Below are 109,780 nucleotides of genomic sequence, written 5' to 3' on the forward strand. Positions count from 1 at the left end.
GCCGCGTACTCGCGCACCAGCAGCAGGGTGTGGGCATCGAACAGGGGCACCACCATGACGGCACCCCGGTTGCCGCCGCGCATCCGCTCGTAGACCCGCTCCTCGCCGTTGGAGAATTTCAGGTGAAGGGACTCCACCTTGAACAGCCGGCTCTCGGCCACGATCTCGGCCTTGAGGATCTCCGGCTTGCTCTTGTCATGGGCCATGGTCTCGACACTGAGGTGGACGGGATTGCGCTTGTGGGGATCGCTCATCGGGGGCTGACTGCTCGTTAAAAAATCGTGTTTCAAGAGTAAACGACTCCCCTGCCGAACACCACGGGGCAAAGAGGGGAAAGATGTCTGAAAAATCCGTTATAATGCGCCCCGTTTTTCCCATCACCACAGACATCTCGAGGCCCCATGTCGACTCCCCTGCCCTGGCACCAGATTGATACCGTGTTGCTCGACATGGATGGCACCCTGATCGATCTCCATTTTGACAGCCATCTGTGGCAAACCCTGGTGCCGGCGCGCTACGCCGAGCGACTCGGCCTGCCGCTGGCCGAGGCGAAGGCGCAGATAGACACTCACTATCATGCGGTCAACGGCACGCTCGACTGGTACTGCGTGGATTACTGGACCCGGACGCTCGGGCTCGACATCCGCGCCCTCAAACAGGAGATCCTGGAGAAGATCCAGTGGCGCCCCAACGTCATTCCCTTCCTTGCCGCACTCAAGGCCGCCGGCAAGCAGGTGGTGCTCTTCACCAATGCCCATCCCGCCAGCCTGTCGGTGAAGGATGCACGCCTCGGCCTCGCCCAGCACCTCGATCTGATGGTGAGCACCCATGAGCTCGGGTGGTCGAAGGAGAGCCAGCACTGCTGGCAGGCACTGGCCGAGCGGCTGGCGTTCGACCCGGCCCGCACCCTCTTCGTGGATGACAGCGAGCGGATCCTGGCCGCCTCGGCCGAGTTCGGCATTGCCCACCAGCTCGGCATCCGTCACCCCGACAGCCAGATGCCGCCGCTCACCTTCCAGCACTTCCCGGCGCTCGACGACTACGCCGACCTGCTCCCTCTCGGCGCCTGACACGCCCAAGGCCCTCTTCACGAGGGCCTTGTCACATCAGCTCAACAGCCTGCCGAGCGCATACCGTTCATGAAAGCCCTCATGCCGCATTGCGCGGGGCCAGCACCCCCATGCCGGCCAGGTAGTCGAGGGCGCTTGGGGTGAAGCCGACCTCCGTGAGGTGCGCCGCCGTGAAAGGGGCTGCATGCAGAGGCAGGCCGCGGCTCACCCGTTCCATCCAGTCCGGATTGCCAAGGGCCGCCGTGCCCACCGCCACCAGATCGGCGCCACCGGCCAGAGCCCGCTCCGCCGAATCTGCGTCGCTAATCTTGCCCGCCACCATGAGCGGCACCCGCCCGGCCAACCCGACCCTTACCGCCTCCAGCAGGGCGCCGCCGTCGGGATCCCCCGCCACCGCCTTGAAGCTGTCCCCCATGGAGAAGTGCAGGTAGTCGATCCCCTCGTCCGCCAGCAGGCGCGCCACCGCCAGCTGATGGGCCAGTTCGATGCCCTGGATATGGGCATAGCTCTCGGGGGAGAGACGCACCCCGACCAAGAAGCCCCGGGGTAGACGGGCGCGAATGCCGCGCACTATCTCCACCAGGATCCGCGCCCGGTTCGCGAGGCTGCCCCCCCAGCGGTCGGTGCGCCGGTTGTGCAGGGGGTTGAGGAAGTTGCAGAGCAGGAAGTGGTGGGCTGCGTGCAGCTCAACCCCGTGCAGGCCGGCGCCATGGGCCCGCTCGGCAGCGATCACAAAGGCGTCAATGAGCGTCAGAATCTCCTCCTCGCTCAGCCCCTTGACCCCGAGGGGGTAACGCCCGCCCGGCGCCAGCGCGCACGGGCCGACCGGCACCCCGTCGTTCAGCTCGGGCAGAGCCCGCATCCCGCCGTGATGCAGTTGCACCACCGCCAGCGCCCCGGCCTGCCGCGCACTGTCGGCCAGGGCCGTGAAGGCCTGCTGCTGAGCGTCCGTCATCAGGGCAGGCTGCCCCGCCCAGCAGCGTCCGCCGGGCTGCACCTGGGTGGCGGCGGCGATGAGCAGGCCGAAGCCGCCACGGGCACAGCGCGCCAGCCAGTCGAGCTCGGCCTGGCCGGGATCACCACCTGCGCCGCTCATGTTGTGGGTCAAAGGGGCCAGCACGGCCCGGTTCTTGAGCCGCAATCCAGCTCGCTCGAAGTGGAAGCTGTCGCCCAGTGTCTTGTTCATCGTCCTCTCCCGGGATCGCAATGGCATGGCGGCCACTATAAACCCGGGCCACCAGGATATAATCAGGCGCACAAGCAAGACATTCATTCCCAGCAAGACACAATAGGCCACCCCTCATGAGTCACCACAAGCTCGACACCCTCTACCTGATGCGCCTGCTGGTCGCCATCGTCCGCTGTGGATCCTTCGCCGCGGCGGCGGCCCAGCTCGGCATCACCCCGAGCAAGGCGTCAAAAGATCTGCGCCACCTGGAGCAGAGCCTCGGCAGCGTGCTCCTGAGTCGCACCACCCGCCGGGTGCAACTGACCGACGCAGGAGAGCTCGCCTACCGCCAGGCCGACCAGATGATCGCCCTGCACGAGCAGTTGCTGGACGGCCTGCAGCGCCGCCGCTCGGCACTGTGCGGGGAGCTGCGCATCACGGCGCCGGCTCTCTGGGGAGAAGTGGTGCTGACTCCGGTGCTGCTGCGCTTTCGCGCCGACCACCCGGAGGTGCGGATCATCGCCGACTTCAGCAATACCCCGGCCGACCTGCTGCGCGACAACCTGCACGTGGCGTTTCGCAGCACTGAGCTCGGCACCCAGCCCTACCTGGCGCGCCCCATCGCGGTGGACGATCTGGTGCTCTGCGCCAGCGCCGACTACCTGGACCGCCACCCGCCCCTCACCACACCGCAGGATCTGCACCAGCACAGTCTCATCACCCGCAGCCAGGAGTACGGCCGCCACGAGTGCTGGCCCCTGCTTGCCCAGGGGCGCGAGATCCCTCTCGAGGTAGCGGGCGAACTGGCCTTCAGCAGCAAGAAGGCGATTCACCAGGGGATGCGCCAGGGACTGGGGATAGCCCGCCTGCCGCGCTACCTGGTGGCGGCCGAGCTGGCCGAGGGGGTGGTGCGCGAAGTGCTGCCGGACTATCGCCCCAAGGGGGCCCATTTCTACGCCCTCTATACCCAGCGCCGGGCCGAGTCGGCCCTGGTCGGCCACTTCCTCGACTACGTCATCGAGGCGCTCACCCCTTCATGAGCAGATCACCAGGTGGTACTGCTTCTTGCCCCGGCGCAGCAGCAGGTAGCGGCCGAACAGCCGATCGTCGGCGGTGAGCGGCTCATCCCGGCGGATCGCACCGTTGACGCTGACGGCTCCCGCCGCCAGCAGCTCGCGGGCGATCCGCTTCGAGTTGGCCAGGCCGCACTCCACCAGCAGGGTCACCAGATCCGTTTCCCCCTCGATGCAGCTGCTTGGCATGCCATCTTGCGCCAGCTGGGCCAGATCGCTCTCCCCAAGGCGGGCTACCTCGCCACTGAACAACGATTCGCTGATGCGCTGCGCCGCCGCCAGCGCCCCCTTGCCGTGTACCAGTTCGGTCAGCTCGTCCGCCAGCACCTGTTGGGCCAGCTTGCGCCCCTGCCGCTTCGCATCCTCCGCTTCCAGCGCCTCAATCTCGGCCAGCGGCATAAAGCTGTAGTAGCGCAGGAAGCGGTAGACATCCTCGTCTGCGGTACCGAGCCAGAACTGGTAGAAGGCGTAAGGGGAGGTGAGCGCCGGGTCGAGCCAGATAGCGCCCCCCTCGGTCTTGCCGAACTTGGTGCCATCGGCCTTGGTGATGAGCGGCAGCGTCATGCCATAGACCTGGGCCTGATGCAGCCGCCTAGTGAGGTCCATGCCGCTGGTGATGTTGCCCCACTGGTCGTTGCCGCCGATCTGCAGGGTGCAGCCGAGGCGTTGGTTGAGCACGGCGAAGTCCTGGGATTGCAGCAGGGTGTAGGAGAACTCGGTGAACGAGATGCCCTGATCCGGACGGGCCAGGCGCTGGCGCACCGATTCGCGGGCCAGCATGGCGTTGACCGAGAAGTGCTTGCCGATGTCCCGCAGAAAATCGAGGGCGGACATCTGCCCCATCCAGTCGGCGTTGTTGACCAGCAGCGGCGCCGCCAGCCCTTCGCTCGCCGGCAGCAGCGCTTTTATCTGGGCCGACAGGCTGGCGACCCAGCCCTGCACCGTCTCGGCGCTGTTGAGGGTGCGCTCGCTTGCCTTGAAGCTGGGATCGCCGATCAGGCCGGTGGCCCCGCCCACCAGCGCCACCGGGGTGTGGCCCGCCAACTGGAAGCGGCGCAGCATCAGCAGTGGCACCAGATGGCCGATGTGCAGGCTGCCGGCGGTGGGATCGAAGCCGCAGTAGACGGTGCGAGGGGTGGCAAGATGGTCGGCCAGCGCCACCGGGTCGGAATTCTGGGCCACCAGGCCGCGCTGGGTCAGCTCATCGAGCAGGTGAGGATTTGTCATGGGGGGCTCCAACAGCAAGAGAAAGAGGGCCATCCTCGCCGTTTGCAGTGCTGGCAGATATGTCCCCCAGGGGACAGTTTTGCCACTCCCGTGCTAGCATCCTGCCATCGTGGGGAAGCCATTCCCTGACCCGGAGCCCATCGCCATGTCCCCGTCTCCTGCCACGGATACCCTGAGCCTGACCGCCGCCGTCGATGCCCTGCACGGCAGCGGCTTCCCGGCAGCCCTGGTGCGCCTCATCCAGCAACAGGTGGCGTTCGACTGTGCCCTGCTGCTCGGGGTGGGGCTGCGCCCCGTCTACCTCTACGACAACCTGCATCATCAGCGGGCCCTATTGTTCGACCGCTACCTCACCCGCCACTTCAGTCAGGATCCCTTCATGCAGGCGCTGGAGCAGGGGCTGGGTGCCGGGGTCTGGACCCTGGCGCAGGTGTCGCGGGGGCGGCTCGACCCCGAGTATCGCCACCACTTCTATCAGGCCACCGGCTGGCAGGAAGAGGTGGGGCTGATCCTGCCGGTGCGCGGCGGCCTCACCCTGATGCTGTTTCTGGGCCGCCTCGACAAGCGCAGCTCCCTCAGCCGTGACGAGCTGGCCAGGCTGGAGGCACTGTTCCCGCTGGTGCATTCGCTGTGTCGCCAGCACTGGCGGGAAGAGACACCCCGCCTGGCCCGCAGCCCGGTCAGGTCAGATGGCACTGACCTCAAGGGGGCGGTGGAGCAGGCTATCGCCAGTGTGGGGGGAGATCAACTAACCCGGCGGGAGCGCCAGGTGGCGGGTTTGCTGTTGCAGGGGCTGGATACCGAGGCCATTGCCGGTGCGCTCGGCATCGGCAGCGGCACGGTGAAGAATCACCGCAAGCACCTCTACGCCAAGTTGAACCTGCACTCCCGGGCCGAGCTGTTCAGCTTCTTCCTCAATCACCTCATCACGGCGCCAGCCGGCGCGCCCCCATAACGACACCACCCCGCCGGGGCGGGGTGGTTCAAATCATGGGCAACGCCGTCAGATGCGGCCCTGATAACGCAGCGGGAAGCGCCCCTGCCCATCGGGCTGGCCGAGGAAGGGGAGCCCCTGTTTCATCTGGTCCGGCAGCTCGGGACCCGGTTTCAGGGTGCCCTGGAACAGGTACTGGCGATTCGCCTGCAACTCCAGCTTGCCCAGCACCTGCACCGCCTCCGAGCCCTGCTTGATCTCGGCCACCAGCCGGGAGTCGAGACAGGTGAGCGTGATCTCGGGATCCCCCAGGGCCAGCTTGCCCGCCGGGGTGTCCGCCTGTGCGTCATACCAGTGAAGATCCCCGTAAAGGTTGTCGCACCAGGGAGTGCCCTGGGCAAACTGATCGATCTTGAGCTGCAACTGACCCGTCGCCGTCAACGGGAAGGGGGGTCTCATCGGCACCCTCTCCAGCACCCAGGGGGCAGGCGCATTCAGGGTGATGTCGCGCCCGAAAGCGGCACCGTTCCAACCCAGGATCCCCTGCCCGTTGAGTCCGCTGCGCTCGCCAAAGCGCACCGACACCTCGGGCGCCAGCCGCAGCAGGGACCAGCCATCGAGATCCCAGCGCAACTGGGTGAGGGACTCGCTGGCATATTGCACCCGGGCGGCCTGACCGCTCCAGAGGGTGCCGCTCACCCCCTCCAACCGCACCAGATTGGGGGGCAGCGGCAGATGGCGCACCACCAGGGATGCTGGCAACTGGGCCAACAGGAAACCGAGATAGGCCAGCAGGAAGAGACTGGCGATCACTATTTTTCGCTTCATTGGGAACGACTCAACTGCAAACGTCTGACCTTGACCAGCCCGGGGGCCAGCCCCTCGCGGGCCAGCTCGATGATCTGCACCTGGACGCCGTATTGATCCGAGAGGGTCGCAAGCCAGATCAGCAGATCATCGAACGGCACCGTGTCTATCCATACCTGCAGCTCCTGACCCTGGGGCTGCAAGCGGGCAATCTTGATCTTCTGGTTGAAGGCGGTGCGGTTCACCACGCCGTCCAGGGTACCGCCGGTATCGATCTGGCGCCCCTGTCCCCCCTGCATCGCCAGCACCTCCTGTCCCTTCTCCTTGAGCCAGGCCAGGGTCTGCTGCTGGTTCACCACCTGCCGCTCGCGCTCGGCAATGCGATTTGCCACCGGCTGCCAGATCGCCCAGTAGAAGAGCCCGATGAGCAGCACGCTGCCCCCCACCGCCACCAGCCGCTGCTCGCGGGCACTGATGCCGCGCCACCAGCTCTGCAGTTTGTCCATCATGACGACCTCCCCTTGAGCACCAGCGCCCCTTCGACCTTGCCTTCGGTGCTTCGCACCTCACCCTGCTGCACCTCGAAGCGCTTGCCCGCCAGCTCGCGGAAACGTTCGATCTCGGTGAAGCCGGGGGCCGTTACCTGCAACCTCAGCTCGCCCCGGGCTGCATCGAAGCGCAGCACCTCGGGCTTGAGGCCGGGCACCTCGGCAAACACCGGGGCCAGCTCGGTCAGGAGCAACAGGACGCCATCCTGGGGAGCCTGCCCCAACTGCTGGAGGTGCTGGGTCATCTGGCTGCGCACGTTGACGATGCGCGTCTCCCCCGGGAAGATCCGGGTGTAGACCTGCCGGATCTCCGCCTTGAGGGCCTTGTCCTGTTCCGCCAGCTGGTGCAGATGCACACCGCGCTGCACCAGGGCCACCAGCAACAATACGCCTGCCAGCACCGCCACCTTGCGCCACTGCAACCAGTAGCGGGCGTATTCGGTCTGGGGACGATAGGGCCCCTGCAACAGGTTGGCCTGGCAGGTCAGCGCCCCTTTTGCCAGCAACAGCATGGGCAGTTCCGGGTCAGCCTCCTGCCAGTTGCCCGCCGCCATGGCGGGGATGGGAGTATGGCAGTGCAGGGTGACGGGTTCGGTCTGCGCTGCCAGCAGCATGGCCAGCAGGGATTCCTCCGCCACTATGCCCTGACGGGGGCCCTGGCGGACCAGCCACTCCTCCCCCAGCTGCAGGGCTGACCAGCCATCGGCGACGAGCGGCAGTGCCAGCACGTCGGGCAGCAGGTGCAGGGTCTTGAGCCCTGCCTGCTCCAGCCAGCCGAGCCAGGAGTGCATCTTCCCCTTGTCCACCGCCATCAGATCCACCTCGCGGCCCTGATGGCCGAGCACCACCAGGTGCAGATCGTCCACGTCTGAGGCGATCTGCTCCTCCAGCAGATAGGGCAGGGCCGCCGCACTCTGGCGGCTGTATTTGCCCGGCAGATTGACCCGCCGGAAGATAAGATCGCTGCCGGGCACCAGGGTCACCACGGGGCGACCACTGGCACGCTCCTGCAGCTCGCCGAGGGCGTGCGCCGAGGCCAGGATGCCGGAGGCGATGATCTCCTGCTCCTGCGCCGACCAGACCAGCCAGTGCACTGGCTGCTGCGCATTGGTCCCCAGACGGATGACCAGACTCTCGCTCACTAATGTCTCTCCTGCCATGCCCGCTCCTCCCTCAGGGGGGGCGGGCGCACAGCCATGGGTTGCAGTCCAATCGGGGGATGCGCAGGGCAGCTGAAACCGCCCCACGCCCCCTTGTTATTCGGCGCCGCCGCTCAGGCGACGCAGCATCACCAGCTTGTTGTCCTTGCCACGCTGGAAGACGGTCTCAAGCCTGGCGCGGGTCTCCCCCACCTCCGCCAGCAGGCGGGCCTCGAAGAAGCTGCTCTTGATGTCCAGGGCACCATCCAGCCCGGTGATGGCACCCGGCTGAACCTGCAACTGCTCCGTCATCTCCTGCTTGTTCTTCCACCCCTTCTTGGGGCGGCTGGTCAGCACCCGCTTGGCATCGTCCAGCCCGATCTTCCCCTGGTAGAGCCCCACCAGCAGGGCCGCCTGCTCCGGCCGGATGGTGTTGATGTTCACCACCAGCTTGTCATTGGGCAGGGAGCACACATAGGGGGCCAACCGGGCGTACAGGCTGGCGCTCACCCCGCGCACCGCCCGCAATTCGTCGGTGCCCAGCATCCGCTGGTTAGCCACCAGGTAGGGGGGATTGAGTCCCTCGTAGTAGGCATCCTCGGCCCCGTTGCTCGAGACCAGCTGGGTATCCTTGTCGGTCCAGTCGCGGATGGCGTCCGTCAGCTGTACCGCTTCGTAATCATCCACCTCGAGCTGGGCGAGCAGGGCCCGGAACACCTTGAACTGGTAAGGCTGGGCCTCGAGATCGTCGCCGTTCTCCCCCTCCTTGAGGGGCACGCTCAGGCTGTTGAGGTTGAAGCAGGATTGCAGATCCCGCACCCGGCCCGAGAGAGTGCCATCCTCCACCGGGAAGACCCCGTCCTCCCGCGCCCAGTTTTGTCCCAGACTCACCCGATCCGGGTCATCCTTGAAGTCCTGGTTCAGCACCTTGATCACCAGGGCCTCCGCCGACATGGCATACCACCAGGCCTGCTTGCCCAGGGTGAGGTTGGCGGTGCGACGCAGCTCCAGTTGCAGGCGGCCGCTCATGTTGCTGGCGACGATCACCATCACCGCGAGGATGAGCAACACCACCAGCAGGGCCATGCCCCGCTGTCTGCTGGGGGCCAAAGGAGGGCGGGGGCGCTTAATTGCCATTGTCCGCTCGCTGGCCACCAGCACCGATCAAGAACTGGCGACGTCGAATAGTGCCGTCATCCTCCGTGACGGACAGGGGAAAACGACGATCAGTTACCATTCTCTGCCCTCTGGCCACCGGCTCCGATCAGGAACTGGCGACGGATGGTGCCGTAGTCTTCAAGCTCCAGCTCCACCGCCAGCCCGTAGGGCAGCAGGTCGCGTTGGGTCCACTCTTCCTTCCACTGTCCCTTGTCGTAGAAATAGAGGCGCAGCGCCGTCACGCCGGTCAGCACGGGCTGAATGCGCGGCTCGGTGCCAATGGCCGGATCCGGATAGAGGTAGCTCAACCGCTCCAGGGTCTGCCCCTTGAGACGCCAACCCACTCGTTGCAGGCCGGAGCGCGGCAGTATGCCGTCCGGATTGAGCCAGCCGCCGCGAATGAAGGCCATGCCCCAGTCGTCGCTCTGCTGGCCGAAGCGGGACGCCGCCAGCAGCACCTTGTTGTTTTCGCCGTCGATGCGACCGCTGCGCGGCACCATCTGGGTGACGTCCCGCTCCAGCAGGCTGAAGGCGAGCTGCAGTTCCGAAAGGCGGGCCTCCTTGCGCTTGGCAACCTCGTCGCTGGTCAGCACCCCTTGCAGCACCTGATAGGCCCCCAGGCTCAGGGTGGCGAAGATGGCAATGGCCACCAGCATCTCAAGCAGGGTAAAGCCGCGGTGGCGCGATGGGCGGGGGTTGCTCTGGATCATCGGCTGACACCGGCTCCGGATCATGGACGCACGTTGATGAATGTTCATCGGCTGAGATAGGTCCGGATCATGGCCACCGGGCTGTCGGCCTTGGGCGCAGTGCGCACTTCCATGTCCAGCGCCCTGAAGTTGCTGTCCGCCGTGGCGACGCCGCGATAGCGCCAGTACCAGGTCTGCCCGGCCATCTCCTCGTCCCCTTCCACCCAGCTGTCTCCCGGCCATTTGCCTTCGAGCTTCTGCTGCACCAGCTGATTCTCCACCACCCAGGTCGCCAGGGTCTTCTGCTCCAGATAATTGAGGCCGGCCAGGTGTTCGCTCGCGGTCTTCATCACCGCCAGCCCGGCGATGGCAAACACCGCCAGGGCCACCATGACCTCCAGCAGCGTCATGCCGCGCACCCGGGCGGGGCCGCCCGACAGAGCGGTGCGACGCGCTAGAGCGCCCCCTGCGGGCCTGGCGCTCCTCACTCTTCTTCCTCTTCATCCTGCAACAGGGAGAGACGACCGAACTCGTCCCCCCTGACGGTGCGCAGGTAGTGCAGATCCTCGTCCTGCTGGCTCAGGGTCAGCACGAAGGGAGAGAGCTCTCCCCCCGGAAAGACCAGGATCTGGGGTGTCCGCTCGCGCTCGTCCCGACCCTGCTCCTGGCGTTCGTCCGACGCAGTACGCCAGTTGAAACCTTCCAGCTCCACCGCCAGGGTCATCCCCTCCGGCAACGTCACCGGCCCCAGCAACTTGTCACCGGTCAGGGCGCGCCACTTGCGATCCTTGGGATCCCGGGACATAAACTGCCAGCCGTTCTCCTCGACCCGCAGCCCCAGCAGCCTGCCATCCATCACCGAATACTCCTGGGCCTGCTGCAGGGTCGCCATGAAGCGGCGCGCCTGCTTGTCGAGCTCCCGATCCCCCCTGGCGCCCCCCATGCTGAGGGTGACGGCGGTCGCCACCAGTCCCATCAACATGGCGACCAGCAACACCTCCAGCAGGGTAAAACCGGCCTGGTGACGGGCCGAAGAGGCCACCTTCATTCAGGCAGCCCCGGGGTGGCGCAGTGAGCACGACGCGGCGGAATCACTTATTGGAAGTCCTTCAGGTTCCAGTTGCCGATGTCGTCATCGGTCCCGGCTTCGCCGTCCATCCCCATGGAGAAGATGTCGATCTTGCCGAACTGGCCCGGGCTCAGCAGCTGGTACTGGTTGCCCCAGGGATCCTGCGGCAGGCGCTTGATGTAGCCCCCTTCACGGTAGCTGCGCGGCTCAGGGGATGCGGTCGGCTTGTTGACCAGGGCATCCAGCCCCTGCTCGGTGGTCGGGTAGCGGTTGTTGTCCAGCTTGTACATGTCGAGGGCGTTTTCCAGCGCCACTATGTCGGAGACCGCTTTTTGCTGATCCGCCTTCTCCTTGTTGCCCATCAGGTTGGGCACCACCAGGCTGGCCAGGATCCCCAGGATCACGATGACCACCATCACTTCCAGCAGGGTAAAACCCGATTGACGACGCTTTTGCATGACTGACTCCCTAACGAAATGAGATGGCATGAGCCATCAACGATTAACTGTTAAACCACGATCGTTCGATTGAATTTGCAGGTTCGAATGGCGAAGCCTATTCGGGCACCCGACCCTCACAGATTCACCATGTTGTTGAGCTCCAGGATCGGCTGCAGGATCGACATCACGATAAACAGCACCACCCCGGCCATGGAGACCACCAGCATGGGCTCGAACACCCCGAGGGCGATGTTCACCTGGGTTTCGAACTCCCTGTCCTGGTTGTCCGCCGCCCGCTCCAGCATGCTGTCGAGCTCGCCGCTCTGCTCGCCCGAGGCGATCATGTGCAGCATCATGGGCGGAAAAATTCTGGTTTCATCCAGCGACTTGCGCAGGCTGGTCCCCTCCCGCACCCGCTCGGTGGCCTCACCGATGCGCATGCGGGCATAGTCGTTTGAGAGCACTTCCCCGGCGATCTTCATTCCCTCCAGCAGGGGGACGGCGCTGGCGTTGAGGATGCTCAGGGTGCGGGCAAAGCGGGCGGTGTTGAGACCGCGGCTGACCCGACCGATCACCGGCAGGCGCAGTATCACCTGGTGCCAGCGACGACGACGCTTGTCGTCGGTCAGCCACCAGCGCCAAATCAGACCGCCAATGCCAAGGAGCAGCAGGAACCAGAGGCCGTAGTGCTGCAACAGCTCGCTGGTGCCGATGAGGAAACGGGTGGTGCCCGGCAGTTGCTGGCCCATGTGTTCGAACTGGGCCACCACCTTGGGCACCACGGCGGTGAGCAGTATGGAGATGACCCCCACCGCCACCAGGGTGAGGACGATGGGATAGATCATCGCCTGCAGCAGCTTGGTGCGCATGTGCTGGCGCTGCTCGGTGTAATCGGCGAGACGGTTGAGCACCTTCTCCAGGTGACTGGACTTCTCGCCGGCCGCCACCATGGAGCGGAACAGCTGGTCGAACACATGGGGGAAGGCCCCCAGCGAATCGGCCAGGGAATACCCCTCCACCACCTTGCTGCGCACCGTCGCCACCAGGCTGCGCAGGTGGGCCTTCTCGCACTGCTCGGCGACCGCCTTGAGGGCCTCTTCGATGGTGAGACCGGCCCCCACCAGGGTCGCCAGCTGGCGGGTGATGAGGGCCAGTTCTGCGGTGGAGGCACCACGGCGAAACAGCACGAAGCGGTTCGCCTCCCGCTTGGCCTTCTCGGTGGTCTCGTTCACCTCGAGGGGGGTCAGCCCCTGCTCGCGCAGCAGCTGGCGCACCTGGCGGGCGGAATCCCCTTCCAGCACGCCGCTCTTGTTGCGCCCCTTGCCGTCGAGGGCCTTGTATTCAAATGCCGCCATCTCAGTCTTCCCGGGTCACGCGCAGCACCTCTTCGAGGCTGGTCTGCCCCTTGAGCACCTTGTCGATGCCGTCGCGGCGGATGCTGGGGGTGTGACCCCGGATCAGCCGCTCGATGGCGAGCTCGCCGCTGGCGCTGTGGATCGCCTCGCGCACCGCCTCGTCCACCACCACCAGCTCGTGGATGCCGGTCCGGCCGCGATAGCCGGTGTGGTTGCACTGCTCGCAGCCCACCGGACGCCAGATCTGCTGATCCGGCGCAAGCTCGATGCCCATGGCCAGACGCTCCTGCTCGGTGACAGGGTGCGGTGCGCGGCAGTCCGGGCAGAGGGTACGCACCAGCCGCTGGGCCAGTACCGCCAGGAGCGACGAGGAGAGCAGGAAGGGCTCGATCCCCATGTCCCGCATCCGGGTGATGGCGCCGATGGCGGTGTTGGTGTGCAGGGTCGACATCACCAGGTGACCGGTGAGGGATGCCTGCACCGCGATCTGGGCGGTCTCGAGGTCACGGATTTCCCCCACCATCACCACGTCCGGATCCTGGCGCAGAATGGCGCGCAGGCCCCGGGCGAAGGTCATGTCCACCTTGCTGTTGACCTGGGTCTGGCCCACCCCTTCGAGGTCATATTCGATGGGGTCTTCGACGGTCAGGATGTTGCGATCCCGGGAGTTGATCTCCGAGAGGGCCGCATAGAGGGTGGTGGACTTGCCCGAACCGGTCGGGCCCGTCACCAGGATGATGCCGTGGGGCTTGCGAATGAGCTCGCTGATGATGTTGCGGTTGGCCAGCGTCATGCCGAGCTGCTTGAGCTCGAGGCGCACGTTGTTCTTGTCGAGCAGTCGCAATACCACCCGCTCGCCGTAGCTGGAGGGCATGGTGGAGACCCGCACGTCCACCGCCCGGCCGCCGATGCGCAGTGAGATGCGGCCATCCTGGGGCACCCGCTTCTCGGCGATGTCCATGCGCGACATGACCTTGATGCGCGACACCAGCAGGGAGGCGAGTTTGCGATGGGGGCGCAGGATCTCCCGCAGCACCCCATCGATGCGAAAACGGATCACCAGGGCCCGCTCGAAGGTCTCGATGTGGATGTCGGACGCCTCTTCTTTTATCGCCTCGCTCAACATGGCATTGATGAGGCGAATGATGGGGGCGTCGTCGTCGGCATCCAGCAGATCCTCGCTCTGGGGCAGCTCTTCGGCCAGGGCAAAGAAGTCCATCTCGTTGCCGAGATCCTCCATCAGCTGACGCGCCTCGGAGGAGTCACGCTGATAGTGGGCCATCAGGAGCGTCTCGAACTCGTCGTTGCCAAGCTGCTCCACCGCGAAGGCACAGCCCGCCACCCGTCGCACCTCCAGCAGGGTCTGGGGGGAGATCCCCTGACGACAGAGCAGCACCGGGGCACCCTGGCGCTCGGTCAGGATGGCCCCGAAGTTGCGGGCAAACGCGAACGGCAGTTCCGGCAGGGGAGCCGGCAGCTCGCTGCCATCGAGCTGGTAGGCGGCCATCAGGGCTTGCTCTGCACGAAGGGCTGCTCCTGCACCTGGGCGCGCACGCCGGTGGCGGTCGCCTGCTGCTGGGCCTGCATTCTCTGGATCTGCTGCTGCACCTCGGGGGACATCATCACGTCCTGGCCATAGGCGGGCAGCACCTGGCGAGCCGGCGAGGTGGCATAGCCCTCTTCCGCAGCCCGGCTCAGCTGTTCGGCCCTGAACAGGGTGTACTTGTTGCTGGAGACCCCGGAGTAGACATTGGCGTCACGCAATATGGTCGGGCGGATGAAGACCATCAGGTTGCGCTTGGCGGTGGAGGTCTTGGAGGAACGGAACAGGTAGCCCAGCACCGGAATGTCCCCGAGCAGGGGCACCTTGGAGATCTGCTCCTGGGTCTGTTCGTCCATCAGGCCACCCAGCACCACTGTCTCGCCGCTCTTGACCAGCACGGCGTTCTTCACGGTGCGGGTATCGAAGGTGGGGCCCAGGTTGGCGGTCCCGGTCGCCTGCTTCTGTGCCACGCTGGAGACCTCCTGCTCGATGTTGAGCAGCACGGAATCTCCTTCGTTGATCTGGGGCGTCACCACCAGCTTGGTCCCCACCGTCTTGCGCTCTATGGTGTTGAACACCTGATCGCTGGTGGTGGAGCTCTGGGAGCCGCTCTGCACCGGCACTTCCTGACCGACGTTGAAAGAGGCCTCCTTGTTGTCCATGGTGACGATGCTCGGGGTGGAGAGGATGTCGTTCTTGCTGTTGGTGGAGAGCGCCGTCACCAGCGCCGCCCAGTCTCCGTGATAGAAGCCTGCCGCCATGCCGCTGAAGCTGCCCGCCAGGGATGACAGGCCGTCGGTGTTGCCGTTGTCTTTGTAATCCTTGGCGGCGATGGCCAGGGAGCCGATGGGCAGACCGGTGTCGGTGAACTGGGTGCCGCCGCCATTGGTGTTGGCCCACTGCACCCCGAGGTTCATGCCGTCACCATCCGATATCTCGACGATGATGGCCTCCACCAGCACCTGGGCACGGCGAATGTCGAGCTTGGCGATGACCTGCTCCAGCTCGGCCATCACGTCCGGCTGGGCGGTGATCACCAGGGCATTGGTGGTCTCGTCGGCGGAGATGGCGAGCTGGCCGCCGCCGATGCTGGCACCGCCCGTGGCCGTGGCAGCCGCCCCGCCCTTCTTGTCGGCGGCGATGCTGGAGCTGACCCCCTTGAGGACGTCCACCAGATCCTTGGCCTTGCCATATTTCAGGTAGAAGACCCGGGTGTTGCCCTGGCTCTGCAGATCCCGGTCGAGCTGGCGCACCATCTGGATGATGCGGGCACGGGCCTTGGGCTCGCCGCTGATGACCACGGAGTTGGTGCGCTCGTCGGCCACCACCTTGGGGGAGAGCAGCAGCGAGGCGTTGGCCCCCTGATTGCTGCCATCCTTGTTGAGGTTGGTCACCAGCCGCACCATCTCGCCGGCGGAGGCGAACTTGAGCTTGATGACGTCCATGTCCTGATCCCCCGCCTTGTCCACCCGGCGAACCACCTCCACCAGGCGGTTGACGACGGCGGCGCGGCCAGTGATGAGCAGCACGTTGGAGGGCTCGTAGTGGACCACGTTGCCGCCGCCGGCGTTGTCGTTCAGCTGACGCAGCAGGGGGGCCAGTTCACGGACCGAGACATTGCGCACCGGTACCACCCGGGTCACCATCTCGTCACCCACGCCGGGGTTGGTGTCATCCACCACGGGGATGGCCGAGGTCTTGGCATCCTTGGAGCGCACTACCTTGAGCACGCCGTTGTTCATGGGCACCACGGCAAAGCCGTAAACGTCGAGCACGCTCAGGAAGAACTGGTAGTACTGATCCTCGTTGAGCAGGTCATAGCTGCGCACGTTGATCTTGCCGCGTACCGATGGCTCTATGATGATGGTTTTGTTCAGGTTCTTGCCGACCGTGTTGATGAACTCCTCGATGTCGGCGTTCTTGAAACTGGCGGAATACTCGGTGGCCCAGGCAGAACCGGCCATCATCAAGGCTGCCGCCATGGTGGCCAGACGCCAGCCCTTCCCTTTATTTGTCATTCTTGGTGCTACTCCAATTCATTATTCTGACAAGCCGACATAGACGTCGTAGAGCTGTCCTTGCCGCTCGACGGTGACGGTCATTTCCGTGGCGCCCGCCACCTGCTGCATCGCCTGCATGGCCTGGGCGTTGTCACGCAGATCCAGGCCGTTGATGCTGACCGCCAGATCGTTGGCGACCAGTCCGAGTTGATTGAACAGTTCCGGATTGCGACCCGGGTTGAGGCGATAGCCGGTCATGCGACCGTCCACCCGGACCGGAGAAATGTTGAGGTAATCGGTGATCTTGCCCGGGTTGCCCAGCAGTTCGCTGCGCACGGAGGAGAGTCCCTCCTGGCGGGCCGGTTTGGGCAGGGGCTTGCCATACTCTTCCCCGTCCAGCATCAGGGTCTCGTCACGGCCGTCCCGGGCGATGATGACCCGATCGGCAAACACCTGGCGTATCCTGGCCTGGGTACCGTCGATGTAGTCTCCGATGCCGTAAGAGTTCTGTGTCCCGTTGTGGGCGATGATGGCGATGGACTTGGCGGGATCCGAGCTTGCCAGCACCCCGTTGAGCTGGGCGTTGAGCTGGGTTTTCGGGGCATCCGCCGCCACCGTCTCTGCCGCCTTGTCCGCCTGGGGTTGCAGCGCCTTGCCAAAGAGAGAGAGGCGGCTGAGGTTGCCAAGATCGAGGCGATCGCCGCCACTCCCCTGCACCGAGGTGACCGAGGGTTGCCAGGGGGTCAGGGGAGCGGGCTGGGCCAGTTCGTACAGGCGCCAGGTGAGCACGGCACACTGCTGGGCCAGCAACAGCAGCAGAAGCCAGAACAGGGGCTGGCTGAAACGGGAGAGTGGCATGGCCTTGCAGCGAGCCAGAAGGGAAGTCAACAAATCATCCCTGAACGGTAGCGTCATCTTTCTCAAAATTGTCTGGCATCCAAGTCGGTTGGCTATTGTGTACGGCAATGGACCCAGAGACAACCGACCGGATGGGACCAAGGGGTGAAAATTCAGTTTCCGTCACACCCGGATGCCCCCTGTTTCTATCCCGGGGCCCGCCTCTGGTATAATCAGGCACCTTTTCAGCCATCCCGGAGCCGAACCATGTCGAATCCAGCACAAAGCAGCACCCAGGTCCGTCTCGACAAGTGGCTGTGGGCCGCCCGCTTTTACAAGACCCGCAGTCTGGCGCGGGATCAGATCGACGGCGGCAAGGTGCACTACAACGGCCAGCGCACCAAGCCGGGCAAGGCGGTCGAGGTCGGCGCCCTGGTGCGATTCTGGCAAGGCCAGGACGAGCGGGAGGTGCGGGTGCTCGAGGTGAGCGAGCAGCGCAAATCCGCCCCGCTGGCCCAGCAACTCTATGAAGAGACAGAGGCCAGCCTGAAGAAACGGGCCGAAAACAGCGAAGCCCGCCGCTTCAACAGCCAGTTTGCCCCAAGCCCGGAGCGCCGACCCGACAAGCAGGAGCGACGCCAGCTTATCCGGGTCAAGCAATCCTAATCCGCGTCTGTGGCCCCTTTATGACGACAGGTGGAGGAATTAGTTCCTAACCACCTGTTTAACAATGTGTTTATTTTTCCCCAAGAACATCCTAGGAAACCATGATGAGTAACCAAGACCTCCTGTATCGCTATCTGTTCGAAGAGTACGAAGTGCGTGGGGAGCTGGTCCAGCTGGATCGTACCTACCGCCACATCATCGACGCCCAGAACTACCCGGTACAGGTGCAGCACCTGCTGGGCGAGCTGCTGGTTGCCACCAGCCTGCTGACCGCCACCCTCAAGTTCGAAGGCTCCATCACGGTGCAGCTGCAGGGGGACGGTCCGGTGCGTCTGGCCGTCATCAACGGCGACAACAACCAGCAATTGCGCGGCGTTGCACGCTATGAAGGGGAACTGCCGACGGACGGCAAGCTGCAAAGCCTGATTGGCAACGGCCATCTGGTCATCACCATCACCCCGGATCAGGGAGAGCGCTATCAGGGCATCATCGCTCTGGAGGCCGACACCCTGGCGGCCTGTCTGGAGCACTACTTCGCCCAGTCCGAACAACTGGCCACCCGCCTCTGGATCCGCACCGGCCACCACGAGGGCGAGCCCCGTGCGGCGGGCATCCTGCTGCAGGAGCTTCCGGCCCAGAGCGAGGATCACAGCGAAGATTTCGACCACCTGGTCCAGCTCACCACCACCATCAAGGACGAAGAGCTGTTCGGTCTGGACGCGGAAGAGATCCTCTACCGCCTCTACCACCAGGACAAGGTACGGGTGTTCGATCCCCAGGCCATCGAGTTCCGCTGCACCTGCTCCCGCGCCCGTTGCGAAGGGGCCTTGCTGCAGATAGACAAGGAAGAAGCGGTATCCATGGTGCAGGAGCTCGGCAAGATCGACATGCACTGCGATTACTGCGGCGCCCACTACGAATTCGACGGGATAGACATCGAAACCCTGTTCAGCAGGGCTCCCGGTAATGATGCAAACCAGTTACACTAATCAAAGGCGGGCAAAACCCGCCTTTAACTTAAATAACAAAAAAATACCCTATTTTATAAAGTTTGATGGCGATCGCTAAAAACTACCACCTAGGTGGTAGCATGAACGTCAGATAGAACCCTACACACCTCTGAACCCAGGAGAATACAATGACAATCGTGGTAGAACCCACCCTGGCCCAACAACTGAAGCTGGACCAATACGGTATCAAAAACAGCCAGGAAATCGTTCGCAACCCCTCCTATGAGCAGCTTTTCGCTGAAGAGACCCGCTCAGACCTTGAGGGCTTCGAACGTGGCGTCGTCACCGAGCTTGGCGCCGTCAACGTCAACACCGGCATCTTCACCGGCCGCTCCCCTAAAGATAAATATATCGTCAAAGATGCCACTACCCAGGATACTGTGTGGTGGTCTGACCAGGGTAAAAACGATAACAAGGCGATCACCCCGGAAGTGTGGTCACATCTGAAAGGGCTGGTCACCAAACAGCTCTCCGGCAAGCGTCTGTTCGTGGTGGACGGCTTCTGCGGCGCCAACCCGGACACCCGCCTGGCAGTGCGCATCATCACCGAGGTGGCCTGGCAGGCGCACTTCGTGAAGAACATGTTCATCCGCCCGAGCGAAGAGGAGCTGAAGACCTTCAAACCGGACTTCGTGGTGATGAACGGTGCCAAGTGCACCAACCCGAACTGGAAGGAGCAGGGTCTCAACTCCGAGAACTTCGTCGCCTTCAACATGACCGAGAAGATGCAACTCATCGGCGGCACCTGGTACGGTGGCGAGATGAAGAAAGGCATGTTCTCCATGATGAACTACTTCCTGCCCCTGCGCGGCATCGCCTCCATGCACTGCTCCGCCAACGTGGGCAAGGATGGGGACGTGGCCATCTTCTTCGGCCTCTCCGGCACCGGCAAGACCACCCTCTCCACCGATCCCAAGCGTCAGCTGATCGGCGATGACGAGCACGGCTGGGATGATCACGGCGTGTTCAACTTCGAAGGGGGCTGCTACGCCAAGACCATCAAGCTCTCCGAAGAGGCCGAGCCGGACATCTACCACGCCATCCGCCGCGATGCGCTGCTGGAGAACGTGACCGTGGCCGCCGATGGCACCATCGACTTCGACGACGGTTCCCGCACCGAGAATACCCGGGTCTCCTACCCCATCTATCACATCGACAACATCGTCAAGCCGGTCTCCAAGGCGGGTCACGCCACCAAGGTGATCTTCCTGACCGCAGACGCCTTCGGTGTGCTGCCCCCGGTCGCCAAGCTGACCAAGGAGCAGACCAAGTACCACTTCCTGTCCGGCTTCACCGCCAAGCTGGCCGGTACCGAGCGCGGCATCACAGAGCCGACCCCGACCTTCTCCTCCTGCTTCGGCGCGGCTTTCCTCAGCCTGCACCCGACCAAGTACGGCCAGGAGCTGGTGAAACGGATGGAAGCGGCAGGGGCTGAAGCCTATCTGGTCAACACCGGCTGGAACGGCACAGGCAAGCGGATCTCCATCAAGGATACCCGTGGCATCATCGACGCCATCCTGGATGGTTCCATCGAGAAGGCGCCGACCAAGGTACTGCCGGTGTTCAACCTGGAAGTGCCGACCGAGCTGCCGGGCGTCAACCCCGCCATCCTGGATCCGCGAGACACTTACGCCGACCAGGCCGAGTGGGATGCCAAGGCGGCCGATCTGGCCGGGCGCTTCATCAAGAACTTCGAGCGCTTCACCGACAACGACGAAGGCAAACGCCTGGTCGCGGCGGGCCCGCAGTTGTAAGAAACGCGCCTCGCGTCTCGCCATCCCGTACCGGTCAGCCCTGCTGGCCGGTATTTTTTTGGCCGATGCGCGGCATATGGCTCCCGCCAAGCCTTGCCTTGACGGCCCTTGCGCGTTAGATTCAGCCAAACTTTATACAATATACAATTTTGCAACCTGCCCGTGACCCCAGCATGACCCCACCTTACAAGACCCGAACCCAGATGGTGATGGAGAACCTCCGCGGCCGGATATTGCGTGGCGAGTTTGCAGCGGGCGCCCCCCTGCGCCAGGACGCCATCGCCAAGGAGCTGGCGGTGAGCCGCATCCCGGTGCGGGAGGCCCTGATGCAACTGGAAGCCCAGGGGCTGGTGAAGTTCGAGGCCCATCGCGGCGCCGTGGTGACCATGCTGGATGCCTCGGCCATCGAGGAGCTCTTTTATTTGCGGGCACTGCTCGAAGCCGATACCCTGTTCCACGCCGTCGACCTGATGACGGAGGAGACCTTCGCCCAGGCGCAAGCCATCCTCGCCCAGTTTGATCTGGCGCTGGAGTCTGGCACCCAGATCGAACACTGGGCCGAGTTGAATCACCGCTTTCACGCCACCCTCTACCAGGCAGCCAATCGCCCCCAGGCACTGGAACTGATCGCCCAGATCAATCTGAGCTGCGACCGCTATGTGCGTTTCGAACTGCTGTTCGCCCAGGGCGGCGTGGACAAGGCCGAGCGGGAGCACGCCCGACTCCTTGAACTGTGCCGCGCCCGGCGCAAGCACGAGGCAGTGGTACTGCTCAAGCAACACATCGAGGCGGCAGGCCAGTCGATCAGACAGATCCTGGCAAGCGGCCACCATCAATGAACACTCACATCACCACAAGCTGGCAATAACGACATGAACCATTTCGAGATTATTGAAACCCGCGTCGCCCAGGTCAGGGCCACACTGGCCACGCTGGAGCTGGACGCCTTCATCGTTCCCCACGACGACGAGCATCTGGGGGAGTACATTCCCGCCTATGCCGAGCGGCTGGACTGGATCACGGGTTTCAACGGCTCCGCCGGGCTCGCCATCATCCTGGCGCATCGGGCGGCCCTGTTCATCGACGGTCGTTATACCGTGCAGGCCCGCATGCAGGCGCCGGCCGAGCTGTTCGAGTTTCTCCACCTCAATGAAGACCCCCACGTGCAGTGGCTGGCGGAGCAGTTGCCCTCAGGCTCCCGGGTCGGCTTCGATGCCCGCCTGCACAGCCTGGCCTGGTATCAGAACGCCAACGCCGTGCTGGCCGATCACGGCATCGAGCTGGTGCGCATCGACGAGAACCCCATCGATCTGCACTGGAGCGATCGTCCCGCTCCGACCAAGAGCCCTGTCATCCTCTACAGCGAGGAGCTGGCGGGCCAGTCCAGCCAGGCCAAGCGCGAAATGCTGGCCAGCGATCTGCGCAAGCGCGGGCTGGATGCGGTGTTGCTGACCCAGGCCGAGCCCATCAACTGGCTGCTCAACCTGCGTGGTCGCGACGTGGAACGCCTGCCGGTGGTGCTGGGCTTTGCGGTGCTCTACGCCAACGCCACCATGGATTTCTTCGTCGACACCGACAAGATCGACTGCTTCGCCTTCAGCCAGCACGTGGGGCAGGATGTCTCCGTCTACCCCATCGACAAGCTGGGTGACGTGTTGCAGCGCATCGGCGAGGATCAGCAGAAGGTGCTGGCCGACCCCAACACCGCCAACGCCTGGACCCAGCTCGTGATGGAAGAGGCGGGCGCCATTCTGGTGGCCGGCCAGGATCCCACCATGCTGCCCAAGGCGTGCAAGAACCCCGTGGAGCTGGCCGGCATGCGTGCCGCCCACCTGCGCGACGGCGTTGCCGTCACCCGCTTCCTGGCCTGGCTGGATCGCCTGATCGCCAGCGGCGAGTTCGACGGTGTGGACGAAGGCACCCTGGCCGACCAGCTGGAAGCCTTCCGCCACGAGCAGGAGCACTATGTGGAGCCGAGCTTCGACACCATCTCGGCACTCGGCCCCAACGCCGCCATGTGCCACTACCGCCACACCAACGGTACCCCGCGCGCCTTCGGCCAGGACAGCATCTATCTGGTGGACTCCGGCGCCCAGTACCTGGACGGCACCACCGACATCACTCGCACCGTCAAAGTGGGTGAGCTGACCGACGAACACAAGGCGATGTTCACCCGGGTACTGCAGGGTCACATCGCGCTGGATCAGGCCCGCTTCCCCCGTGGCACTGCCGGCATCCAGCTCGACGTGCTGGCCCGCATGCCCCTGTGGCAGGCCGGTTACAACTACGACCATGGCACCGGCCACGGGGTCGGCCACTTCCTCAGCGTGCACGAAGGTCCGCAGCGCATCGCCCCCAAGGGCAGCCTGGTGGCCCTGCAGCCGGGCATGGTGCTCTCCAACGAGCCGGGCTACTACCGGGAAGATGCCTTCGGCATCCGCTGTGAAAACCTGGTGGTGGTGACCGAGCAGGAAGCCCGTGGCGAGCTGACGATGCTGGGCTTCGAGCGACTGACCTATGTGCCGTTCGACATCCGCCTCATCGATCGCAGCCTGCTGAGCCCGGCGGAGTTCCGCTGGATCAACGAATACCATGCGGAGGTCTACCGCCGCCTGAGCCCGCTGCTGGAGGGCGAGGATCTCGCCTGGCTGGAGCAGGCGACCAGCCTCCTCTGATGACACAGGGCCTGCGGGCCCTGTTTCTTTATCCGCGGCATGCCACAAATGCCCCCTTGCATCGACTCCCCGCCCCTTCTACCCTGTGCCTCCTTTTTGGCTGCCCCGCAGCAGAGACCCGATGAGAGGAGCCCCGATGCACTCGTCCCCCGTATTGCGCCTTGCCACCCACACCGACATGCACGCCATCTGGCAGATAGATGCCGATGTCTTCGGCGAGGATGTCTACCCCGGTTTCTTCTTTCGCCAGGCCATGGATCTGTGGCCCGAACTGCTGGTCGTCGCGGAGCGGGAAGGCCGGCTGCTGGGCTATGCCCTGGGCGGGCTTGGTCAGGATCGGTCGCAGGGCTGGCTGCTCTCCCTCGCGGTGCGTCCCGAAGCGCGCGGCTTCGGCCTGGCCGAGCAAATGATGTTGCAGGTGGAGCAGGGACTGCTGAAACTGGAAGTTGAGCGGGTCAGACTGACCGTTGATCCCGCCAATCCGGCCCAGCGCCTCTACTTCAGGCTGGGTTATCAGCAGTTGGCAGAAGAGAGAGGCTACTTCGGGCCAGGCGAGGATCGCCTGCTGCTGGAAAAAGCCCTGACCTGACCATCCACCACCGGCACGAGAGCCTTCCGGCCACATAATTGGTTACACTTTGCGGGTTTAATGCGCAATCTGGTTGGCGTAAAGTGCAATTCATCACCAGATTAATCCGATGCCCGCCCAGGAGGCCCATCATGTTCAAACGTATTGCTCTCGTCACCCTGCTGGCGGCCACCACCGCCATCACCGGCTGTGCCAACAGCGACGTCTACTCCGGCGATGTCTACACCAAGGATCGCGCCAAGCAGGTACAGACCGTCAGCTATGGCACCATCCTCTCCACCCGCCCCGTCAAGATCCAGGCCGATGAGAACTCCCTGATCGGCACCATTGGCGGTGCCGTGGTCGGCGGCCTGCTCGGCAGCACCATAGGCGGCGGTCGTGGCAGTGACATCGCGGCGGCCGGTGGCGCCATCGCGGGTGCGGCGGCCGGCAAGGCGGCAGGGGACAAACTCAACCAGGTTGACGGGGTCGAGCTCGAGATCAAGAAAGAGAACGGCGAATCCATCGTGGTGGTACAAAAGGCCAGCCCCACCTTTGTGCCTGGCGCCCGGGTCCGCATGACCCAGGGCAACGGCACCATCAACGTGGCCGTGGTGAACTGATAGCGCCGCTCAAGGTGCAACTGCCATAAAAAAGGTGAGCCCGGGCTCACCTTTTTGCGCTCTGCACCACTTAAGATTCACTCCCCCAGATGCAGCCAGGCCGCGATGGACAGCAGCAGGCCCACCAGGTCGGCATGGTGGAACAGGGCATGCAGTGATGCACGATCCCCGGATACCTGCATCATCAGACGCTGTTGCGCCTGCAGGTCGGCCAGCCAGGAGGGGGGCACCGTCAGCGTGCCTGCTGCCTCGGCAACCAGGGATACCCCCTCGAGCAGGGCATGCAGCGCCCGTTGTTGTTCGCCAGCATCGCCACTCTCGAGCCAGAGCTGCTCATGATGCTGCCAGTGCTGCAGACCCAGGGTAATGCAGGCCTTCTGATCTTTGCTCTCAATCCCTTGCAGGGGCTGCACGGTCAGTGGCTTGCCAAGCCCAGCCAGCCTGTATCCGCGCTGCGCCTTGGACTGGGCACCCAGCCGCAATCCTCCCAGCGCCGCCAGCTTGCTCGCCAGGGTGAACAGGGCGCGGGCATCGCCGGATTTCAGCTCCAGCTCCAGCTCGTCGAGCTCGGTACGCCCCAGGGCACCGACAATCTCCCCCTGATCCCAGGCCAGCTCGATCTCGGCATCTCCGAATGCGATCAGCCAGTGGCGGCGCAGGAAATCGGTGCTGAACTGGGCCACCAGACGGCTCTGGAGTTCATCGCGCACTGCCAGACTCGGCCAGATATCGGCAGGAAAGGCAGACAGGGTCGGAATGATGCCCTCTACCGGGGTGTTGTACTCGGGTCTGGCGTGCAATCCGCCCACGACCTGCCCCCGGCACTTGATGGTCTGCTCGGAAAAATCATCGCTGCGACGAATGCGCAACCCCATCTCGAGCCCACGCAAACCCAGATCGGGCGTGTCGAAATAGACGTTGCCAAGAGCGGCTTGATTGGAAGAGATAATCTCTAGTGAATTCAGAAGGTTGGAGAGGGATTCTTGAATATTGCTGGTGACGAAAAACTTTATCTCGATCTCAGTTTGCATAGTCATTCCGGGCTGGCGGGCAACTTTGGGGGGCATGTTCAGGGTCGCGAGGATATAATGCCAGCGACAGTTCACGATTAATTCACGGTTTTATTGATGGCACAGTTCGGTTACCATGCGCCCCTCATAAAATCGTATCGAGTGTTTTTTCACCGACACAGGTTTGGCCATGCCAGTAAATACTATTTTGGGTCTTTTTGCCAAGTCCCCCATCAAGCCGCTGCAGAAGCATATCGTCAAGGTTCACGTGTGCTGCGAACAGCTCATTCCCTTCTTTGATGCCGTTGCCGAAGACCGCTGGGAAGATGCCGAGAAGATCCGGCAACAGATCGCCCAGCTGGAAAAAGAAGCGGACATCCTCAAGCGCGAAATCCGCTTGAAACTCCCTCGCGGCCTGTTCCTGCCGGTCGCCCGTACCGATCTGCTGGAGCTCTTGACCCAGCAGGACAAGATTGCCAACCGTGCCAAGGATATTTCCGGTCGCATGCTTGGCCGCAAGATGGAATTCCCCACCGAGATGCGCGCCGATTTCATGGCCTATCTCAAACGCTGTATCGATGCGACCGCCCAAGCCGAAAAAGCCATCGGAGAACTCGATGAGCTGCTCGAAACCGGCTTTAAAGGACGTGAAGTTGAAATGGTTGCCGAGATGATCCACCAGCTGGATCTCATCGAGGACGATACTGACACCATGCAGATCGGACTGCGCCAACAGCTGCAAGCCGTTGAGCACAAATACAATCCGATCGACGTTATGTTCCTCTACAAGATCCTCGAATGGGTAGGTGACCTGGCTGATCAGGCAGAGCGCGTTGGCGCCCGTCTGGAATTGATGCTGGCTCGTTCGTAATCGACTGACTGGGTAAACACTACTAATGGACATTATCGCAAATTACGGCACCACCCTGGTGCTCGTGGCGGCCTTGTTCGGCTTTTTGATGGCCTGGGGCATTGGTGCGAACGACGTCGCCAACGCCATGGGCACATCGGTCGGCACCAAGTCCCTGACCATCCGTCAGGCGATCATCATCGCCATGATCTTCGAGTTCGCCGGTGCCTATCTGGCCGGTGGCGAAGTGACGGCAACCATCCGCAGCGGCATCATCGACAGCAACGCCTTTGCCGACACGCCGGATCTGCTGGTGCTCGGCATGATCGCCTCCCTGCTGGCTGCGGGTCTGTGGCTGATCCTGGCCTCCTATTTCGGCTGGCCCGTCTCCACCACCCACTCCATCATCGGCGCCATCGTGGGCTTCGCCGTGGTGAGCATCGGTCCGGAAGCGGTACAGTGGAACAAGTTTGGCGGCATCGTCGGCTCCTGGATCATCACGCCGGCCATCTCGGGCATCATCGCCTACTTCATGTTCATCAGCGTGCAGAAGCTCATCTTCAACACGGACAACCCCCTGGACAACGCCAAGCGCTATGTCCCCTTCTACATGTTCCTGACGTCCCTGGTCATCTGCCTGGTCACCATCAAGAAGGGGCTGACCCACGTCGGTCTGCACCTGAGCAATGGCGAGGGCGTCCTGCTCTCCGTCGCCATCTCCATCGCGGTGGCGTTTGCCGGCTGGATCTATATCCGCGGCCAGCAGTACAACCCGAAAGATGACAGCAAGATGCACTTCGCCAACGTGGAGAAGGTGTTCGGCATCCTGATGATCATCACCGCCTGTGCCATGGCCTTCGCCCACGGCTCCAACGACGTGGCCAACGCCATCGGTCCGCTCTCTGCAGTCGCCTCCATCGTGGCGGCCGGCGGCGAGATCGGCGGCAGCTCCCACATCGCCTGGTGGATCCTGCCCCTTGGCGGCATCGGCATCGTCATCGGTCTGGCCACCATGGGCGAGAAGGTGATGGCGACCGTCGGCACCGGCATCACCCACCTGACCCCGAGCCGTGGCTTCGCCGCCCAGCTGGCCACTGCCGCCACCGTGGTGATCGCCTCCGGCACCGGTCTGCCCATCTCCACCACCCAGACCCTGGTGGGTGCCGTCATGGGCGTCGGTCTGGCACGGGGCATCGCGGCCCTGAACCTGGGCGTGCTGCGCAACATCGTGGTCTCCTGGGTCATCACCCTGCCCGCGGGCGCCATCCTGGCCATCGCCATCTTCTACGTGTTGCAGGCCTGCTTCTCCTGAGCCGCCCACGCCGCACGACAAAAAGCCCGGGTCATTGACCCGGGCTTTTTTATGCTTCGCCCATATCACGCCGTCGATCGGCTGCGGCGTTTACTCCTCGATAAAGGTCCACTCGTCGCGCACCCGGCTGATGGCATCGAGCCGCCGTTTGGCAAGCTGCTCGCGGATTGCCTCCCCCTTGAAGCCGGCCGCCACTATCTCCTTGACCGGCACAGCCTGCGCCGCCTCCAGGGCCTCGGCGACATAGTCCGGCTGGCTGTAGACTTTCTCTTCGAAGCCGGTACGACCGTGGAAGTCGGCGCGACAGGCATCGAGCAGCTGGGCAAAGCGCTCCGGTCTGCGCCAGGCATCGGCCTTGTCGAATACCTTGAGCAGGGTCGCGGGCTTGAGCTCGAAGGCAATGTGGATATGGGTGTGCAGGTCGCTCACCAGCAGTGCCAGATCGCGACACTCGTTCGGCACCCGGAAGCGCTCGCAAAAATCCCGAATGAGCGGCAACCCCTTCTGGCCATGGCCATGATGGCTCGGCCAGAAGGCGGGCGGGGTCAGCCCCTTGCCAAAGTCGTGGCAGAGGGACGCGAAGCGCACGGTCAGTTCGGGGGAGAGACGACATGCCTGCGCCAGCACCATCATGGTGTGGATGCCGGTGTCGATCTCCGGGTGCCATCTGGCAGGGGCCGGCACACCGAACAGGGCATCGAGCTCGGGAAAGAGCGCCTTGAGTGCGCCGCATTCGCGCAGCACCTCGAAGAAGATCTGGGGTGTCGGCCCCAGCAGCACTTTTTCCAGCTCCTTCCAGACCCGCTCCGGGGTCAGGTGGGCCAGCTCTCCAGCCTCCGTCATCTCGCGCATCAACCCCAGCGTCTCGGGGGCCACCACGAACCCCTGGGCATGGAAACGGGCGGCGAAGCGCGCCACCCGCAGGATGCGCAGGGGATCCTCGGCAAAGGCCGGCGAGACATGGCGCAGCAACCGCGCCTCCAGATCCTGCACGCCGCCGTAGGGATCGTGCAGTTGCCCGTCCTCATCTTCGGCGATGGCGTTGATGGTGAGATCCCGGCGCAGCAGATCCTGCTCCAGCGTCACCTCGGGGGAGGCATGGCAGACGAAGCCGGTGTAACCCTGCCCCTGCTTGCGCTCGGTGCGCGCCAGGGCGTACTCCTGCTGGGTTTTGGGGTGAAGAAAGACCGGAAAGTCTCGGCCCACCTGGGTGAATCCGAGACCCAGCATCTGCTCCACCGTGGCGCCGACCACCAGGTGATCCCGATCCCCCTGGGGCAATCCCAACAGGCGATCCCGCACCGCCCCTCCGACCAGATAAATCTGCACGCGCACTCTCCCTCGATAAACTTGCCCCGATGATACCGCTTTTGGCCAAGAGAGACGATGTGCACCCGTCGAACCAGACTCGCCATCACTCGGCCGGGCGGCTGCTTCCCGCCATCGTCCCGGGCGACTCAGCCCGTGGTTCGAGCCAGCTCCCCTTATGGTATCCGGGTCTTTGACATCCCTTTTGGGAGGCTTTAACCTGCCGCCCATAACAATGGAATGGATCCTTATGTACACACAGTTCTTCGGTCTGTCGGAGCCCCCGTTCTCCATCTCGCCCAACCCCAAATACCTCTATATGAGCGAGCGTCACGGGGAGGCCCTCGCCCACCTCAACTACGGGTTGCAGGACGGTGGCGGCTTCGTGTTGCTGACCGGGGAAGTGGGTACGGGAAAGACCACCGTCTCCCGCTGCCTGCTGCAGCAATTGCCCGCCGACACCGAGATCGCCTACATCCTCAATCCCTCTCTGACCGAGCGGGATCTGCTGGCCGCCATCTGCGACGAATTCCAGTTGCCCTACGGCGAAGAGGCCAGCCTCAAGCAATTGTTCGACCTTATCCGGGATCATCTGCTGGCGAATCTGGCGGCAGGCAAGCGCAGCGTGGTGCTGGTAGATGAAGCCCAGCACCTGCTGCCCGGCGTGCTGGAGCAGTTGCGACTGCTCACCAATCTGGAGACAGACGAGAAGAAACTGCTGCAGGTGGTGCTCATCGGCCAGCCCGAGCTGCAACAGATGCTGCGCCAGCCCCTGCTGCGCCAGCTGGCGCAGCGGATCACCGCCCGCTATCACCTGCTGCCGCTGTCGCGCCAGGATGTGGATGCCTATGTACGCTTCCGGTTGCAGGTGGCAGGCTGCGTCCAGCCCATCTTCACCCCCAGGGCCATCCAGACCCTGCATCGCCTCTCCGGGGGCATTCCCCGTCTCATCAACCTCATCTGCGACCGCGCCCTCATCGCCGCCTTCGCCCGTGGCAGCCACAAGATAGTGCACGGGGACATCAGCCAGTCCGCGTATGAGGTGAGCGGCATTCGCGACGAGGGAAGCTGGCAATCCGGCCTCACGGTCGCCCTGGTGGGCGCCCTGCTGGTCGCCACCGGCTGGTGGGGCTGGCAATTCTTCGGATTCTTCCCAGCCCGCCCCCTGGTCAAGGTCGAGGTACCGGTCAAGGTGGATGACACGCCGGAGCAGCAAGCCCAGCTGACCCGCGCCATCAATCAGGCGCTGGAGCCGGACGTCGCCATGCAGAATCTCTACAAGGTATGGGGCTACCAGGCCGAGCTGGAGGAGGCAACCTGCGACAATGCCCCCCGTGCGGGCCTGCGCTGCCAGGAGGGAGAAGCCTCCCTGGCGCAATTGCAGGCGCTGCAATACCCGGCCCTCATCAGTCTCACCGACGAGACCGGCGGCCTCTATTACGCCACCCTGGTCAGCCTTGGGGCGGACAAGGCTTCCCTGCTCATCGGCAACCAGAGCTGGCAGGTGGACAGGCAGTGGCTCTCCGACGCCTGGGGCGGCAGCTACACCCTGCTCTGGCGCATGCCCAGGGGCAACGTGCCCCTGATAGCGAGCAATGCCGGGGCTGCCCAGGTGCAGTGGCTGGACAACGCCCTTAGCCGCGCCATGCAGCAACCCGATCGCAAGGTGAGCCGCTTTGATGCCACCCTCAAGAACAAGCTGCAACAGTTCCAGCGCGAGCAGGGACTGACCCCGGACGGCATCGCCGGCAGTAACACCCTGCTGCGGCTGAATGTGGCCTCCGGCGAACCCATGCCCAGGCTGGAGGATGAATCCCTGCGAGCCAGTACGCCGGTCGATCTCGACAGCGTGGCGGATGATGAGACGGATCCCATGGTCGAGGAGGCCTCCTGATGTCCACCCTGCTCAAAGCCCTGCGCCGGGCCGACCAGCCCCAGTTCACCCCCCATATGCCGCTCATGGGTCTGCCCGTGAGCCAGGAAGAGGAGCCCAACCGCCGCTGGATCTGGTGGGCCCTGGTGCCCCTGGCCCTGGTGATGGGCGCCGCCGCCAACTATGGATGGCACCTCTATCACCTCAAACCCGTGGAACAGCAGGTCGAAGTGAAGGAAGTGGTGACTCCCCCCTTCGTGCGGGTCGAACCCAGGCCCATGATCACCCGGCCGCTGCCGCCCCCCCTGCCGGAGCCCGTGGTCGCTCCAAGACCTGCCGCAACCCCGGCTGCGACTACCGCAAACCAGGGGGGACAGAGTCTGGCAGAACGGCTGATGGCCGCCCTCAACAACACGCCGCTGGTGGAAGAGAGTGCGCCCCAGGCTCAGGTCCAGACCAGTGCCATCCCCCTCGGCGCCCTGGCCCCGGCCCTGAAACAGCAGGTACCGTCCCTGACCTATGGTGCCCACAACTACTCCTCCGACCCGGCCAAGCGGGCCGTCGTGCTCAATGGACGGGAGTGGCGCGAGGGTAATGAGATCGCCCCCGGTGTCATCCTGGCTGCCATCGCCCAGGACTACATCGTCCTGCAGGTCGGCGGCCAGTATGCCAGCCTCAAGGCGCTGCAAGACTGGCGCGGCTGATCTGCCGGCATCCAGTGGCCTTCCCCCGGGAGGGTCACCGCCCATTCTGAGGGAGCCCGAGAGCTCCCCTTTTTAATCAATAACCTACACTCGACCTTTGCCATGCGCCGGGTCGGGGATCGCCCTCCTGATGGCGGGCGGACTTATCATCAGAACATGAGCACACTGTGAGCCACTCAGACAACACCACCTTCGCCACCCGCATTCTGGACTGGTACCAGATCCACGGCCGCAAGACCCTGCCCTGGCAGCAGGACAAGACCCCCTACCGGGTCTGGGTCTCCGAGATCATGCTGCAACAGACCCAGGTTGCCACTGTCATCCCCTATTACGAGCGGTTCATGGCCCGCTTCCCCGACGTGCTGGCCCTGGCCAACGCCCCCATCGACGAGGTGCTGCATCACTGGACCGGGCTTGGCTACTACGCGCGCGCCCGCAACCTGCACAAGGCTGCCCAGCAGATCCGCGATCTGCACGGCGGCCTCTTTCCGGAACAACTGGAAGAGGTGATGGCCCTGCCCGGCATCGGTCGCTCCACCGCCGGGGCCGTGCTCTCCCTCTCTCTGGGCCAGCCCCACGCCATCCTGGATGGCAACGTGAAGCGGGTACTCACCCGCTGGCTGGCGCTGGCGGGCTGGCCGGGCCAGAAGCAGGTCGAGCACGATCTCTGGGAGCTGGCGACCCGCCTCACCCCGCGCGTCGGGGTGGCCCAGTACAACCAGGCCATGATGGACATGGGGGCCACCGTCTGCACCCGCAGCAAGCCCGCCTGCGAGCGCTGCCCGGTGCAGGCCGATTGCCAGGGGCTGTCGCAGGGCAACCCCACCGCCTACCCTCACAGCAAGCCGAAGAAGAGCATTCCGGCACGCAACGGCATTATGCTGATCATCCGCCACGGCGATCAGCTGCTGCTGGAGAAGCGTCCGCCGCAAGGGATCTGGGGCGGGCTTTACTGCTTCCCGCAGGTGGAATCCCTCACCGAGGTGACCGGACGACTGCGGGAGTTGGGGCTGGAGGATGCCGCCTATCAGGAGCTCGCTGGATTTCGTCACACTTTCAGCCACTTCCACCTCGATATCCGCCCTTTGCTGATCGAAATGGCTGTTCCGCCCGCCCCCCTGCTCATGGAAGCGGATACCCGACTCTGGTATAACTTACGCCATCCTGCCGAGGTGGGATTGGCGGCGGCCACGGCCCGTCTGCTCGCCTACCCGGACTTACAACCAGACTTGCAACCACAGAGGTCAACATGAGCCGTACCGTATTTTGCCTGCGCCTGAAGAAAGAAGCGCCGGGTCTCGATTTCCAACTCTACCCCGGTGAACTCGGCAAGCGGATCTTCGACAACATCAGCAAGGAAGCCTGGACCGAGTGGCAGAAGAAGCAGGTCATGCTGATCAACGAGAAGAAACTGAACATGATGAATCTCGAGCACCGCCAGTTGCTGGAAAAAGAGATGGTCAGCTATCTGTTCGACGCGGGTGAAGTCCAGATCGACGGCTACACCCCTCCCAGCCAGTGAGCGGGAATCGAGTCAAAGGGCCAGCGTCCCCCTGAGTCGTCAATATGCCGCAGGGTGACACCAATCCTGGCTCAGGCCAGTCAGTGACGGGCGGCCCCACCGCCCGGTTTGAGGATCTTATGGGTCGTTTTTTTGGGCTGCTGTGCGCCCTGCTGTTTCTCTCTGCCTGTTCATCCACACCCCAGACCAGCGGGAGTGGCGATGATGATCTGGTCAACGGCAAGGACGTGCGCGGTTTTGAACACATGATCAGTGCGCTCTCCCATAACGTGAACGAGATATGGGGGCGCGAGGCGCTGTTCGCGGGCAAGTTTGACTACGTCAAATACACGGATCAGTACAAGAGCCGCGCCCACATCGATTTCTCCAGCGGTCACATCATGGTGGAGACCGTCTCGGGTCTGGATCCCCGCGCCCACCTGCGTCGCGCCATCATCGAAACCCTGCTGACCCCGGACGATCCGGCAGAGGTCGACCTCTATTCCGACCGTGAGATCATGCCAGGTGGCGAGCCCTTCCTCTATGGCCAGGTGCTGGACAACCAGGGACAAGCGATCCGCTCCAGCTGGCGTGCAGAGCGTTATGCCGACTATCTGATCGCCAACGCGATGAAGAAGCGCACCCTCGGGATCCGCAACATCTTCTTCATCGACATTCCCATGGTGGCCAACCACGAAGACAGGCGCGGCTACAAATACGCCAGCATCATCCGCGACGCCTCCCGCAAGTACGGGGTCGCCGAGAGTCTCATCTACGCAGTGATCAAGACCGAGAGCAGCTTCAACCCCTATGCGGTCAGCCACGCCAACGCCTATGGCCTGATGCAGGTTATCCCGGCTACCGCTGGGCGGGATGTCTATGTGAGGGTCAAGGGCAAAGATGGCCAGCCGACCAGGGAAGATCTGTTCAATCCGGCCTACAACATCGATGTGGGGACCGCCTACCTGCACCTGCTGCAGACCGTCTATCTGGCGGATATCCAGGATCCCCAGTCCCGCCGCTATGCGGTGATCTCCGCCTACAACGGTGGTGCGGGAGGGGTGCTCAACACCTTCTCCAACGATCGCAAGGCGGCCCCCGGCATGATCAACCGCCTCTCCCCCGAGGCCGTCTATCAGGTACTGACCGAACAACATCCCAAGGCAGAGGCTCGCCGCTATCTCTACAAGGTCAATCAGGCCGAGAAGGGGTTCAAGCGAACCGTCGCAAGCCGGGCTGGCTGATGGCATGCAAGAAGGGCGCTCCTGGAGCGCCCTTCTCATTTACTGTGGCCTGAAAGCTTACTTGGCGATGAAGCCGCCCTTGCTCAGGGGCGCTGCCCCCACCTTCTCCAGGTGTTCCACCTCGACTTCGGTCTTGTTCCAGCTGTGGTCCACCTCGCCGCGCACGCGGATCAGATCGTCAGGGCCCACCTCGGTACCGCGCCACACGTCACCGTCCACCTCCACTTCCACCTCGCCGCTGTCGTCACGGAACAGGTAGTTTTCGCCACCCAGGTGTTTGACCAGTTTGCCTTCCAGGGTCACCCACTGATCATCGGCCACGTCTTTCAACTGGGCGACCGATACCTTGTTCTGCTCCTTGGGGCCGGTGTAGGCCGCCATGGCGAAGGAAGAGACGGACATCAGGGCCACCAGGGCGATTGCTTTTGCGTTGTTCATTTCATGCTCCTGTCTTTGCGGTATGAGGGCATCTTGCCCAGGGGCGCGTGAAACAAACGTGAAGCCTCCCCATTCAGGGAGGAGTGATGTGATCGCAAGCGATTAAATGGCCACGGCATGCTGCAAAAATGTATTCGAGTGGATACCTTCTCGCCTGGCCATGCGGGTTCCCAGCCCGCCGCCATCGAGGAACAGCCCGCAGGCCCGCCCTGCCCCATCCATGAGAACAGCTACATGAACAAATGGCTTTTGTGTTTATTGGGTCTCTTCGCCCTCACGGCCCATGCCGCCGAGACGCGTCCCCCCTTCTCCCGCATCGTGATGTTCGGCGACAGCCTCTCCGATACCGGCAAGATGTACGACAAGATGCGCGGTTACCTCCCCTCCAGCCCGCCCTACCATCAGGGCCGCTTCTCCAACGGCCCGGTCTGGCTGGAGCAGCTCACCCAGCACTTCCCGGGCCTCGCCATCGCCAACGAGGCGGAAGGGGGCGCCACTGCCGTGGCCTACAACAAGATCTCCTGGAATCCCAAGTATCAGGTCATCAACAACCTAGATTACGAGGTGACCCAGTTCCTGCAAAAGGACAGCTTCAAGCCCGACGATCTGGTGATCCTCTGGGTCGGTGCCAACGATTACCTGGCCTATGGTTGGAACACCGAGCAGGATGCCAAGCGGGTGCGCGATGCCATCAGCGATGCGGCCAACCGCATGGTATTGAACGGCGCCAAGCAGATTCTGCTGTTCAACCTGCCTGATCTGGGCCAGAACCCCTCGGCCCGCAGCCAAAAGGTGGTCGAGGCGGCCAGCCATGTCTCCGCTTACCACAACCAGCTGCTGCTGAACCTGGCACGCCAGCTGGCCCCCACCGGCATGGTGAAATTGTTCGAGATCGACAAGCAGTTTGCCGAGATGCTGCGCGAGCCGCAGAACTTCGGCCTGAGCGACACCGAGCACGCCTGCTATGGCGGCGGCTATGTGTGGAAGCCGTTTGCCTCCCGCAACGCCGCCACCGACAGTCGACTGGCCCCCTTCAATCCCGAGGAGCGCCTGGCCATCGCTGGCAACCCCCTGCTGGCTCAGGCCGTCGCAACGCCCATGGCGCGCCGCAGTGCGGGCGAGCTGAACTGTGAAGGCAAGATGTTCTGGGACCAGGTCCACCCCACCACAGTGGTACACGCCGCCCTGAGCGAGCGGGCTGCCGCCTTCATCGAACAGGAGTACGAATTCCTCCCTCGATAACGGAGGCCATCCTGCCAGGGCCGGCGCTTCACCGGCCCTCTTGCCCACAAGGGCAAAGCGCAACCCATATGACACCCATCACAGATTCGGGTCACGGTTCCCCGGCGGCCTTCCGTCTCCACTATGATGCAGATGGATATCACAATATGTTTTATATCAGTTGCTTGTAGATTGAAAAAAGCGAGCTACGTTTAAACGTGTTGTGGTCGAACACAGGCCCAACCCACGAGGCGAGGCGACATGAATTCGCGCTCCCCACACACAAGATTGCAGAGGCATCTATGAACAAAACACTGATTACCTTGCTGGTTTCAGGCTTGCTTGCGGCCAACGCCCAGGCAGCCGGACAAGACAACACCTGGTATGGCGGTGCCAAACTGGGTTGGTCCAACTTCTACGGTGTCGATGAAAGCAACGCCATCGCCATCACCGACAAAGACGACGATGAAGTCGGCGCCGGTGCCTTCGCCGGTTACCAGATCAACCAGAATCTGGGTGTCGAACTCGGTTATGACTACCTTGGCAAGCTCAAGTACAGCGGCACCCGCAATGGCGCGGCCTTCAATGACTCCGTGCAAGCCCAGCTGGCCCAGCTCACTCTGAAACTGGGGTTCCCGGTTGCGGACAATCTGGACCTTTACGGCCGTGTCGGGGGCGGCTATGGCTGGACCGACAGCGATCAGCTGGAAAACGACAGCCGCTTCACCTTCGTCGGCGCCCTCGGTGCGGAGTATGCCCTGAGCCTGGATTGGGCAGCCCGCCTCGAATACCAGTACAGCACCCCATATGGCAGCCGTGACGATACCGGCCTGCGCATGGACAACGGCCTGCTCTCCCTGGCCGCCGTCTATCGCTTCGGTCAGGTTGCACCGGCTCTGCCGGTCGCAGCTCCCGCCCCCGCGCCCGAGCCCGTGATGGTCGACAAGCAGTTCACTTTGAGCTCGGACGTGCTGTTTGACTTCAACAAGGCCACCCTCAAGCCCCAGGCCGGGCAGGCCCTGGATACCCTCTACAGCCAGATTGAAGAGGCCAGACCCAAAGACGGGTCGGCCACCGTCATCGGCTATACCGACCGCATCGGCTCCGAGGCCTACAACCAGAAGTTGTCCGAGCAGCGTGCCAGGACCGTGGCCGATTACCTGATTGGCAAGGGCCTGCCTGCCGGCAAGGTCAATGTGGAAGGGCGTGGCAAGCAGTCTCCCGTCACCGGCGACAGCTGCACCAGCAAATCCAAGCGCGAGCTGATCGTCTGCCTGGCCCCGGATCGCCGGGTAGAGGTCAAGGTACAGGGCGTCTCGGAAGTACAGCAATAACGACGACCCCAAACAAAACGGGAGGCCATGGCCTCCCGTCTTTTTTTATGCTTCCTCAGCTGCGCGTGCGCACATCCGCCGCAATCTGATCGAGCAACAGTTGCCAGCCCTGCCCCAGCTCGTTCACCAGGGCGCCATACCCATCGGCAGGCAGCACCCGCTCCTGCTGGAAGGGAACATCTCTCAACACGACCCCCTCCTCCGTCAGCAGGCGCCAGCGACCGCTGAGCAGGGCGCGGCCGTCGTGCCGCCCCTGGAAACGCTCGACCGAGATGCTCAGCACAGGCCCCTTGCGGGCCCCGTCCTGACGCACCACCCAGCCAGGCAAGCGGCTGGAAAGGCCATTGAGGGTCAACTGGTTCAACTGGGCATCGAGGGAACCTGCCCAGCGATGGTACTCGGCAAAGTGCAGCTCCTTGCCCTCCAGCTGATAGACCAGGCTCATCCGGTCAAGCTGACCGGACAGGGCGACGGGGCGCAGCACCAACTGGTGCTGCGGCTGCGCCGTGGTGACACTCGACGGCGCCGTGTCGGCATCCAGCGAATAGTAATGCAGCGTCGTCGGCGCACTGCCACATCCCGCCAGCAGGCCCAGCAAGGCCAGCGTCATCATCCGTTTTTTCATCATTTTCCTCGCTTGGGCTCGGGATCCCGCGGACGAGCGCGGTCAAAGATCAGCGAACTCGGCTGCTCGTTCAGTGAATGGACCAGAGGTTGCAACTCGCTCATCAGCTGGTTGAGGGATTGCACCGACTGACGCAGCTCCTGATTGGTCTGGGAACCGGCATCATAGGTCTGCAACGTCTCCTGCAACTGCTTGAGGCTCTGGTTGAGGGAGGCCGGCAACTGCTGGGTCGACTGCTGACCGGTAAACTGCTCCAGATTCGCACTCACGGCACTGACATGCTTGAGCGTCTTGTCCAGCGTCATCAGGGTGCTGTTGACCTGAGTGAGGGTGGTGGCCATGTCCATGTCGACGAACTTGTCGAGGATGAGATTCACCTTGCGTTCGATCTGATCCAGCCCGGCCTGGGCAGTCGGGAAGACCTGATAGCCCGCCATCTTGAGCGGCTGATAGACAGGCGCATCCGGATAGAAGTTCAGATCGATCACCTTGCCCCCCGTCAACAGGCTGGCGGTCTTGAGGCTGGCCCTCAGCCCTTCCTTGAACTGCTTGTTGAACAAGGCCCGCCACTGCTCCTTCTCCGCATTGGCATAACGGTGGGAGAGACGCTGCACCTCGATGCGCGCCAGCACCGGGATCTGCCGGCTCTTGAACAGCTGGACGCCCTTGTCGTCGATGAGATAGGGAGCCGAGATGACGGTACCGACCCGGATGCCGCGATACTGTACCGCCGCGCCGGGATGCAGCCCGCCCACATCATTGTCGAACAGGAAGACATAGTCGATGAACTGATCCAGGCTACCGGCCAGCACGCTCTCCTCGTCCTTGAACAGCACGAACTCGTCGTTCTGTTTCACCGGCTCCCCCGGCAACCAGCCGGGAGGCAGCCCCATGGTGATGCCGCCGTTGATCAGGCTCTCCAGCGAGTCCATCTTCACCTTCATCCCCTCGCTGCTCATGGAGACCTCGAAGCCGGGCGTCAGCCAGAACCGGGAGTTGCTGCTCACCAGGACGTCATAAGGCGCGTTGATGAAGAGCTGGTACTGCATCTCGCTCTTCTCGGGCAGGAACTTGGCCTCTTCGACCTGGCCGATGGTGAATCCCTGATAGCTGATGGGGGAGCCCGCACCCAGCGCGTTGGCATCCCGGCTGGACAGGGAGAGCCGCAATCCCTTGGCATCCAGGGATGCCAGGGGTGGCCTGTCCAGCATGGCGTATTCGCTTCGCGCCCTGCCCTTCTTGCCGGGAGAAAGCTCGATATAGGCACCGGAGAGCAAGGTGCCAAGACCGGAAACGCCCTCACGCCCGACCCTGGGCTTGACCACCCAGAACTGGCTGTCTTTCTTGAGCATGCCGGCGGCGGCATTGGTCAGGCGAGCCTTGAGCACGGCATGGCTGTAATCCTCGCTGAGCTCCACCGTCTCGATACGGCCCACCTCCACTTCACGAGAACGGATCACCGTCTTGCCCGCCACTATGCCCTCGGCGGTCGCCACCGTCAGGGTGAAGCTCGGCCCTTGTGAATACCAGTGCTGGAACAGCATCCAGGCGCCGATGAAGAGGGCCAGCAAGGGCACCATCCAGATAGCGGCAGCCGAACTCATGAAATCAGAGCCCGGTTTCCACCTTGTCTTACGCTCACTCACGTTCGCGTTCTCCTTGTTGTAAATCCCAGATCAGGCGGGAATCGAAACTCATGGCAGCCACCATGGTGACCAGTACGACCCCGGCAAAGGCGACGGCCGCAGGGCCAGGGTAGATGGTCATCAGATTGTCGAGCCGGATGAGACCGGCCAGGATGGCCACCACGAAGACGTCGATCATCGACCAGCGCCCCACAAATTCGGTCATGCGATAGAGTTTGAGCTTGCCGAGGGGAGATGCCCCCTGGCCGCGCTGCACCACGTAGCAGAGCCACAGCAGCGCCAGGATCTTCACCAGCGGCACCACCACGCTCGCGAAGAAGATGACGGCGGCAATGGGGTAGGAGCCCATGGCCCACAGCAGCACCACCCCGCCCATGATGGTCGAGGGGCTGTCATCCCCCAGGAACACGGTGTCCATGATGGGATAAAGGTTGGCTGGGACATAGAGGATCACCGAAGTGATCAGCAGGGCCCAGGTGCGGTTCAGACCACCCGGCTTGCGGCTGTGCAGGTGATCCCCGCAGCGAACGCAACTATGGGCATCCTGCTCGTTCAGGGCGCCGCAGATGTGACAGCCCACCAGACCGCACGACAGGGCGCTCTCCTCGGGATCCAGTTCCCTCGCCGCCGTCGGGCCGAACAGCCGCTGCCACAGCCACATCCGATCCAGGGAGGAGATCATCTTGATGAGCAGCAGGGTGTAGCCAACGAAGGCCCAGAACGACAGCCCCATCTTGATGTCGGCCATCCCCATCAGCTTCACCAGAGAGATGAGCACGCCGATGAGGAAGACGTCCACCATCAGCCAGGGCTTGATCCGGCACAACAGGCGGCCAAGGGAGCGCAGGGCCTTGCTGTGCAGATCCTTGTCCAGGCGCCACAGCACCAGCATGATGGAGCCGATATAGACCAGCGGCAACCCGATCAGGGTAATGCTCAGCACGGCCCCGAGGAACAGGTAGCCTTGATCCACCAGGGTGGTGATGCACTGCAGGAAGGTCATCTCCTGCCCCACCCCCTTGGCCGAGAACGACATGAAGGTAAAGGCGTTGGAGAGCACGAACATGATGATGGCCGCAAAGCCATAGGCGATGGGCCTGCGCTCCTGCTCCGGCAGATGACGAGTCAGGGTATGGCCGCAGCGCGGACAACTGCTCGTCTCCCCCACGGCCAGCTCGGTGGCCGGCACCAGCAGGTCACACTCTTCGCAGGCGGTCGCGTCATGGGTATAGGTGGGTGGATGTTGGTGTGAAACCGGATGCAAGATAAGACCCCAGCATGAGGCCCGCCACGGGGCCAGAGCCGCCAATTATTGCAGCAGCGGCCCCTGCCGACCAGCCCTGTCGTTATCCATCCTGCCCGGGAGTGAGAATGACTTTGACAAGGCAGTGACCATTTAGCACAATCAAACGCCACTTTTTTTCCGCGGGACAATAATTTATGACAACTGAATCCCCAAGCTACTCCACTATCGAGCAGGCCTTCTCCCTCGGGAACGGGCAAGATTCTGCCCTCAACTGGTTGCGCAAAAACCGTAGCCAGGTCGCCATCTTCCTGGTGAGCGGCATCAAGCTGGAGGGGACCATCAGCGGTTTTGACCAGTACAGCGTGCTGTTGACCGATGCCCATGGCAATCAGCAACTGGTCTACAAGGCCAAGATTTCCACCATTGCCATGCACTCCGGCCGTCCTGCCGTCAGCATCCAGCGGGCCCGCAAGCCACGGGTTTCCATGGCGCCGCGCCCCCATGGCGCACCCAGCCGTTATGACGACAACCAGGGTGGCGGCAGCGAGCAGTAAATCTCGCCCCCGCCCATCCTGACGGTGTCGCTGCGTCAGCCAGTGACATCTGCTCCCCACTCTCATGTTTCGCCTGTCCCGTATGAGAGTGGGGCTTCTCTCCCGAGCAGGTTGTTGACCCGCTCGTCTTCGTTACTCAGTAGGTCAACCCGACCGGTTTTCCCTCTCTGACCATGCAGACCTGCATGCCGGCCGCTTCACCGGCCTGTGCGCCTATGCCCGTGTCCTCGAACACCAGACATTGACCGGGCTCGACCCCCAGGCGTCGCGCCACCAGCAGGAAGGTGTCTGGATGGGGTTTGTGCAGCTCCACGTCGTCGGCGGTGACCACCACGGGGAAATACCGATCCAGCCCTGTGTTGCGCAGCACCGCTTCGGCATTGATACGGGGGGAGCCTGTCCCTATGCCCATGGGGATCCGGCCGTGATAGCGTTCCACCAGATCCAGCATGGCCGGGAAGGGGGTGGCCTTGTGCAGGTTGGCGACATAGTGTTCGGTCTTGCAGCGTGTCACCACCAGGGGATCCAGCGCGATCTGCTGCACTTCGGCCACCAGCAGGGCTATCTTGCGGCTGGGCATGCCTCCCAGCTCATAAAACCAGTCGGCGTCGAACCGAAAGCCAAACTCGCGGGCGGTGTGCTCCCAGGCGGCCAGGTGCAAGGGCATGGAGTCCACCAGAGTGCCATCGAGGTCGAAAACCAGGCCTTGAAATCCGGATAGGGTCATGGTGCAGGATCTGTCTGTGAAAAATGGGCCCCCATTCTAGCCAGAGAGCGGGCGCATCGCCATGCGCCAGATGGCGAGAAACGCTTGCCACCTCATTTATACAGGGCGATGCCAGGAGGTAGCCCCCACGCAGGTGTCAGCGATAGGCCAGGGTACAGGCACGCCCTTGGGATTTGGCGTGATAGAGTGCCTGATCCGCCTGCTCGGTCAGGGTTTGCCACTCCTTGTCCGATGACGGGACCAGATAGCTGAACCCGATGCTGACGGTGAGTGTCGCCGCCACCCGGGAGGCCGGATGGGGAATCTGCAAGGCGTCAAGGCCGTGGTGGATCTGCTCCGCCAGCCGCTCCGCCTCTCCCGGCTGCGGTGAACACAGCAGGATGACAAACTCCTCCCCCCCATAGCGGGCCACCAGGTTGGTGCGCCGCCGCTCGGTGTCCTGCAGCAGTGCCGCCACCCGCTGCAGGCACTGATCCCCCTTGCCGTGGCCGAAGTGATCGTTGTAGGACTTGAACTCGTCCACATCGATCATCAGCACCGCCAGCACCCCCTGATGGCGCCGAGCCCGCTCCCACTCCCGCTCCATGGTGATGTCCCATTGGCGGCGGTTGGCGATGCCAGTCAGGGGATCTTCCAGAGACAGCAGAGAGAGGCGCCGGTTGGCTTCCTCCAGCGCCCGGTTGGTATCGGCCAGTTGCCGGGTCCGCTCCTGCACCCTCAGCTCCAGCTCCCGATTGAAGCGCTCAAGCTTCTCCTGGGTGCGCTGGCGGATCAGCAACTGGGAGAGCACGGCGGCATACTGCTTGAAGATCTCGCTCTGATACGCCTTGAGGGGGCGCCGCCAGAGCAGGTTGTCGGCGGCGATCCAGCCGATGGGGGTACTCCCGTCCCAGAGCGACACCATGGCGTTCCAGCCGCGACCCACCTCCTGCTTCTCGTAATAGAGAGGCGTGTCCTCCAGCACCAGGACATAGTCTTTGCGACGCAGCGCCTCCTGCACCGTGGGGTGATCCGGAATGGGGCTGATGAAATGGCGCTCGTCGATGAGCTCACCCGCCTCGTTGGTACCCCAGGTACCGTGCATGGTCTTGAATTCACTGTCAGTCAGGAAGATGGCGATGCGATCGAACTGCAACTCCTGGCGGGCCAGTGCCACCGCGTCGTGCAGCAGACGATCCTCGCTCTCGCAGCGGGAGAGCTTGACCCCCACCTGATGCAGCGCCTGCAGCATGCTGAGGAAAGAGTCCTGCAGGGCCTGGCTGCGCACGAGGTCTGCCTGGGTGTGGAGCCGCTGATCCCGCTCCAGATCCACCTGTCCCGCGAGTCGCCGACTCTCGAGCTCGGCGGCGAGATAATGCATGAGCAGCTGGATGCTCTGTTGCTGGCGTCTTGGCAGGCGATCGAGACGACGGCGGGTTTCCAGATAGATCACGGCCTCCAGCCCCTTGTGACGCTTGAGGGGGAAGCTGGCACGCAGGCGCGGGATCTCGGGTTCGACGCTCTCCCGCTCCCAGATGGCACGGGTCGGCGCGATGGGCTCCACCAGCAACTGGCCGAGCGCAAGGGAACGTTCGATGAAGAGGATGGGCAACTCGAGGGAAGAGAGGATGTCGGCGCTCAGGCAGAGCAGACCCTGTTCCGGGCGATAGTGATAGAGCTGGGGCGTCGGAGCACGCAGCCACAGATAGATCTGTTCAGCCTCTGTTTTTTCCCTGACCGCAGACAAGGTCACTTCACAGAGATGTTCAAAACTGGTGAAGTGCTCCGGATCCCATTCTTCCATGCCAAATCATCCTTGGTTGTATCCAAGCGAGTATATCGGCAAAGCCCGGCCATTAATTGACCGGGCAATCAAAAGCGAGATCCAGAGCCCAGTTTTTACAACAGATTCAATGCCTGCATGGCACTGCGGATGCGCTCGCGGGTGGCCTCGGAGAGCGGCATCACCGGCAGACGGCACTCTTCGCTGCACAGACCCAGCAGGGAGACCGCATACTTGGCCCCTGCGGGGCTCGGCTCGGCGAACATGGCCTGGTGCAGCGGAATGAGCTTGTCCTGCAATTCGCGGGCAGCTTGCCACTCACCGGCCAGCGCCAGGTTCTGCACCTCGGCCACCAGCTTGGGGGCCACGTTGGCCGTCACCGAGATGCAACCCTGGCCACCACCGATGTTGTAGGCCACGGCGGTGGCGTCTTCACCGGAGAGCCAGGCAAACGGCTTCTTGATGAGCTGGCGTTCAACCCAGGGGCGGGCCAGATCACCGGTGGCATCCTTCACGCCGGCAATGCGCGGCAACTCGGCCAGACGGGCCAGGGTCGCCGGCTGCACGTCAACGATGGCGCGGGGCGGAATGTTGTAGACGATGATGGGTTTGGTGGTGGCGTCGTGCACCGCCTTGAAGTGGTGGTAGAGCCCTTCCTGATTGGGGCGGTTGTAGTAACCGGCCACATGCAGGGTGGCATCCGCTCCCATCTGCTCGGCATAGCGGGTGTATTCAATGGCTTCAACCGGGTTGTTGGAGCCTGCACCTGCGATCACGGGAATGCGCCCGGCCACCAGCTTGACCACCAGCTCCACTACGCGGCAATGCTCATCGTGGGTCAGGGTCGGGCTCTCCCCGGTCGTGCCGACCGGCACTATACCATGGGTTCCCTGCTCTATGTGCCACTCCACCAGGCGAGCCAGTGCGGCCTCGTCCAGCTGGCCCTGTCGAAATGGGGTGATCAGGGCAACTATCGAACCTTGAAACATGGGATTTCCTTCTCCTAAACAGATGGATTGGTCAATAAAAAGCCCCGGTACGGGAGTCGCTACCGGGGCTTGAATCGTCTCAGGGATGAGAGGTTACGCGCGCACGCCAGCAGGCCCGATTGTCAGGCTGTGTTTATGCTTTCGTTTCGATACGCATGACCGCATTGCATCATCTCTGGGTAAATAAGGCGTCTGGGCATATTTCGGGAACACGGCATAAATGTCAAGGCGAAAGCGGCCATGTATAATGGCCGCCCAAAAATGCGTGGAGAGACCCAATGAGCCGTCCTGTCAGTGCCGTCAGTCAGATGCTGGAACGTAACCAAGCCCTCTTTGTCGGCAAGCGGCTGTTGGTGTGCGGTGCCCTGGAGGATGATTATCCTCGTCAACTGGCCGAGCTGGCACAAAGCCTGACCGTCTTCACCACGGATTACTGCTATTACCGCACCCAGCAGGCCGTTCTGGGAGATGCCATCCTGTTCGATCACCAGCTGGGTGGCGCCCCCCGATTCGATGCCCTGCTGCTGCTGATGCCCAAGGCCAAGGCCGAGGCGCAATACCTGCTGGCCATGATGACGCCGCTGCTCGAAAGCGGGGCCGACCTGTTCCTCGCCGGCGAGAACCGGGGCGGCATCAACGGGGCAAACAAGCTGCTGGCACCTTATGGCGAGAAACCGATCAAGCGCGACTCTGCGCGCCGCTGCTCTCTCTACCACGGCACGCTCGACAAACCGGTCGTCCCCTTCGAGCTGGACGCCTGGTTCAGTCGCTATGAGTGCCAGGCGGGCGACACCACCCTGACCGTCATGGCCCTGCCCGGGGTCTTCAGTGCTGACGGCCTGGATCTCGGCACCCAGATGCTGCTGGCGAGCCTCCCCCCCGTGACGGGCAAGCTGCTCGACTTTGGCTGCGGCGCCGGCGTCATCGGTTCCGTGCTGGCCAAGCGCAACCCGGCCCTGGCCGTCACCATGGTGGATATCAATGCCCTGGCACTGGAGTCCAGCCGCCGAACCCTGGCGGTCAACGGTCTGAGCGGACGTGTTCATGCCTCCGATGTCTATTCCGACATTGCCGAAACATTCCAACAGATTGTCTCGAATCCCCCCTTCCATGCCGGGCTCAAGACCTTCTACGCCGCCACCGAAACCTTCCTGGCAAAGGCACCTGAGTACCTGACCGCAAATGGCGCCCTGACCATAGTCGCCAATGCCTTCCTGCGATACCAGCCTATACTGGATGCGCACTTCAAACAGACCGAGGTGATCGCGGGCGATGCCAAATTCAAGGTGTATCTGAGCAAAGCTTAAAGAAGTGCAACGGTTGTAATAAAACAAGTAGAGAGTGCCAGACGGGATCTGTTAAGGTACCAAGAAAACGTTTACCACCCCTTTAGGGGTGTTTTTTTCGCAGCAACATGAAAACCTTTTCAACATCATGATCTCAGGGAGAGAACGACGATGGCAGGCATACTCACCATGATACTGGCAGGCGGTGAAGGTACCCGACTGCAACCGCTGACCACCACCCGCAGCAAACCCTCCGTGCCCTTTGGCGGCAGTTACCGGTTGATCGACTTCGTGCTCAACAACTTCGTCAACGCCGACTTCCTGCGCATCTATGTACTCACCCAGTTCAAGTCCCAGTCCCTTTACCTGCACATGAAGAAGGGCTGGAACATCGTCGGCATCACGGATCGCTTCATCGACCCCATTCCGGCCCAGATGCGAATGGGCAAACGCTGGTATGACGGCACCGCAGACGCCATTTACCAGAACCTGCGCTTCATCGAGATCTCCGACCCCGAGCACGTCTGCATCTTCGGCTCCGATCACATCTACAAGATGGACGTGAGCCAGATGGTGAGCTTTCACAAGCAGAAAGCGGCCGCCCTGACCGTCGCGGCACTGCGCATGCCCATCGAGGAAGCAAGCGCCTTCGGGGTGATCGAGGTGGATCAGGAAGGGCGCATGATTGGCTTTGAAGAAAAGCCCCGTCACCCGAAACACATCCCCGGCGACCCCACCCAGGCCCTGGTCTCCATGGGCAACTACATCTTCGAGACCGAGGCCCTCTATCGGGAGCTCAAGCGGGATGCCGCCGAGGAGAACTCCAGTCACGATTTCGGCAAGGACATCATTCCCAGCCTGTTCCCCCGTGCCCCCGTCTATGTCTACGACTACAGCACCAACGTGATCCCGGGCGAGAAGCCCAACGTCTACTGGCGCGATGTGGGGACGCTCGACTCTTACTGGCAGGCACACATGGACCTAGTGGCCGACGATGCCCCCTTCTCTCTCTACAATCGCAAGTGGCCGCTGCACACCCATTACCCGCCCCTGCCCCCCGCCACCTTCATCGATACCGACGACTGCAAGGTCAAGATCGCCAACTCCCTGATCTCCGGTGGCTGCTTCATTCAGGGCAGCCAGATCCAGCGATCCATACTGGGATTTCGCTGCAACATAGGCCCCTGCAGCCACATCAGTGAATCCGTGCTGCTGGGGGATGTGAAAATCGGCGAAGGTTGCTCCATTCGCCGCGCCATCATCGACAAAAACGTTGAAATTGCACCCGGCACCGTGATCGGTGAGAATCTGGACCATGACAGAGAGCGGTTTACCGTATCCGAAGGCGGTATCGTCGTGGTACCTAAGGGAGCAAGAGTTGGCTATTAACCCACTGAAAATCCTGTTTGTAGCCTCGGAGGTTGAGGGGCTGGTGAAGACCGGGGGCCTGGCAGATGTGGCCAAGGCCCTGCCGCAGCATCTCGCCCGTCAGGGGCACGATGTGCGCATCATTATGCCCTTCTACAAGACCATCAAGCGCCGGGACGAGGCCACCCTGCTCGCCTCGCGCTGGCTCCCCACCCCCCAGGATCGCAGTGATATCAGCTATCGCATCCATCAGCTGGAACTGGACGGGATCTGCGTCTATCTGCTCGATTGCCCGCACTATTTCGACCGCCCCCAGCTCTATGCCGAGAACAACCAGGCCTATCCCGACAACGGTGAACGCTTTGCCTTTCTGGCCGCGGCGGCCCTGCATGCGTGCGAACAGCTGGGTTTCGCTCCCGACATCGCCCACTGCAACGACTGGCACACCGGTCTGCTGCCGCTGCTGCTGAAAACCCGTCATGCCCACAACCCCTTCTTCCAGTGCACCCGGTCGGTCATCAGCATTCACAACGCGGCCTTTCAGGGCGTGTTCGATCGCCAGCAGTTCTGGGCCGTGCCGGAAATCCACGACTACGAGCAGCGCATCAACTACGACTATGGTCACATCAATCTGCTCAAGTGCGGTGTGCTCTACGCAGACAAGATCAATGCGGTCAGCCCCAACTACGCCAGCGAGCTGCTGACGCACCTGGGCGCTCACGGCATGGCCAGCGTATTCCAGCAGCGGGCAGCTGACCTGCGTGGCATCCTCAACGGCTGTGACTATCAGGACTGGGATCCCGCCTTCGATCCTCTGTTGCCCGCCACCTATGATGCCGACAACCTGGATGGCAAACACACCTGCAAGCGCATCCTGCAGCAGGAGACGGGGCTCCCCGTCGGCAACCTCCCCATCTATGGCATGGTGTGTCGACTGACCGAGCAGAAAGGAGTACACCTGCTCATCCCGGCGCTGGACAAGTTCTTGCAGCATCAGGTCCAGGTGGTAATTGTGGGCTCCGGTGATCCCTCTCTCGCCGCCCAGTTGCAAAGCATTGCCCAGCAGCATCCCGACAAGTTTGCCTTCATCAATGCCTATGACGACCGTCTGGCCCACCTGGTGGAGGCTGGCGCCGACTTCTTCCTGATGCCTTCTCTGTTCGAGCCATGCGGGCTCAACCAGATGTACAGTCTGGCCTATGGCACCCTGCCCCTGGTGCGGGCCGTCGGCGGATTGAAAGATACCGTCGTGGACTGGGATGCCGACCCGGCGCACGCGACCGGTTTCTGCTTCAACGATCCCACTGCCAGCACCTTGCTCGATGCCATGCGCCGCAGCTTGCTCCATTATCTGCAGGAACCGGCACGCTTTGCCCGTGTGCAGCACCACGCCATGAACACCCGCTTCGACTGGGCAGACTCCGTCATCTTGTACGAACAGATGTATCAGGATGCGCTGGCCACCGTCTGACGCCGATTGCTGAAGTTTTGTGCCCTTGGCACGCCTTTATCCGTCAACAGCGAAAAAAGTCCCCTTTGGCTGTTGACGCCCCCCCAAAACTCTATAGAATCCCCCACCGCAGTGATGCGAAGGTGGCGGAATTGGTAGACGCGCTAGCTTCAGGTGTTAGTGTCCCACGGATGTGAGGGTTCGAGTCCCTCTCTTCGCACCATACTGCAACATGCTCTTATCAGACGGCATGTAAATTCAGACTGATAACCCGATGTGCGAAGGTGGCGGAATTGGTAGACGCGCTAGCTTCAGGTGTTAGTGCCCCCCGGGTGTGAGGGTTCGAGTCCCTCTCTTCGCACCATGCTTTTATCAGGCAGCATGTAAATCCAGACTGATAACCCGATGTGCGAAGGTGGCGGAATTGGTAGACGCGCTAGCTTCAGGTGTTAGTGCCCCCTGGGTGTGAGGGTTCGAGTCCCTCTCTTCGCACCATGCTTTTATCAGACAGCATGTAAATCCAGACTGATAACCCGATGTGCGAAGGTGGCGGAATTGGTAGACGCGCTAGCTTCAGGTGTTAGTGCCCCCCGGGTGTGAGGGTTCGAGTCCCTCTCTTCGCACCATGCTTCTGGCATGTAAAACACAGAAAATGCGCTCCAACCGCATTTAAAAACCAGCTGGAGAAAATCAGTGTGCGAAGGTGGCGGAATTGGTAGACGCGCTAGCTTCAGGTGTTAGTGTCCCACGGATGTGAGGGTTCGAGTCCCTCTCTTCGCACCATCATTCTGCAAAGGCCCGTTACGAGAGTAACGGGCCTTTTGTGTTTTCATGCCCCATGGCTATGCTGTTGAAGATGCTGCGCCACCACGGGGGTTTTCCCATGATCCTGGATACCGATATTCACAACTTCTATGAGCATCTGGTGCTCAAGGAGATAGAAAAACAGGGGTTGGCTCGAACATTGACCCCCTATCAGCTGGCAGACCTCTGCTGCCTGACACTCAACCAGCTTCCTTCCCACTACATCCGTCACGATGTCGACATGATCTACTTCACGACAGACGCCGAACGCAGCGAAATGGAGAAGAAGGTCATCGCCTCCCTGCGCCAGGCCTACGACAAGATCCAGGCCGTCCCCACTCGCCAGGCTTAATGCCAGCCCTGCTGCCAGAGCAGAGTGACGACCCCTGTCATTCCCGCAACCGGCAGCAGGATCAACACCGGTCTCAGCCTGGGTTCCAGCATGACCCAAGCAGCCAGCAAGAACCCCAGGCTCCAGAACCCGTATTCCTTCTCCTGACCCCAGACCAGCACCGCCAGAAGGGCGGCCAAGAGCAGAGCGCGTGCTATCCAGTTCATTGGCATTGGTCCGATAAAGATTAATGATAACCATTATCATCTTTGGTGTCGCCATCTGCAATCGAACTTGCCTATGGATTTCCGGCTATCAAACGGTGTCGATTGAACAGTGAAAAATGCCGATTAGATCAACTATTTTGTGGGATTTTAAAATTTTAAAGCTGTTTTGCCGAATGAGCAGGGATTTTACACCTCCGCTTTATGGTAGATTGCGCCCTCTTTTGGTAAGCCTCTCGGGATCGACGCATCCGCAGGACGAGAGGGGCTGACCTTGGCGAGCAAGAGTTTAGGGAGCGTCTATGCAAAACCAACAACACCACATCCGATTGCCGGGCATGTCGCAAGTATTTGCCTGCCTGGCCATTTTCCTGGCCCTGGCCTTCTCCTTCACCAGCGTGCTGGATCTGCCAATCCAGCTGGCACTGTTCATCGCCTGGTTCGTCATCATGGGACTCGGCATCAAGCTCGGCCACGATTACAAATCCCTGGAACAGGCGGCAGTCGACGGCGTCGCCAAGGGGATGGGGGCCATCCTGATACTGATCTCCGTCGGTGCCCTGGTGGGCACCTGGATTGCCGGCGGCATCGTCCCCAGCATCATCTACTTCGGCCTCAAGGTGATACACCCCTCCATCTTCCTGCTGGCGACCCTGATCATCTGCTCTCTCACCTCGCTGGCCACCGGCACCTCCTGGGGCTCGGCGGCCACCGCCGGCATCGCCATGATGGGCATAGGCCACAGCCTGGGGGTACCCGCGCCGCTGGTAGCCGGTGCCGTGCTCTCCGGCGTCTACTTCGGTGACAAGCTCTCCCCGCTCTCCGACTCCGTGGTGCTGGCCTCAACCATGTCCAACGTCGACGTGATGGAACACATCAAGGGGATGCTGCCCATCAGCCTGTTCTCCTACGTCATCACCGCCGCCCTGTTCACCGTGGTCGGCATGCAGTACTCCGGCAACGTCAGCCTGGAGCAGGTCAATCTGGTGATGGACGCCCTCGACAAGCAGTTCAACATCACCCCCATGGCCATAGTGCCCGTGGTGCTGGTGCTGGGCCTGTTGGCCAACCGCAAGCCCGCCTTCCCGGTGATCAGCTTCGGCGCCTTGCTGGGTCTTGTCTGGGCCATCGTCTTCCAGGACATGGATCCGGTGAAGGCGATGCACTCCGCCTACAGCCCCTTTGCCATCACTTCAGGCGTCGATTTCATCGACAACATCCTGGACCGCGGCGGCATGGAGTCCATGCTGGGCTCGGTAGCCGTCATCATCTTCGGCTTGGGCTTCGGCGGTCTGCTGGAGAAGGTCGGCATCCTCTCCGTCATCGCCAGTGCCTTCGAGAAGCGCATCAACAGCGCCGGCAGCCTGACCAGCCACACCATCGGCACCGCCTTCCTGGCCAACGTGTTCGGTTCCGCTATGTATGTATCGCTGATCCTGACCCCCAAGATCATGGCCAAGAACTACGACAGACTGGGGCTTGCGCGCAAGAACCTCTCCCGCAACGCCGAGTTTGGCGGCACCCTCACCTGCGGCATGGTGCCCTGGAGCGACAACGGCATCTTCATGGCAGGGGTCCTCGGGGTAGCGACCCTCGACTACCTGCCCTACATGTGGCTCAGCTTCACCTGCATCATAGTGACCATCACCCTCGCCTATCTGGGCAAGGGAGTGAACCGTGTACCGGTCACAGAGGCGGTGACAGCCCGCTAATTTCCGTAAAAACAACGACAAAGGCGCCATCACGGCGCCTTTTGTCTGGGTGCGATTCGAGGTTAAGCTGGCACCCACCTTGATCCCACGTGGCAGGACGCCCAGATGAACTTCACCTTTCGCCAGATCCGCTATTTCGTGGCGGTGGCCGACAGCTTCTCGGTGAGCCGGGCAGCCGCCGAGCTGCACATCTCCCAGTCGGCGGTCACCAGCGCCATCCGCGAGCTGGAGACCGAGCTCGGCGCCGCCCTGTTCGAGCGCAACCCGCGCGGCGTCAGCCTCACCACCCAGGGCCACCAGTTTCTGCTGCACGCCCGTCGCATCCTAAGCGCCATGACCGAAGCCAGCCACTCCCTCAAGGCGGTGGCCCAGCAGGATCAGGGGCGGCTTACCATAGGCGTAACCACCCTGGTTGCTGGCTACTACCTGTCGGAAGCGCTCGGCCGCTTTCGCCGCGCCTTCCCGGCGGTGCAGATCGAGGTGAAGGAGGATGAGCAGCCCTATCTCGAACACCAGATCGTCAACGGCGAGGTGGATGTGGGGATCCTGATGACCAACCGCACCATCCGCCAGGAGGCGTTCGATACCGAGCTGCTGACCCGCTCGCCGCTGCGGGTCTGGCTCGCCGCCAACCCCCCCCCTCTGCGCCGAGTCGACCCTCTCCCTCAAGGCGCTCGGCGAGGAGCCCATGATCTCGCTGACCGCCGACCAGCTGGACCAGATCATCGGCGGCGGCCTGCGCCGCTACGGCATCTCGCCGCGCATCGTGCTGCGTACCGCCTCGGTGGAAGCGGTGCGCAGCCTGGTGGCGAGCCAGCTCGGGCTCGCCCTGCTGCCGGACTTTGCCTACCGCCCCTGGTCGCTGGAGCAGGAGCGGGTCGAGGCCCGCGCCATCAAGGAGCCCATCCCCGCCATCGACATCGGTCTGGTGTGGCGGCGCGGCTCGCGCCTTGACTGGGCCGCACGCGAGTTCATCGACATCGCCAGAGATCAGAGCCGGCTGCGGGCCCGCCAGCACCTCCCCCGCTAGGACTGAGCCTGAACAGCCGTGACTCCGGCAAAAAAATCAGATTCATCTGCACTCGATATCGATTTTACAGATACCAAAGCCGCTAAAAATTGAAATTCTCATTGCTCACGGCTTCTCCTACGCTCATGACTGGTTAACAGGATGTTAATGCCTACTGTGGCGCCGCCACGGTTGCCAATCATGCAAGGAGAGCAAGATGAAATTGACCCCTCTGACCCTGGCCCTGATCCCGGCGCTGCTGGCAAGCCAGGTCCAGGCTGCCCCCACCACCCTCGGCAAGGGTGAAGGCCAGCTCAACATCGTGGCCTGGGCCGGCTATGTGGAGCGCGGCGAGACCGACAAGAACTACGACTGGGTGACCGGCTTCGAGAAGGAGACCGGCTGCAAGGTCAACGTCAAGACGGCCGCCACCTCGGACGAGATGGTGGCGCTGATGAACGAGGGGGGCTTCGATCTGGTGACCGCCTCCGGCGACGCCAGCCTGCGCCTCATCGCCGGCGGCAAGGTGCAGGCGCTGAACCTGGCGCTCATCCCGAGCTACAACAAGATAGACCCCCGCCTGCAGAAGGCCCCCTAGCACACGGTGGATGGCAAGCACTACGGCGTGCCCTACCAGTGGGGCGGCAACATATTGATGTACAACACCAAGGTGTTCCCCAAGGCGCCGGACTCCTGGAGCGTGGTGTTCGAAGAGCAAACCCTGGCGGATGGCAAATCCAACAAGGGGCGGGTGCAGGCGTTTGACGGCCCCATCCACATCGCCGATGCAGCCCTCTATCTGATGACCCACCAGCCGGCGCTCGGCATCAAGGATCCCTACGAGCTGAACGAGGATCAGTACAAGGCCTCCCTCGACCTGCTGCGCAAGCAACGCCAACTGGTGGGACGCTACTGGCACGATGCCTTCGTCCAGATCGACGACTTCAAGAACGAGGGGGTCGTGGCCTCCGGCTCCTGGCCCTTCCAGGCCAATACCCTGATCGCCGACAAGCAGCCCATCGCTACCACAGTGCCCAAGGAAGGCGTCACCGGCTGGGCCGACACCAGCATGGTGCACAGCGAGGCCAAGAACCTGACCTGTGCCTATAAATGGCTGGAGCACTCCCTCAACAACAAGCTGCAGGGGGATCTCGCCTCCTGGTTCGGCTCCGTGCCCGTGGTGCCGGCCGCCTGCGAGGGCAACGCCCTGCTGGGGAAAGAGGGGTGCAAGACCAACGGCATCGACAACTTCGACAAGGTGCACTTCTGGCGCACCCCCGTCTCCCAGTGCAAGAGCCAGGGAACCTGCGTCCCCTACTATCGCTGGGTCTCGGACTATATCGCCATCCTGGGTGGTCGCTGAGGTGCCTCAGTAAATGCCGATATGGGGCCGGACAGGAGTCCGGCCCGCTTCCCACACAGACAAGGACGTCCCATGAACGCCGTACAATTTGACCGGGTCAGCCGCCACTATGGCGAGGTGAAGGCGGTCGACGACATCTCCTTCCAGATCCCGGCCGGCGAGTTCTTCACCCTGCTGGGACCAAGCGGTTCCGGCAAGACCACCTGCCTGCGGATGATCGCGGGCTTCGAATACCCGAGCGAGGGGGAGATCCGGCTGTTCGGCGAGCCCTGCTCCACCGTGCCCCCCTACGATCGCAACCTCAATACCGTGTTTCAGGACTACGCCCTGTTTCCCAACATGGATGTGCGCGACAACATCGGCTACGGCCTGATGCTCAAGGGCGTCGCCAAGGCGGAGCGCTACCGCAAGGTGGACGAGATGCTGGAGCTGGTGCGCCTGCCCGGCGTCGGCAACCGCAAGCCCGGCCAGCTCTCCGGCGGCCAGCGCCAGCGCATCGCCATCGCCCGGGCGCTGATCAACCAGCCGCGCATCCTGCTGCTGGATGAACCGCTCGGGGCACTCGACCTCAAGCTGCGCGAGCAGATGCAGCTCGAATTGAAAGCCTTGCAGCGCCAGCTCGGCATCACCTTCATCTTCGTCACCCACGACCAGCAGGAAGCGCTCTCCATGAGCGACCGCATCTGCATCTTCAATCAGGGCAAGATCGAGCAGATTGCCGCGCCGGATACCATCTACGATGCCCCCGCCACCCCCTTCGTCGCCCGCTTCGTCGGCACCGTCAACCTGTTCGAGGGGGAACAGGCCAGGCGCCTGTGTGGCGATGAGCGCCAGATGATGGTGCGCCCGGAGCGGATCCGCCTCGCCGAGGCTGGCACGCCCGGCTGGTCCGGGGAGGTGCGCGAGGTGGAGTACCTCGGCCCCTTCGTGCGCTACCGGGTCGATCTCGGCGAGCAGCTCGAGCTTATCGTCAACCATCCCAACGAGGGCCAGGCCCGCCTGCCCCGTGGCGCCCGGGTCAGCCTCAGCTGGCCGGAGCAGGCGATTCATCGCCTGCATGCCGCCCATCCGGGAGCTCAACCATGAGCGCCCCTCACAGTGCGAGCCTTGCCATGAGCCACGCTACCGACTCCGTTCGCGTCAGGCCGCTGCGGCGCCTCTCCACCCTGCTCTATGGTCGTTCCGGCCTGCTGCTGGTCATCCTGCTGGGGCCGCCCCTGCTCTGGCTCGGCATCATCTATGTCGGTTCCCTGATGATGCTGCTCTCCAACGCCTTCTTCGGGCTGGACGAGTTCAGTGGCCAGATCCGCCACGAGCTGGGGCTGCAGAACTTCGTCGCCCTGCTGCGGGCGGAGAACCTGGACGTGATCCTGCGCACGGTCGGCATGTCGCTGCTGGTGACCCTGGCCTGCTCCCTGCTCGGCTTTCCGGTGGCCTACTACATGGCGCGCTACACCAGCGGCAAGACCCGGGCCCTGTTCTACGTCGGCATCATGCTGCCGCTCTGGTCCAGCTATCTGGTGCGGGTCTACGCCTGGAAGCTGATCCTGGCCAAGGAGGGGGTCATCAGCTGGCTGGCTGACACCCTGGGGCTGGATTGGCTGCTGGACGCCATCCTTTCGCTGCCGGTGATAGGCGGGCCGTCGCTATCGTTCTCCCGCATCGGCACCTTCATCGTGTTCGTCTACGTCTGGCTGCCCTTTATGATCCTGCCCATCCAGGCAGCGGTGGAGCGGATCCCGCGCTCTTTGCTGGAGGCGAGCGGCGATCTCGGCGCCACCCCGGCCCAGACCTTTCGCACCCTGATCCTGCCCCTGGCCCTGCCCGGGGTGGTGGCGGGCTCCATCTTCACCTTCTCCCTGACGCTGGGGGACTACATCATCCCCGGCATCATAGGCAACTCCACCATGTACATAGGTCAGGTGGTCTACATGCAGCAGGGCACGGCGGGCAACCTGCCCTTCGCCGCCGCCTTCTCCCTGGTGCCCATCCTTATCATCGCCATCTACCTCACCATCGCGAAACGCTTAGGAGCCTTCGATGCGCTCTAATACTTCCATGAAACGGGACCATGGCAGCCAGCCCTCCGGCCTGCTCAAGTACGCGGCCATCGGCGGCCTCCTGTTCCTGCACTTTCCGATCCTGTTCATCTTCCTCTACGCCTTCACCAGCGAGAGCAAGAGCTATCAGTTCCCGCCCCCCGGGCTCACCCTCAAGTGGTTCGAGGTGACCCTCAACCGCCCCGACGTGTGGCGCGCCATCCAGCTGTCGCTGGAGGTAGCTGGGCTGGCGACGCTGGCCGCCATGGTGCTCGGCACTCTGGCGGCGGGGGCCATCGCCCGCAGCCGCTTCTTCGGCCAGGAGGTGGTGTCGCTCCTGCTGGTGCTGCCCATCGCCCTGCCCGGCATCGTCACCGGCATCGCACTGCGCTCCGCCTACGGGGTGATGGAGATCCCCTTCAGCTTCTGGACCATCGTCATCGGTCACGCCACCTTCTGCGTGGTGGTAGTCTACAACAATGCCCTGGCGCGCTTTCGCCGCACCAACCAGAGCCTCATCGAGGCGTCCATGGACCTCGGTGCCGACGGCTTCCAGACCCTGCGCTACGTCATCCTGCCCAACCTCGCCACCGCGCTGCTGGCGGGGGGCATGCTGGCGTTCGCGCTGAGCTTTGACGAGGTGATCGTCACCACCTTCACCGCCGGCCAGCAGACCACGCTGCCGATCTGGATGTACCAGGAGCTGATCCGGCCACGGGACAGGCCGGTCACCAACGTGGTGGCGCTCATCATAGTGGCCTTCACCACCATTCCCATTCTGCTTGCCTACTACCTCACCCGCGACGGCCAGGACGTCGCCGGCAGTGGCAAATAACGACTCAACGCGTGCGCAAGGATGCAACCATGAAACTCTCTACCCAACTCTTGATCGACGGCCAGTTCGTCACCGGTGACGGCCAGGCCGAGCCCATCCTCAACCCGGCTACAGGGGAGCTTCTCGCCTCGGTGCCCGAAGCCTCGTTCGAGCAGGTGAACCGGGCGGTGAACGGCGCCCAGCGCGCCTTCGCCCAGTGGAGCCGCACCACCCCGGCCCAACGCAGTACCCTGCTGCTGCGCCTGGCCGATGCCATCGAGCGCCACGCCGAGGAGTTTGCGGCGCTCGAATCCCTCAACTGCGGCAAGCCCTATCTGGCGGTGCTCAATGACGAGCTGCCGGCGGTGGTGGACTGCTTCCGCTTCTTCGCCGGCGCCGCCCGCTGCCTGCAAGGGCCACTGGCGGGGGAGTATATCGAGGGGCATACCAGCATGATCCGCCGCGACCCCATCGGTGTGGTGGGCAGTATTGCCCCCTGGAACTATCCGTTGATGATGGCGGCCTGGAAGATGGCCCCGGTGCTCGCCGCCGGCAATACGGTGGTGCTCAAGCCCTCCGAGCAGACCCCGCTCACCGCCCTGCGCCTCGCCGAGCTCGCCAGCGAGCTCTTCCCCCGCGGCGTCATCAACATCGTCTGCGGCCGGGGCGAGAGCGTGGGGGCGCCGCTGGTAGAGCACCCGCTGGTGCGCATGGTGTCGCTGACCGGTGACATCGCCACCGGCCAGAAGATCCTGCAGAGCGCCGCCCGCACCATGAAGCGCACCCACCTTGAGCTGGGGGGCAAGGCGCCGGTCATCATCTTCGATGACGCGGATCTGGAGGCCGTGGTGGCGGGCATTCGCACCTTCGGCTTCTACAACGCCGGCCAGGATTGCACCGCCGCCTGCCGCATCTATGCCCAGGGCAAAATTTATGACAAGTTCGTCGCCGCCATGACCGAGGCGGTGGCCTCCATCAAGGTGGGCGGTCCGCGCGAGGAGCGGGTGGAGATGGGGCCGCTCATCTCGGACCGGCAGCGCAACCGGGTGGCGAGCTTCGTGGAGCGGGCCCAGAGCAGTGGTCACGTGGAGGTGACGGCGGGGGGCAAGATCCGCCCCGGCAACGGCTTCTTCTTCGAACCGACCCTGATCGCCCATGCCCGTCAGGAGGATGAAATTGTGCGCCGGGAGGTATTCGGCCCGGTGGTGTCGGTGACCCGCTTCGGCGACGCCGAGCAGGTGGTGCAGTGGGCCAACGACTCGGACTACGGCCTCGCCAGCTCGGTCTGGACCCGGGATCTCGGCCTTGCCAGCAAGGTGGCCAGCCACCTGCAGTACGGTTGCACCTGGATCAACACCCACTTCATGCTCACCTCCGAGATGCCCCACGGCGGCATGAAGATGTCCGGCTACGGCAAGGATCTCTCCCTCTACGCGCTGGAGGACTACACGGTACCGCGCCATATCATGGTCAAGCTCTAGGCTCCACTCCGTCCCCCTGAAAACAAGATGGCCCCTTGGGGCCATCTTGTTTTGCATCAGGTCTGTGCATCCCTGCTGTGCACCGACGCAGCGTCACCATTCACCCGACCTCGACCCGCATCAACGTCATGACAGCCGCCACAACCAGTGGTGATCCAGAATCAGCAGACCAAACAGCAGCATCAGGTGATAGATGGAGAAACGGAAGGTGCGCATCGCCTGGCCGGGGCGCTTCTCATATTTCAACAACCAGCCATGCCAGCAGAATCCGAGGTTCAGCCCCAGACTGCCGACCAGGTAGACAAGCCCCGACATGCCGATCAGATAGGGCAGCAGGCAGACGAGCGTCAGGATCAGCAGATAGAGCAGGATGGCTGTCTTGGTGAAATCGGTGCCGTGGGTGACGGGCAGCATGGGAATGTCGGCACCGGCATAGTCATCGCGCCGATGGATGGCCAAAGACCAGAAATGGGGCGGCGTCCAGGTAAAGATGATCATCACCAGCAGCCAGGGCTCGGCCGAAAGCTGCCCCGTGATGCTGGTCCAGCCCAAGAGCGGTGGCATGGCTCCCGCCAATCCGCCGATAACAATATTCTGCGGCGTGGCCCGCTTCAGCAGCAGGGTATAGACAACCGCATAGCCGAACAGGCTGGCCAGGGTTAGCCAGGCAGTCAGGGGATTCACGCCCCAATGGAGCAGAACAAACCCCGACAGCGCCAGACAGATCGCGAAACTCATCGCCTGCCCCGGCGTGATCCGTCCCATGGCGACCGGGCGCCAGCGCGTTCTTGGCATCCGGGCATCGATGCCGCTATCCAGAGAGTGGTTCATGGCCGCCGCCCCGGCAGCGAGCAGTCCAATCCCCGCCAGGCCCAGTATCATTTCGTCCAGAGAGGCGCTTGTCGGCTCGGCCAGCAGCATGCCCACCCAGGCGGTCAGGAGCAGCAGGGCGACCACCTTTGGTTTGGTCAACTGACAATAATCGCGCACCCGGCGGAGGGCGAAGCGCTGTGCCCGCACTCTCCCATTCATGTCCGGCTCCTGACCATCCCAGGGGGTCGCAAGGGGTCGTGATGAGGCACAGAGAGCCTCCCGCGCGCCAGCACACAGCAAACCAGAAGGTGGGCTGCCACCAGATTGTGCGCAAGGGCGTTGGCCAGCGGCAGAGCCAGATGGACGTTCGCCAATCCCAAGGCAATCTGCACGGTCAGCAGACCCAGCAACAACCAGCCAAACCCTCTCAGGGGGGTCCGCTGGCAGAGCAGCGCGAGGGCGAAAGCCCCCACCAGCAAGGCCGTGGTCAGCGCTCCCAGGCGATGGGCGATGTGAATGGTCTGGCGCGCCTCCTTACCCAGCACGCCGAACTCATAACTGGCGTGCCCCAGGGGGAGATGAAAGGCTTTCGCCCAATTCAGCTCTGCCTGCCAGTCGCCCTGGCACAAGGGAAACTCCACACACGCCATGGCCGCATAGTTCGCCGACGTCCAGCCCCCCAGCGCGATCTGCAGCAGCAGCACGCCACAGGCCATGCTGCCAAGCCAGGACACACCCTGGTGTACGGGCGGGGGTGAAGGGAAGCCTGCCAATTCGGCCCGATAGAGCCAAAGCAAGGTCAGGATGGCGAAGCCGCCCAGCAGATGAGTGGTCACCACCAGGGGATGCAGGGCCAGGGTCACCGTCCACATACCCAGCGCCGCCTGACCCGCAACCAGCACCAGCAAGATGAGCGAGAGGTGGCGCAGTCGGCCGCCTGTACGCCAGCCCAAGCCGGACAGGAGCACAATCACGCCTCCCAGCACCCCGGCGAAGTAGCGATGCACCATCTCGCTGCGCGCCTTGTGAGGAACAAGCGGGCTGGCCGGATAGCGCTGTGCCGCCAGTTCCGTATGCTCGGCGCGGGGAATGGCCAGTGAACCATAGCAACCAGGCCAATCGGGGCAAGCCAGCCCGGCATCCGTCAACCGGGTATAAGCACCGAGCGCGATGACCAGAACTGCCAGCGCAATGGCCACGGAGGCCAGCCTCTTGTGCATCTTCATATGCCGCCTCGTTGACCGTGCAGTAACCAGAAGATGCGAGTTCCATGCCTGCTGCATCGTCACTGCACCCCACGCTGATATTTGAGCAGTTGCTGCAGATCCGACAGTACCGCCTTGCCAAGCAACGGCCAGGTCGTCGTGCTGCCGGGTACCTCGTAACGCAAGATAGCCAGCCCGCGGGCGTCCACCAGCAGTATATCCCCCACCCTCATTTCACTGTTTGCCTCGTGAGGTGGCGCCAACTGGACCAGCTCCAGCTTGTCCAGATTACGGCCAAGTGCGGCCTGGATGCGCGCCATCAGCACAGGGACCTGCCGGCATTGCCCCTCGCAGCGAGGGGCCACTAGATAGACCAGTCGCCATTGGTGCTGATGGGCAGGAAGCGGTTGCAACAGATAGATATCCTGGTGCAGCCAGTGCCCCTTGCTGCGCGTGCCGGGTTCATACCAGCCCTGGTGAAGAGTCAGAGCCGCCAGCACCACAGGCAGCAGGATCACCGCAACAAAGAGCGCGGGCACCCGCCAGCGTCGCCATCCGCTCATGGGGAGCACCTCCTTGTCAGCATGACCCCCCCTGACAGAACCACCAGCGCCAAGCCGAGCCATTGCACCGCATAGGCCCGGTGTTTTTCAGGAGGCATGACATTGTGCTGGTAGTGATAGAGGTATGGGGTTCGTCTTTGATACAACACGGCGTCTGCAAGCGGGGCTCCGATTGCCTGTCGCAGGGTCTCGACCCTGATGGATTGCAGCCGGTTCGGGTAGGGGCCTGGTTCTATGTTCTGTCCCAGCAGGAAGCCGCCGGGAGCCATGCGCAGAACACCTTCAAGGGTCATTGCGGCGGGGATGGCGGGATTGGGCAATTGCGACCTGTCGGATGGCGCGGGCACCCATCCCAGGTTGACCAGCAACAGTGAGGATCCCCCCTCTGCACGTACCGGGATGAGTACGTCATAGCCAACCGCCCCGTTGACGATCTGGTTGTCCAGCAACCAGACATAAGGGCTGACCCACTCGGCTTTCCCTTGCAGAGGCTGGCCATCCAGTGACTCCGGGTGTTGCCAGTCGATCTGGGCCAATGTCCTTGGCCCGGCCTGCTGCATCTTTGCCATCTGCGCCAGCCAGGCCGTTTTTTCCATTCCGCGCTGCCACTGCCAGAACGCCAGCTTGCACAAACCGGCCGTCACCACCAGAGTGAACAACAAGACGAACCAGCGTCTGTGATGCCATGGTCGTCGCTTGTCTCGTGCAGCCGAATCGCGCATATCGAGGAGGATCCCAAGATGTTGATCAAGGTCGTGCTGGTACTCATGCTGCTGCTCATCATCGGCCAGCTGTTTCACGCCCTCTGGCTGATGCTCAGTGCAGGCAATACGCAAAAGATGTCGGTACCTCTGGGCCGGCGCGTCTTCTTCTCCCTGCTGGTGGTCATCATACTGCTGCTCTCTCTCGCGATGGGCTGGCTGGAGCCCAACCCGCGCCCCTACTGAGCACGGCATCAAAGCAGGTAGACAAAGACGAACAGACAGAGCCAGACCACATCGACGAAGTGCCAATACCAGGCCGCAGCCTGGAAAGCGAAATGACGCTGTGGGGTGAAATGATCCCTCAACATGATGCGCAGCCAGATGATGGTCAGGAAAAGGGTGCCCAGCAGCACGTGCAGTCCATGGAACCCGGTCAGAATGAAGAAGGTATTGCCATAGATGCCGGAATCCAGCCGCAGCCCGAGATCCCGATAGGCATGCAGATACTCATAGCCTTGAAACCACAGGAATATCAGCCCGAGCACCACGGTGGCCAGCAACATCCCCTTGAGCCGCATGCGTCTGCCGTTTTCCAGACTCATGTGTGCAAATAGCAGGGTCACGGAGGAGCCGAGCAGGATCAGGGTATTGATGAGGGGGATCCCCTGCCAGGGCATGGCCTGGGTCGTGGCCCCGCCGGGCGTCTTGAGCAGGGGCCAGTGAGCGGTGAAATCCGGCCACAGCAGCTGGCCCGTCATCACCCTGTGGCCCGCACCATCCAGCCAGGGCACCGCAAGCTGGCGGGCATAGAACAGCACTCCGAAAAAAGCCAGAAAGAACATCACTTCGGAGAAGATGAACCAGACCATGCCCTGCCTGAAGGATCTGTCCATCTGGGCGCTGTAGAGCCCGGTCATGGACTCCCGGATGATGTGACGGAACCAGCCAAACAACATGAATGCCAGCAGGGCGACACCGGCCATCATCAGATACCGGCCGAAACCGGTCTGCCCACTCGCCACTTCATTGACCAGATGTCCCGCCCCCAACGCCAGGAAAAACAGTGCAATGGCACCAATGATGGGCCAGCGACTCTGGTCCGGGACATAATAGGTCTGGTTCACCTTGGCCATGGTCATTTCCTCTGTGCGAGTGCCGGTGCAGGTACGGACTCCGTGATGTCATAGAGCGAGTAGGAAAGCGTGATGGTATTGATGCTGTCCGGTAGTGCCGGATCGATATAGAACTTGAGCGGCATCAGCTTGCTCTGCCCTGCCCTCAGCTCCTGGCGATTGAAGCAGAAACACTCCACTTTCTTCAGATAGGCTGCGGCGGGACCGGGAGAGACCGACGGGACCGCCTGACCCACCATGGCCCGCTCCGTGGGATTGAACACCCGAAAGTTGACCATTTTCACCTCCCCCGGCCGCACCGACAGCCGAGCCGTTTCACCACTGAACTCCCACGGCATCCGGGTATCCGCATGAGCAAGAAACTCGATCTGGATGCTCCGCTTGCTGTCGATCACCGCCCGCTCCGTACTGGCCGCTTGATCAGACGTCTTGCCATTGAGGCCGGTGACCCGGCAGAAGACGTCATAAAGCGGCACCAGCGCAAAGGCAAAACCAAACATGACGAGCACGACCAGAGCCAGTTTTCTGAGCAAGGGGGCATGACTGACCTGGGTCATATGACCTCCCTAACGCTCTTCCGACCGGATATCCGGCGGAGTCTGGAAACTGTGATAGGGAGGGGGAGAAGAGAGCGTCCATTCCAGCCCCTCGGCCCCCTCCCATACCCGATCGCTCGCCTTGGCTCCGCCTCTGATGCATTTGATCACGCCCCAGACAAACAGCAGCTGGGACAGGCCGAAGGCAAAGCCCCCCAGGCTGATCAGCATGTTGAAGTCGGCAAATTGCAGGGCGTAATCGGGAATGCGGCGAGGCATGCCCGCCAGCCCGACAAAATGCATGGGGAAAAACAGCACATTGACCGAGACGAGCGAACACCAGAAATGCCATTGGCCGAGCCGCTCGTCATACATGTGCCCCGTCCATTTCGGCAACCAGTAGTAGGCAGCGGCCAGGATCGAGAAGACGGCACCGGTCACCAGCACATAGTGGAAATGGGCCACTACGAAATAGGTGTCGTGATACTGAAAATCAGCCGGCGTCATGGCCAGCATCAGCCCGGAGAAACCGCCAATGGTGAACAGAGTGATGAAGGCGATGGCAAACAGCATGGGGGTCTCGAATGTCAGAGAACCACGCCACATGGTGGCAAGCCAGTTGAATACCTTTACCCCTGTCGGCACCGCGATCAGCATGGTGGTGTACATGAAGAACAGCTCCGCCACCACGGGCAATCCGGTGGTGAACATGTGGTGAGCCCAGACCATGAAGGAGAGCAAGGCGATGCTGCTGGTGGCATAGACCATGGAGCGATAACCGAACAGCTTCTTGCGGGAGAAGGTCGGAATGATGCTGGAGACGATGCCGAAAGCCGGCAATATCATGATGTAGACTTCCGGGTGCCCGAAGAACCAGAAAATGTGCTGAAACAGGACAGGATCCCCCCCACCTGCCGCATCGAAGAAACTGGTCCCGAAATACTTGTCCGTCAGCACCATGGTCACCGCAGCCGCCAGCACCGGCATGACAGCGATGAGCAGAAACGCCGTGATGAGCCAGGTCCAGACAAACAGCGGCATCTCCATCCAGCCCATGCCCGGCGCCCGCAGGTTGAAGATGGTCACGATGACGTTGATAGCCCCCATGATGGAGGAGATCCCCATGATGTGAATGGCAAAGACAAACAGGGCCGTGCTGTTGCCGCTGTACTGGGTAGACAGGGGGGCATAGAAGGTCCAGCCAGAACTGGGGCCGCCTCCTTCCATAAACAGGCTCGACAGGAGGATGAGGAAAGCAAACGGCAGGATCCAGAAGCTCCAGTTGTTCATGCGGGGCAGCGCCATGTCAGGGGCCCCAATCATGATGGGGATCAGCCAGTTGGCGAGGCCGGTGAAGGCGGGCATGACGGCACCAAAGACCATGATGAGGCCGTGTACCGTGGTCATCTGGTTGAAAAACAGGGGTTCCACCAGTTGCAGTCCGGGCTGGAACAGTTCTGCCCGGATCACCATGGCCATGGCGCCACCGGTAAAGAACATGGTGAGGGCAAAGCACAGATAGAGGGTACCGATGTCCTTGTGATTGGTGGTGTAGAGCCAGCGCCTCAGACCGGCCGCTGGCTGGTGGACATGTTCGCTGTGCGGGGTATCCGTGATTCCATCACTCATGCCGACGCCTCACTTGTCCTTGTCCGGATTGGCCGGGTTGAGAAGGGACTGCACCTCGGCTGGCTGCACAAGGTCACCGGTCTTGTTATCCCAGGCATTGCGTTCATAGGTGATGACGGCGGCGAGTTCCTGTGCCGTCAACTGTTTGCCAAAAGGTTGCATCGCCGTACCATTCCGGCCATGCAACACCGTATCCAGATGCTGGGCACGATGCTCCGCCTGTGTGGTCACCTTGCTGCCATTGAGCGCCGGGAAGATGCCGGGCAATCCGGTACCCGCGGGCTGATGACAGGCCGCACAGTGGCCCAGATAGACTTTCTCCCCCAGCGCCATGGCTTGTGGCAACGTCATGGTCTCCGCTGCCTGCGCCTGTTGCTGTGCCTTGGCGGTTGCCTGCTCGTCTCCCTTCCTGGCAATCCACGCCTCGAACTCCTCTGCGGATTTGGCCACCACAACCACGGGCATGAAACCGTGATCCTTGCCGCACAGCTCGGCGCACTGCCCACGATAGGTGCCCGGCTTGTCGATCCGCGTCCAGGATTCGTTGATGTAGCCAGGATTGGCATCTTTTTTCACGGCGAAGGCGGGAACCCACCAGGAGTGGATGACATCGTCCGAGGTCATCAGGAAACGGATCTTCTTGCCGACCGGCAACACCAGAGGGTTATCTACCTCCAGCAGATAATTGCCGCCCTTGGGGGCATCACCGGAGATCTGCTGTTTGCTGGTCGCCAGCAGGGAATAAAACGCCACCGGATACTCGAGGTATTTGTAATGCCATTTCCATTGCGAGCCCGTGACGAGGACAGTGAGATCGGCCTTGGAGGTATCCTCCATCTTCAACAAAGTCGAGGTTGCCGGTGCCGCCATCGCGATCAGTATCAACACGGGGATGGCCGTCCACAGCAACTCGATGCGGGTGCTTTCGTGAAACTGGGCGGCTTTGGCACCGCGCGATTTTCGATGGTGCACGATGGACCAGAACATGATGCCGAAGACGAGCAGACCGATGACGCAACAGATATAGAAAATCGTCATATGCAGGTCATAGACCTGCTGGCTGATGGCGGTGGCCCCGCGCGTCATGTTGAACCGGATCTCATTGGCAAAGGCGCTGCTGCTGATGAACCACATCATCATTCCGGCACCTGCCTGAGCTGCATCGTTTCTCACATTGCACTCCCTGTGCACGTTGGAGAAGATGGCCAACATTCGACACACCCAATGCTAACCATCTGAAAATAATGCATTTATTAAAATTCATTTCACATTCAAGTATTAGTCCATATTCAGAAAAAACCAAAATGCAGATAGCCTTGGTCAGGCTCATCAGAGCAGTGGCAATGGGCAAAACGCGAGCAGGGAAGAGGGAGAAACGGGTCCCGGGGTGGCCGCGCCTTGAACGGGGAGAGCTTCAGCCATGGTGAGTCGAATCGATGTGCAGAACCCGGGAGGGGCCATGGGGTCCTCCCGGGCTCCGTGGTTTTCTGCCGTGCAAGAGGCGGGGTCAGCCCGCTGGTGCTTGCTGAGCCAGCAGTCTGGCCAGCAGGGAGCGCAGTGCTTTTATCAGGGTGGGTTTGCCCGCGACGCCCTGTCGGGCAGCCAGCTCGGACCAGGGCGCATATTGCCAGATGGTGGCGATCAGCAACCGTCGTTCATCCTGACTCAACCCGTCCAGCATCATCACTTGCCGGAGCAGCCAGCGTTGCAGTGTCCCCTGGCACAATTCGAATGGTTTGTGATGGTGGGCAAAGCAATCGAGTTCCCGATGCTCGAATTCATCCAGATCCGGCACATGAGTGACAGGTCCGCCTCTGAGGGATAGCCAGACCAGTTCGGTATCCAGCCTCTTGAGTTCACCCGCCAGCAGGGCCGGCAACTGGCTCATGAAACGCTGTCGCCATTGCGCCAGCTCGGCGTGATATTCCGATTGCAGCGGCATCAGCAGCAAAGCTGCATGACTGCCGCTGGCCGCATCGCGCTGCAGACCAAGACGTAGCACCTTCAATCCCGCCTTGAGCCAGAATGGCAGCAGATCTGGACTGGCGGAGAAGGCAGATCCCAGATAATCGACCCCTAATGCCCGATAATGTGATACCAGACTGTCTAGCAACCAAGACCCCAGCCCGAGACGATGAAGGGCAGGATGAATGGCGATGCGCATCACCCTGGCATAAGAGCGCTCCCCCGCCGTCACGAAACCGGCGTGGGCCAGCAGCGACTGGGGCAGCAGATGTCCACGAGGGCGCCTTCGTCCGGCCCAGATCGCATGTGCCAGATCAGGGGGTATATTGCCCTCCCGCGCGACCAGCGCCACCCCGAGCAACTCCTGTCCCTGCTCCATCAGATGAATATCGAGATCCGGCCCCTCCAGCAAATACCGCAGATCGCTGGGGCTGGTCTGGTAGTGAGCCAGCACGAGTAGGCCGAACACCCGATTGAGCAGCGCGTCATCACGGGCCAGTTCATCTTGTCCGACCTGGCGCCAGGTCGGTGATGTCGGGGGATGAGGTGCCGATATGTCAGCATTCAGGCCAAGGAGCCGGAAGATCAGAGGCTCCAGCGGATCGCTCAGGCTCCAGCGAATGGGCTCCACCAGGCGCAGCTCCTGCCAATCCGGGGTTTGCTCATCGAGTATCCGCTTGAAGCGCAGATGAAAGCCGCGCCCCGTCCCCTCATAGCCGTGCTCCGTTGTAGCGAAGACAATACGACTGTGACGGGCCAGCATGGCCTCCAGCAGTGGGGTCGGGATAGCGGCGGCCTCATCCACCAGCAGCAGATCCGCCAGTACGTCTCCTTGAGCCACCCGATCAGGGGACACATAGCTCAGACCGGCCAGCCGCTCAGGCATCTCTGCCAGCGCGCGCTCTGCATGGGCAAAAAGTGTCGCCACTGTGGCGTGGGAAGGGGCCGTCACCGCTATCCTCAAGGCCGGATCCCGACTCAGCAAGTCGGCGCTCGCCAGCCCCAGCACGGCGCTCTTGCCACGACCGCGATCGGCGCTCAGCACCAGGGGGCGACGGCGATGGCCGTGCAACACGTTGTGGATGGCGGGCAGCGCACGGGCCTGATCCGCGCTCAGCGGCCGGTCCCCGTCGAGAGGCTGCCAGGTAAACTCACAAGAGGCAGGCGTCAGATCTCGCGCCGGATCTTCTTCCAGCAGCCGTACCAGACGGGAGATGAACCCCTGCCCGGCACGATCGACCTCCTCTGGCTGGGCGACCAGCCTCTGACGATCAGGGTCTGGGTAGGTCGGCCATACCTCACGCGGCGGGGTCAGCAGAAGCAAGAGCCCCCCAGCCCTCAATGTCCCCGCCAAGGCACCGAATGCATCGGGATGAAAACCGCTGAAGGCATTGAATACCAGGGTGTCGCACTCCTGACCGAGCCGTTGAAGCGCCTTGGCGGCAGGCTGCGGAGCATGACGGTCAGGACCCTGCCCCAGCCAGAACACCGCCCCCCACAGCAAGGATTCGGCACGAACGATGCAGTCATCCTCCTCCCCTTCCAGCCAGATAAGACGCCGCTCGCCAGCATGAGCGATAGCGTGGCGCAAGGCGAGCAGCTCGGCTGACATCATGGAGCTGGGCTGGCGTCTGGCTTAACACGGGGTTCAAACATGCGCTCCCCCATCTGGTCGATGAAGGTATGGGCCTTTTGCACCATGAAGCGCTCGGCATCCGCCGGGTTGGCAAAGAGATCGGAGCGGATGAAGCGATGGGTCTGTAATTGCCCGTCGATCTCCCTGGTGATGCGACCGGCCAGCCTGTATTGCCCCCCTTCCGCCATGGGCTCGGGATAGATGAGATAGCCCATGTATTCGATGGGCTCAACCTCGGGGCTCTGGGCGATCTCTCCCTTGAACAGGGCATTGAATAGTTTTTTGAACATGTTCGCATCCTCTCTGATAAAGGCATTCTCCCCAAGGGTGGAATCACTGGCAAGCACGGGATCTTATTACCATTCGTTCTTTGCACTACGAACCATTCTCATTTAGATTTCATCTCATTCCAGCATGAGGTCCAGATTATGTACGTGTGTTTGTGCCGCGGCATCACAGATAACCAGATCCGCAAGGCGGTACAGGCAGGCAAGACTGAATTCAGACAGTTGAAACAGTCGCTGGAAGTCGGTGCCCAATGTGGTAAATGTGTGCGCATGGCGATGGAGATCATCGCTACCGAAATCGACAAGATGGGGTCAGAGCAGGAACCGCTCTATTACAAAGTGGCGTAAAACCGCCGACTTCTCGTCTTCATCTCTCCTTCTGCCCTCCAGGGGACGACTTTCCCCCATCACGTTATGGTCATGTTTCTGGACTAAGCTCTAGTGATCGTTGCCTAGGCTCGAAAACGAGGAGTAATGTCGATGAAAGGAGATCCCAAAATCATTGCCCACCTCAACAAGGTGCTGGCCAATGAGCTGGTTGCCATCAACCAATACTTCCTGCATGCCCGCATCTATGATGACTGGGGCCTCAAGGGGCTGGGGCACAAGGAGTATCACGAATCCATCGATGAGATGAAACATGCCGACGAGCTGGTCAAGCGGGTGCTGTTTCTGGAAGGGCTGCCCAACTTGCAGGATCTGGGCAAGCTGCGCATCGGTGAGACGGTGGAAGAGATGCTGCGCTGTGACTTGTCTCTGGAGATGGACGCCATCCCCGACCTGAAAGTCGCCATCACCTATGCCGAGTCTGTGCAGGACTACGTCAGCCGCGACCTGTTTCAGGAGATCCTGGAAGATGAAGAGGAGCATGTGGACTGGCTGGAAACCCAGCTCGATCTCATCGCCCGCATCGGTCTGGAAAACTACCAGCAATCCCAGCTCCATGCCGAGTCATCCTGAATCGCGATGACATCAAGAGACAATCCCAACCCGCCCAGGCGGTTTTTTTCATGGCACCAGCGGCAGAGATCTTGCCCAACGATACGGTAGCCAACCTGGTTGCTGACAAGGCAGGCCAGAGGCTGTCAGGATGGCAGGCGCCGGATTGAACCGCCTCCGGGATCACAGTTACGATGCATGGGGCAGCGGCAGGCGCCGCTTTCGATTAGGATACGACCCCATTCCCATCATTTTGCTACGGATGACCTCCATGGAACTGATTGCACGCGAGATGGCGCCCCACAAACGGGTTGCCCTGGTGGCTCACGACAACATGAAAGCCCCTCTGCTGAACTGGGTGCTGCGCCGCAAGGAGGAGCTCAAGCTCCACCATCTCTATGCGACCGGCACCACGGGTACCCTGCTCGGCAAGAAGGCACAGCTGCCCATTACCTGCCTCTTCTCCGGCCCTATGGGCGGGGATCAGCAGCTCGGCGCCCTCATCGCCGAAGGGAAGATAGACGTGATGATCTTCTTCTGGGATCCCCTCAATCCCGCCGCCCACGATCCTGACGTCAAGGCCCTGCTGCGCCTCGCGGCCGTCTGGAACATCCCGGTCGCCACCAACGAGGCGACGGCGGACTTCATCATGGACAGCCCGCACATGCAGCAGGCATTCAGCGTCCAGGTGCCCGACTACGCCGGCTACCTCAAGGCCAGAACCGAATAAGCAACGCCAGACAGCAAAGAGCCGGAACAGATGTCCGGCTCTTTTCTTTCATGGGGGGAGAAGGTCAGCGCTGGAGGCTTTTCTGCGCGAATTTGGGCCTGGCATTCATGATCTGCTCCACCTGCTCGTCGCTCATCTTGCCCCGCGACAGTCCCAGAACCTTGTAGGTCAGCAGAGGGCGCGCCGGCAGGGCGATCATCAGGGCGCGGATCTGGTTCTCGTCCTCCTTCTCTCGCGCCGGCTTGCCGTAGGCGTAGGTGAGCACGCCGGCATCCATCAGGTTTTTGACGGCGGGTTCGGTGATCGGCAGGTTTATGACGCTTTTCCGTTGCAGTACGAACTCCCGCAGCACCGCCTTCTCGTTGAAGTCGAGGAAGCCAATCATCTGGGCCAGTTGATCCTGCTGGCGGCGGGACTGCCACTCGTCACAGGCCCACTCCCAGGCGATCAGGAAGCCCTGACTGCAGAAATAGGAGATGGCGATCAACATGCCGACCCCAAGCCAGGCCGCATGAGCCGTGGCCCACTGGCTCACGGCACCTTTCATCAATCCGGCCGGAAACAGCAGGATGATGCTGCAGCAGAGCAGCAGCCAGACCATCAGCCAGTTGAGGCGATTAAGCTGGTAAAAATGTTGGATCCACCGTTTCATCGTTCACCCTTCCCAAGTCAATGTGGACAGTAGCCAACTCGTAGCAATCGCTGTGCCAGCACAAGGATCCTCGTAAAAAGATCAGGATCCCGGACGGGAGAGTCGAGGGGTTGTCACATCCTTTTACAACTTGTCGCGCGGATCATCCCCTGTTGGCCTTGCGCCTCACCGAGCCACTTGGTAAAAAGCCCGCACTGTCACTGGGGAGTAGCAACCCGCCCGAAATCCGGGCAGGGCCCATGTCAACACTCTTGGATCCACAGATCCATGGCATGGGCGGCGATAGCACCTATCGTCCTGCAAGACCTTTGGCCTCGATATGCACGCCAGCCGGGCGAGCCGTATCGGGTCCATCGGTTGTTCTGCTCGCCTGGCGGTTACTCATCATGCTGATCACCCTGCTGTTATTTCTGATCTCTGCCGTCACCATCTATCTGGCCTGCGAATACTTCGTCAACGGCATCGAATGGACCGGCCATCATTTCAAACTGTCCCAAAGCGCCACCGGTTCTCTGCTGGCTGCCCTCGGCACGGCCCTGCCCGAATGCATCGTCACCCTGACCGCGCTGCTGATGGGGGATGCCCCCGCCCAGCAGCAGATAGGCATAGGTGCGGCCCTCGGCGGCCCGCTGGTGCTGGCTACCATAGGCTATGCTGCCGTCGGCGTGACCCTGCTGCTGTGCATGAGCCGGGAGCACAGAGCCATCAATGGCGAGGTGCAGCGGGAGATAGGCCGCGATCAGGCCTGGTTTGCCGGCATCTTCCTGTTGGCCGTGCTGCTTGGCATGGTGGCCTTCACCGGTAAAACCTGGCTGGCCCCCCTGTTCGTGCTGATGTACCTCCTCTATGTGCTACGTGAGCTGAAACAGACCGACAGCCACGATGCGGAATTGCCCTCCCCCCTCAAGCTGGATCCGCACGCCAGGATCCCGGCGCTCGGCAAGGTGCTGCTGCAAACCCTGGTGGCGCTCGGCGTGGTGGCGCTGGCGGCCCAGCTGTTCGTTCACCAGCTGGAGAACATGGGCGAGCTGTTCGGCCTCTCGCCGGTAGTGGCCGCCCTGTTGCTGAGCCCGGTGGCCACCGAAATGCCCGAGCTGATGAACGTGCTCATCTGGGTGCGGCAGGGCAAACACTGGCTGGCACTGGCCAATATCTCCGGCGCCATGATGATCCAGGGCACCATTCCCAAGGCGTTCTGCCTGCTGTTCACCCCCTGGCTGCTGGATAGCACCATGATGGCCTCCTCCCTGGTCACTCTGCTGGCGGTCGCGCTGCTGTGGAGGGGATTCAGTCGGGAGCGGATGACGGCGGGCAGGCTCGCCCTGGTGGGACTGGTTTACCTGAGTTTCTGCGGCTGGCTGATGATGAGCTGAGGGCCGGCATCTGCCTCTGGCGCAACAAGAAAGGGCAGGATCCCATCCTGCCCTTCATCTCACGGGGTAGTGTCAATCAGACCGATCCGAGGTCTTAGAACTGCTGGAACCAGCGCTGGATCTGGGCCGGATCCTTGCTCTGGGTCAGGGCGAGCATCAGCAGCACCCGCGCTTTCTGCGGGTTGAGGGTCTCGGCGGCGACGAAGCCGTACTTGGCATCATCGATCTCCGCATCCAGGGTGGTGGAGCCGGTCGGCACGCGGGCGGAGCGCACCACGCGAATGCCGTCCTTGCTCGCCTTGGCCAGGGTGTCGAACAGGGTGTGGTAGAGGTTGCCGTTGCCCACCCCGGCGCTGACGATGCCGTCAAACTTGGCATCCACCAGGGCCTTGGCCGGCAGGTCCGAGGCGTTGGCGTAGCTGTAGACGATGCCGACCTGGGGCAGCTTGTCGAGCTTGCTCACGTCGAACGGGGTCTTGCTGGTATGCAGACGGGCCGGGCTGCGCTGGTAGTCGATCTTGCCGTTGTGGATGTAGCCGAGCGGGCCGAAGTTGGGGGAGGCGAAGGTCTGCACTCCTGTGGTGTTTGTCTTGGTGACGTCGCGGGCATCCAGCACGGTGTCGTTCATCGCCACCATGACGCCACGTCCCTTTGAGGCGGGGTCGGAGGCAGTCACCACGGCGTTGTAGAGGTTCATGGGGCCGTCGGCGCTCATGGCGGTGGAGGGGCGCATGGCGCCCACCAGCACCACCGGCTTGTCGCTCTTGACGGTCAGATTGAGGAAGTAGGCGGTCTCCTCCATGGTGTCGGTGCCATGGGTGATGACGATGCCGTCCACGTCATCCCTGGCCAGCAGCGCGTTGACCCGCTTGGCGAGCGTGAGCCACACCTCGTCGTTCATGTCCTGGGAGCCGATCTTGACCACCTGCTCACCCTGCACGTCGGCCACGTTTTTCATCTCGGGCACGGCGGCGATCAGCGTCTCGATGGCCACCTTGCCGGCCTCGTAGTTGGACTGTGTGGCAGACTGGCCCGCCCCGGCGATGGTGCCGCCGGTGGCCAGAATGTGCACGCTGGGCAGCGCCATGGCCATGGGGGAGAGGGTCAGGCCGAGTACGGCGGCGATCAGGGTCTTGCGAATGGGAAGGGTCATGCTGCAATCCTTTTGGATGAGGGAATTGCAGCATTTTTATTCTTTTTAAACGGGATTTAAGTGATCACTCTCACCAATAAAAAGAAGTAAACAGAATATTAGTCTGATTTATACCAATTAAGTGATAATTCACTCTACCTGAAAGCCTCTCGCCTCGATCAGGGCGATCAACTCGGCTTTGCTCAGCTCGCTCTCGATGGCTGCCTTGCGGCTGGCAAAGTCGACCGTGGCGGTGCGGACTGCTGGCTGGGCCAGCAAGGCCTTTTGCAGGCTGGCAGCGCAACCGCCGCAGGACATGCCGGTAACGGTGAGTTCGATGGTCATGGGCTCTCTCCTCTGTCGATGTGACATCAGCCTAAAGCTGCCGCCTCCGGCAAGGTCAAGGGCGAATGCCGATCCCGTCAACCCCGGGTCGTGCATCATGGCGGCGCCCCATCACCCCATCAGTCCCAGGTAGTTCATCAGGGCGGCCCCCAGGCTGGTGGTGACGAGCGAGCCCAGGGTGGTGGTGGCGATGATGTTGGCCGCCAGGGCGCTGTCACCCCCCATGGCACGTGTCATCACATAGCTGGCTGCGGCGGTGGGGGTAGAGCTGATGAGAAACAGGATGCCGAGGGCCTGCGGGCTGAAGCCGAGCGCCCAGGCCCCCAGCACCAGCAGCACGGGGATGCAGCACAACCGGTTGACCGTGGCCCAGCCGGTCAGCATGGCGCCGCCGCGCAGGGCCTTGAGGTTGAGGCTGGCGCCGGTGCACAGCAGGGCCAGCGGCAGGGTCATGTTGGCGAAATAGTTGCCCGTGCTGATGACCAGCTGGGGCAGTTCGATGCCGAGCAGACCGAACGGCAGGGCCGCCAGAATGGCGATGATGAGGGGGTTTTTGACGATCCCCTTGAGTATGGGTGTGAGCCCCTTTCCGCCCCCCAGGCTGCGGGTCAGAGTGATCACCGCGAGGATGTTGTAGAGCACTGTGATGGAGCCCACCAGCAGGGCGGCGGCCCCTATCCCTTCCGGGCCGTAGGCGTTTTGCACATAGGCCAGCCCCATGATCCCCATGTTGCCGCGAAAGCTGCCCTGCACGAAGATGCCCCGCAATTTCTGCTCGCTGATGAAACGGGCCGCCAGCACCTCCAGCACCAGGAAACCGGCGAGGGTGCCGAGCAGGCCGTAGAGGATGAGCCAGGGGCTCGGCATGGTGGAAAAATCGGTGCGCACCATGCTTAGAAACAAGAGAGCTGGCAGGGTGACCTGGAACACCAGACGGGAGGCGGACTCGACGAAACTGTCGGGCAAGAGACCCAGCCGCTTGAGCCAGATGCCGAGTACCAGCACCAGACAGATGGGGCCCGTGATGGAGAGAGAGAAGTGCAGACTTGCCAACAGATCCATGATGCGCGTCCTGTGCAACGGCGAAGAAAGTCGCCTGGGAAAGGGCATTCTAACGCCATGGGCTTGTATTCACAGGAGTTAATCACAACAATGTCTGCATCCCGGTTGTCGCCCTCCCCTGTCACGGATCCCCCATGGAAAAGAAACTGACCATCCTCGATATCGCTCGCCTCAGCGGGGTCGGCAAGTCGACCGTCTCCCGGGTGCTCAATCAGGATCCCAAGGTCAATGCCCAGACCAGGACCAGGGTCGAATCGGTGATCGCCCAGCACGGTTTCGTCCCGAGCAAATCGGCGCGGGCCATGCGCAGCCAGAGCCAGCAGGTGGTCGGCATCGTGGTGTCGCGCCTCGACTCCAGCTCCGAGAACCAGGCGGTGCGCGGCATGCTGGAGACCCTCTACCAGCGTGGCTACGACGCCGTGCTGATGGAGAGCAAGTTCTCCCCCGCCAAGGTGAGCGAGCACCTGGCGGTGCTGGAGCGGCGCGGGGTGGACGGCATCATCCTGTTTGCCTTCAACGATCTGGACTATGCCGCCATGGCGCCGCTCAGGGAGAAACTGGTGCTGATGGCCCGCGAGCGCCCCGGCTTCTCGTCGGTCTGCTTCGACGATGACGGGGCGGTGCGCGCCGTGCTCGCCCACCTCGGGGAGCGTGGCCTGACCGAGGTCGCCTATCTCGGGGTGGAACGCAGCGATCTCACCACTGGGCTGCGTCGGCATCAGGCTTACCTCGACTACTGTCGGGAACAGGGGCGCACGCCCCGCAGCGCCCTCGGGGATCTCGGTCTGCAAAGCGGCTATCGGCTCGCGGCCGAGCTGCTCACCCCCACCACCCAGGCCATGGTCTGCGCCAGCGACACCCTGGCCATCGGCGCCGCCAAATACCTGCAGGAGCAGGGTCGCACCGACATCCTGGTGAGCGGCCTTGGCAGCAATCCCATGCTGACTTTCCTCTTTGCCAACACCCTCAGCCTGGATTTCGGCTACAAGGACGCCGGCATCCTGGCCGCCAGACAGCTGCTCGACCAGATTGAAGAGGGGCAACCCCCCAGAGCGACCATCGCCCCCTGTCAGCCCCTGTAGTCTATCTTTTCCTCCATTCCCGGCGTTTTGCGCTTTTTGTGACCAGCGCCACGAATTGGGAACGTTCCCATTGCCGATGCCAGCCACTGGCTTCATGCTGATTGGGAACGATACCAATAAACGGGCGGTCCTTGGCCAGCCGGTAAAGACACGACCATTATTCATGGAGTCACAGAGGGAAGGCTCATGTCAAAAGTCAACACACAGCATCTGGCGCAGCTGATCGAGCGGATCGGCGGCAAAGAGAACATCACCACTGTCAGCCACTGCCTGACCCGGCTCAGGTTCGTGCTGGCCGATCCGGCCAAGGCCGATCCCAAGGCCATCGAGACCATTCCTTCGGTGAAGGGGAGCTTCACCCAGGGCGGCCAGTTCCAGGTGGTGATCGGCAACGAGGTGGATCAGTGGTACAAGGCGCTCACCCAGGAGATCGGCGTGAGCGGCGGCAGCAAGGAGGCCGCCAAGCAGGCCGCCCGCCACAACATGAACCCGTTGGAGCGCGGCATCTCCCACCTGGCGGAGATCTTCGTCCCCCTGCTGCCCGCCATCATCACCGGTGGTCTGATCCTGGGCTTTCGCAACGTCATCGGCGACATCAAGATGTTCGACGACGGCACCCACACCCTCACCGAGATCAGCCAGTTCTGGGCCCAGGTGCACGCCTTCCTCTGGCTTCTGGGTGAAGCCATCTTCCACTTCCTGCCGGTGGGTGTCTGCTGGTCTGCGGTGAAGAAGATGGGCGGCTCCGAGATCCTCGGCATCGTGCTGGGTATCACGCTGGTGTCGCCGCAACTGATGAACGCCTATGGCATCGGCCAGCAGACCCCGGAAGTGTGGGACTTCGGCCTCTTCGTCATCCAGAAGGTAGGGTATCAGGCCCAGGTCATTCCGGCCCTGCTGGCGGGTGTCTTCCTCGCCTGGGTGGAAACCAGCCTCAAGCGCATCATCCCGGCCTATCTCTACCTGGTGATTGTGCCCTTCATCTCCCTGCTGCTGGCAGTGATCGTGGCCCACGCCCTGATCGGTCCGTTCGGCCGCTGGATTGGTGACGGCGTCGGCTTTGCCGCCAAGGCGGCCATGACGGGTTCGTTTGCCCCCATCGGCGCCGCCCTGTTCGGCTTCCTCTATGCGCCCCTGGTCATCACCGGCATCCACCACACCACCAACGCGGTGGACCTGCAACTGATGCAGAGCATGGGCGGCACCCCCATCTGGCCGCTGATCGCCCTCTCCAACATCGCCCAGGCGTCTGCGGTCGTCGGCATCATCCTGATCAGCCGCAAGGAGAACGAGCGGGAGATCTCGGTCCCGGCCGCCATCTCCGCCTATCTCGGGGTGACCGAGCCGGCCATGTACGGCATCAACCTCAAGTACAAGTTCCCCATGCTGTGCGCCATGGTGGGTTCAAGCTGTGCGGCTCTCATCTGCGGCTTCGCCGGGGTGATGGCCAACGGCATCGGGGTGGGCGGCCTGCCGGGCATCCTCTCCATCCAGCCGCAATACTGGGGCATCTACGCCATCGCCATGCTGGTGGCCATCGTGGTCCCCGCCTTGCTGACCCTGCTGGTCTACAAGCGCCAGCAGGCTGCCGGCAAGCTGGATCTGGCCACGGCCTGATCCACACAACCTCGGCGGAGCCCTGGCTCCGCCTTTTATCGTTGCCCTGTTCCAACTAATCCGGTTTCAACCTATGAGCGAACCAACCATGACACAGACACCCTGGTGGCAAAGCGCCGTGATTTACCAGATCTACCCCAAAAGCTTTCAGGATTCCGGCGCCCGTGGCACCGGTGATCTCAAGGGGATCATGGCCCGCCTCGACTACCTCAAGACGCTGGGGGTCGATGCCCTCTGGCTGACCCCGGTCTACGTCTCCCCCCAGGTGGACAACGGCTACGACATCGCCGATTACCTCAACATAGATCCCGCCTACGGCACCATGAGCGATTTCGAAGCGCTCCTGGCCGCCGCCCATGCGCGCGGCATCCGCATCGTGATGGATATCGTGGTCAACCACACCTCCACCGAGCACGCCTGGTTCAAGTCGGCGCTGGGGGACAAGAACAGCCCCTATCGCGACTACTACATCTGGAAAGATCCGGTGGACGGCGGCGTGCCCAACAACTGGCAATCCAAGTTTGGCGGCAGCGCCTGGGAGCTGGACCCGGCCACCGGCCAGTACTACCTGCACCTCTTTGCCCGCGAGCAGGCGGATCTCAACTGGGAGAACCCGGCCGTGCGCGCCGAGGTGAAGAAGATCATCCATTTCTGGGCGAAGAAAGGGGTCGATGGTTTCCGCCTCGACGTCATCAATCTCATCTCCAAGGATCAGGCATTCCCTGACGACGAGGTGGGGGATGGCCGCCGCTTCTACACCGACGGGCCGCGCATCCACGAATTTTTGCAGGATGTGAGCCGCGACGTCTTCGCCCCCGTGGGGGCCATGACGGTGGGCGAGATGTCTTCCACCAGCCTGGAACACTGCCAGCGCTATGGCGCGCTGGATGGTTCCGAGCTCTCCATGGTGTTCAACTTTCATCACCTCAAGGTGGATTACCCGGGCGGCGACAAGTGGACCAAGGCCCCGTTCGATTTCCTCGAACTCAAGCGCATCTTCAACCACTGGCAGAGCGGTATGCATGGCAAGGGGTGGTCGGCGCTCTTCTGGTGCAACCACGATCAGCCGCGCATCGTCTCCCGTTTCGGCGATGAGGACGAGCATAGGGTGGTCGCCGCCAAAATGCTGGCCAGCACGCTGCACGGCCTGCAAGGCACCCCCTACATCTATCAGGGGGAGGAGATCGGCATGACCAACCCCGGCTATCAGCACATCGACGACTATCAGGATGTGGAGAGCCGCAACATCTTCGCCATCAAGCAGGCGGAAGGGATGAGCGAGGCCGAGATCCTCGCCATTCTCGACGCCAAGTCCCGCGATAACTCGCGCACCCCGATGCAGTGGAGTGCCGCCGCCAACGCCGGTTTCACCAGCGGGACGCCCTGGCTCAAGCCAGCCGCCAACTACCCCGAGATCAACGCCGAGGCGGCGCTCGCCGACCAGCACTCGGTGTTCTGGCACTATCGGGATCTCATCGCCCTTCGCAAGGCGCACCCCATCTTCACTCAGGGGGATTATCAGGAGCTGCTGACCGGGCACCCGCAGATCTGGGCTTATGCCCGCCGCGCCCACGGTCAGACCCTGCTGGTGGTGAGCAACTTCTACGGCGAGCCGGTGGAGTTTGCCTTGCCTGCCGAGCTGCAAAGCGGGGAGGGGCGACTGCTGCTTGGCAACTACCCGGATAGCCCGGCCCGCCCGCAATCCTGCAAGCTGCGCCCTTACGAATCCCTGATCTGGCTGATGGAGCAATGATGACTGACGCAACAACAGTGCAGCGGCCCGCCGTGCGTGGCCCCGAGTGGCAGAAGATGGTGGCGGGAGCGCCCTATGATGCAGGGGACCCCGAACTGCGGGCTGCGCGGGAGCAGTGCCGCGCCCTGCTGGGAGAACTGAACCGGGAGCGAACCGATGCCCCTGGCTGGGATGAGCGCCTCACCCGCCTGCTGGGTGGCCGCGCAGAACGCTGTTTCATCACGCCCCCCTTCTTCTGCGACTATGGCGCCAACATCTTTGTCGGCGAGAATTTCTACGCCAATTTCAACTGCACCATCCTGGATGTGTGCGAGGTACACATAGGCGACAACGTGCTGCTGGCCCCCGGAGTGCAGATCTACACCGCTACCCACCCGGTGGCGGTAGCGCCTCGCATCAAGGGGGTGGAGTTCGGCAAGCCGGTGCGCATCGGCAACAACGTCTGGATTGGGGGCAGCGTCGTCATCTGCCCGGGCGTCACCATAGGGGACAACAGCGTCATCGGGGCGGGGTCCGTTGTCACCAGAGACATTCCGGCAGGCGTGGTGGCGGTCGGCAATCCCTGCCGGGTCTTGCGCCCCATGACGGCAGAGGAGCTGGCGCCCGGGGAACCTGGCTGACACAGAAGGGGCAGGCCGTACCTGCCCCTGTTCCTTTCCCTGACGGCGCTCCCGCAATGCCGGCAAGGCTTCGGCGTAGCCCCCTCTTTACCCGGGCAGCAAGGCGCCGCAACGCTTGTGCTGTCCCATGACCACCAGAGTCTTGAAACTGCGTACCTGATCCCTGGCATGGAGCACCCGACGGGTGAACTGCTCGTAACTTTGCATGTCCCTGGCGGCCACTTGCAGCACGAAGTCCTGCTCCCCCGTCACATACCAGAGATCCATCACCTCGGGTTCCCGCTGCAGGCTGGCGATCATCTCATCGACGATGCGGCCATGATCCCGCTCCAGGGTCACCAGCACCAGCATGGTGATGGGCCAGCCCATGGTGGACGGTGCCACCAGCGCCACTTCCCGCTCGATGAGACCGGACTCCCGCAAGGCGCGGACGCGGCGGTAGCAGGCAGGGGCGGAAAGACCGACCCTGTGGGCCAGCTCCGGCGTGGGCAGACGGGCATCCTGTTGCAGCTCGGCGAGGATGAGCAGATCAAATTTGTCGGTCATGGGGTTCATTAGATAAAAATTATCGCACAAGGCCAGTATTAGACCGGTTTTACCCAAGTCTCCAGATATATTTTACTGCCCATCGTCCTGCTCGGTATGAACACCATGCAACCCAATCCCAATGCCCTCTCCTCTCTTCTGGCCGTCCTGCTCGCCATGTTGTCGATCACCCTCGGCGCCTCCCTGGCCAAATCCCTGTTTCCCCTGCTGGGAGCCGCAGGTACGACCCTGTTCCGGCTGGGGTGCGCCGCCCTCCTTCTCTCCCTGGTGTTTCGCATCTGGCGTGTCCCCCTCGACCGACGCATCCTGCTGGGCGCCATCCCCTACGGCCTGTCGCTTGGGGCCATGAACCTGCTCTTCTATCTGGCCATCGCACGCATTCCCCTCGGCGTAGCCCTGGCCATCGAGTTCATCGGCCCCCTGACGGTGGCCCTGCTCTCCTCACGCCACCGAGCAGACTTCATCTGGCTGATACTGGCCATCGCCGGGCTGCTGCTGCTCTTGCCCCTGCGGGCAACACAGCAGGCCATCGATCCCCTGGGTGCAGCGTTGGCTCTCGGGGCTGGCCTCTTCTGGGGGCTCTATATGCTCACCGGCAAGCGGGCAGGAGCCTTGCTGGGCGCACAGGCTCCGGCGCTGGGCATGTGGGTGGGCACCCTGCTGGAATTGCCCTTCGGGCTGGAGGGTGCGATCGAGGCGTCATTCACCGTCCCCGTGATCCTCACCATCATCGGGGTGGGGCTGCTCTCGAGCGCCATCCCCTACTCTCTCGAGATGTTTGCCCTGCGCCGCCTTCCCCTCAAGAGCTACGGCATTCTCACCAGCGGTGAACCGGCCATGGGCGCCCTGATGGGGCTGATGCTGCTGGGGGAGCAGTTGCCTCCGTCCCAGTGGTTCGGGATAGCTGCCATCATCGCCGCCTCCATGGGCACCACCTGGCAGGCGGGTCGTCGACAAGTCGGCTCCGCCTGAACCAAAAAAAACGGGGCCGGCGATGACCGGCCCCGGGGATGGCACGAGAGCGTCAGGACGAGTAGTCGTAACAGCGTTTGAGCTCGCCGAAGTCATAGAAGAAGCTGCCCACCGCAATAGGGGCACAACCTGCCTTGAAGGCGAGCTCCTTCTCGTTGTAAAGCATCTTCACCAGCACCCGGCCGGCCTCGTTGCGGTAGACATCCCACTGGATGTTGGCCGCATAGGGAGAGACCCAGCCGCCACGCCATTCGTTGTTTTCCTGGCTCATCAGCACGCCAGGCTGGGCGCTCTGACGACTCCCTTCCAGCTCCATCAGGGCCGCCAGCGGGATCAGGGTCTCCGCATGGGCGAAGCGCAGCTTGGCGACATGCTCACCAGCCTCTTCCACCACCTGGGTCTGTACCTCGTTGAAGAGGCCGTCAAGCAGGGGCTGGGCCACGGCGTAGGTGGCGCTCTGGCTGGCAAGACTCGGCCCCTTCTCGTAGAAGTCCTCGGCATCGGAAAGGTAGGAGAACCAGGCAGACTCCTCTGGCGTGATGAACTGCTCGAGATCCCAGGACCCGCCTTGTGCCTGCGCCTCCCGGATCATCCCCGGGCCGATGATGAAGAGGTTGTAGAGCATGAGGGCGGCGTCCACCTCGTCGCGCACATGGGTCTTGCCGCCGTCTTCCGGGTTCACCGCCACATAATCCACCCCGGCGGCCAGCTCGTCGACGAAGGCCTTGCTGTAGAGACGCTCGAGCATCTCGCGAGCCATCACCCGGGTCCTGGGCAGGGCCTTGAGCGCATCGAGGGCCTCGGTCAGCTCGGGAGCGGGAGCCACCCCGTTGTCTTCGTCCCCGACAAAGGCCTGATAGGCCTGGAAGGTGGGCAGATACCGGGTGTACTCCCCCTGCGGCTCGGTCTTGTGGAAGTAGAGCTCGAACTTGTTGCGCAGCCCCTTGTCGATCTCGGAAGGGTTCTCCTGGCTGACGTAACAGTCGGGGCTGTCCGTCACCAGAGAGACCCGTTTGGCCAGGCTCTGCATGAAGAAGTAGGCGCTTTCGTTGGCGCGATCCTTGCCCGATGTCTCGACCTTGAGGCAGAGGGGAGTCGATTCAGTGGTCAGCAGGGTGGGCAGCCGTTCGGCGAGCCGGGTCGCCAGGTTGGCGTGCTCCTCCTTGCCGAGCGCACTCAGCAGGCCATAGCCGAGGGTCTGGTTGGCGGCCGTGACGGCGTCCACCTTGGCGCCGAGCCGTTGGCCCAGCTCGGTCAAGGCCCCCTGTCTCGCGGCCTCCTCCCACACCAGCTTGGTCAGCACGTCGTATTTGGGGCTGGACAGCGAGCGGGAGCCATGGCGTGCCACCAGTTCAGTGAAGACGGGACTAAAGCCTTCAGGGGCCACCTCATAGCTGTTCATTGCCTGACGGGCGGCATAGACCGCCTTGGTGCTGTATTGATAGCCGCCGACGGCGGGCGAGGAGGAGTCATTGCCCGAATGGCAGCCGCTCAGCAGGGTGGCCGCCACGCAGGCGGCAAGGGAAGAGACGCGAAACATAGTCATCCTTGAACCAGTGTGAAAATGAAGCCGCACAGTACGCACCGGATGTGACAATCCGGTGTCAGGTCTGGGACATGCACCTCTCTCCTGAAGGGTGAAGCCCCTCCAACCGGCCTGCTTCCTCCCCACAAAACATCATTCATATTTTTTGAACGTGTAGGCCAGTTTATCTCGCTAACAATGGCCGGGTGAGGCGCTTAATATTCACACATCGCTTAGGCAGGAGCGCCAAGCCGCAAAACAACTGGTCGTTCATGGCAGTCCCCCATCCATATGGGCGACAAACATCCGTGACAAAACAACACACCATTTGAATGACCTCTTGCAAGGATGCATTGATGCAGGCCTGTCAGGCCTTGCCAATGACATAAAAACCAAGAGAGTGAATGAACATGAAAAACGTGATCAAGATGCTGGCCGTTGCAGGCCTGATGAGTGCCGGTGTTGCCCAGGCTTCCGTCCCCGCCGACTTCAACGCCACCCCGGGTGTGCTGTTCGTGAACTGGCATGCCAGCGCCGCCATGGCCGGCAAGGCCAACCCCATGCTGGAGGTGCGCGATGAATCCGGTGATCTGGTGGCCTCCGTCCACGCCAACCTGATGGGTACCCAGCAGGTACAGATCCCGAGCCGCGCCCAGGGCAACCTGACCGTCAGCCTCGGCGATCAGAGCAGCGATTACCGCATCCCGTTCGGTATCGGCAGCGGCAATCCCCGCTGATCAACGCAGACGACGTCCCTCCCGGGTCTGGCAAAGACACGCCGACCAGGCGAGAGATCAACGACAAGGGCGCCATCAAGGCGCCCTTGTCGTCGTTGCCGTCGGCACGCACGGCTACTGGGTGAAGACGGGACCGAAGCCGGATCCCCACAGGATGGCCGTGGCAGCCAGCACGCAGACCAGCAGCACCAAGCCGACCGTCACCACTGAGCTGGCGTAGATGAATCCCTGCTCCTTGGTGATGTGCATCAGGATGGGCACGCCGATATAGAGCAGGTAGACGGAATAGGTCAGCCCGACCAGACCGATGAGCATCACGAACCAGAGATGCGGGAAGAAAGCGGAGAAGCCCACCATGAAGAGTGGCGTGGAGGTGTAGGCCGCCAGCTCCAGCGAGGTCGTGTAGCTGGGATCCGAGCCGAAGGTATGCCCCATCCAGTGCACCAGATAGGAGAGTGCCAGCACGCCGATGATAAGGGTCACGTACATGGCGACCGACAGCTTGAATGCGCTGTTGGCGGTCAGGGTGATGGGATCGCCGACCCCGATGCTCCAGCCGATGTGAACGGCGGAATAGTAGGCGCAGATGGGAGGGATAAGGGCCACGAGCAGGATGTGGGTCAGACTGTTTCTGAAGCTGTCGTGCCGCTCGTCTATGGTATGCCATTCGGTGTGGGGATGGGCATACAATCCCCATAAGTGATTCAATATCATAGCGTTATTCCTTCTCTACATCGGTGGTTGGCGGATCGATACCGGGCTTTCTCCTCTGATTGCGTCATGTCCGGGCGCTGGTGGCGCCATCGCTTGCCATGGCATGCGATGACTTTAAATAAAGTCGCTCCACCGCCGCTGCGTCAAGCAAGGTCGCCGGGACAGCCGGGAGGGATGGGAAGACAGCAGGAGGGCACCGGAAGCGGGCACTGATGGCACCCGCCGCCGGCGCTCCCGTCAATACTGCTTGGTTTTCGAGGCAAAACCCGCGAGGAAGAGACCGGTCAGGAACATGCCGCAGAAGGCTTCGATGGCCGACAGCAGTTGCAGCGGCGAGGAGGTCTGGGAGATGTCCCCATAACCCAGGGTCACGAAGGTGACGATGCTGAAATAGAGAGAGCGCCCCAGATGGCCGTGGGTTGCAGACTCCGGCGCCAGGAAATAGGTCAGGGTCGCCAGCAGGATCACCCCCATCGACATCAGCAAGCTTCTGATGGGACGCTCCCCAAACCCCCAGGTGATGAAGCTGATGAACTTGCCCGCGCACTTGAGATAGCACAACAGGGAGAGCCAGCACTTCGTCATCGGACCGCTGCGCAACCAGCGCTCCCGGAACAGCTCCCGCGGGCTCGCCAGGGACTTCATCTCGTGCAGCTTCTCCTTGTAGTAGCACTCGCCGGCGTCGACGGTGTCACCCACGCTGGAGAAGAGACGCTTGGCATTGCGATAGAGTTTGCTCGCCTCGTTGTGGTCGATCCGCCCATTGTCGTTGTAGACCACCTCCACCTTGTCCAGGTTGGTGTGCTCCATGGTGGCATCGAAGTTCTTGGCGCTGACGCTGAAGTTTTTCAGCACCGCCCGGGAGGAGTGGAAGCGGATCTCCTCGCACTCTATGGTGAAGTCCTGAAAGACCCCGTCCTCCAGCGCCAGCTCCCGCTTCTTGGCCCAGGCCCTGTGGTCCCACAGCAGGGAGTCGAACAGATCGAGCCCGATCACCCCGCCATTGACCCTGACCCCCTTGGCCGAGCAGTGCCACAGATAAACCTTGGAGTTGTTGACGGCCCCATCGAGAGAGAGCTCGTCGAGACAGGTAAAATCGAGCAACCGGCCGGAGATGATGGGGCTTTTGAGGGTAACACCGCCGATGTTGAGCAGACGATGCTTGCCCAGCACCTGGGCCTCCCCCTTGTTGTTCTCCGAGACCGAAAGCAGGCTTTGCACCCGTTTCACCTCGTCATTGCCATGTTTTCCCGCCAGCCACATGCTGTAAGGCTCGAAACGGGTCTCCGAGCGGATGAGGCCGCTCTTGCGCAGGGATTCCAGTGCACTCGAGGCGCTCTCATACAGGCGGACCTTGTCGTCGCTCATGTAGACACAAAGGCTCAGCACGCAGCGGGAGCTGATGAAGCGGGCGATGCCGATCTGGAAGATCACGCTTTTTTCTATCTTCTGCTCCGCCATCCAGTCGTCGAAATGGGGCAGCGACGCCACCAGCAGCGCCCAGATACGGGGATAATCGTTCTCACGCCGCCACTCGTTGAATTGCTCGGGGGAAAGCTGCCAAAGCTCTGTTGCATTCATAGATGACCTCAGTAATGGAGATGTTCTCGTCGGTGATTCTCTGTCAAGTGCAACCAATAGAAGCGAGCTTACAACAGCAACGAATGGCCCCTAAGAATCAGGAGAAAAAAAGTTAACCATTTGAAAAAAATGCATAAATGCTTTCTCACACACCAAAAAATGAACGCTCAGAGATAAAAAAAACTCCCGACCGGGAGCTTTTTCTATGGGCAGTACGCGATGGCATTACGCCTCCAGGCTGATGCCGATGTTGGAGACGCCGTCCTGGGCCGCGAAGGCGCGGATGGCAAGGATGCGATCGCTGTCCCGTTCATGGGCCACCCGTTTGAGCAGTTCGACCTGGAACTCCAGCTCCGCCTCCATGTACTCGTGCTCATAGAGCTCATCATCGCTGAGATCCCGCTCTTCCAGCATCTCGATGAAGCCGGCGACCGTGCCGACAGACGCATGGCTGGCGTCGTTGGCCTCTTCCCCCACCCGGCAGATCACCGAGTTGTAGGCACAACCCAGCGCCACGCAGGCGTCCAGTGCCGGATAGGCGCCGTAGGATTCAAACTTGCGGGGATCGGGAATGTAGACTTCAAACGCTTCCAGAATGGCACCAAGATTGACGCGGGATCCCTTGACCGTCAGGTAGTTCCACATCTGATCCAGCGCGTGACGGAATGCCCTCGCATCCCCGAAACCGGAGGCCTGGGTAAAGAGCACATAGTTGGGGTACATGCGCTCTGCCAGCGCCAGGGTATAGACGGTTTGCTGCCAGGGCTGCAGCTCGGCCAGTCGCTTATAAAACTTGTCACCAAACACTGGAGTCGGATCCTTTGCAAAATGTGGGGCAGATTGTAGCCCACGAGGGCCCCGTCTAAAAATGAAAAAGCGCCCTGCTCGACTATCTTGCCCGATCAACTGGGGTAAGATGGAGACAGCATCCCTCTCGCCTTGCCATAAACACGATAAGGAACAAGAGTATGAGCCAACGTACCCTGCTGCTGTTGAGTCAGGACAACAGCCACTATGAACGCCTGCTCAAGGCGGCCCATCTTCCCCATCTGCACATTCTTCGGGCCGACAATCAGGCCGAGGCCGAACAGCTTATCGGTGACGCTCATATCCTGATGGCCGAGCCTGCCCGGGCCAAGCCGCTGCTGGCCAAGGCCGGCAAGCTCAGCTGGCTCCAGTCGACTTATGCCGGGGTCGATGTGCTGCTGGACGCCAGTTGCCGCCGCGACTACCTGCTCACCAATGTCCGCGGCATCTTCGGCCCCTTGATGAGCGAGTATGTGTTCGGTCATCTGCTCAGCCTGACCCGCCAGTTGCCACTCTATCGCGAGCAGCAGCAACAGGGCGTCTGGCAGAGCCATCCCTATCAGGGCTTGAAGGGAAAGACGCTGCTGCTGCTCGGCACCGGTAGCATCGGGCAGCATATCGCCCACACCGGCAAACATTTTGGCATGAGGGTGCTCGGCATCAGCCACAGTGGCCGTGAACGTGCCGGGTTCGATCAGGTGTACCAGTTGCCAGCACTCAACAAGATGCTGGCCCAAGCCGATGTCATCGTCAGCGTGCTGCCCGCCACCCGCGAGACACGCCATCTCTTCACCGCCGAACGCTTCAGCCACTGCAAACCGGGCGCCATCTTCTTCAACGTCGGCAGGGGCAATGCCGTCCATGAGGGGGAGCTGCTGGCGGCACTGCAAGCCGGCAAACCCGCCATGGCGGTGCTCGATGTGTTCGAGCAGGAACCCCTGCCCGCTGACAGCCCGCTCTGGCACCAGCCCAATCTCATCGTGACGCCCCACAACAGCGCCTACAGCTTCCCGGAAGATGTGGCCCAGATCTTCATCCGCAACTACATCCGCTTCATCGACGGTCAGCAGCTGGACGGCCGGATCGACTTTGACAAGGGTTATTGAAGCCGTTCTGCAATGAAAAGGCCCCGCCAGTTGGCGGGGCCTTTTTCGTCAGGAGGGAGCCGTTCAGCCCGCCTCCATCTCTTTGCGGTAGCTCTTCACCTTGGCGAGGAACTGACGCTTGTCCTTGCCGGAGAGCGGCTCCGCCATCGGCAGCTTGATCTTCATGGGATCCACCGGCCGGTTGTTGATGCGTACTTCGTAGTGCAGGTGAGCACCGGTGGAACGGCCCGTATTGCCGGAGAGGGCTATCTTGTCGCCCATTTTCACCTTCTGCCCGGGTTTCACCAGCAGCTTGCTCAGGTGCAGGTAACGGGTCATCAGGGTACGGCCGTGCTTGATCACGACATAGGTGCCTGCCAGCGGGTGGCTGGTTGCCTTGAGGACCACACCATCACCGGTCGCCATGATGGGCGTGCCTACCGGCAAGGCAAAGTCGGTCCCCTCATGGGGCCGGACCTGCCCGGTAATGGGATGACGGCGATTCGGGTTGAAACTGGAGCTGACCCGGTAACGGCTGTGAGTCGGATAACGGCGGAAACCGCGCTCCAGGCTGTTTGCCTGACCGTCATAATAGTTGCCATCTTCCGACAACCAGGCTGACACGGCCTTGCCCTGGCTGAACACCTCGACCCCCAGCAACTGGGTATTGCCCGTACTCTTGCCGTCGACCGTCTCCTGACGGACCAGCACCTTGAACTTGTCACCTTTTTTCAAATCCTTGGCGAAGTTGAGGCGCCACTGGAACAGGTTGGCAATCTTCTGGATGTGGTTGGCCGGGATACCGGCATTGCGGGCGCTGACGTAGAAGCTGCCGTTGATGACACCGTCATAGCTCTTCTGCTGCCACTCTACCTCTTCATTGAGCATGTTGGCGCTATAGGTGTCGTCGGTACGCTCCAGCACCAGGGTCTGCTTGATGTTCAGGCGGATCTTCAGCTGCTGCAGAATGTTGTCCTGATCGATCAGCAACTCGATGGTCTGACCGGGTTTGAGGCGCGCCAGGTTGTTCTTGGCATCCGCATCCAGCACCTTGTAGAGGGTGGTGGTGGACAGCCCCAGGTTGTTGAAGATGGCGGTCAGATTCTCGCCGTTGCGCACCCGGTAATCCTGCCATTGAGGCGTGGCATCGGCCGGGATGTCGTCTTCGGGAGCGGCTGACTCGACCAGCTCGTGATCCGGGATGTCGTTGAAGTCGGTGTTGTCTTCGTTGGTTGCTGTGCCCGTGGTGGCGATCGGCAACTCCAGACGCAGTGGCCGCTCCAGGATGTCACCTGGAGCTGGCAATACGGCTACCGCTGACAGCGTCATGGCCGTGAGCAATAGCATGGCATAGAAATGCTTGCGGGGAACCGGGGGTTCCCAATTGGCAGCCTGGGCTACCAAGGGACGGAGACGTTTCATCCGCTATCCTGTTATTAGATCTAAGGGTGGTGGTTGTGGGTCTGTTTTTATGAGTTTTTATTATGAAAACCGAATATCTGGCTTTTAGACCTAAATACTTACAAAAAGTTCATAGCTCCATGCACGAAACTCACATTTTATGCATAACCTTCCAGCATGGGCAGAAATGATCGTCATTTTCAGCCATTTTTTTCTATTTTTAAGAACCAAGTCCGGTTGTGGTGCTCTCCGGCCCAGAAAATGTTGCAAAAACATCTCCATGGAGTGGGTATGTCATTGGCAAAATTGTTAAATGTAATCATTCTGATCCTCTTCACCATCGGCGCCGCGCTGCTGCTCGTGCTGGAGATCACCACGGTACGACAGTCTATTCTCGACCAGATGTCGGCCAACCTTGAAACCGCCATCACCGCGCTGGGGCTGGTGCTGCAGGGTACCTTGCTCAACGATGACAAGGTCCTTGCCGAGACCATAGTGAACGCCATGTTCGACGGAGGTTTCGTCAACTCCGTCGTCCTGCTGGATCCGGATGGCCAGGTGCTGTTCCAGAAGGTGTTCCACACCGCACAGCAAAATGTTCCAGGCTGGCTCCCCTCAGTTATCGACATGCCACCGGTCAGGATTGAGCAGGAGTTGACCGACGGCTGGCGCATTCTCGGTACCCTCACGCTCGAGGGACACAAGGGTTACGCCTACCAGCATCTGTGGAACGCCATCAGTCGTACCGGGCTCGCGTTGCTCGCCGGCCTGCTGGTGTTCAGTCTGGTGATCACCTGGGTGTGCCGCCGCCTGCTGCGCCCCCTCGAACAAGTCAGTCTGCAACTGACCCGGATCCGCAAACGCCAGTTCAGCGGCAACCTGCCAACCCCGTGGCTTCGCGAATTGCAGGAAGTCGTCGTCTCCATCAACCAGTTGGTCTCCGAACGCAAACGGGACCTGCTGCAACAACGGCTGAAGATCACCCAGCTTGGCAAACACGACGCCCTCCCGACCCACCAGAAGCTCGTTGGTCTGGTCGACACCGATGGCAACACCTATCAGCAGCATTTCTTCTCCACTCAGGGGAGTATCAGGCTCTACAGCCGCCTGCTACCCAAGCACCCCCCCACCACGGACAGCTCGCCGGATGAAATTCGGGCGCTGCTCAACGACTGGCTGACCCAGAAGGCGGAAGGGCTCCAGCTACCTCTCAGCCTGCTCGGCCATCCAGACTGGGCGCAGTTTGCCCCCGTGCTGGCCAGCGCTCGTGGCAAGACACTGGACTGGCGCTGGGATCTGGCTATCTTTCCCCCCCTGGCCGAGGAGCGACTGACTGCACTCCAGTCCCAGGGGATTGAGCTGGCCTTCAGCAACATCCCGATGAACAACGACAATCTGGCCAGGCTCGACCCCATCAGACCCGTCTTCATCAGTTGCCAGCTCACCCAGTCCCCCCTTTATTGGAACCTGCTCTCCCAATGCCTCCATGCTTCCGGCTACACCTTGCTGGCGGAAGCAGGCGACGTGAGCGATGTAGACATGCTGCGCAGTTGGGGCATCGATGGTTATGCCACTCAGGAGAATGCATCATGAGGATCCCGCTGCTGCTGCTCGCCCTGCTGTGGCAACCGACCCTGCACGCGACCACCATGACCATAGGCACAGGGGGGGAGCAAGGCATCTATTACCAGGTCATCAAGGAGTTCTGCAGACTGGCCAAAAAAAGTGACCCCACGATGCCCTGCAAACTACAGGCCAGCTCCGGGTCCATCGAAAATCTCCGCCAGCTGAAAACGGGAGAGGTACCCTATGCGCTCGTCCAGTCCGACTGGCTCTATCAGGCCAGCCAGGGCACCGGGCCTTTCGCTGCCCAGCCACAACCCGAGCTGAGGGCGCTCTTTGCCACCCACGCCGAACCTTTCACCATAGTGGTGCGAGCCGATGGGGATATCACCACCCTGGAGCAGCTCAAGCTGGCCCCCATCGACATGGGCCTGAAGAGTTCAGGGACTCGTCAAACGGCATTGGCCCTGTTCAATGTTCTGGGCGCAAAGGAGCAGGATCTCGATTTGAAGAGCGTCGCCAATCTCTCCGAAGCGTTGTGCAATAAACAGATCGATGCCTATGGCCTTGTCATGGGTCATCCCAACCGCATCGTGGTGGACACCGCCAAGCGCTGCGCCGTGCGCTTCCTGGCGATCGAGGGGCCCGTCAGGGACCAGCTGCTCAAGGGGGTCAGGTATTATCAGCGCAGCCAGGTGCCGGCACGCATCTACCCGGGCAACCTCAAGGCAACCCCGACCTTCGCCATCGCGGCCACCCTGGTGACCAATGCCGCCACCCCGGATGACGAGGTCTATCGGCTGACCCGGGCCATGCTGAGCCAGCAAACCAGTTTCAACGAACAGACCTATGGCTATGCGAACCTGTTTCACAAGGCGCGCAACAAGATAGGCCCGGTGCTGAGTGTCGAACAGCATCCGGGCGCGGCAAAATATTTCGAGGAGTTGAAGGCGGCGGGCAAGTTATAGCTGGCGACGGGGGGAGCGCAGATGCTCGCTGGAGAAGCGGCTCTGCATCGAGGTCCACTGGGCCAGGCGATCGGCGCTCCCCGCCAGGGTTCCTTCGCGGCGGGATTTCATGATCCAGATGCTTTTGGCATCGAAACTGTAAACCGGCTGCAGATCATTGCGCTTGCTCCCCGGCAAGATGCGGCCATTGATGTTGTCCAGTACCAGGGGATCTGACTTGATGGTCGAGAAGTACAACGTCACCATGTGGAACTGGTTGTAACGGAGTGCCTTCACATAGGCCAGCCGCAGCTTCTTCTCGTCGACCCCCAGCTCCATCAGGGTGTAGTACTTGGCGATGCTGTAGTCCTCGCAATCCCCTCCTCTCGCCCCGATGAACTCCAGCGGATTGGCCCAATAATCATCATCCCCCCACAGTCTGGGGTCCTCGCTGTAGGTCAGGTTGTTGAAGTAGTTGTTCACCAGCTCCAGCTTCTGCTGGTCCGTGGTTCCGGCCCTTGGCGTCAGCAGCCGAGAGAAGGCCTCGGACCGCTGGATCGCTCTGGCGCCATAGACAGCCTGCATTTTTGCCCTGAGTTCCGGGCTGGCAATGAGCTCGGAGAGACCGGATGCCTGCACGCCGGATCCCAGCAGGGTCAGCGTGCAGGCGGAGACGAGCAACCATTTCATGACTGACACTCCATATCAGATGCTGGAGGTCAGTATAGTTGGCCGCGTCGCCTCTATCGTCAATGTCGGGCAAGGCTTAGCGGCACTGGGCGAAGGCGTCAGCCAGCTGCTGCATGAATTGCGGATAACCGTCCGGACCGAGCGGCACCTGCTCGCCGACTTCGTCCAGCAGCAGCACCTTGGCCCCGGTATTGCGGGCGACCGACTCGATCACCGCCGGGGAGAACTGCGGCTCGGCGTAGATGCAGCTCGCCTTCTTCGCTTCCAGCGCCTTGCGGATATCAATCAGCGTCTTGGCTCCCGGACGACGCTCCGGGCTCACGGTGAAGTGTCCCTTGGAGCTCATGCCGTAGTGGCGCTCCCAGTATCCATAGGCTTCGTGGAACACGAAGTAGCCCTTCTGATCCACCGCCTTCATCTGCACGGCGATCACCTTGTCCAGGGCGTCAACCTTGCCCTCGAAGGCCGCGAGATTGGCGGCATAGCGCGCCTGGTTGGCAGGATCCAGCTTGCCCAGTTCGGTCGCAATCGCCTTGGCAATCACCTTGGCCTGGGTTGGACCCAGCCAGATGTGGGGATCCACCCCTTCGTGGTGGTGCCCTTCATGGCCCTCGTCGTGCGAGCCGTGGTCATGGGCGGCATGGTCATGATCCTTGTCATCATGGTGATGATCGTCATGCTCCCCCTGGGTCGCATAGTTGTACAGCGGCATGCCGGGAACCTGGGTCAGGGTCAATACATGAGGATGCCGGGCAAGGGGTTTGGCCATGAAGCCTTCCAGCTCGGGACCGACCCACACCACCAGATCGGCCTCGTTGATGCTGCGAATATCGGAAGGGCGCAGGGAAAAATCGTGGGGCGACGCGCCGGTGGGCAGCAGCACCCCGGGCTCGCTCACGCCATCGGTGATCGCCGCCGCGATGAAGCCCAGGGGTTTGATGGTGGTCAGCACCTCGAGGGCACGGACAGGCAGACTCACCGCCATCAGGGCAGTGATCAGAGCAAGAATTCGCATAGAGGTCTCGTCAGGGAGTATGTGTGTGATAATATAACAAACCAACGTCGCTGTTATATTATAACTCTCACAGGCTGTAAACCCCGGAGCTGTCATGACCCAACTGGTGGAGCTGAAAGAGGTCTGTCTCTCATTTGACGGACGACTCGTGCTCGACAAGGTCTCCTTTACCCTGAACAAAGGCAAAATCACCACCCTGGTCGGCCCCAACGGGGCGGGCAAGAGCACTCTGAGCAAGCTGGTGCTGGGCTTGCTCCGCCCAGATTCGGGGGACATCGTCCGCCGCCGCGATCTGCGGGTCGGCTATGTACCCCAGCGCCTCTATCTGGACCCCACCCTCCCCCTGACGGTGCGCCGCTTCCTGCAGCTTGGCAAGAACAGCCGCCTCTCCATCGAGGAGGCGCTCAATCGGGTCGGCGCCCAGGATCTGCTGGACAACCGGATGCAAAAGCTCTCCGGTGGCGAGATGCAGCGGGTACTGCTGGCCCGCGCCCTGCTGGTCAAGCCCGAGCTACTGGTGCTGGACGAACCGGTGCAAGGGGTAGATATCACGGGCCAGATCGAGCTCTATGCCCTCATCAGCCAGCTGGCCGCCGAGTTCCACTGCGCCGTGCTGATGGTCTCCCACGATCTGCACCTGGTGATGGCCAGCACTCACGAGGTGATCTGCCTCAATCGCCACGTCTGCTGCCACGGCGAGCCACAGAGCGTGGCCCGGCACCCGGAATTTGCCCGCCTGTTCGGGCGACCGGAGCGGGAGGTGCTGGCGGTCTATACCCACCATCACCACTGCGATGGCGAACACCATCATCATGAACCGCAGGCTCCCGTCATCCGCCTGCCCTCTCGCAACAACTAGGATCTTCACGTGGACAGCTTTCTGTTATACGCCCTCGCGGCCGGACTCGGCATCGCCCTGCTGGCCGGGCCGCTTGGCAGCTTCGTGGTGTGGCGCAAGATGGCCTATTTTGGCGACACCCTCTCCCATGCCTGCCTCTTCGGCATTGCCCTCGGCATCCTGCTGCAGGTGGACCTCACCCTGGCGGTCGTGGTCTGCTGCCTCGCCATGGCGATGCTGCTGGTCATCATGAGCCGCAACCAGCAGGTGGCCACCGACACCCTGCTCGGCATTCTGGCCCACAGCGCCCTGTCGCTGGGTCTGGTCACCCTGAGCTTCATGGACAACGTGCGGGTGGATCTTATGGCCTACCTGTTTGGCGACCTGCTCTCGGTGCAGCCCATGGACCTGCTCTGGATCTACGGCGGCGGCGCCCTGGTGCTGCTCACCCTGTGGCGGCTCTGGGATCCCCTGCTCTCCATGACCATCTCGGAAGAGCTGGCCCGGGTGGAAGGGGTGCGGGTAGATGTGCTGCGCTGCGTGCTGATGTTGCTGATAGGCCTGGTCATCGCCGTGGCCATGAAGTTCGTCGGGGCGCTCATCATCACCTCCTTGCTGATCATTCCCGCCGCCACCGCCCGCCGCTTCAGCCAGACCCCGGAGCAGATGGCCGGCTTTGCCGCCCTGACAGGCTGTCTCGCCGTGCTGGGGGGCCTTGCCCTCTCCTGGTATCAAGACACCCCGGCCGGTCCCTCGGTCGTAGTCTGCGCCACCACCCTCTTTGTACTGAGCCAGTTCAAGCGCACCTGACCCGCTCCTGATGGTCCTGGTCTCGCCAGTGCCATCAGGCCTCTCGAATCAGACTCCTGCGTCGTGGGCTGCACCGTCCATTCTGCATAGGGCCCCCAGCCCGTTCAGACGCGCCTGAGAGGCTCGTTTTCCCCGGGTCTCAGGCTCGCCTGCGACTCCTGCCACAGCCACTGACGCAACCGGCTGATGGCGGGTTCATGGGCACGCGAGCGCTTGAAGACGAAATAGAAGTTGTCGCCGGTCTCGAGGGCGTGCAGGGGCAGCCGCACCAGACGCGGATCCTCCGGCTGCAACATGTAGTCGTTGATGAGCGCCATTCCCTGGTCCCAGTTCGCCGCCTCCAGCGCGAGCAGGATATGGCTGAAATGGTGCACCCTCGCCTCGGGGGGAATGGTCAGCCCCCCCATTTCGGCCCAGCGCCGCCAATCTTCCCCCTTCTCGCGGTAGATAGCCTGGATGGAGAGCAGCGGCAACTGCCACAAGGTGGCGGGCCAATCCCCTTCCACCTGCTGCCACATCCGGCGACTGCACACCGGCATCAGCCGCTCCCGATAGAGCAGATCGTGCATGTAGCCCGGCCCTTCGGGGGAGACGGTGATGAAACCGTCCGCCACCCTGTCGGAGAGCTCGGGATCTTCCGCCACCATCTCCAGGCTGAGATCCAGCTCGGGATAGAGCTGACGCAGCCCGGCCAGGCGAGGGATCAGCCACTTCACCGCAAAGGAGCTGTAGACCGCGAGCCGCACCCGCAGCTCGCCGCCGCCGCGCAACTGCTCGCTGCTCTGGGCAATCTGGACCAACCCGGCGGCGATCCCCTCGAAATAGATCTCCCCCTGGGGTGTCAGGGAGAGCAGCCGCCCCTGGCGCAGCAGCAGCCGCTCCCCCAGAAAATCCTCCAGCAGACGGATCTGGTGACTGACCGCACTCTGGCTGACATTGAGCTCCAGGGCGGCGCGGGAAAAACTCAGCAGGCGGGCAACCACCTCGAAATATTGAACGGCGCGCAGGGGGGGCAGCTTCATTATCCAAATTTCTCATGCGTGATGATTTTTTATCATTTTACTGGATAACAGGCCGCGGGCTACCCTCCCCTCATCTGAATCTGGAGGTGGTATGAATGCAGTCGGGATAGGCATCCTCTATCTGGTGCTCGGCAACATGGTGGCGGTCTTCTCCGATGCCCTGGTCAAGGTGCTGGAGCCGGACCAGCCCATTTTCCAGTTTGTCTTTTTCCGCCAGCTCTCCGCAGCCCTGCTGCTCGCCCCCTGGCTGCTCTGGTCCTGGCGGCGCAACCCGCCGGTAGCCCTCAAGTGGCACCTGCTGCGGGCCCACATCTGGGCCGTCGGCGTCTGCCTGATGGTGGTCGCCCTCACCCGGCTGCCGCTCGCCACCGCCAACGCCCTCTTCTATGCCGCCCCGCTGCTGATGGTGCCGCTCGCGGTCTGGCTGGCGGGGGAGGCACTCTCGCGCCAGAAGGTGCTGACGGCGCTGCTCGGCTTCGTCGGGGTGCTCATCGTGCTACGCCCGACCGAGGTAAACTGGGCCGCCCTGGCGGCGCTCGGGGTGGCGCTCTCCCTGGCGGTCAACAACCTGCTGATCAAGCGCATCCCGCTCCAGCAGCCCATCGCCCAGACCCTGTTTTTCACCAATGTGCTGAGCATGCCCTTCATCCTGGCGCTGGCCTGGTGGGAAGGGGGCGAGTGGCAATGGCAGATGTGGTGGCCCGCCTTCGGCTCCTCGGCGCTCATCATGGTCTATGCAGGATTGTGCGTGATGGCCTATCGCAAGGCGGAGGCGAGCAAGATCGCCTCGGCAGAGTACACCGGGCTGCTGATGGCGGTCGCCATCGGGGTCTGGCTGTTTGACGAACAGCCGGGGCTGCCGCTGCTGCTGGGGTGCCTGTGCATCATACTGCCGCTGGTCGCCATGGCCCGCAGCAAGCCCAAGCCCCAGGCCGAGCCGGCGCTCTAGCCTGCCGGGTCAAGCAGGGGGGCGACCCTCTGCTGCAGATGGGGAATCACCCCCTGCTCGAACCAGGGGTTCTTCCTGAGCCAGAGGGTGTTGCGCGGGGACGGGTGCGGCAGCGGCAACCAGGCCGGGCCATAGTCCGCCCAGTGTCGCACCGTCTCGGTGAGCGATCCTTTCGCCGCCGCCCTCAAGTAGTAAGCCTGCGCATACTGGCCGATGAGCAGGGTCAGCTCGATGTTGGGCAGCAGCATCAGTACCTTGTCGTGCCAGGTGGGGGCACATTCCGGGCGCGGCGGCAGATCCCCCGACTTGCCCCTGCCGGGGTAACAGAGCCCCATGGGCATGATGGCGATGCGGGATTCATCGTAAAAGGTGGCCTTGTCCACCCCGAGCCACAAGCGCAGCCGATCGCCGGAGGGATCGTCCCAGGGGATGCCGCTGGCGTGTACCCGGGTGCCGGGGGCCTGGCCGATGATGAGCAGACGGGCGCGCTCGTTGCCGCGGATCACCGGCCTTGGGCCGAGCGGCAGGTGGGCCTCGCACAGGCGGCAGGCCCGGATCTGTTCAAACAGGGGATCGAGTCGGTTCATGGGCCCGATAGTACCAGAGTTTTCTCCCCGCTCCCGCTTGTGAAAGGGGCGGCGGATACTTATCATGCAGCCGCCATTGTTTAGTTTAATAAACGGAGAGAGATGAAGAACTGGATGGGCACCGGCAGCGCGGCCCTCTCATTCGTGCTGTGGGGCATGCTGCCCCTCTATTACCAGTTCATGCCGGAGATCAACATGTGGGAACTGCTTTCCCACCGGGTGCTCTGGTCCGTGGTGCTGCTGGGAGGCCTGCTTCTGCTCCTCGGCCAGCGGGTACCCTGGGGGGCCCTGCGCGGCGATCCCCGGCAGCTCGGCCTCGTGCTGCTGGCAGGCCCCGTGATGTCCATCAGCTGGTGCATGTTCACCTGGTGCCTGACCACAGGCCAGGTGCTGGCCACCAGCCTCGCCTTCTTCATGACCCCGCTCTTCAACATCGCCTTTGCGGTGCTCTTCCTCAAAGAGAAGCTCACCCCGCAAAAACACCTGGCGGTGGCGCTCGCCCTGGCGGGGCTCGCCTACATGCTCTTCTCCTACGGCCAGCTGCCCTGGTTCTCCCTCGTGATGGGGGCCAACTTCGCCCTCTACGGCCTCATCAAGAAGAAGGTGAGACTGGACGCCGGTACCAGCCTCTATCTGGAGTCCCTGGTGCAGTTGCCCGTCGCCCTTCTCATCATCGGCTGGCTGACCTTGCAGGGCACCAGCCAGTTTATGGCCGGTGACTGGGGTGACAAGCTGCTGCTGATGGGCAGCGCCCCCGCCACCCTGCTGCCGGTGGGGCTGTTCTGCTATGCGGTGGCGCGCACGCCCATGAGCACGGTGGGACTGCTGCAATACATAGAGCCGAGCCTCGCCTTCCTGCTCGCCCTCTTCTGGTTTGGCGAGATCCCGGATCCGGTGAAATCCGTGGGCTTTGCCTTCGTCTGGGCCGGCCTGCTGGTGAGCCTGCTGCCCCTGCACCGGCTTGGGCGCCAGCGGGCCAGGTGGCGTACCTCGTGACCCTCACCACCCCCACTCCCTCCCGCTGGTTTGTCTATCTGGTGCGCACCGGCACCGGGGCACTCTATGCGGGGATCAGCACGGATCCCGAGCGGCGACTGCGTCAGCACCAGAGCGGCAAGGGGGCCAGAGCCCTGCGCGGCAAGGGGCCCCTCTCCCTGGTATGGCAGCAGGAGGTCCCCGGCAAACGCGAGGCGCTGCGCCTCGAGTACCGCCTCAAGCAGCAGAGCAAGGCGTTCAAGGAGCGCCTGGTACACGAGCCGGCGTTGTGGCACGGCTGGAGCCTTTCCTGGCTTGCCACCCCGCACACCGACCCTGTGTCGCCCCCATAAAAAGGGCCACTGCAAGCAGTGGCCAAGGAAGGATGCGAAATCAGGGAGGCTTAACGGTAGGTGTTCGACTGCTTGCGCCTGTTGCTGAGTAGCCAGCACACCACCAGCACCACCAGCAACCAGGGCGCCAGCTTGATGATGAGGGCAAACATGCCGGCCAGGGCGCCAAACAGCACGAAGACCCCGCTCACCAGCAGCATGGCCAGCACGGTGAATCCGGTCAGCGCCATGCCGATCAGCACCAGGATCAAGACGATAAATTCCAGCATGTTGTGCTCCTCACGGGCTTGCACTTGCCGACGGGGCGATCCGGAGATCACCCCAGCCAGCGTTGAAGTTCACGGCGGGGAGGCATGACGAGCACCCCCACCAGATAGAGCGCCAGGGCCAGCGGCGGCATCAGGATCAGGGCGAGCAGGGCCACCACCCGCACCGTCACTCTGGACACCCCCAGCCCTCTGGCAAGACCGGCGCAGACCCCGGTCAGCTTGCGATGGGCGAGATCCTTGGGCCAGGGTGTCATGGTTATGCCTCCACCTTCTGACCCTTGAGCCGGGCCAGTTCCCGCTCAATCTCGTCGTTCAGCTCCAGCTCGCGGAACTGGGCCTCGAGGGACGGGTTCTGCCCCAGGGTCGCCGCCTCCAGCTGGGCCTCCAGCTGATCGACACGGTTCTGGAAGCCGTCGAAGCGGGCCACCAGCTCGTGCATGCGCTGGTTGTCCACCTGGGCACGGGCACGGATGCGGCTGTGGGCGGTCTGCTCGCGCAGGGTCAGCAGTTTCTGCTTCTCCCGCGCCTCGGTCAGCTTGGCCGCCAGTCGCTCGCTGTCGGCGGTGAGCTGGGCCAGCACCTCGGCCACCCGCGCCTTGTCCTCTTCCAGCCGCTCGCACTGCTTCATCTCCGCCAGCTTCTCGGTGAGGGCGGCACGGGCCAGATCTTCGCGGCCCTTCTGGATGGCGAGTTCGGCCTTGGCTGCCCACTCCTGGATCTGGTTGCGCAGCGCCTGCTGATGGCGCTCCAGCTGTTTCTGTTCGGCGATGACGCGGGCGGCCTGCGTTCTCATCTCGACCTGGACCTGCTCCATCTCCTCGATCATCAGCCGCAGCATCTTCTCCGGCTCTTCGCTCTTGTCGAGCAGGCTGTGCAGGTTGGCATTGATCACGTCGGTCAGGCGGCTGAATACGCTCATGGTCTGGCTCCTTGTTGATGGGGTGTCACTCTCTTCCCATGACATTACAAGAGCCGTGCCAGAATATTTTTTCCTTTATTTACAATTAGATGAAAGTTGACGATGGATGTTCACCGGATACAGCGTGGTGAAAAAAACCAACAAGATGGTGATTTTTACCAATAAAAAAGGGAGCCAGCGGCTCCCTCTCTTCTCTGCAACCGGGCTCAGGCCGCCGGCCGATGGCCAAGCTTGCCATCCAGCTCCGCCAGCTTGGCTTCCATCTTCTCCCGGCAGGTGTCGGAAAGCTCGCGGATGCCGGCGGCGCCGTGCTCCTTGCTGCACACCGGGGCCATCACTTCCAGCAGTACCTCGCCGTTGTCCCAGCGGTTGAGATCGACCTGACCGAAGTAGCTGGAGCAGACGATGGGCACCACGGGCACCTCGGCCTGGACGGCAGTGTGGAAGGCCCCCGCCTTGAACGGCAGCAGACCACGCCCCTGGGAGCGGGTCCCCTCCGGGAACATCCAGATGGAGGTGCCGCGATGCTTGATGCGATCCACCACCTGGCCGATGGTGCCGATGGCGCGGGAGCGGTTGGAGCGGTCGATCAGCACGTTGCCGGAGAGCCAGAAGATGAGACCGAAGAAGGGGAGCCACAGCAGGCTCTTCTTGCCCACCGCCACCACGCCGGGCTGCACGGCGCCGGTCACGGTGAAGATGTCGTAGTTGCTCTGGTGATTGCAGACATAGACCGCAGGCCCCACCGATTTGACCTCGTCGGCCACCGTCACCCGGACCTTGAGGCCGATCAGCGGGCAGACCGCATGATACATGCGGGCGAAGACATAGACGTTGTTCGGGTGGCGCGGGCGCACCAGACAAAGCAACAGGCCGAACAGGAACCAGAAGACGAGCAGCAGTGCCAGCAGCAGCACACGGGCAAGTTTGAGCATCGAACACCTCGGAATTTGACTCGGCGCAGTATACTGGTCCCCCTTTTAGCGAACAAGCGTTCGCCAGACAGAACCGACCAGCCCCGGACGCCACCGGCCACCCCGGCTTGCCCCACCCGCCATTGCCCGCTAGGATGTGGCCATCTTGATGAACGGGGCGAGCATGATTTTGCAACAACGCGCGGCGACACGACTCCTGCTGCTGGTCTGCCTGCTGGTGCTCAATTGCGCGGCCCAGCCGCTGGCCCGCCTCGCCCTGCTCGATCACGCCGTGAGTTGCCAGACCCTGCCCCAGTTTGCCTCAGCCGACGACCAGGCTGACAAGGGCACGCCCGCCAGTGTGCAGCCCAACAGCTGCCAGCTCAACGGCAAGTGGCTGAGCGCCGCCAGTCTGCTGTGCGTGGAGCAACTCTTCTTCGCCATCGCCTTCGTGATTGCCCTGCTGGTGCCCCTGTCACGGCGCGCGCCGGCACTGCCTCCCCCCATCAATGTCTCGCCGCCGGAGCGGCGACTGCACCTCACCCTCTGCGTCTGGCGGGAATGAGTTCAGCCGCGCTTTTTCAGCCTGCTGTCACTCATTTTTTGCGAGACCCAACACATGTCGAATCTCTTCAAGGCGGCCCTGCTACTGGGCAGCCTGCTGTGGCAATCCAGCGGATTGGCCAGCGATACGGGGTGGCTCACCCGCCCCCAGAACAGTCACGCCAAGGTCAGGCTGCAAGCCGACCGCAGCGTCCCGGATCAGACCCGCATCCTGCTCGATGTCCAGCTGGCGTCAGGCTGGAAGACCTACTGGCACAGCCCGGGTGAAGGAGGCATTGCGCCCCAGATCCTGTGGGATGAGCCGGTCGGCGACTTCCAGTGGCACTGGCCCACGCCGCGCCCCTTCGAGGTGGCCGGGCTCAACACCCAGGGCTATCAGGAGCAGGTACGCTTCCCCCTGAGCCTGGGCTACCCGGCCGGGCAGCCGCTCAAGGGCACCTTGCGCCTCTCCACCTGCAGCAATGTCTGCATTCTGACCGACTACCCCTTCACCCTGGCGGCGGATGGGCAGGCGCCGGCCGGCTTTGACTTCGCCTGGGCCCGGGCCATGAGCACCCTGCCACAGACGCTGCCCGCCGACACCCGGGTCGAGCTCGGCTACCAGCATAACCAGCTGCAACTGCGGGCCGAGCGGGTCGAGGGCTGGCAGGCGCCTGCGCTCTTCATCGATGCGCTGGAGGGGGCCGAGTTCGGCAAGCCCGCGCTCGAGGTAAGCGGCACCACCCTGATTGCCCGGGTGCCGGTCAGCGACGGCTGGCAGGGGGATGCCCCAGACTTGCGTGGCCAATCCCTCGGCCTGCTGCTCGGTAGCGGCGAGCAGGCCTGGCAGACCCGCGCCACCATCACCGATCCCCTCGCCCTGCCGGCCCCGGGGCAGCCACTTCTCTGGCTGCTGGGGGCGGCACTGCTCGGCGGTCTCATCCTCAACCTGATGCCCTGCGTGCTGCCGGTGCTGGCTCTGAAACTCGGCACCGTGTTGCAGCAGCAAGAGAGCGAACAAGGAGGCGTGCGCAAACAGTTCCTCGCCGCCAGCGCCGGGATAATCACCTCCTTCTGGGTGCTGGCAGCCATGAGCAGCCTGCTGCGCGCTACTCAAGGCGCCGTCGGCTGGGGGATCCAGTTCCAGAGCGCCGGTTTCATCGGCTTCATGGTGGCGGTGACCCTGCTGTTTTGCGCCAACCTGCTGGGGCTGTTCGAGATAAGGTTGCCCAGCGATCTCAGCACTCGCCTCGCCACCCTCGGCGGCAAGGGGCTCGGCGGCCACTTCCTGCAAGGGAGTTTCGCCACCCTGCTCGCGACCCCCTGCTCGGCCCCCTTCCTCGGCACCGCGGTGGCCTTTGCCCTGGCGGCGCCCCTCGGCCAGCTCTGGCTCATCTTCACGGCCCTCGGCCTTGGCATGAGCCTGCCCTGGCTGCTGGTGGCGGCCCTGCCGCGCCTCGCCCTCTGGCTGCCCAAACCGGGGCGCTGGATGGGGCAACTGCGCATCCTGCTCGGGCTGATGATGCTGGGCTCCAGCCTCTGGCTGGCGAGCCTGCTTGGCAACCATCTGGGCAGCACGGCCACCGGCTGGCTGATGGCCGCCATGGTGCTGGCACTGCTGATGGGCATCCTCTGGCGCTATGGCCTGCGCGGTTTCACCCTGGCCCTCTCCCTCTCGGCACTCATCGGCGGCGCCCTGCTGCTGGGGGGCGCCCTCACGGTGAAAAGGAGTGGCAGCGTCGATCGCATCGCCTGGCAGCCGCTCTCCGAACAGGCCATCGCCGACGCCCTGGCCCAGAACAAGCGGGTCTTCGTGGATGTCACCGCCGACTGGTGCGTCACCTGCAAGGCCAACAAATACAACGTGCTGCTGCGTGACGAGGTGCAGCGCGCCCTGTCGGCCCCGGACGTGGTGGCCCTTCGCGGCGACTGGAGCCGGCCGAGCGATGCCATCTCCGCCTTCCTGCGCCAGCGTGGCGCCGCCGCCGTTCCCTTCAACCAGATCTACGGGCCCGGCCTGCCGGAAGGGGAGGTCCTCTCTCCCCTGCTGGACAAGGCCGACTTGCTCGACAGCTTGCACAAGGCCGGCCTCGTTCAGGCCGATGCCACCCATTTCTAAGGAGAATGCCATGAGACTGCGAACCCTGACCCTCTGCACCGCCCTGGTAGCCGCCACCCTGGGCACCCCCACGCTGCACGCCGCCCCCTTCACCCCGGAGCAGGAGGCCCGCATCAAGGAGCTCATTCGCGAGACCCTGATCGCCAACCCCGGGATCCTCGACGAGGCAGCCGAATCCTGGGAGAAACAGAACGCCGCGACCCAGCAAGCCCAGATGGGTGACTTCATCAAGGGCAACCAGGACGTGCTGTTCAACAGCCCCACCAGCCCGCGCCTCGGCGCCAAGCATCCCAAGCTGACCCTGGTGCTGTTCACCGACTACAACTGCCCCTACTGCAAGCAGTTCGACCCGGCGGTCGCCAAGCTGCTCGCGGCCTATCCGGACGATCTGGGGCTGGTGATCAAGCTGCTGCCGTTCAAGGGGCAGACCTCCGCCAAGGCAGCCCAGTACAGCCTGACCCTGTGGCAACAGGATCCTGCCCGCTTCCTCCCCCTGCACGACAAGCTCATGAGCAAGCAGGGGATGCTGACCGAGACGGACATCAACAAGGCGCTGGCCGCCACCGACAACCTGGCCCTCAAGCCCGCAGGCAAGGCCACCGAGGAGCTGCGCAACAGCCTGCGCATCGGCACCCTGCTGGGCGTGCAAGGCACCCCGGCGACCCTTATCGGCAACCAGCTGGTGCCGGGCGCCATTCCCTATGACGAGCTGGAGCAGCTGGTGAAAGCCGAGCTGGCCAAGCGGAGCTAAGCCATGGCCGAGGATGCAGGCATAAAGGCCCCCCGCTGGCGCCGCTGGGGCAAGGAGGCGCTCTGGCTGCTGCTGATGGCGCTCGTCATCACCACCCTGGTGGATCTGTGGCGCAGCCCCACCCTGCCGGCGGGTGCCATGGCGGCCCCCTTCACCCTGCAGGACGGCACCACCACCACTCTGGCCGAGCAGAGCCGCGGCAAGCCCCTGCTGGTTTACTACTGGGCCAGCTGGTGCGGGGTGTGCCGCTTCACCACTCCCACGGTGGAACAGCTCTGGCAGGAGGGCGAAAATGTGCTGACGGTGGCCCTGCGCTCCGGCAGCGATGAGCCGTTGCGCGCCGGGATGGCGAAGAAGGGGCTGACCTTCCCCACCCACAACGACGAGTCCGGGGATCTGGCCGCCCGCTGGCAGGTGGGGGTGACACCAACCTTCCTCGTCATCAAGGATGGGGCTCTGGTGAGCAGCACCACCGGCTGGAGCAGCGCCTGGGGGCTCAGGTTGCGGCTGCTCTGGGCAAGCTGGTAGTCCCCTTCATGCCAGAGATGCAAAGAGCCCGGTATCGCTACCGGGCTCTTTTTCATCAGAGGGCTGACAACCCGCCCTATTGGGCGGCCTCCATCGCCCGCTTCTCCAGATTGGCCTTGATGTCGAGACGCTCAGACTCCCCGATCACCCCGTCACCGTTCTTGTCCAGGCGAGAGAAGAGCGCCTCCTGCCGCGCCATGAACTGGGCCCTGGTGGTCTCCCGCGACGGCTTGAGCTGGCTCATCCGCTCCGGGACCGGCTTGCCAGCCTGTTGCATCACGCCAGCCAGCTTTGCCAGGTTGGCCTCTTTCTCGGCAACCGACAGCACGCCGTCACCGTTTTTGTCCTGCAAGGCGAAGCGCTGGGCGGCGCGCTCCATGAACTGGGCCCTGGTGACATCCCCCATCAGCGGCGAGACGGGCAATATGTCGCTGGCAGAGGCGGCACTGCCTGCCAGCGCGAGCACGAAAAACGCGGACTTGACCATGGCGATGACTCCTTGTGACGGCAGAATCCGGATGGTTCGGACAAGAGGGGGTCGGGCAACGCCGGGGCCTGCCGCCCCCCTCTGCCAGTGTAGCCCCGCCGCCATCTCGCACCGCCCGCTCTTTTCGTACAGAAAGACCGCACTTTCATGGCAGAGGCGCCGGCTTTCCGTTAAAATCTCCGGTTTTTGCCGAGCCTGGTTTGCCGACGTTGCGTCACCAGGTCGACACAGGATGAATTCCACCATGCCAGTGAGGCAGGATCCGTCATGAACAACTACTTCCGGGTGTTGGGCGTCAAGTCCAACGCCAGTGAAAACGACATCAAAAAAGCCTATCGACGGCTGTCGAACCAGTACCACCCCGACAAGCTGCACGGGGCGAGCGAAGAAGAGAAAGAGCAGGCAGCCGCCCGGCTGCACCAGGTAAAGCAGGCTTATGAAGTGCTGTCCGATCCGAAACAGCGGGCCGCCTTTATCAAGGATTTTAACAACGTCATCGTGACCGATCCCGCTGCTGCCATGCAGGAGATGTGGGACCAGTTCTACCCCTGAGCCACCAGGCAAGAAGAGCGACTATGCAAAAAAAATGGGACCAGGCACGGCTCAAGGCCCTGCAAAGCGATGCCAGCGAGAACATCGAATCCTACCGGGATCAGGATGACCCCAAGGGGCTCGAGCAGTTCACCGACCAGATGAAGAGCCTGCTGCTGGCCGACATGAGCATGCTGGAGTTCATGCCCGAATACTTGCCGCTTGCCCTCTATGGCCGGGTGCAGTTCCCGGCCAAGGCCAAGTCGCAGTGGAACAAGTGGCTCGCCAGCGGCGAGCAGCCCTCCTGGGACGAGTTCAAGGTGAGCGTCGGCTTCAACAACGCCATCCTGCCGCTGGTCAAGGCGGTGCGGGCACAGAGCGAAGATCAGCTGATGGAGGCCTGCGCCGTGCTGTTCCTGCTGGACAACCCGCTGCCACGCGGCAGCCACCGCGCTGATGACGATTACGAGCTGCGGGACGAAGAAGAGGAAGACGGGGAAGATGCCGACGCCGACTACCACGGCGGCAGTGGCCGCTATGGTGATGACGACGGCGAGCAGGATATGTACGACGAAGTCCGTTTCTAATTGGGGCAAGGCATGAGCAACAGTCTGATAGAAATTACCGCCATCGAGATCAAAGAGCTGGCCGTTATCGAGCCGAAGCAGGCCAGCGAGAAGTTCGAGCTGATCGCCAAGACCATGTCTGACGACCAGCTGGCAGAAGTGATTGAAAACATTGATATCGTTACCCTGACCCAGATCAACGGCCAGCACGACATCTCCTTCCCTTCCATCATCTCCGAGCTGATGACCCCGGAGCGGATCCGCGACATCGTCTGCCAGCAGCCCCTCTACTGGGAAGAGGCGATCAAGAACAACGCCGACGAGCTGCAACAGCACACCTTCGACTTCCTCAACTACCTGATCCGCACCCAGGAGAGCGAAGCCAAGCAGCGGGAGATCCTCGAGTGCGTGGCCGAAGACCCGGCCGGTCTCTTCTACCTCGCCATCCCCTTTATCGAGTTCTATCGCGGCGATCGCTATGAAGAGGACGAAGGCTATCGCGACGTGCTGCACGCCGAAGAGGAAGATCTCGAAGAGTCCCTGCGCTACAGCGAGCGCCAGCAGGCCGAAGACAGCCACGACTACGCGCTGGACGACCCCCGCAGCCTCTTGATGCTCATTCGCGAGCTGGCCCCCGAGGTGGAAAAATCCATCAAGTCGCTGCTGCGCAACGAGCACTCCACCTGGGACGGCATCATCAACAAGTTTGCCGCCGAGCTGGTGATGCAGGCCAAAGAGAAGAACAAGGTCGAGGAAGACGAGTACGGCGACGTCGACGACATGTTCAGCTTTCTGGATTAAGGAGCCCATTCATGCAGTTAGTCATTCGCGATGCCAACCAGGGCCCCTATCTCACCCAGGTGCTGCGCTTTGGCCGCGACAACGAATTCTTGAGTCAGCAACAGCTCGCCGCCATCAAGGGCAAGGCGGTGCTGATGAGCCTCAAATTCGCCGACAAGTACTACAACAAGTACAAGATGCACCTGCTGGAGCAGGCCGCCCATGACGTCATCGGCGTGGTGAGCCTCGGCCTGCAGGAGCTCTCGGCGCGGGATCCGGCCAAGGCGCTGGCGCTGCTGCAGGCGCCGGAAGGCCCCATCAAGCCGTTCCAGAAGGGCTGGTCGATGCTCATCACCGTCAGCCCCAAGCAGGCTGGCAACAGCCTCTACGGTGACGTGGATGCCCGCCTGCTGGACAAGATCTCGAGCCCGCCCGATGTGGAGGAGTGGCAAGGGTGGCAAGAGTATGAGAAGGCGCTGACCGAGCACAACAAGAGCCGCCTGATGGCGCTCATCGACCAGCACTTCTTCGCCTGCGAGAGCGACCACCCCACCATGGAGGATAAACTGGCCGAAGCACTGCTCTACCGCATCCTCTGCGGCAAGGGCTGTGGCGCCGCCCCCCTCAAGGTGAAGCAGGATCTCAAGCGCAAACTGGCGCGGGAGATTGAGCTCGACGAGAGCTGGTATGACACCGACTACCTCGCAGCCCAGCTCGCCCTGATGCTGAGCGCGCTGCCCGCCGACATGGCCGCCGTCCTGCGTCAGGAGCTGAGCCCGGGCTTTGTGCCCAACCTCCTCCACACCCTCGGCTTTGTGCGCCAGTACCAGCAGTTGCAAAAAGAGGACGCCTCGCCGGAGAAGCTCGACAACATGGAGATGCGCGCCGGGATCCGCCACCCCCTGCTCGGCTGGCCCCTCTACCACGACTTCTGATGACGGGCTTTCCCCTTCACCCTGTTCCAACGCCCGGCTTGCCGGGCGTTGTCATCTTTGCAGCTTGCAGATGGCGGCGCCGACCCTATCGGGTAATGGTCCACATGGCGCTCTGCATCCCGGTCTCCCGAAAATCGATCACCACGGGATAGACGTTGTCACAGCCCGTCACCGTCCAGCGCTCCTGCCAGTGGCGACCGCCCGGCTCCCCCTCGGGAAGTTGCAGTACCACGGGCACGAAGCGCTCCGGCGCGTCACACCCCTTGGTGGCCACCCAAGATGCGACCCCCACCATGGCATCCCGGATCAGCTGCTGATTGGCCAGGGTACCTTCCTGCACGGGTTCACTCGGACTGGCCTCGGCCTGGCACACCAGGGGAAAAAGCAACAGCAGGGCACAGGGTCTCATCGCACCTCCAGAGGGGTCAGTCAAAAAGTGGTTCGTTCGGGGCTTTCATCATGACCCGAAACGGCGCCTGACAAAAGAGACCACCAGGGGGGAAGCAGGCGCAGGATCCGGGGTGCGGTGGCTTGCACGCAAGTCGGACTACCTCCTAAGCGTCATTGGCCCACATTTTGCCAGGGATATAATGACTCCCCCATACAAGCCGCCGGGGAGCCAGACCGTGAGCAGAAAGCCGGACCGCATGACCGCCATGCAGCAGATCATCGACGCCGTGAAGGCGGAATTTCCGCTCTATCATCCGGATACCTTCAAATGCGGGCCGGACAACACCTGCATCGGCTGCCCCAAGAAGCTGATGGAGCTGGTGGATACGGACCTCTGCTACTGGCAATATCAGATCGATCGCGGCATCCCGCCCAGCTTCGACGAGCTCAACCGCTTCGGCAAGATGTGCAAAAATATCCGCCGGGCCCTGGTGCGCAATGGCCGCATTCCCGCCTGACGAGAAGCAATATGCTGCCTTCATCGGTTTTTTGTGATGGTTTTATCCACCAGAATGAA

General features: G+C 62.4%; 112 protein-coding genes, 5 tRNA genes, 3 pseudogenes and 1 riboswitch (1 of these 121 running past the window's edge). Of the genes and pseudogenes, 64 read left to right on the forward strand and 56 right to left on the reverse strand.

Annotated elements, in window-relative coordinates; translation table 11 throughout:
• On the reverse strand, positions 1-254 hold the beginning of the coding sequence (gene nudE / locus I6L48_RS00910) for an ADP compounds hydrolase NudE (protein WP_039040577.1). Its footprint begins 355 nt before the window's first position; the window shows 254 of its 609 coding nt (coding positions 1-254); it begins with the start codon at positions 252-254; its stop codon lies beyond the left edge, outside the window.
• Between the two features lie 147 nt (positions 255-401).
• Between nudE and yrfG the strand changes: the two genes are divergently transcribed.
• On the forward strand, positions 402-1,070 hold the full coding sequence (yrfG, locus tag I6L48_RS00915; RefSeq protein ID WP_041211711.1) for a GMP/IMP nucleotidase: 669 nt from the start codon (positions 402-404) through the stop codon (positions 1,068-1,070).
• Positions 1,071-1,149: 79 nt separating this feature from the next.
• Here the strand turns inward: yrfG and I6L48_RS00920 are convergent, their stop codons facing one another.
• Positions 1,150-2,256 (reverse strand): NADH:flavin oxidoreductase, encoded by a 1,107-nt coding sequence (locus tag I6L48_RS00920; RefSeq protein ID WP_113069004.1) that lies wholly within the window; start codon positions 2,254-2,256, stop codon positions 1,150-1,152.
• A gap of 116 nt (positions 2,257-2,372) precedes the next feature.
• Here I6L48_RS00920 and I6L48_RS00925 point away from each other — a divergent pair, with 116 nt between their 5' ends.
• Complete coding sequence (locus I6L48_RS00925; protein WP_216987687.1) at positions 2,373-3,278, forward strand: LysR family transcriptional regulator; 906 nt, start codon at positions 2,373-2,375, stop codon at positions 3,276-3,278.
• Here I6L48_RS00925 and tyrS read toward each other — a convergent pair.
• Positions 3,273-4,538 (reverse strand): tyrosine--tRNA ligase, encoded by a 1,266-nt coding sequence (tyrS, locus tag I6L48_RS00930; protein WP_216987688.1) that lies wholly within the window; start codon positions 4,536-4,538, stop codon positions 3,273-3,275. The genes I6L48_RS00925 and tyrS overlap by 6 nt on opposite strands.
• A gap of 145 nt (positions 4,539-4,683) precedes the next feature.
• Between tyrS and I6L48_RS00935 the strand changes: the two genes are divergently transcribed.
• Complete coding sequence (locus tag I6L48_RS00935) at positions 4,684-5,493, forward strand: helix-turn-helix transcriptional regulator (protein ID WP_216987689.1); 810 nt, start codon at positions 4,684-4,686, stop codon at positions 5,491-5,493.
• Positions 5,494-5,541: 48 nt separating this feature from the next.
• Here the strand turns inward: I6L48_RS00935 and exeN are convergent, their stop codons facing one another.
• From exeN to exeC, 13 genes and pseudogenes are all read right to left on the reverse strand, one after another.
• Complete coding sequence (gene exeN, locus I6L48_RS00940) at positions 5,542-6,300, reverse strand: GspN family type II secretion system protein ExeN (protein ID WP_039040581.1); 759 nt, start codon at positions 6,298-6,300, stop codon at positions 5,542-5,544.
• Positions 6,297-6,788: a GspM family type II secretion system protein ExeM gene (gene exeM, locus I6L48_RS00945; RefSeq protein WP_010675717.1), complete on the reverse strand. Its 492-nt coding sequence runs from the start codon at positions 6,786-6,788 to the stop codon at positions 6,297-6,299. Before exeM ends, exeN begins: the two co-directional genes overlap by 4 nt.
• On the reverse strand, positions 6,785-7,969 hold the full coding sequence (exeL, locus tag I6L48_RS00950; protein WP_216987690.1) for a GspL family type II secretion system protein ExeL: 1,185 nt from the start codon (positions 7,967-7,969) through the stop codon (positions 6,785-6,787). The genes exeM and exeL overlap by 4 nt, the downstream gene beginning before the upstream one ends.
• A gap of 114 nt (positions 7,970-8,083) precedes the next feature.
• Positions 8,084-9,103, reverse strand: a complete 1,020-nt coding sequence (exeK, locus tag I6L48_RS00955) for a GspK family T2SS minor pseudopilin variant ExeK (RefSeq protein WP_069651931.1) — start codon at positions 9,101-9,103, stop codon at positions 8,084-8,086.
• Positions 9,093-9,167, reverse strand: a pseudogene (locus I6L48_RS20755) (type II secretion system protein GspJ); the annotation flags it as partial. The pseudogene I6L48_RS20755 and the gene exeK, both read right to left, overlap by 11 nt.
• A 25-nt stretch (positions 9,168-9,192) precedes the next feature.
• On the reverse strand, positions 9,193-9,834 hold the full coding sequence (exeJ, locus tag I6L48_RS00960; RefSeq protein ID WP_103858238.1) for a GspJ family T2SS minor pseudopilin variant ExeJ: 642 nt from the start codon (positions 9,832-9,834) through the stop codon (positions 9,193-9,195).
• A gap of 44 nt (positions 9,835-9,878) precedes the next feature.
• Positions 9,879-10,223, reverse strand: a complete 345-nt coding sequence (exeI, locus tag I6L48_RS00965) for a GspI family T2SS minor pseudopilin variant ExeI (RefSeq protein ID WP_010675721.1) — start codon at positions 10,221-10,223, stop codon at positions 9,879-9,881.
• 74 nt (positions 10,224-10,297) lie between these two features.
• A complete protein-coding gene (gene exeH, locus I6L48_RS00970; protein ID WP_010675722.1) occupies positions 10,298-10,861 on the reverse strand; it encodes a GspH family T2SS minor pseudopilin variant ExeH in 564 nt (187 codons plus the stop codon).
• 47 nt (positions 10,862-10,908) lie between these two features.
• Positions 10,909-11,340 (reverse strand): GspG family T2SS major pseudopilin variant ExeG, encoded by a 432-nt coding sequence (exeG, locus tag I6L48_RS00975; RefSeq protein WP_010675723.1) that lies wholly within the window; start codon positions 11,338-11,340, stop codon positions 10,909-10,911.
• 116 nt (positions 11,341-11,456) lie between these two features.
• Complete coding sequence (exeF, locus tag I6L48_RS00980) at positions 11,457-12,677, reverse strand: GspF family T2SS innner membrane protein variant ExeF (protein WP_216987691.1); 1,221 nt, start codon at positions 12,675-12,677, stop codon at positions 11,457-11,459.
• A 1-nt stretch (position 12,678) separates the two neighbouring features.
• Positions 12,679-14,184: a GspE family T2SS ATPase variant ExeE gene (exeE, locus tag I6L48_RS00985; RefSeq protein ID WP_041211720.1), complete on the reverse strand. Its 1,506-nt coding sequence runs from the start codon at positions 14,182-14,184 to the stop codon at positions 12,679-12,681.
• Positions 14,184-16,238 (reverse strand): GspD family T2SS secretin variant ExeD, encoded by a 2,055-nt coding sequence (gene exeD, locus I6L48_RS00990; protein WP_010675726.1) that lies wholly within the window; start codon positions 16,236-16,238, stop codon positions 14,184-14,186. Before exeD ends, exeE begins: the two co-directional genes overlap by 1 nt.
• 21 nt (positions 16,239-16,259) lie before the next feature.
• Positions 16,260-17,111 (reverse strand): GspC family type II secretion system variant ExeC, encoded by an 852-nt coding sequence (gene exeC, locus I6L48_RS00995; RefSeq protein ID WP_272865916.1) that lies wholly within the window; start codon positions 17,109-17,111, stop codon positions 16,260-16,262.
• Between the two features lie 213 nt (positions 17,112-17,324).
• Here exeC and hslR point away from each other — a divergent pair, with 213 nt between their 5' ends.
• From hslR to I6L48_RS01030, 7 genes are all read left to right on the forward strand, one after another.
• On the forward strand, positions 17,325-17,723 hold the full coding sequence (hslR, locus tag I6L48_RS01000) for a ribosome-associated heat shock protein Hsp15 (RefSeq protein WP_010675728.1): 399 nt from the start codon (positions 17,325-17,327) through the stop codon (positions 17,721-17,723).
• A gap of 104 nt (positions 17,724-17,827) precedes the next feature.
• Entirely contained in the window at positions 17,828-18,712 is an 885-nt protein-coding gene (gene hslO / locus I6L48_RS01005; protein WP_010675729.1) for an Hsp33 family molecular chaperone HslO, read from the forward strand.
• Between the two features lie 149 nt (positions 18,713-18,861).
• The gene (gene pckA / locus I6L48_RS01010) at positions 18,862-20,487 is read left to right on the forward strand and encodes a phosphoenolpyruvate carboxykinase (ATP) (protein ID WP_010675730.1); all 1,626 of its coding nucleotides are present in this window, start codon (positions 18,862-18,864) and stop codon (positions 20,485-20,487) included.
• A 173-nt stretch (positions 20,488-20,660) separates the two neighbouring features.
• Complete coding sequence (locus I6L48_RS01015; RefSeq protein ID WP_029314822.1) at positions 20,661-21,326, forward strand: GntR family transcriptional regulator; 666 nt, start codon at positions 20,661-20,663, stop codon at positions 21,324-21,326.
• A 33-nt stretch (positions 21,327-21,359) separates the two neighbouring features.
• Positions 21,360-23,162, forward strand: a complete 1,803-nt coding sequence (locus I6L48_RS01020; protein WP_113069009.1) for an aminopeptidase P family protein — start codon at positions 21,360-21,362, stop codon at positions 23,160-23,162.
• Positions 23,163-23,298: 136 nt separating this feature from the next.
• Positions 23,299-23,751: an N-acetyltransferase gene (locus I6L48_RS01025; protein ID WP_010675733.1), complete on the forward strand. Its 453-nt coding sequence runs from the start codon at positions 23,299-23,301 to the stop codon at positions 23,749-23,751.
• Positions 23,752-23,882: 131 nt separating this feature from the next.
• Positions 23,883-24,353, forward strand: a complete 471-nt coding sequence (locus I6L48_RS01030) for a glycine zipper 2TM domain-containing protein (RefSeq protein WP_010675734.1) — start codon at positions 23,883-23,885, stop codon at positions 24,351-24,353.
• Between the two features lie 77 nt (positions 24,354-24,430).
• Here I6L48_RS01030 and I6L48_RS01035 read toward each other — a convergent pair whose 3' ends face one another.
• Complete coding sequence (locus tag I6L48_RS01035) at positions 24,431-25,384, reverse strand: inorganic triphosphatase (RefSeq protein ID WP_113069010.1); 954 nt, start codon at positions 25,382-25,384, stop codon at positions 24,431-24,433.
• Between the two features lie 169 nt (positions 25,385-25,553).
• Between I6L48_RS01035 and I6L48_RS01040 the strand changes: the two genes are divergently transcribed.
• Together I6L48_RS01040 and I6L48_RS01045 are read left to right on the forward strand one after the other, a co-directional pair.
• Positions 25,554-26,234, forward strand: a complete 681-nt coding sequence (locus I6L48_RS01040) for a TIGR00153 family protein (RefSeq protein WP_010675736.1) — start codon at positions 25,554-25,556, stop codon at positions 26,232-26,234.
• 25 nt (positions 26,235-26,259) lie between these two features.
• Positions 26,260-27,525 (forward strand): inorganic phosphate transporter, encoded by a 1,266-nt coding sequence (locus tag I6L48_RS01045; RefSeq protein ID WP_010675737.1) that lies wholly within the window; start codon positions 26,260-26,262, stop codon positions 27,523-27,525.
• A 90-nt stretch (positions 27,526-27,615) separates the two neighbouring features.
• On the opposite strand, the gene I6L48_RS01050 is transcribed toward I6L48_RS01045, so the two are convergent.
• Positions 27,616-28,854 (reverse strand): multifunctional CCA addition/repair protein, encoded by a 1,239-nt coding sequence (locus tag I6L48_RS01050; protein ID WP_128312971.1) that lies wholly within the window; start codon positions 28,852-28,854, stop codon positions 27,616-27,618.
• A 229-nt stretch (positions 28,855-29,083) separates the two neighbouring features.
• Between I6L48_RS01050 and I6L48_RS01055 the strand changes: the two genes are divergently transcribed.
• The 5 genes from I6L48_RS01055 (at position 29,084) to mltC (ending at position 34,155) form a co-directional block, all read left to right on the forward strand.
• Positions 29,084-30,727, forward strand: coding sequence for an ExeA family protein (locus tag I6L48_RS01055; protein ID WP_010675739.1), 1,644 nt, complete (start codon positions 29,084-29,086; stop codon positions 30,725-30,727).
• Positions 30,727-31,410, forward strand: a complete 684-nt coding sequence (gene exeB, locus I6L48_RS01060; RefSeq protein ID WP_010675740.1) for a GspB family T2SS assembly factor variant ExeB — start codon at positions 30,727-30,729, stop codon at positions 31,408-31,410. Before I6L48_RS01055 ends, exeB begins: the two co-directional genes overlap by 1 nt.
• Positions 31,411-31,577: 167 nt before the next feature.
• Positions 31,578-32,663, forward strand: a complete 1,086-nt coding sequence (gene mutY / locus I6L48_RS01065) for an A/G-specific adenine glycosylase (protein WP_042014850.1) — start codon at positions 31,578-31,580, stop codon at positions 32,661-32,663.
• Entirely contained in the window at positions 32,660-32,932 is a 273-nt protein-coding gene (locus I6L48_RS01070; protein WP_010675742.1) for an oxidative damage protection protein, read from the forward strand. Before mutY ends, I6L48_RS01070 begins: the two co-directional genes overlap by 4 nt.
• Positions 32,933-33,051: 119 nt before the next feature.
• Positions 33,052-34,155, forward strand: a complete 1,104-nt coding sequence (mltC, locus tag I6L48_RS01075) for a membrane-bound lytic murein transglycosylase MltC (protein WP_010675743.1) — start codon at positions 33,052-33,054, stop codon at positions 34,153-34,155.
• 57 nt (positions 34,156-34,212) lie between these two features.
• On the opposite strand, the gene I6L48_RS01080 is transcribed toward mltC, so the two are convergent.
• Positions 34,213-34,593 (reverse strand): YgiW/YdeI family stress tolerance OB fold protein, encoded by a 381-nt coding sequence (locus I6L48_RS01080; RefSeq protein ID WP_039040598.1) that lies wholly within the window; start codon positions 34,591-34,593, stop codon positions 34,213-34,215.
• Between the two features lie 234 nt (positions 34,594-34,827).
• On the opposite strand from I6L48_RS01080, the gene I6L48_RS01085 reads away from it, so the two are divergent.
• Together I6L48_RS01085 and ompA are read left to right on the forward strand one after the other, a co-directional pair.
• On the forward strand, positions 34,828-35,835 hold the full coding sequence (locus I6L48_RS01085; RefSeq protein WP_113070587.1) for an SGNH/GDSL hydrolase family protein: 1,008 nt from the start codon (positions 34,828-34,830) through the stop codon (positions 35,833-35,835).
• Positions 35,836-36,116: 281 nt separating this feature from the next.
• Entirely contained in the window at positions 36,117-37,148 is a 1,032-nt protein-coding gene (ompA, locus tag I6L48_RS01090) for a porin OmpA (protein WP_010675746.1), read from the forward strand.
• Positions 37,149-37,203: 55 nt separating this feature from the next.
• Here the strand turns inward: ompA and I6L48_RS01095 are convergent, their stop codons facing one another.
• The 3 genes from I6L48_RS01095 to I6L48_RS01105 are packed head-to-tail and all read right to left on the reverse strand — an operon-like array spanning position 37,204 to position 40,683.
• Positions 37,204-37,773, reverse strand: a complete 570-nt coding sequence (locus I6L48_RS01095) for a membrane integrity-associated transporter subunit PqiC (RefSeq protein WP_043152838.1) — start codon at positions 37,771-37,773, stop codon at positions 37,204-37,206.
• Positions 37,773-39,419 (reverse strand): intermembrane transport protein PqiB, encoded by a 1,647-nt coding sequence (gene pqiB / locus I6L48_RS01100; protein ID WP_069651939.1) that lies wholly within the window; start codon positions 39,417-39,419, stop codon positions 37,773-37,775. Before pqiB ends, I6L48_RS01095 begins: the two co-directional genes overlap by 1 nt.
• A complete protein-coding gene (locus I6L48_RS01105) occupies positions 39,412-40,683 on the reverse strand; it encodes a paraquat-inducible protein A (protein WP_041211730.1) in 1,272 nt (423 codons plus the stop codon). Before I6L48_RS01105 ends, pqiB begins: the two co-directional genes overlap by 8 nt.
• A gap of 176 nt (positions 40,684-40,859) precedes the next feature.
• On the opposite strand from I6L48_RS01105, the gene hfq reads away from it, so the two are divergent.
• The gene (hfq, locus tag I6L48_RS01110; RefSeq protein WP_039040603.1) at positions 40,860-41,219 is read left to right on the forward strand and encodes an RNA chaperone Hfq; all 360 of its coding nucleotides are present in this window, start codon (positions 40,860-40,862) and stop codon (positions 41,217-41,219) included.
• A 136-nt stretch (positions 41,220-41,355) separates the two neighbouring features.
• Here the strand turns inward: hfq and I6L48_RS01115 are convergent, their stop codons facing one another.
• The 3 genes from I6L48_RS01115 to dapA form a co-directional block, all read right to left on the reverse strand.
• The gene (locus I6L48_RS01115; RefSeq protein ID WP_041211731.1) at positions 41,356-41,946 is read right to left on the reverse strand and encodes an HAD family phosphatase; all 591 of its coding nucleotides are present in this window, start codon (positions 41,944-41,946) and stop codon (positions 41,356-41,358) included.
• Between the two features lie 136 nt (positions 41,947-42,082).
• The gene (locus I6L48_RS01120) at positions 42,083-43,729 is read right to left on the reverse strand and encodes a diguanylate cyclase (RefSeq protein WP_113069012.1); all 1,647 of its coding nucleotides are present in this window, start codon (positions 43,727-43,729) and stop codon (positions 42,083-42,085) included.
• A gap of 95 nt (positions 43,730-43,824) precedes the next feature.
• Complete coding sequence (dapA, locus tag I6L48_RS01125; RefSeq protein WP_039040606.1) at positions 43,825-44,697, reverse strand: 4-hydroxy-tetrahydrodipicolinate synthase; 873 nt, start codon at positions 44,695-44,697, stop codon at positions 43,825-43,827.
• 278 nt (positions 44,698-44,975) lie between these two features.
• Between dapA and rsmC the strand changes: the two genes are divergently transcribed.
• The 9 genes from rsmC (at position 44,976) to I6L48_RS01170 (ending at position 49,957) form a co-directional block, all read left to right on the forward strand.
• Positions 44,976-46,004: a 16S rRNA (guanine(1207)-N(2))-methyltransferase RsmC gene (gene rsmC / locus I6L48_RS01130; protein ID WP_113069013.1), complete on the forward strand. Its 1,029-nt coding sequence runs from the start codon at positions 44,976-44,978 to the stop codon at positions 46,002-46,004.
• Positions 46,005-46,154: 150 nt separating this feature from the next.
• Positions 46,155-47,372 (forward strand): glucose-1-phosphate adenylyltransferase, encoded by a 1,218-nt coding sequence (glgC, locus tag I6L48_RS01135; RefSeq protein WP_010675755.1) that lies wholly within the window; start codon positions 46,155-46,157, stop codon positions 47,370-47,372.
• Positions 47,362-48,822, forward strand: coding sequence for a glycogen synthase GlgA (gene glgA, locus I6L48_RS01140; RefSeq protein ID WP_201920946.1), 1,461 nt, complete (start codon positions 47,362-47,364; stop codon positions 48,820-48,822). The genes glgC and glgA overlap by 11 nt, the downstream gene beginning before the upstream one ends.
• 116 nt (positions 48,823-48,938) lie before the next feature.
• Positions 48,939-49,024: transfer RNA gene (locus I6L48_RS01145), tRNA-Leu, on the forward strand.
• Positions 49,025-49,079: 55 nt separating this feature from the next.
• Positions 49,080-49,165, forward strand: a tRNA-Leu gene (locus I6L48_RS01150).
• A 45-nt stretch (positions 49,166-49,210) separates the two neighbouring features.
• A tRNA-Leu gene (locus I6L48_RS01155) sits at positions 49,211-49,296 on the forward strand.
• Between the two features lie 45 nt (positions 49,297-49,341).
• Positions 49,342-49,427: transfer RNA gene (locus tag I6L48_RS01160), tRNA-Leu, on the forward strand.
• A gap of 71 nt (positions 49,428-49,498) precedes the next feature.
• Positions 49,499-49,584, forward strand: a tRNA-Leu gene (locus I6L48_RS01165).
• Between the two features lie 100 nt (positions 49,585-49,684).
• Positions 49,685-49,957, forward strand: a complete 273-nt coding sequence (locus I6L48_RS01170; protein ID WP_029314828.1) for a late competence development ComFB family protein — start codon at positions 49,685-49,687, stop codon at positions 49,955-49,957.
• On the opposite strand, the gene I6L48_RS01175 is transcribed toward I6L48_RS01170, so the two are convergent.
• Complete coding sequence (locus I6L48_RS01175; protein ID WP_010675758.1) at positions 49,954-50,163, reverse strand: hypothetical protein; 210 nt, start codon at positions 50,161-50,163, stop codon at positions 49,954-49,956. The genes I6L48_RS01170 and I6L48_RS01175 overlap by 4 nt on opposite strands.
• A gap of 299 nt (positions 50,164-50,462) precedes the next feature.
• Here I6L48_RS01175 and nhaC point away from each other — a divergent pair, with 299 nt between their 5' ends.
• The 7 genes and pseudogenes from nhaC (at position 50,463) to I6L48_RS01210 (ending at position 58,578) form a co-directional block, all read left to right on the forward strand.
• The gene (gene nhaC, locus I6L48_RS01180; RefSeq protein ID WP_216987692.1) at positions 50,463-51,872 is read left to right on the forward strand and encodes a Na+/H+ antiporter NhaC; all 1,410 of its coding nucleotides are present in this window, start codon (positions 50,463-50,465) and stop codon (positions 51,870-51,872) included.
• 105 nt (positions 51,873-51,977) lie between these two features.
• Positions 51,978-52,902: pseudogene (locus tag I6L48_RS01185) on the forward strand (LysR family transcriptional regulator).
• Between the two features lie 196 nt (positions 52,903-53,098).
• Positions 53,099-54,244, forward strand: a pseudogene (locus I6L48_RS01190) (ABC transporter substrate-binding protein).
• A 72-nt stretch (positions 54,245-54,316) separates the two neighbouring features.
• Entirely contained in the window at positions 54,317-55,330 is a 1,014-nt protein-coding gene (locus I6L48_RS01195; protein WP_113069017.1) for an ABC transporter ATP-binding protein, read from the forward strand.
• Complete coding sequence (locus I6L48_RS01200) at positions 55,327-56,295, forward strand: ABC transporter permease (RefSeq protein WP_113069018.1); 969 nt, start codon at positions 55,327-55,329, stop codon at positions 56,293-56,295. The genes I6L48_RS01195 and I6L48_RS01200 overlap by 4 nt, the downstream gene beginning before the upstream one ends.
• 7 nt (positions 56,296-56,302) lie before the next feature.
• Entirely contained in the window at positions 56,303-57,118 is an 816-nt protein-coding gene (locus tag I6L48_RS01205; protein WP_019840685.1) for an ABC transporter permease, read from the forward strand.
• A gap of 29 nt (positions 57,119-57,147) precedes the next feature.
• Positions 57,148-58,578: a gamma-aminobutyraldehyde dehydrogenase gene (locus I6L48_RS01210; protein WP_216987693.1), complete on the forward strand. Its 1,431-nt coding sequence runs from the start codon at positions 57,148-57,150 to the stop codon at positions 58,576-58,578.
• A gap of 126 nt (positions 58,579-58,704) precedes the next feature.
• Here I6L48_RS01210 and cyoE read toward each other — a convergent pair whose 3' ends face one another.
• Genes cyoE through I6L48_RS01230 form a run of 4 tightly spaced genes read right to left on the reverse strand, consistent with a single transcriptional unit; the run spans position 58,705 to position 61,881 of the window.
• Positions 58,705-59,610: a heme o synthase gene (gene cyoE, locus I6L48_RS01215; protein WP_113069020.1), complete on the reverse strand. Its 906-nt coding sequence runs from the start codon at positions 59,608-59,610 to the stop codon at positions 58,705-58,707.
• On the reverse strand, positions 59,607-60,617 hold the full coding sequence (locus I6L48_RS01220) for a heme A synthase (protein WP_113069021.1): 1,011 nt from the start codon (positions 60,615-60,617) through the stop codon (positions 59,607-59,609). The genes cyoE and I6L48_RS01220 overlap by 4 nt, the downstream gene beginning before the upstream one ends.
• Positions 60,618-60,676: 59 nt before the next feature.
• Complete coding sequence (locus I6L48_RS01225; RefSeq protein WP_113069022.1) at positions 60,677-61,159, reverse strand: hypothetical protein; 483 nt, start codon at positions 61,157-61,159, stop codon at positions 60,677-60,679.
• Positions 61,156-61,881, reverse strand: coding sequence for an SURF1 family protein (locus tag I6L48_RS01230; protein ID WP_225159584.1), 726 nt, complete (start codon positions 61,879-61,881; stop codon positions 61,156-61,158). The genes I6L48_RS01225 and I6L48_RS01230 overlap by 4 nt, the downstream gene beginning before the upstream one ends.
• A gap of 18 nt (positions 61,882-61,899) precedes the next feature.
• On the opposite strand from I6L48_RS01230, the gene I6L48_RS01235 reads away from it, so the two are divergent.
• Positions 61,900-62,106 (forward strand): DUF2909 family protein, encoded by a 207-nt coding sequence (locus I6L48_RS01235; RefSeq protein ID WP_039039709.1) that lies wholly within the window; start codon positions 61,900-61,902, stop codon positions 62,104-62,106.
• A gap of 8 nt (positions 62,107-62,114) precedes the next feature.
• Here I6L48_RS01235 and I6L48_RS01240 read toward each other — a convergent pair whose 3' ends face one another.
• The 6 genes from I6L48_RS01240 to I6L48_RS01265 all read right to left on the reverse strand — a co-directional run bounded on the left by I6L48_RS01240 (position 62,115) and on the right by I6L48_RS01265 (position 69,052).
• Positions 62,115-62,996: a cytochrome c oxidase subunit 3 gene (locus I6L48_RS01240; RefSeq protein ID WP_043152874.1), complete on the reverse strand. Its 882-nt coding sequence runs from the start codon at positions 62,994-62,996 to the stop codon at positions 62,115-62,117.
• Positions 62,997-62,998: 2 nt separating this feature from the next.
• Positions 62,999-63,553 carry a cytochrome c oxidase assembly protein gene (locus I6L48_RS01245; RefSeq protein WP_113069024.1) on the reverse strand — a complete coding sequence of 185 codons (555 nt, stop codon included), beginning with the start codon at positions 63,551-63,553 and terminating at the stop codon, positions 62,999-63,001.
• 9 nt (positions 63,554-63,562) lie between these two features.
• Positions 63,563-65,161, reverse strand: a complete 1,599-nt coding sequence (gene ctaD, locus I6L48_RS01250; protein ID WP_113069025.1) for a cytochrome c oxidase subunit I — start codon at positions 65,159-65,161, stop codon at positions 63,563-63,565.
• Between the two features lie 9 nt (positions 65,162-65,170).
• The gene (coxB, locus tag I6L48_RS01255; RefSeq protein WP_225159586.1) at positions 65,171-66,301 is read right to left on the reverse strand and encodes a cytochrome c oxidase subunit II; all 1,131 of its coding nucleotides are present in this window, start codon (positions 66,299-66,301) and stop codon (positions 65,171-65,173) included.
• A gap of 367 nt (positions 66,302-66,668) precedes the next feature.
• Entirely contained in the window at positions 66,669-68,741 is a 2,073-nt protein-coding gene (locus tag I6L48_RS01260; RefSeq protein WP_113069026.1) for a tRNA(Met) cytidine acetyltransferase TmcA, read from the reverse strand.
• A complete protein-coding gene (locus I6L48_RS01265; protein WP_041211748.1) occupies positions 68,738-69,052 on the reverse strand; it encodes an HlyU family transcriptional regulator in 315 nt (104 codons plus the stop codon). Before I6L48_RS01265 ends, I6L48_RS01260 begins: the two co-directional genes overlap by 4 nt.
• Before the next feature lie 138 nt (positions 69,053-69,190).
• Between I6L48_RS01265 and I6L48_RS01270 the strand changes: the two genes are divergently transcribed.
• The 3 genes from I6L48_RS01270 (at position 69,191) to I6L48_RS01280 (ending at position 70,718) form a co-directional block, all read left to right on the forward strand.
• Positions 69,191-69,397, forward strand: coding sequence for a bacterioferritin-associated ferredoxin (locus tag I6L48_RS01270; RefSeq protein ID WP_162726116.1), 207 nt, complete (start codon positions 69,191-69,193; stop codon positions 69,395-69,397).
• Between the two features lie 132 nt (positions 69,398-69,529).
• On the forward strand, positions 69,530-70,009 hold the full coding sequence (gene bfr / locus I6L48_RS01275) for a bacterioferritin (RefSeq protein WP_010675778.1): 480 nt from the start codon (positions 69,530-69,532) through the stop codon (positions 70,007-70,009).
• A gap of 250 nt (positions 70,010-70,259) precedes the next feature.
• Positions 70,260-70,718 carry a methylglyoxal synthase gene (locus I6L48_RS01280; protein ID WP_041211864.1) on the forward strand — a complete coding sequence of 153 codons (459 nt, stop codon included), beginning with the start codon at positions 70,260-70,262 and terminating at the stop codon, positions 70,716-70,718.
• Between the two features lie 64 nt (positions 70,719-70,782).
• Here I6L48_RS01280 and I6L48_RS01285 read toward each other — a convergent pair whose 3' ends face one another.
• Positions 70,783-71,370, reverse strand: a complete 588-nt coding sequence (locus I6L48_RS01285) for a superinfection exclusion B family protein (RefSeq protein WP_041213974.1) — start codon at positions 71,368-71,370, stop codon at positions 70,783-70,785.
• Between the two features lie 190 nt (positions 71,371-71,560).
• Positions 71,561-71,667, forward strand: a riboswitch (yybP-ykoY riboswitch).
• An 89-nt stretch (positions 71,668-71,756) separates the two neighbouring features.
• Here I6L48_RS01285 and I6L48_RS01290 point away from each other — a divergent pair.
• Positions 71,757-72,743: a sodium:calcium antiporter gene (locus I6L48_RS01290; RefSeq protein ID WP_162726117.1), complete on the forward strand. Its 987-nt coding sequence runs from the start codon at positions 71,757-71,759 to the stop codon at positions 72,741-72,743.
• 94 nt (positions 72,744-72,837) lie between these two features.
• On the opposite strand, the gene ansB is transcribed toward I6L48_RS01290, so the two are convergent.
• From ansB to I6L48_RS01305, 3 genes are all read right to left on the reverse strand, one after another.
• Complete coding sequence (ansB, locus tag I6L48_RS01295; protein ID WP_010675782.1) at positions 72,838-73,896, reverse strand: L-asparaginase 2; 1,059 nt, start codon at positions 73,894-73,896, stop codon at positions 72,838-72,840.
• 129 nt (positions 73,897-74,025) lie between these two features.
• Positions 74,026-74,220: a heavy-metal-associated domain-containing protein gene (locus I6L48_RS01300; RefSeq protein WP_113069029.1), complete on the reverse strand. Its 195-nt coding sequence runs from the start codon at positions 74,218-74,220 to the stop codon at positions 74,026-74,028.
• A gap of 111 nt (positions 74,221-74,331) precedes the next feature.
• Positions 74,332-75,282, reverse strand: a complete 951-nt coding sequence (locus tag I6L48_RS01305; protein ID WP_103243772.1) for an AEC family transporter — start codon at positions 75,280-75,282, stop codon at positions 74,332-74,334.
• Between the two features lie 134 nt (positions 75,283-75,416).
• On the opposite strand from I6L48_RS01305, the gene treR reads away from it, so the two are divergent.
• From treR to I6L48_RS01325, 4 genes are all read left to right on the forward strand, one after another.
• On the forward strand, positions 75,417-76,364 hold the full coding sequence (treR, locus tag I6L48_RS01310) for a trehalose operon repressor TreR (protein ID WP_113069030.1): 948 nt from the start codon (positions 75,417-75,419) through the stop codon (positions 76,362-76,364).
• A 186-nt stretch (positions 76,365-76,550) separates the two neighbouring features.
• Entirely contained in the window at positions 76,551-77,981 is a 1,431-nt protein-coding gene (treB, locus tag I6L48_RS01315) for a PTS trehalose transporter subunit IIBC (RefSeq protein WP_039039721.1), read from the forward strand.
• A gap of 88 nt (positions 77,982-78,069) precedes the next feature.
• The gene (treC, locus tag I6L48_RS01320) at positions 78,070-79,734 is read left to right on the forward strand and encodes an alpha,alpha-phosphotrehalase (RefSeq protein WP_216987694.1); all 1,665 of its coding nucleotides are present in this window, start codon (positions 78,070-78,072) and stop codon (positions 79,732-79,734) included.
• Positions 79,734-80,354, forward strand: coding sequence for a sugar O-acetyltransferase (locus tag I6L48_RS01325; protein WP_029314833.1), 621 nt, complete (start codon positions 79,734-79,736; stop codon positions 80,352-80,354). The genes treC and I6L48_RS01325 overlap by 1 nt, the downstream gene beginning before the upstream one ends.
• Positions 80,355-80,441: 87 nt before the next feature.
• On the opposite strand, the gene I6L48_RS01330 is transcribed toward I6L48_RS01325, so the two are convergent.
• A complete protein-coding gene (locus I6L48_RS01330; protein WP_039039724.1) occupies positions 80,442-80,900 on the reverse strand; it encodes an Lrp/AsnC family transcriptional regulator in 459 nt (152 codons plus the stop codon).
• 96 nt (positions 80,901-80,996) lie between these two features.
• Between I6L48_RS01330 and I6L48_RS01335 the strand changes: the two genes are divergently transcribed.
• Complete coding sequence (locus tag I6L48_RS01335) at positions 80,997-81,872, forward strand: DMT family transporter (protein WP_216987695.1); 876 nt, start codon at positions 80,997-80,999, stop codon at positions 81,870-81,872.
• Between the two features lie 52 nt (positions 81,873-81,924).
• Here the strand turns inward: I6L48_RS01335 and I6L48_RS01340 are convergent, their stop codons facing one another.
• Positions 81,925-83,418 (reverse strand): histidine-type phosphatase, encoded by a 1,494-nt coding sequence (locus I6L48_RS01340; RefSeq protein ID WP_113069033.1) that lies wholly within the window; start codon positions 83,416-83,418, stop codon positions 81,925-81,927.
• 383 nt (positions 83,419-83,801) lie between these two features.
• Between I6L48_RS01340 and I6L48_RS01345 the strand changes: the two genes are divergently transcribed.
• Entirely contained in the window at positions 83,802-84,134 is a 333-nt protein-coding gene (locus I6L48_RS01345) for a hypothetical protein (protein ID WP_039039727.1), read from the forward strand.
• Between the two features lie 114 nt (positions 84,135-84,248).
• Here I6L48_RS01345 and I6L48_RS01350 read toward each other — a convergent pair whose 3' ends face one another.
• The 3 genes from I6L48_RS01350 to I6L48_RS01360 all read right to left on the reverse strand — a co-directional run bounded on the left by I6L48_RS01350 (position 84,249) and on the right by I6L48_RS01360 (position 87,236).
• The gene (locus I6L48_RS01350; RefSeq protein ID WP_029314835.1) at positions 84,249-84,848 is read right to left on the reverse strand and encodes a Yip1 family protein; all 600 of its coding nucleotides are present in this window, start codon (positions 84,846-84,848) and stop codon (positions 84,249-84,251) included.
• A gap of 237 nt (positions 84,849-85,085) precedes the next feature.
• The gene (locus tag I6L48_RS01355) at positions 85,086-86,429 is read right to left on the reverse strand and encodes a potassium channel family protein (protein WP_043152903.1); all 1,344 of its coding nucleotides are present in this window, start codon (positions 86,427-86,429) and stop codon (positions 85,086-85,088) included.
• A gap of 225 nt (positions 86,430-86,654) precedes the next feature.
• A complete protein-coding gene (locus I6L48_RS01360; RefSeq protein WP_010672811.1) occupies positions 86,655-87,236 on the reverse strand; it encodes a YjaG family protein in 582 nt (193 codons plus the stop codon).
• Positions 87,237-87,397: 161 nt separating this feature from the next.
• On the opposite strand from I6L48_RS01360, the gene I6L48_RS01365 reads away from it, so the two are divergent.
• The gene (locus I6L48_RS01365; protein ID WP_113069034.1) at positions 87,398-88,342 is read left to right on the forward strand and encodes a D-2-hydroxyacid dehydrogenase; all 945 of its coding nucleotides are present in this window, start codon (positions 87,398-87,400) and stop codon (positions 88,340-88,342) included.
• Between the two features lie 63 nt (positions 88,343-88,405).
• Here the strand turns inward: I6L48_RS01365 and mepM are convergent, their stop codons facing one another.
• The gene (gene mepM / locus I6L48_RS01370; RefSeq protein ID WP_113069035.1) at positions 88,406-89,743 is read right to left on the reverse strand and encodes a murein DD-endopeptidase MepM; all 1,338 of its coding nucleotides are present in this window, start codon (positions 89,741-89,743) and stop codon (positions 88,406-88,408) included.
• A 270-nt stretch (positions 89,744-90,013) separates the two neighbouring features.
• Between mepM and I6L48_RS01375 the strand changes: the two genes are divergently transcribed.
• Together I6L48_RS01375 and I6L48_RS01380 are read left to right on the forward strand one after the other, a co-directional pair.
• Positions 90,014-91,315, forward strand: a complete 1,302-nt coding sequence (locus I6L48_RS01375; protein ID WP_113069036.1) for a LapD/MoxY N-terminal periplasmic domain-containing protein — start codon at positions 90,014-90,016, stop codon at positions 91,313-91,315.
• Entirely contained in the window at positions 91,312-92,253 is a 942-nt protein-coding gene (locus I6L48_RS01380) for a TAXI family TRAP transporter solute-binding subunit (protein ID WP_216987696.1), read from the forward strand. Before I6L48_RS01375 ends, I6L48_RS01380 begins: the two co-directional genes overlap by 4 nt.
• Here the strand turns inward: I6L48_RS01380 and I6L48_RS01385 are convergent.
• Entirely contained in the window at positions 92,248-92,922 is a 675-nt protein-coding gene (locus I6L48_RS01385) for a transglutaminase-like cysteine peptidase (RefSeq protein ID WP_010672806.1), read from the reverse strand. The genes I6L48_RS01380 and I6L48_RS01385 overlap by 6 nt on opposite strands.
• 76 nt (positions 92,923-92,998) lie before the next feature.
• Complete coding sequence (gene znuA, locus I6L48_RS01390) at positions 92,999-93,937, reverse strand: zinc ABC transporter substrate-binding protein ZnuA (RefSeq protein WP_216987697.1); 939 nt, start codon at positions 93,935-93,937, stop codon at positions 92,999-93,001.
• Positions 93,938-94,031: 94 nt separating this feature from the next.
• On the opposite strand from znuA, the gene znuC reads away from it, so the two are divergent.
• Both znuC and znuB read left to right on the forward strand, forming a co-directional pair.
• A complete protein-coding gene (gene znuC / locus I6L48_RS01395; RefSeq protein ID WP_010672804.1) occupies positions 94,032-94,796 on the forward strand; it encodes a zinc ABC transporter ATP-binding protein ZnuC in 765 nt (254 codons plus the stop codon).
• Positions 94,797-94,805: 9 nt separating this feature from the next.
• Entirely contained in the window at positions 94,806-95,585 is a 780-nt protein-coding gene (gene znuB, locus I6L48_RS01400) for a zinc ABC transporter permease subunit ZnuB (protein ID WP_010672803.1), read from the forward strand.
• Positions 95,586-95,689: 104 nt separating this feature from the next.
• Here znuB and I6L48_RS01405 read toward each other — a convergent pair whose 3' ends face one another.
• Positions 95,690-96,607, reverse strand: coding sequence for a LysR substrate-binding domain-containing protein (locus I6L48_RS01405; RefSeq protein WP_216987698.1), 918 nt, complete (start codon positions 96,605-96,607; stop codon positions 95,690-95,692).
• A gap of 91 nt (positions 96,608-96,698) precedes the next feature.
• Between I6L48_RS01405 and I6L48_RS01410 the strand changes: the two genes are divergently transcribed.
• Entirely contained in the window at positions 96,699-97,556 is an 858-nt protein-coding gene (locus I6L48_RS01410) for a DMT family transporter (RefSeq protein ID WP_010672801.1), read from the forward strand.
• On the opposite strand, the gene I6L48_RS01415 is transcribed toward I6L48_RS01410, so the two are convergent.
• Positions 97,553-98,143, reverse strand: coding sequence for a uracil-DNA glycosylase family protein (locus I6L48_RS01415; RefSeq protein ID WP_041214394.1), 591 nt, complete (start codon positions 98,141-98,143; stop codon positions 97,553-97,555). The two genes, I6L48_RS01410 and I6L48_RS01415, sit on opposite strands and share 4 nt — an antisense overlap.
• A gap of 102 nt (positions 98,144-98,245) precedes the next feature.
• Here I6L48_RS01415 and rarD point away from each other — a divergent pair, with 102 nt between their 5' ends.
• Positions 98,246-99,139, forward strand: coding sequence for an EamA family transporter RarD (rarD, locus tag I6L48_RS01420; RefSeq protein WP_216987699.1), 894 nt, complete (start codon positions 98,246-98,248; stop codon positions 99,137-99,139).
• Positions 99,136-99,471 (forward strand): GIY-YIG nuclease family protein, encoded by a 336-nt coding sequence (locus I6L48_RS01425; protein WP_216987700.1) that lies wholly within the window; start codon positions 99,136-99,138, stop codon positions 99,469-99,471. Before rarD ends, I6L48_RS01425 begins: the two co-directional genes overlap by 4 nt.
• A 50-nt stretch (positions 99,472-99,521) precedes the next feature.
• Here I6L48_RS01425 and pspG read toward each other — a convergent pair whose 3' ends face one another.
• The 4 genes from pspG to I6L48_RS01445 form a co-directional block, all read right to left on the reverse strand.
• Positions 99,522-99,740 (reverse strand): envelope stress response protein PspG, encoded by a 219-nt coding sequence (gene pspG / locus I6L48_RS01430; protein ID WP_010672797.1) that lies wholly within the window; start codon positions 99,738-99,740, stop codon positions 99,522-99,524.
• A 47-nt stretch (positions 99,741-99,787) separates the two neighbouring features.
• Entirely contained in the window at positions 99,788-99,994 is a 207-nt protein-coding gene (locus I6L48_RS01435; RefSeq protein WP_010672796.1) for a PspC domain-containing protein, read from the reverse strand.
• A gap of 2 nt (positions 99,995-99,996) precedes the next feature.
• Positions 99,997-100,659, reverse strand: a complete 663-nt coding sequence (gene pspA, locus I6L48_RS01440) for a phage shock protein PspA (RefSeq protein ID WP_113069039.1) — start codon at positions 100,657-100,659, stop codon at positions 99,997-99,999.
• Between the two features lie 206 nt (positions 100,660-100,865).
• A complete protein-coding gene (locus I6L48_RS01445; protein ID WP_039039739.1) occupies positions 100,866-101,594 on the reverse strand; it encodes a 1-acylglycerol-3-phosphate O-acyltransferase in 729 nt (242 codons plus the stop codon).
• 163 nt (positions 101,595-101,757) lie between these two features.
• On the opposite strand from I6L48_RS01445, the gene I6L48_RS01450 reads away from it, so the two are divergent.
• The 4 genes from I6L48_RS01450 to I6L48_RS01465 are packed head-to-tail and all read left to right on the forward strand — an operon-like array spanning position 101,758 to position 105,514.
• On the forward strand, positions 101,758-102,138 hold the full coding sequence (locus I6L48_RS01450) for a hypothetical protein (protein WP_039039817.1): 381 nt from the start codon (positions 101,758-101,760) through the stop codon (positions 102,136-102,138).
• Positions 102,139-102,192: 54 nt separating this feature from the next.
• Positions 102,193-104,235, forward strand: coding sequence for a protein-disulfide reductase DsbD (locus I6L48_RS01455; RefSeq protein WP_113069040.1), 2,043 nt, complete (start codon positions 102,193-102,195; stop codon positions 104,233-104,235).
• A gap of 10 nt (positions 104,236-104,245) precedes the next feature.
• Positions 104,246-104,986, forward strand: coding sequence for a DsbA family protein (locus I6L48_RS01460; protein ID WP_113069041.1), 741 nt, complete (start codon positions 104,246-104,248; stop codon positions 104,984-104,986).
• A gap of 3 nt (positions 104,987-104,989) precedes the next feature.
• Positions 104,990-105,514: a protein disulfide oxidoreductase gene (locus I6L48_RS01465; protein WP_113069042.1), complete on the forward strand. Its 525-nt coding sequence runs from the start codon at positions 104,990-104,992 to the stop codon at positions 105,512-105,514.
• A 76-nt stretch (positions 105,515-105,590) separates the two neighbouring features.
• Here I6L48_RS01465 and I6L48_RS01470 read toward each other — a convergent pair whose 3' ends face one another.
• Positions 105,591-106,001, reverse strand: a complete 411-nt coding sequence (locus tag I6L48_RS01470; protein ID WP_041212307.1) for an EF-hand domain-containing protein — start codon at positions 105,999-106,001, stop codon at positions 105,591-105,593.
• 267 nt (positions 106,002-106,268) lie between these two features.
• Between I6L48_RS01470 and I6L48_RS01475 the strand changes: the two genes are divergently transcribed.
• From I6L48_RS01475 to I6L48_RS01490, 4 genes are read left to right on the forward strand one after another with little or no spacing between them, the layout of a single operon-like run.
• Positions 106,269-106,553, forward strand: coding sequence for a DnaJ domain-containing protein (locus I6L48_RS01475; RefSeq protein ID WP_024943298.1), 285 nt, complete (start codon positions 106,269-106,271; stop codon positions 106,551-106,553).
• 23 nt (positions 106,554-106,576) lie between these two features.
• Entirely contained in the window at positions 106,577-107,119 is a 543-nt protein-coding gene (locus I6L48_RS01480; protein ID WP_216987701.1) for a hypothetical protein, read from the forward strand.
• Positions 107,120-107,131: 12 nt separating this feature from the next.
• Positions 107,132-107,899 carry a hypothetical protein gene (locus I6L48_RS01485; protein WP_010672787.1) on the forward strand — a complete coding sequence of 256 codons (768 nt, stop codon included), beginning with the start codon at positions 107,132-107,134 and terminating at the stop codon, positions 107,897-107,899.
• Between the two features lie 11 nt (positions 107,900-107,910).
• Positions 107,911-108,813 carry a hypothetical protein gene (locus tag I6L48_RS01490; protein WP_216987702.1) on the forward strand — a complete coding sequence of 301 codons (903 nt, stop codon included), beginning with the start codon at positions 107,911-107,913 and terminating at the stop codon, positions 108,811-108,813.
• An 85-nt stretch (positions 108,814-108,898) separates the two neighbouring features.
• Here I6L48_RS01490 and I6L48_RS01495 read toward each other — a convergent pair whose 3' ends face one another.
• Positions 108,899-109,222 carry a hypothetical protein gene (locus tag I6L48_RS01495; protein WP_216987703.1) on the reverse strand — a complete coding sequence of 108 codons (324 nt, stop codon included), beginning with the start codon at positions 109,220-109,222 and terminating at the stop codon, positions 108,899-108,901.
• 247 nt (positions 109,223-109,469) lie between these two features.
• On the opposite strand from I6L48_RS01495, the gene I6L48_RS01500 reads away from it, so the two are divergent.
• Positions 109,470-109,721, forward strand: a complete 252-nt coding sequence (locus I6L48_RS01500; RefSeq protein ID WP_069785622.1) for a hypothetical protein — start codon at positions 109,470-109,472, stop codon at positions 109,719-109,721.
• Positions 109,722-109,780 lie beyond the last annotated feature (59 nt).

It is taken from the genome of Aeromonas sp. FDAARGOS 1418, assembly GCF_019048585.1.
Lineage (GTDB): Bacteria > Pseudomonadota > Gammaproteobacteria > Enterobacterales > Aeromonadaceae > Aeromonas > Aeromonas caviae.

Excerpts from the sequence above, each read along its gene's own strand:
- yrfG (WP_041211711.1), top strand. The coding sequence starts at position 402 with ATGTCGACTCCCCTGCCCTGGCACCAGATTGATACCGTGTTGCTCGAC.
- I6L48_RS00920 (WP_113069004.1), bottom strand. The coding sequence starts at position 2,256 with ATGAACAAGACACTGGGCGACAGCTTCCACTTCGAGCGAGCTGGATTG.
- I6L48_RS00925 (WP_216987687.1), top strand. The coding sequence starts at position 2,373 with ATGAGTCACCACAAGCTCGACACCCTCTACCTGATGCGCCTGCTGGTC.
- tyrS (WP_216987688.1), bottom strand. The coding sequence starts at position 4,538 with ATGACAAATCCTCACCTGCTCGATGAGCTGACCCAGCGCGGCCTGGTG.
- I6L48_RS00935 (WP_216987689.1), top strand. The coding sequence starts at position 4,684 with ATGTCCCCGTCTCCTGCCACGGATACCCTGAGCCTGACCGCCGCCGTC.
- exeN (WP_039040581.1), bottom strand. The coding sequence starts at position 6,300 with ATGAAGCGAAAAATAGTGATCGCCAGTCTCTTCCTGCTGGCCTATCTC.
- exeM (WP_010675717.1), bottom strand. The coding sequence starts at position 6,788 with ATGATGGACAAACTGCAGAGCTGGTGGCGCGGCATCAGTGCCCGCGAG.
- exeK (WP_069651931.1), bottom strand. The coding sequence starts at position 9,103 with ATGGCAATTAAGCGCCCCCGCCCTCCTTTGGCCCCCAGCAGACAGCGG.
- exeJ (WP_103858238.1), bottom strand. The coding sequence starts at position 9,834 with ATGATCCAGAGCAACCCCCGCCCATCGCGCCACCGCGGCTTTACCCTG.
- exeI (WP_010675721.1), bottom strand. The coding sequence starts at position 10,223 with ATGACGCTGCTGGAGGTCATGGTGGCCCTGGCGGTGTTTGCCATCGCC.
- exeH (WP_010675722.1), bottom strand. The coding sequence starts at position 10,861 with ATGAAGGTGGCCTCTTCGGCCCGTCACCAGGCCGGTTTTACCCTGCTG.
- exeG (WP_010675723.1), bottom strand. The coding sequence starts at position 11,340 with ATGCAAAAGCGTCGTCAATCGGGTTTTACCCTGCTGGAAGTGATGGTG.
- exeF (WP_216987691.1), bottom strand. The coding sequence starts at position 12,677 with ATGGCGGCATTTGAATACAAGGCCCTCGACGGCAAGGGGCGCAACAAG.
- exeE (WP_041211720.1), bottom strand. The coding sequence starts at position 14,184 with ATGGCCGCCTACCAGCTCGATGGCAGCGAGCTGCCGGCTCCCCTGCCG.
- exeD (WP_010675726.1), bottom strand. The coding sequence starts at position 16,238 with ATGACAAATAAAGGGAAGGGCTGGCGTCTGGCCACCATGGCGGCAGCC.
- hslR (WP_010675728.1), top strand. The coding sequence starts at position 17,325 with ATGTCGAATCCAGCACAAAGCAGCACCCAGGTCCGTCTCGACAAGTGG.
- hslO (WP_010675729.1), top strand. The coding sequence starts at position 17,828 with ATGAGTAACCAAGACCTCCTGTATCGCTATCTGTTCGAAGAGTACGAA.
- pckA (WP_010675730.1), top strand. The coding sequence starts at position 18,862 with ATGACAATCGTGGTAGAACCCACCCTGGCCCAACAACTGAAGCTGGAC.
- I6L48_RS01015 (WP_029314822.1), top strand. The coding sequence starts at position 20,661 with ATGACCCCACCTTACAAGACCCGAACCCAGATGGTGATGGAGAACCTC.
- I6L48_RS01020 (WP_113069009.1), top strand. The coding sequence starts at position 21,360 with ATGAACCATTTCGAGATTATTGAAACCCGCGTCGCCCAGGTCAGGGCC.
- I6L48_RS01025 (WP_010675733.1), top strand. The coding sequence starts at position 23,299 with ATGCACTCGTCCCCCGTATTGCGCCTTGCCACCCACACCGACATGCAC.
- I6L48_RS01030 (WP_010675734.1), top strand. The coding sequence starts at position 23,883 with ATGTTCAAACGTATTGCTCTCGTCACCCTGCTGGCGGCCACCACCGCC.
- I6L48_RS01035 (WP_113069010.1), bottom strand. The coding sequence starts at position 25,384 with ATGCAAACTGAGATCGAGATAAAGTTTTTCGTCACCAGCAATATTCAA.
- I6L48_RS01040 (WP_010675736.1), top strand. The coding sequence starts at position 25,554 with ATGCCAGTAAATACTATTTTGGGTCTTTTTGCCAAGTCCCCCATCAAG.
- I6L48_RS01045 (WP_010675737.1), top strand. The coding sequence starts at position 26,260 with ATGGACATTATCGCAAATTACGGCACCACCCTGGTGCTCGTGGCGGCC.
- I6L48_RS01055 (WP_010675739.1), top strand. The coding sequence starts at position 29,084 with ATGTACACACAGTTCTTCGGTCTGTCGGAGCCCCCGTTCTCCATCTCG.
- exeB (WP_010675740.1), top strand. The coding sequence starts at position 30,727 with ATGTCCACCCTGCTCAAAGCCCTGCGCCGGGCCGACCAGCCCCAGTTC.
- I6L48_RS01070 (WP_010675742.1), top strand. The coding sequence starts at position 32,660 with ATGAGCCGTACCGTATTTTGCCTGCGCCTGAAGAAAGAAGCGCCGGGT.
- mltC (WP_010675743.1), top strand. The coding sequence starts at position 33,052 with ATGGGTCGTTTTTTTGGGCTGCTGTGCGCCCTGCTGTTTCTCTCTGCC.
- I6L48_RS01080 (WP_039040598.1), bottom strand. The coding sequence starts at position 34,593 with ATGAACAACGCAAAAGCAATCGCCCTGGTGGCCCTGATGTCCGTCTCT.
- I6L48_RS01085 (WP_113070587.1), top strand. The coding sequence starts at position 34,828 with ATGAACAAATGGCTTTTGTGTTTATTGGGTCTCTTCGCCCTCACGGCC.
- ompA (WP_010675746.1), top strand. The coding sequence starts at position 36,117 with ATGAACAAAACACTGATTACCTTGCTGGTTTCAGGCTTGCTTGCGGCC.
- I6L48_RS01095 (WP_043152838.1), bottom strand. The coding sequence starts at position 37,773 with ATGAAAAAACGGATGATGACGCTGGCCTTGCTGGGCCTGCTGGCGGGA.
- hfq (WP_039040603.1), top strand. The coding sequence starts at position 40,860 with ATGACAACTGAATCCCCAAGCTACTCCACTATCGAGCAGGCCTTCTCC.
- I6L48_RS01115 (WP_041211731.1), bottom strand. The coding sequence starts at position 41,946 with ATGACCCTATCCGGATTTCAAGGCCTGGTTTTCGACCTCGATGGCACT.
- I6L48_RS01120 (WP_113069012.1), bottom strand. The coding sequence starts at position 43,729 with ATGGAAGAATGGGATCCGGAGCACTTCACCAGTTTTGAACATCTCTGT.
- dapA (WP_039040606.1), bottom strand. The coding sequence starts at position 44,697 with ATGTTTCAAGGTTCGATAGTTGCCCTGATCACCCCATTTCGACAGGGC.
- rsmC (WP_113069013.1), top strand. The coding sequence starts at position 44,976 with ATGAGCCGTCCTGTCAGTGCCGTCAGTCAGATGCTGGAACGTAACCAA.
- glgC (WP_010675755.1), top strand. The coding sequence starts at position 46,155 with ATGGCAGGCATACTCACCATGATACTGGCAGGCGGTGAAGGTACCCGA.
- I6L48_RS01170 (WP_029314828.1), top strand. The coding sequence starts at position 49,685 with ATGATCCTGGATACCGATATTCACAACTTCTATGAGCATCTGGTGCTC.
- I6L48_RS01175 (WP_010675758.1), bottom strand. The coding sequence starts at position 50,163 with ATGAACTGGATAGCACGCGCTCTGCTCTTGGCCGCCCTTCTGGCGGTG.
- nhaC (WP_216987692.1), top strand. The coding sequence starts at position 50,463 with ATGCAAAACCAACAACACCACATCCGATTGCCGGGCATGTCGCAAGTA.
- I6L48_RS01195 (WP_113069017.1), top strand. The coding sequence starts at position 54,317 with ATGAACGCCGTACAATTTGACCGGGTCAGCCGCCACTATGGCGAGGTG.
- I6L48_RS01200 (WP_113069018.1), top strand. The coding sequence starts at position 55,327 with ATGAGCGCCCCTCACAGTGCGAGCCTTGCCATGAGCCACGCTACCGAC.
- I6L48_RS01205 (WP_019840685.1), top strand. The coding sequence starts at position 56,303 with ATGAAACGGGACCATGGCAGCCAGCCCTCCGGCCTGCTCAAGTACGCG.
- I6L48_RS01210 (WP_216987693.1), top strand. The coding sequence starts at position 57,148 with ATGAAACTCTCTACCCAACTCTTGATCGACGGCCAGTTCGTCACCGGT.
- cyoE (WP_113069020.1), bottom strand. The coding sequence starts at position 59,610 with ATGAATGGGAGAGTGCGGGCACAGCGCTTCGCCCTCCGCCGGGTGCGC.
- I6L48_RS01220 (WP_113069021.1), bottom strand. The coding sequence starts at position 60,617 with ATGAAGATGCACAAGAGGCTGGCCTCCGTGGCCATTGCGCTGGCAGTT.
- I6L48_RS01225 (WP_113069022.1), bottom strand. The coding sequence starts at position 61,159 with ATGAGCGGATGGCGACGCTGGCGGGTGCCCGCGCTCTTTGTTGCGGTG.
- I6L48_RS01230 (WP_225159584.1), bottom strand. The coding sequence starts at position 61,881 with ATGCGCGATTCGGCTGCACGAGACAAGCGACGACCATGGCATCACAGA.
- I6L48_RS01235 (WP_039039709.1), top strand. The coding sequence starts at position 61,900 with ATGTTGATCAAGGTCGTGCTGGTACTCATGCTGCTGCTCATCATCGGC.
- I6L48_RS01240 (WP_043152874.1), bottom strand. The coding sequence starts at position 62,996 with ATGGCCAAGGTGAACCAGACCTATTATGTCCCGGACCAGAGTCGCTGG.
- I6L48_RS01245 (WP_113069024.1), bottom strand. The coding sequence starts at position 63,553 with ATGACCCAGGTCAGTCATGCCCCCTTGCTCAGAAAACTGGCTCTGGTC.
- ctaD (WP_113069025.1), bottom strand. The coding sequence starts at position 65,161 with ATGAGTGATGGAATCACGGATACCCCGCACAGCGAACATGTCCACCAG.
- coxB (WP_225159586.1), bottom strand. The coding sequence starts at position 66,301 with ATGATGATGTGGTTCATCAGCAGCAGCGCCTTTGCCAATGAGATCCGG.
- I6L48_RS01260 (WP_113069026.1), bottom strand. The coding sequence starts at position 68,741 with ATGATGTCAGCCGAGCTGCTCGCCTTGCGCCACGCTATCGCTCATGCT.
- I6L48_RS01265 (WP_041211748.1), bottom strand. The coding sequence starts at position 69,052 with ATGTTCAAAAAACTATTCAATGCCCTGTTCAAGGGAGAGATCGCCCAG.
- I6L48_RS01270 (WP_162726116.1), top strand. The coding sequence starts at position 69,191 with ATGTACGTGTGTTTGTGCCGCGGCATCACAGATAACCAGATCCGCAAG.
- bfr (WP_010675778.1), top strand. The coding sequence starts at position 69,530 with ATGAAAGGAGATCCCAAAATCATTGCCCACCTCAACAAGGTGCTGGCC.
- I6L48_RS01280 (WP_041211864.1), top strand. The coding sequence starts at position 70,260 with ATGGAACTGATTGCACGCGAGATGGCGCCCCACAAACGGGTTGCCCTG.
- I6L48_RS01285 (WP_041213974.1), bottom strand. The coding sequence starts at position 71,370 with ATGAAACGGTGGATCCAACATTTTTACCAGCTTAATCGCCTCAACTGG.
- I6L48_RS01290 (WP_162726117.1), top strand. The coding sequence starts at position 71,757 with ATGCTGATCACCCTGCTGTTATTTCTGATCTCTGCCGTCACCATCTAT.
- ansB (WP_010675782.1), bottom strand. The coding sequence starts at position 73,896 with ATGACCCTTCCCATTCGCAAGACCCTGATCGCCGCCGTACTCGGCCTG.
- I6L48_RS01300 (WP_113069029.1), bottom strand. The coding sequence starts at position 74,220 with ATGACCATCGAACTCACCGTTACCGGCATGTCCTGCGGCGGTTGCGCT.
- I6L48_RS01305 (WP_103243772.1), bottom strand. The coding sequence starts at position 75,282 with ATGGATCTGTTGGCAAGTCTGCACTTCTCTCTCTCCATCACGGGCCCC.
- treR (WP_113069030.1), top strand. The coding sequence starts at position 75,417 with ATGGAAAAGAAACTGACCATCCTCGATATCGCTCGCCTCAGCGGGGTC.
- treB (WP_039039721.1), top strand. The coding sequence starts at position 76,551 with ATGTCAAAAGTCAACACACAGCATCTGGCGCAGCTGATCGAGCGGATC.
- treC (WP_216987694.1), top strand. The coding sequence starts at position 78,070 with ATGACACAGACACCCTGGTGGCAAAGCGCCGTGATTTACCAGATCTAC.
- I6L48_RS01325 (WP_029314833.1), top strand. The coding sequence starts at position 79,734 with ATGACTGACGCAACAACAGTGCAGCGGCCCGCCGTGCGTGGCCCCGAG.
- I6L48_RS01330 (WP_039039724.1), bottom strand. The coding sequence starts at position 80,900 with ATGACCGACAAATTTGATCTGCTCATCCTCGCCGAGCTGCAACAGGAT.
- I6L48_RS01335 (WP_216987695.1), top strand. The coding sequence starts at position 80,997 with ATGAACACCATGCAACCCAATCCCAATGCCCTCTCCTCTCTTCTGGCC.
- I6L48_RS01340 (WP_113069033.1), bottom strand. The coding sequence starts at position 83,418 with ATGACTATGTTTCGCGTCTCTTCCCTTGCCGCCTGCGTGGCGGCCACC.
- I6L48_RS01345 (WP_039039727.1), top strand. The coding sequence starts at position 83,802 with ATGAACATGAAAAACGTGATCAAGATGCTGGCCGTTGCAGGCCTGATG.
- I6L48_RS01350 (WP_029314835.1), bottom strand. The coding sequence starts at position 84,848 with ATGATATTGAATCACTTATGGGGATTGTATGCCCATCCCCACACCGAA.
- I6L48_RS01355 (WP_043152903.1), bottom strand. The coding sequence starts at position 86,429 with ATGAATGCAACAGAGCTTTGGCAGCTTTCCCCCGAGCAATTCAACGAG.
- I6L48_RS01365 (WP_113069034.1), top strand. The coding sequence starts at position 87,398 with ATGAGCCAACGTACCCTGCTGCTGTTGAGTCAGGACAACAGCCACTAT.
- mepM (WP_113069035.1), bottom strand. The coding sequence starts at position 89,743 with ATGAAACGTCTCCGTCCCTTGGTAGCCCAGGCTGCCAATTGGGAACCC.
- I6L48_RS01375 (WP_113069036.1), top strand. The coding sequence starts at position 90,014 with ATGTCATTGGCAAAATTGTTAAATGTAATCATTCTGATCCTCTTCACC.
- I6L48_RS01380 (WP_216987696.1), top strand. The coding sequence starts at position 91,312 with ATGAGGATCCCGCTGCTGCTGCTCGCCCTGCTGTGGCAACCGACCCTG.
- I6L48_RS01385 (WP_010672806.1), bottom strand. The coding sequence starts at position 92,922 with ATGAAATGGTTGCTCGTCTCCGCCTGCACGCTGACCCTGCTGGGATCC.
- znuA (WP_216987697.1), bottom strand. The coding sequence starts at position 93,937 with ATGCGAATTCTTGCTCTGATCACTGCCCTGATGGCGGTGAGTCTGCCT.
- znuC (WP_010672804.1), top strand. The coding sequence starts at position 94,032 with ATGACCCAACTGGTGGAGCTGAAAGAGGTCTGTCTCTCATTTGACGGA.
- I6L48_RS01405 (WP_216987698.1), bottom strand. The coding sequence starts at position 96,607 with ATGAAGCTGCCCCCCCTGCGCGCCGTTCAATATTTCGAGGTGGTTGCC.
- I6L48_RS01410 (WP_010672801.1), top strand. The coding sequence starts at position 96,699 with ATGAATGCAGTCGGGATAGGCATCCTCTATCTGGTGCTCGGCAACATG.
- I6L48_RS01415 (WP_041214394.1), bottom strand. The coding sequence starts at position 98,143 with ATGAACCGACTCGATCCCCTGTTTGAACAGATCCGGGCCTGCCGCCTG.
- rarD (WP_216987699.1), top strand. The coding sequence starts at position 98,246 with ATGAAGAACTGGATGGGCACCGGCAGCGCGGCCCTCTCATTCGTGCTG.
- pspG (WP_010672797.1), bottom strand. The coding sequence starts at position 99,740 with ATGCTGGAATTTATCGTCTTGATCCTGGTGCTGATCGGCATGGCGCTG.
- I6L48_RS01435 (WP_010672796.1), bottom strand. The coding sequence starts at position 99,994 with ATGACACCCTGGCCCAAGGATCTCGCCCATCGCAAGCTGACCGGGGTC.
- pspA (WP_113069039.1), bottom strand. The coding sequence starts at position 100,659 with ATGAGCGTATTCAGCCGCCTGACCGACGTGATCAATGCCAACCTGCAC.
- I6L48_RS01445 (WP_039039739.1), bottom strand. The coding sequence starts at position 101,594 with ATGCTCAAACTTGCCCGTGTGCTGCTGCTGGCACTGCTGCTCGTCTTC.
- I6L48_RS01450 (WP_039039817.1), top strand. The coding sequence starts at position 101,758 with ATGATTTTGCAACAACGCGCGGCGACACGACTCCTGCTGCTGGTCTGC.
- I6L48_RS01455 (WP_113069040.1), top strand. The coding sequence starts at position 102,193 with ATGTCGAATCTCTTCAAGGCGGCCCTGCTACTGGGCAGCCTGCTGTGG.
- I6L48_RS01460 (WP_113069041.1), top strand. The coding sequence starts at position 104,246 with ATGAGACTGCGAACCCTGACCCTCTGCACCGCCCTGGTAGCCGCCACC.
- I6L48_RS01465 (WP_113069042.1), top strand. The coding sequence starts at position 104,990 with ATGGCCGAGGATGCAGGCATAAAGGCCCCCCGCTGGCGCCGCTGGGGC.
- I6L48_RS01470 (WP_041212307.1), bottom strand. The coding sequence starts at position 106,001 with ATGGTCAAGTCCGCGTTTTTCGTGCTCGCGCTGGCAGGCAGTGCCGCC.
- I6L48_RS01475 (WP_024943298.1), top strand. The coding sequence starts at position 106,269 with ATGAACAACTACTTCCGGGTGTTGGGCGTCAAGTCCAACGCCAGTGAA.
- I6L48_RS01480 (WP_216987701.1), top strand. The coding sequence starts at position 106,577 with ATGCAAAAAAAATGGGACCAGGCACGGCTCAAGGCCCTGCAAAGCGAT.
- I6L48_RS01485 (WP_010672787.1), top strand. The coding sequence starts at position 107,132 with ATGAGCAACAGTCTGATAGAAATTACCGCCATCGAGATCAAAGAGCTG.
- I6L48_RS01490 (WP_216987702.1), top strand. The coding sequence starts at position 107,911 with ATGCAGTTAGTCATTCGCGATGCCAACCAGGGCCCCTATCTCACCCAG.
- I6L48_RS01495 (WP_216987703.1), bottom strand. The coding sequence starts at position 109,222 with ATGAGACCCTGTGCCCTGCTGTTGCTTTTTCCCCTGGTGTGCCAGGCC.
- I6L48_RS01500 (WP_069785622.1), top strand. The coding sequence starts at position 109,470 with ATGCAGCAGATCATCGACGCCGTGAAGGCGGAATTTCCGCTCTATCAT.